At 46.5% G+C, this 115343-nt stretch carries 91 protein-coding genes, 7 tRNA genes and 2 pseudogenes (1 of these 100 cut by a window edge); 36 read left to right on the top strand and 64 right to left on the bottom strand.

Annotated elements, in window-relative coordinates:
• From atpB to HMPREF9944_RS01670, 13 genes and pseudogenes are all read right to left on the bottom strand, one after another.
• Window positions 1-345: the beginning of a F0F1 ATP synthase subunit A gene (atpB, locus tag HMPREF9944_RS01725; RefSeq protein WP_044113157.1), read on the bottom strand. 705 nt of this gene lie to the left of the window's left edge; 345 of the gene's 1050 nt are visible here — the first part of the coding sequence; it begins with the start codon at window positions 343-345; its stop codon lies off the left edge, out of view.
• A gap of 29 nt (window positions 346-374) precedes the next feature.
• The gene (locus HMPREF9944_RS01720; RefSeq protein ID WP_008564018.1) at window positions 375-779 is read right to left on the bottom strand and encodes a hypothetical protein; all 405 of its coding nucleotides are present in this window, start codon (window positions 777-779) and stop codon (window positions 375-377) included.
• 9 nt (window positions 780-788) lie between these two features.
• Window positions 789-1031 carry an ATP synthase F1 subunit epsilon gene (atpC, locus tag HMPREF9944_RS01715; protein WP_008564017.1) on the bottom strand — a complete coding sequence of 81 codons (243 nt, stop codon included), beginning with the start codon at window positions 1029-1031 and terminating at the stop codon, window positions 789-791.
• Window positions 1032-1082: 51 nt separating this feature from the next.
• Window positions 1083-2609 (bottom strand): F0F1 ATP synthase subunit beta, encoded by a 1527-nt coding sequence (atpD, locus tag HMPREF9944_RS01710; RefSeq protein WP_008564015.1) that lies wholly within the window; start codon window positions 2607-2609, stop codon window positions 1083-1085.
• A 125-nt stretch (window positions 2610-2734) separates the two neighbouring features.
• On the bottom strand, window positions 2735-3712 hold the full coding sequence (gene pfkA, locus HMPREF9944_RS01705; RefSeq protein WP_008564013.1) for a 6-phosphofructokinase: 978 nt from the start codon (window positions 3710-3712) through the stop codon (window positions 2735-2737).
• Window positions 3713-3894: 182 nt separating this feature from the next.
• A pseudogene (locus tag HMPREF9944_RS13555) lies at window positions 3895-4140 on the bottom strand (IS30 family transposase); the annotation flags it as partial.
• A gap of 714 nt (window positions 4141-4854) precedes the next feature.
• The gene (locus HMPREF9944_RS01700; RefSeq protein WP_044113155.1) at window positions 4855-6087 is read right to left on the bottom strand and encodes a type IX secretion system plug protein; all 1233 of its coding nucleotides are present in this window, start codon (window positions 6085-6087) and stop codon (window positions 4855-4857) included.
• 7 nt (window positions 6088-6094) lie between these two features.
• The gene (gene feoB / locus HMPREF9944_RS01695) at window positions 6095-8557 is read right to left on the bottom strand and encodes a ferrous iron transport protein B (RefSeq protein WP_044113153.1); all 2463 of its coding nucleotides are present in this window, start codon (window positions 8555-8557) and stop codon (window positions 6095-6097) included.
• A 104-nt stretch (window positions 8558-8661) separates the two neighbouring features.
• The gene (locus HMPREF9944_RS01690; protein WP_008564009.1) at window positions 8662-10662 is read right to left on the bottom strand and encodes a YgiQ family radical SAM protein; all 2001 of its coding nucleotides are present in this window, start codon (window positions 10660-10662) and stop codon (window positions 8662-8664) included.
• A gap of 272 nt (window positions 10663-10934) precedes the next feature.
• A complete protein-coding gene (locus tag HMPREF9944_RS01685) occupies window positions 10935-11264 on the bottom strand; it encodes a hypothetical protein (RefSeq protein ID WP_008564008.1) in 330 nt (109 codons plus the stop codon).
• 16 nt (window positions 11265-11280) lie between these two features.
• Window positions 11281-14169, bottom strand: a complete 2889-nt coding sequence (locus HMPREF9944_RS01680) for a golvesin C-terminal-like domain-containing protein (RefSeq protein WP_008564007.1) — start codon at window positions 14167-14169, stop codon at window positions 11281-11283.
• A gap of 13 nt (window positions 14170-14182) precedes the next feature.
• A complete protein-coding gene (locus tag HMPREF9944_RS01675; protein ID WP_081475802.1) occupies window positions 14183-14689 on the bottom strand; it encodes a 1-acyl-sn-glycerol-3-phosphate acyltransferase in 507 nt (168 codons plus the stop codon).
• Between the two features lie 38 nt (window positions 14690-14727).
• Window positions 14728-14997, bottom strand: a complete 270-nt coding sequence (locus HMPREF9944_RS01670; RefSeq protein WP_008564005.1) for a hypothetical protein — start codon at window positions 14995-14997, stop codon at window positions 14728-14730.
• Between the two features lie 197 nt (window positions 14998-15194).
• On the opposite strand from HMPREF9944_RS01670, the gene HMPREF9944_RS01665 reads away from it, so the two are divergent.
• Together HMPREF9944_RS01665 and HMPREF9944_RS01660 are read left to right on the top strand one after the other, a co-directional pair.
• Window positions 15195-16835, top strand: coding sequence for a diphosphate--fructose-6-phosphate 1-phosphotransferase (locus HMPREF9944_RS01665; protein ID WP_008564004.1), 1641 nt, complete (start codon window positions 15195-15197; stop codon window positions 16833-16835).
• A gap of 104 nt (window positions 16836-16939) precedes the next feature.
• Window positions 16940-17803 (top strand): glycoside hydrolase family 25 protein, encoded by an 864-nt coding sequence (locus HMPREF9944_RS01660; RefSeq protein WP_008564003.1) that lies wholly within the window; start codon window positions 16940-16942, stop codon window positions 17801-17803.
• Window positions 17804-17960: 157 nt separating this feature from the next.
• Here HMPREF9944_RS01660 and HMPREF9944_RS01655 read toward each other — a convergent pair.
• A tRNA-Glu gene (locus HMPREF9944_RS01655) sits at window positions 17961-18032 on the bottom strand.
• Between the two features lie 31 nt (window positions 18033-18063).
• A tRNA-Ser gene (locus HMPREF9944_RS01650) sits at window positions 18064-18150 on the bottom strand.
• A gap of 1004 nt (window positions 18151-19154) precedes the next feature.
• Here HMPREF9944_RS01650 and HMPREF9944_RS13550 point away from each other — a divergent pair.
• The 4 genes and pseudogenes from HMPREF9944_RS13550 to HMPREF9944_RS01625 all read left to right on the top strand — a co-directional run bounded on the left by HMPREF9944_RS13550 (window position 19155) and on the right by HMPREF9944_RS01625 (window position 20071).
• Window positions 19155-19659 (top strand): annotated as a pseudogene (locus HMPREF9944_RS13550) (IS30 family transposase).
• A 132-nt stretch (window positions 19660-19791) separates the two neighbouring features.
• Window positions 19792-19865, top strand: a tRNA-Arg gene (locus tag HMPREF9944_RS01635).
• Window positions 19866-19894: 29 nt separating this feature from the next.
• Window positions 19895-19968 (top strand) — tRNA-Arg (locus HMPREF9944_RS01630).
• A gap of 29 nt (window positions 19969-19997) precedes the next feature.
• A tRNA-Arg gene (locus HMPREF9944_RS01625) sits at window positions 19998-20071 on the top strand.
• 326 nt (window positions 20072-20397) lie between these two features.
• Here HMPREF9944_RS01625 and pyrF read toward each other — a convergent pair.
• The 14 genes from pyrF to map all read right to left on the bottom strand — a co-directional run bounded on the left by pyrF (window position 20398) and on the right by map (window position 30845).
• Window positions 20398-21216, bottom strand: coding sequence for an orotidine-5'-phosphate decarboxylase (pyrF, locus tag HMPREF9944_RS01615; RefSeq protein ID WP_008563999.1), 819 nt, complete (start codon window positions 21214-21216; stop codon window positions 20398-20400).
• Window positions 21216-21362 (bottom strand): hypothetical protein, encoded by a 147-nt coding sequence (locus HMPREF9944_RS13080; RefSeq protein WP_008563997.1) that lies wholly within the window; start codon window positions 21360-21362, stop codon window positions 21216-21218. The genes pyrF and HMPREF9944_RS13080 overlap by 1 nt, the downstream gene beginning before the upstream one ends.
• Before the next feature lie 15 nt (window positions 21363-21377).
• The gene (gene prfA / locus HMPREF9944_RS01610) at window positions 21378-22490 is read right to left on the bottom strand and encodes a peptide chain release factor 1 (RefSeq protein ID WP_008563995.1); all 1113 of its coding nucleotides are present in this window, start codon (window positions 22488-22490) and stop codon (window positions 21378-21380) included.
• Between the two features lie 45 nt (window positions 22491-22535).
• The gene (locus HMPREF9944_RS01605; RefSeq protein WP_008563993.1) at window positions 22536-23699 is read right to left on the bottom strand and encodes an AIR synthase-related protein; all 1164 of its coding nucleotides are present in this window, start codon (window positions 23697-23699) and stop codon (window positions 22536-22538) included.
• Window position 23700: 1 nt separating this feature from the next.
• Complete coding sequence (locus HMPREF9944_RS01600; RefSeq protein ID WP_008563991.1) at window positions 23701-24450, bottom strand: shikimate dehydrogenase family protein; 750 nt, start codon at window positions 24448-24450, stop codon at window positions 23701-23703.
• 28 nt (window positions 24451-24478) lie between these two features.
• Window positions 24479-25213 carry a bifunctional demethylmenaquinone methyltransferase/2-methoxy-6-polyprenyl-1,4-benzoquinol methylase UbiE gene (gene ubiE / locus HMPREF9944_RS01595; protein WP_008563988.1) on the bottom strand — a complete coding sequence of 245 codons (735 nt, stop codon included), beginning with the start codon at window positions 25211-25213 and terminating at the stop codon, window positions 24479-24481.
• A 9-nt stretch (window positions 25214-25222) separates the two neighbouring features.
• Window positions 25223-26173 (bottom strand): phosphoribosylaminoimidazolesuccinocarboxamide synthase, encoded by a 951-nt coding sequence (locus tag HMPREF9944_RS01590; protein ID WP_008563986.1) that lies wholly within the window; start codon window positions 26171-26173, stop codon window positions 25223-25225.
• Between the two features lie 8 nt (window positions 26174-26181).
• Window positions 26182-27228, bottom strand: coding sequence for a PhoH family protein (locus HMPREF9944_RS01585; protein ID WP_044113149.1), 1047 nt, complete (start codon window positions 27226-27228; stop codon window positions 26182-26184).
• 407 nt (window positions 27229-27635) lie between these two features.
• Window positions 27636-27794 carry a DUF4295 domain-containing protein gene (locus HMPREF9944_RS12625; RefSeq protein WP_004374897.1) on the bottom strand — a complete coding sequence of 53 codons (159 nt, stop codon included), beginning with the start codon at window positions 27792-27794 and terminating at the stop codon, window positions 27636-27638.
• A gap of 27 nt (window positions 27795-27821) precedes the next feature.
• Window positions 27822-28010: a 50S ribosomal protein L33 gene (gene rpmG / locus HMPREF9944_RS01580; RefSeq protein ID WP_004370497.1), complete on the bottom strand. Its 189-nt coding sequence runs from the start codon at window positions 28008-28010 to the stop codon at window positions 27822-27824.
• Between the two features lie 5 nt (window positions 28011-28015).
• Window positions 28016-28279 carry a 50S ribosomal protein L28 gene (gene rpmB / locus HMPREF9944_RS01575; protein WP_007133875.1) on the bottom strand — a complete coding sequence of 88 codons (264 nt, stop codon included), beginning with the start codon at window positions 28277-28279 and terminating at the stop codon, window positions 28016-28018.
• 130 nt (window positions 28280-28409) lie between these two features.
• Window positions 28410-28913: a CinA family protein gene (locus HMPREF9944_RS01570; protein ID WP_008563978.1), complete on the bottom strand. Its 504-nt coding sequence runs from the start codon at window positions 28911-28913 to the stop codon at window positions 28410-28412.
• A gap of 11 nt (window positions 28914-28924) precedes the next feature.
• Window positions 28925-29959, bottom strand: a complete 1035-nt coding sequence (gene tsaD / locus HMPREF9944_RS01565) for a tRNA (adenosine(37)-N6)-threonylcarbamoyltransferase complex transferase subunit TsaD (protein WP_008563977.1) — start codon at window positions 29957-29959, stop codon at window positions 28925-28927.
• 22 nt (window positions 29960-29981) lie between these two features.
• Window positions 29982-30845 carry a type I methionyl aminopeptidase gene (map, locus tag HMPREF9944_RS01560; protein ID WP_008563975.1) on the bottom strand — a complete coding sequence of 288 codons (864 nt, stop codon included), beginning with the start codon at window positions 30843-30845 and terminating at the stop codon, window positions 29982-29984.
• Between the two features lie 667 nt (window positions 30846-31512).
• On the opposite strand from map, the gene serS reads away from it, so the two are divergent.
• From serS to HMPREF9944_RS01545, 3 genes are all read left to right on the top strand, one after another.
• Entirely contained in the window at window positions 31513-32805 is a 1293-nt protein-coding gene (gene serS, locus HMPREF9944_RS01555) for a serine--tRNA ligase (protein ID WP_008563973.1), read from the top strand.
• Between the two features lie 88 nt (window positions 32806-32893).
• Window positions 32894-35185: a bifunctional dihydroorotate dehydrogenase B NAD binding subunit/NADPH-dependent glutamate synthase gene (locus HMPREF9944_RS01550; protein WP_008563971.1), complete on the top strand. Its 2292-nt coding sequence runs from the start codon at window positions 32894-32896 to the stop codon at window positions 35183-35185.
• A 276-nt stretch (window positions 35186-35461) separates the two neighbouring features.
• Window positions 35462-36931 carry an SLC13 family permease gene (locus tag HMPREF9944_RS01545; protein WP_008563969.1) on the top strand — a complete coding sequence of 490 codons (1470 nt, stop codon included), beginning with the start codon at window positions 35462-35464 and terminating at the stop codon, window positions 36929-36931.
• 133 nt (window positions 36932-37064) lie between these two features.
• On the opposite strand, the gene HMPREF9944_RS01540 is transcribed toward HMPREF9944_RS01545, so the two are convergent.
• The 9 genes from HMPREF9944_RS01540 to HMPREF9944_RS01495 all read right to left on the bottom strand — a co-directional run bounded on the left by HMPREF9944_RS01540 (window position 37065) and on the right by HMPREF9944_RS01495 (window position 47970).
• On the bottom strand, window positions 37065-37361 hold the full coding sequence (locus tag HMPREF9944_RS01540) for a hypothetical protein (RefSeq protein ID WP_008563967.1): 297 nt from the start codon (window positions 37359-37361) through the stop codon (window positions 37065-37067).
• Between the two features lie 212 nt (window positions 37362-37573).
• The gene (locus tag HMPREF9944_RS01535) at window positions 37574-39715 is read right to left on the bottom strand and encodes a peptidylprolyl isomerase (protein WP_008563965.1); all 2142 of its coding nucleotides are present in this window, start codon (window positions 39713-39715) and stop codon (window positions 37574-37576) included.
• Window positions 39716-40754: 1039 nt separating this feature from the next.
• Window positions 40755-41183: a BT0820 family HAD-type phosphatase gene (locus HMPREF9944_RS01525; RefSeq protein ID WP_008563963.1), complete on the bottom strand. Its 429-nt coding sequence runs from the start codon at window positions 41181-41183 to the stop codon at window positions 40755-40757.
• A gap of 2 nt (window positions 41184-41185) precedes the next feature.
• A complete protein-coding gene (locus tag HMPREF9944_RS01520; protein ID WP_008563962.1) occupies window positions 41186-43729 on the bottom strand; it encodes a GumC family protein in 2544 nt (847 codons plus the stop codon).
• A gap of 32 nt (window positions 43730-43761) precedes the next feature.
• Entirely contained in the window at window positions 43762-44646 is an 885-nt protein-coding gene (rfbA, locus tag HMPREF9944_RS01515; protein ID WP_008563961.1) for a glucose-1-phosphate thymidylyltransferase RfbA, read from the bottom strand.
• A 42-nt stretch (window positions 44647-44688) separates the two neighbouring features.
• Complete coding sequence (locus tag HMPREF9944_RS01510; RefSeq protein ID WP_008563960.1) at window positions 44689-46095, bottom strand: undecaprenyl-phosphate glucose phosphotransferase; 1407 nt, start codon at window positions 46093-46095, stop codon at window positions 44689-44691.
• Between the two features lie 225 nt (window positions 46096-46320).
• Window positions 46321-46764 (bottom strand): DUF4293 domain-containing protein, encoded by a 444-nt coding sequence (locus tag HMPREF9944_RS01505; protein WP_008563959.1) that lies wholly within the window; start codon window positions 46762-46764, stop codon window positions 46321-46323.
• Complete coding sequence (locus tag HMPREF9944_RS01500) at window positions 46764-47102, bottom strand: DNA-directed RNA polymerase subunit omega (protein WP_008563958.1); 339 nt, start codon at window positions 47100-47102, stop codon at window positions 46764-46766. The genes HMPREF9944_RS01505 and HMPREF9944_RS01500 overlap by 1 nt, the downstream gene beginning before the upstream one ends.
• 7 nt (window positions 47103-47109) lie before the next feature.
• Window positions 47110-47970 (bottom strand): outer membrane protein assembly factor BamD, encoded by an 861-nt coding sequence (locus HMPREF9944_RS01495; protein ID WP_081475801.1) that lies wholly within the window; start codon window positions 47968-47970, stop codon window positions 47110-47112.
• A gap of 140 nt (window positions 47971-48110) precedes the next feature.
• Here HMPREF9944_RS01495 and uvrB point away from each other — a divergent pair, with 140 nt between their 5' ends.
• From uvrB to HMPREF9944_RS01460, 7 genes are all read left to right on the top strand, one after another.
• Window positions 48111-50180 carry an excinuclease ABC subunit UvrB gene (gene uvrB, locus HMPREF9944_RS01490; protein ID WP_008563956.1) on the top strand — a complete coding sequence of 690 codons (2070 nt, stop codon included), beginning with the start codon at window positions 48111-48113 and terminating at the stop codon, window positions 50178-50180.
• Between the two features lie 492 nt (window positions 50181-50672).
• On the top strand, window positions 50673-50930 hold the full coding sequence (locus HMPREF9944_RS01485; RefSeq protein ID WP_008563955.1) for a hypothetical protein: 258 nt from the start codon (window positions 50673-50675) through the stop codon (window positions 50928-50930).
• A complete protein-coding gene (locus HMPREF9944_RS01480; protein WP_044113146.1) occupies window positions 50927-53233 on the top strand; it encodes a putative porin in 2307 nt (768 codons plus the stop codon). The genes HMPREF9944_RS01485 and HMPREF9944_RS01480 overlap by 4 nt, the downstream gene beginning before the upstream one ends.
• 2 nt (window positions 53234-53235) lie before the next feature.
• On the top strand, window positions 53236-54150 hold the full coding sequence (gene menA, locus HMPREF9944_RS01475) for a 1,4-dihydroxy-2-naphthoate octaprenyltransferase (RefSeq protein ID WP_008563952.1): 915 nt from the start codon (window positions 53236-53238) through the stop codon (window positions 54148-54150).
• Between the two features lie 3 nt (window positions 54151-54153).
• Window positions 54154-54786, top strand: a complete 633-nt coding sequence (locus tag HMPREF9944_RS01470) for an HD domain-containing protein (RefSeq protein ID WP_008563951.1) — start codon at window positions 54154-54156, stop codon at window positions 54784-54786.
• A 69-nt stretch (window positions 54787-54855) separates the two neighbouring features.
• Window positions 54856-54931 (top strand) — tRNA-Thr (locus HMPREF9944_RS01465).
• 2 nt (window positions 54932-54933) lie between these two features.
• A tRNA-Gly gene (locus HMPREF9944_RS01460) sits at window positions 54934-55004 on the top strand.
• Window positions 55005-55806: 802 nt separating this feature from the next.
• Here the strand turns inward: HMPREF9944_RS01460 and HMPREF9944_RS01455 are convergent.
• The 3 genes from HMPREF9944_RS01455 to radA all read right to left on the bottom strand — a co-directional run bounded on the left by HMPREF9944_RS01455 (window position 55807) and on the right by radA (window position 59380).
• A complete protein-coding gene (locus tag HMPREF9944_RS01455; protein ID WP_008563949.1) occupies window positions 55807-57057 on the bottom strand; it encodes a phosphoglycerate kinase in 1251 nt (416 codons plus the stop codon).
• A 282-nt stretch (window positions 57058-57339) separates the two neighbouring features.
• Window positions 57340-57993 (bottom strand): 7-cyano-7-deazaguanine synthase QueC, encoded by a 654-nt coding sequence (gene queC / locus HMPREF9944_RS01450; protein ID WP_008563948.1) that lies wholly within the window; start codon window positions 57991-57993, stop codon window positions 57340-57342.
• 4 nt (window positions 57994-57997) lie between these two features.
• Entirely contained in the window at window positions 57998-59380 is a 1383-nt protein-coding gene (radA, locus tag HMPREF9944_RS01445) for a DNA repair protein RadA (RefSeq protein WP_008563947.1), read from the bottom strand.
• 114 nt (window positions 59381-59494) lie between these two features.
• Here radA and HMPREF9944_RS01440 point away from each other — a divergent pair, with 114 nt between their 5' ends.
• The 3 genes from HMPREF9944_RS01440 (at window position 59495) to HMPREF9944_RS01430 (ending at window position 64653) form a co-directional block, all read left to right on the top strand.
• The gene (locus tag HMPREF9944_RS01440; protein ID WP_008563946.1) at window positions 59495-60409 is read left to right on the top strand and encodes an ABC transporter substrate-binding protein; all 915 of its coding nucleotides are present in this window, start codon (window positions 59495-59497) and stop codon (window positions 60407-60409) included.
• A gap of 75 nt (window positions 60410-60484) precedes the next feature.
• Entirely contained in the window at window positions 60485-62737 is a 2253-nt protein-coding gene (locus HMPREF9944_RS01435; protein WP_244861089.1) for a tetratricopeptide repeat protein, read from the top strand.
• A gap of 419 nt (window positions 62738-63156) precedes the next feature.
• On the top strand, window positions 63157-64653 hold the full coding sequence (locus HMPREF9944_RS01430; RefSeq protein ID WP_008563944.1) for a xylulokinase: 1497 nt from the start codon (window positions 63157-63159) through the stop codon (window positions 64651-64653).
• Between the two features lie 164 nt (window positions 64654-64817).
• On the opposite strand, the gene uvrA is transcribed toward HMPREF9944_RS01430, so the two are convergent.
• Together uvrA and HMPREF9944_RS01420 are read right to left on the bottom strand one after the other, a co-directional pair.
• Window positions 64818-67652, bottom strand: a complete 2835-nt coding sequence (uvrA, locus tag HMPREF9944_RS01425; RefSeq protein ID WP_044113221.1) for an excinuclease ABC subunit UvrA — start codon at window positions 67650-67652, stop codon at window positions 64818-64820.
• Between the two features lie 157 nt (window positions 67653-67809).
• Window positions 67810-68655 carry a gliding motility-associated C-terminal domain-containing protein gene (locus HMPREF9944_RS01420; RefSeq protein WP_044113143.1) on the bottom strand — a complete coding sequence of 282 codons (846 nt, stop codon included), beginning with the start codon at window positions 68653-68655 and terminating at the stop codon, window positions 67810-67812.
• 112 nt (window positions 68656-68767) lie between these two features.
• Between HMPREF9944_RS01420 and HMPREF9944_RS01415 the strand changes: the two genes are divergently transcribed.
• The 3 genes from HMPREF9944_RS01415 to HMPREF9944_RS01405 are packed head-to-tail and all read left to right on the top strand — an operon-like array spanning window position 68768 to window position 72237.
• The gene (locus HMPREF9944_RS01415) at window positions 68768-69898 is read left to right on the top strand and encodes an ABC transporter substrate-binding protein (protein ID WP_008563941.1); all 1131 of its coding nucleotides are present in this window, start codon (window positions 68768-68770) and stop codon (window positions 69896-69898) included.
• A 9-nt stretch (window positions 69899-69907) separates the two neighbouring features.
• On the top strand, window positions 69908-70675 hold the full coding sequence (locus tag HMPREF9944_RS01410) for a porin family protein (protein ID WP_008563940.1): 768 nt from the start codon (window positions 69908-69910) through the stop codon (window positions 70673-70675).
• Window positions 70676-70686: 11 nt separating this feature from the next.
• Window positions 70687-72237, top strand: coding sequence for a peptide MFS transporter (locus tag HMPREF9944_RS01405; RefSeq protein WP_008563939.1), 1551 nt, complete (start codon window positions 70687-70689; stop codon window positions 72235-72237).
• A gap of 550 nt (window positions 72238-72787) precedes the next feature.
• On the opposite strand, the gene HMPREF9944_RS13075 is transcribed toward HMPREF9944_RS01405, so the two are convergent.
• From HMPREF9944_RS13075 to ftsY, 10 genes are all read right to left on the bottom strand, one after another.
• Complete coding sequence (locus tag HMPREF9944_RS13075) at window positions 72788-72946, bottom strand: hypothetical protein (RefSeq protein ID WP_008563937.1); 159 nt, start codon at window positions 72944-72946, stop codon at window positions 72788-72790.
• A 273-nt stretch (window positions 72947-73219) separates the two neighbouring features.
• On the bottom strand, window positions 73220-76444 hold the full coding sequence (gene carB / locus HMPREF9944_RS01400; protein WP_008563935.1) for a carbamoyl-phosphate synthase (glutamine-hydrolyzing) large subunit: 3225 nt from the start codon (window positions 76442-76444) through the stop codon (window positions 73220-73222).
• 7 nt (window positions 76445-76451) lie between these two features.
• Window positions 76452-77528 carry a glutamine-hydrolyzing carbamoyl-phosphate synthase small subunit gene (gene carA / locus HMPREF9944_RS01395; protein ID WP_044113220.1) on the bottom strand — a complete coding sequence of 359 codons (1077 nt, stop codon included), beginning with the start codon at window positions 77526-77528 and terminating at the stop codon, window positions 76452-76454.
• Window positions 77529-77902: 374 nt separating this feature from the next.
• Complete coding sequence (locus HMPREF9944_RS01390; RefSeq protein ID WP_008563931.1) at window positions 77903-79804, bottom strand: amidophosphoribosyltransferase; 1902 nt, start codon at window positions 79802-79804, stop codon at window positions 77903-77905.
• 12 nt (window positions 79805-79816) lie between these two features.
• Window positions 79817-81661, bottom strand: coding sequence for a glutamine--fructose-6-phosphate transaminase (isomerizing) (gene glmS / locus HMPREF9944_RS01385; RefSeq protein WP_008563929.1), 1845 nt, complete (start codon window positions 81659-81661; stop codon window positions 79817-79819).
• A gap of 83 nt (window positions 81662-81744) precedes the next feature.
• On the bottom strand, window positions 81745-82542 hold the full coding sequence (locus HMPREF9944_RS01380; protein ID WP_008563928.1) for a polysaccharide biosynthesis/export family protein: 798 nt from the start codon (window positions 82540-82542) through the stop codon (window positions 81745-81747).
• Window positions 82543-82688: 146 nt separating this feature from the next.
• Window positions 82689-83753, bottom strand: a complete 1065-nt coding sequence (locus tag HMPREF9944_RS01375; RefSeq protein ID WP_008563927.1) for an HU family DNA-binding protein — start codon at window positions 83751-83753, stop codon at window positions 82689-82691.
• Window positions 83731-84024 carry an HU family DNA-binding protein gene (locus HMPREF9944_RS01370; protein WP_008563926.1) on the bottom strand — a complete coding sequence of 98 codons (294 nt, stop codon included), beginning with the start codon at window positions 84022-84024 and terminating at the stop codon, window positions 83731-83733. Before HMPREF9944_RS01370 ends, HMPREF9944_RS01375 begins: the two co-directional genes overlap by 23 nt.
• Window positions 84025-84035: 11 nt before the next feature.
• Window positions 84036-85337, bottom strand: coding sequence for a 30S ribosomal protein S12 methylthiotransferase RimO (gene rimO / locus HMPREF9944_RS01365; protein WP_008563925.1), 1302 nt, complete (start codon window positions 85335-85337; stop codon window positions 84036-84038).
• A gap of 7 nt (window positions 85338-85344) precedes the next feature.
• The gene (ftsY, locus tag HMPREF9944_RS01360) at window positions 85345-86295 is read right to left on the bottom strand and encodes a signal recognition particle-docking protein FtsY (protein ID WP_008563924.1); all 951 of its coding nucleotides are present in this window, start codon (window positions 86293-86295) and stop codon (window positions 85345-85347) included.
• A gap of 509 nt (window positions 86296-86804) precedes the next feature.
• Here ftsY and HMPREF9944_RS01350 point away from each other — a divergent pair.
• The 4 genes from HMPREF9944_RS01350 to rpmA all read left to right on the top strand — a co-directional run bounded on the left by HMPREF9944_RS01350 (window position 86805) and on the right by rpmA (window position 89460).
• Window positions 86805-87560 (top strand): RNA methyltransferase, encoded by a 756-nt coding sequence (locus HMPREF9944_RS01350; protein WP_044113140.1) that lies wholly within the window; start codon window positions 86805-86807, stop codon window positions 87558-87560.
• A 38-nt stretch (window positions 87561-87598) separates the two neighbouring features.
• Window positions 87599-88675: a bifunctional histidinol-phosphatase/imidazoleglycerol-phosphate dehydratase HisB gene (gene hisB / locus HMPREF9944_RS01345; RefSeq protein ID WP_008563922.1), complete on the top strand. Its 1077-nt coding sequence runs from the start codon at window positions 87599-87601 to the stop codon at window positions 88673-88675.
• A 166-nt stretch (window positions 88676-88841) separates the two neighbouring features.
• Window positions 88842-89159 (top strand): 50S ribosomal protein L21, encoded by a 318-nt coding sequence (gene rplU / locus HMPREF9944_RS01340; RefSeq protein ID WP_008563921.1) that lies wholly within the window; start codon window positions 88842-88844, stop codon window positions 89157-89159.
• A gap of 19 nt (window positions 89160-89178) precedes the next feature.
• Window positions 89179-89460: a 50S ribosomal protein L27 gene (gene rpmA / locus HMPREF9944_RS01335; RefSeq protein ID WP_008563918.1), complete on the top strand. Its 282-nt coding sequence runs from the start codon at window positions 89179-89181 to the stop codon at window positions 89458-89460.
• 99 nt (window positions 89461-89559) lie between these two features.
• Here rpmA and uxaC read toward each other — a convergent pair whose 3' ends face one another.
• Entirely contained in the window at window positions 89560-90960 is a 1401-nt protein-coding gene (uxaC, locus tag HMPREF9944_RS01330; protein ID WP_008563916.1) for a glucuronate isomerase, read from the bottom strand.
• Between the two features lie 110 nt (window positions 90961-91070).
• Here uxaC and HMPREF9944_RS01325 point away from each other — a divergent pair, with 110 nt between their 5' ends.
• Entirely contained in the window at window positions 91071-92132 is a 1062-nt protein-coding gene (locus tag HMPREF9944_RS01325) for an asparaginase (protein ID WP_008563914.1), read from the top strand.
• Window positions 92133-92417: 285 nt separating this feature from the next.
• Here the strand turns inward: HMPREF9944_RS01325 and HMPREF9944_RS01320 are convergent, their stop codons facing one another.
• Entirely contained in the window at window positions 92418-95381 is a 2964-nt protein-coding gene (locus tag HMPREF9944_RS01320) for an outer membrane beta-barrel protein (protein WP_044113139.1), read from the bottom strand.
• A gap of 609 nt (window positions 95382-95990) precedes the next feature.
• On the opposite strand from HMPREF9944_RS01320, the gene HMPREF9944_RS01315 reads away from it, so the two are divergent.
• Window positions 95991-97472, top strand: coding sequence for a tagaturonate reductase (locus HMPREF9944_RS01315; RefSeq protein ID WP_008563911.1), 1482 nt, complete (start codon window positions 95991-95993; stop codon window positions 97470-97472).
• 77 nt (window positions 97473-97549) lie between these two features.
• Here HMPREF9944_RS01315 and HMPREF9944_RS01310 read toward each other — a convergent pair whose 3' ends face one another.
• Window positions 97550-98473, bottom strand: a complete 924-nt coding sequence (locus tag HMPREF9944_RS01310; RefSeq protein WP_044113138.1) for a glucosaminidase domain-containing protein — start codon at window positions 98471-98473, stop codon at window positions 97550-97552.
• 77 nt (window positions 98474-98550) lie between these two features.
• Here HMPREF9944_RS01310 and HMPREF9944_RS01305 point away from each other — a divergent pair, with 77 nt between their 5' ends.
• Together HMPREF9944_RS01305 and HMPREF9944_RS01300 are read left to right on the top strand one after the other, a co-directional pair.
• Window positions 98551-98931: a 2-amino-4-hydroxy-6-hydroxymethyldihydropteridine diphosphokinase gene (locus tag HMPREF9944_RS01305; RefSeq protein WP_008563909.1), complete on the top strand. Its 381-nt coding sequence runs from the start codon at window positions 98551-98553 to the stop codon at window positions 98929-98931.
• Window positions 98928-100199 carry a M64 family metallopeptidase gene (locus HMPREF9944_RS01300; protein WP_008563908.1) on the top strand — a complete coding sequence of 424 codons (1272 nt, stop codon included), beginning with the start codon at window positions 98928-98930 and terminating at the stop codon, window positions 100197-100199. Before HMPREF9944_RS01305 ends, HMPREF9944_RS01300 begins: the two co-directional genes overlap by 4 nt.
• 516 nt (window positions 100200-100715) lie before the next feature.
• Here the strand turns inward: HMPREF9944_RS01300 and HMPREF9944_RS01295 are convergent.
• From HMPREF9944_RS01295 to HMPREF9944_RS01265, 7 genes are all read right to left on the bottom strand, one after another.
• Window positions 100716-101444 (bottom strand): YebC/PmpR family DNA-binding transcriptional regulator, encoded by a 729-nt coding sequence (locus HMPREF9944_RS01295; RefSeq protein ID WP_008563907.1) that lies wholly within the window; start codon window positions 101442-101444, stop codon window positions 100716-100718.
• 35 nt (window positions 101445-101479) lie between these two features.
• The gene (gene pheT / locus HMPREF9944_RS01290) at window positions 101480-103948 is read right to left on the bottom strand and encodes a phenylalanine--tRNA ligase subunit beta (RefSeq protein ID WP_008563906.1); all 2469 of its coding nucleotides are present in this window, start codon (window positions 103946-103948) and stop codon (window positions 101480-101482) included.
• A 380-nt stretch (window positions 103949-104328) separates the two neighbouring features.
• Window positions 104329-106284 (bottom strand): transcription termination factor Rho, encoded by a 1956-nt coding sequence (gene rho, locus HMPREF9944_RS01285; RefSeq protein ID WP_008563905.1) that lies wholly within the window; start codon window positions 106282-106284, stop codon window positions 104329-104331.
• Window positions 106285-106447: 163 nt separating this feature from the next.
• Complete coding sequence (rpsA, locus tag HMPREF9944_RS01280; protein WP_008563903.1) at window positions 106448-108229, bottom strand: 30S ribosomal protein S1; 1782 nt, start codon at window positions 108227-108229, stop codon at window positions 106448-106450.
• Window positions 108230-108392: 163 nt separating this feature from the next.
• A complete protein-coding gene (locus HMPREF9944_RS01275; protein ID WP_008563901.1) occupies window positions 108393-108806 on the bottom strand; it encodes an RNA-binding S4 domain-containing protein in 414 nt (137 codons plus the stop codon).
• Between the two features lie 2 nt (window positions 108807-108808).
• Window positions 108809-109381: an aminoacyl-tRNA hydrolase gene (gene pth, locus HMPREF9944_RS01270; RefSeq protein ID WP_008563900.1), complete on the bottom strand. Its 573-nt coding sequence runs from the start codon at window positions 109379-109381 to the stop codon at window positions 108809-108811.
• Window positions 109382-109386: 5 nt separating this feature from the next.
• On the bottom strand, window positions 109387-110001 hold the full coding sequence (locus tag HMPREF9944_RS01265) for a 50S ribosomal protein L25/general stress protein Ctc (RefSeq protein ID WP_008563899.1): 615 nt from the start codon (window positions 109999-110001) through the stop codon (window positions 109387-109389).
• 222 nt (window positions 110002-110223) lie between these two features.
• On the opposite strand from HMPREF9944_RS01265, the gene nusB reads away from it, so the two are divergent.
• From nusB to HMPREF9944_RS01235, 6 genes are all read left to right on the top strand, one after another.
• A complete protein-coding gene (gene nusB / locus HMPREF9944_RS01260; RefSeq protein ID WP_008563898.1) occupies window positions 110224-111213 on the top strand; it encodes a transcription antitermination factor NusB in 990 nt (329 codons plus the stop codon).
• 12 nt (window positions 111214-111225) lie between these two features.
• Window positions 111226-111543, top strand: coding sequence for a preprotein translocase subunit YajC (gene yajC, locus HMPREF9944_RS01255; protein WP_008563897.1), 318 nt, complete (start codon window positions 111226-111228; stop codon window positions 111541-111543).
• Window positions 111536-112516, top strand: a complete 981-nt coding sequence (locus HMPREF9944_RS01250; RefSeq protein ID WP_008563896.1) for a CdaR family protein — start codon at window positions 111536-111538, stop codon at window positions 112514-112516. Before yajC ends, HMPREF9944_RS01250 begins: the two co-directional genes overlap by 8 nt.
• Window positions 112517-112532: 16 nt before the next feature.
• Window positions 112533-113108: a dephospho-CoA kinase gene (coaE, locus tag HMPREF9944_RS13255; RefSeq protein ID WP_008563895.1), complete on the top strand. Its 576-nt coding sequence runs from the start codon at window positions 112533-112535 to the stop codon at window positions 113106-113108.
• A gap of 51 nt (window positions 113109-113159) precedes the next feature.
• On the top strand, window positions 113160-113603 hold the full coding sequence (locus HMPREF9944_RS13250; RefSeq protein ID WP_008563894.1) for a DUF5606 family protein: 444 nt from the start codon (window positions 113160-113162) through the stop codon (window positions 113601-113603).
• 194 nt (window positions 113604-113797) lie between these two features.
• Complete coding sequence (locus HMPREF9944_RS01235) at window positions 113798-114232, top strand: T9SS type A sorting domain-containing protein (protein WP_008563893.1); 435 nt, start codon at window positions 113798-113800, stop codon at window positions 114230-114232.
• A gap of 580 nt (window positions 114233-114812) precedes the next feature.
• Here the strand turns inward: HMPREF9944_RS01235 and HMPREF9944_RS01230 are convergent.
• Window positions 114813-115343, bottom strand: a 531-nt coding sequence (locus HMPREF9944_RS01230) for a BspA family leucine-rich repeat surface protein (protein WP_044113132.1), incomplete at its 5' end; no start/stop codon positions are given.

Raw genomic sequence — 115343 nt, 5'->3', positions numbered from 1 at the left:
AGCCTTCGTAATACTCAAATCTATTGGCCGGACATTATTTCCGTCAGGCATTTTCTCAAAAATCTTCCCATGATGTGCGCTATCGAAGAAGAAGTTGGAAGGTAATGTCTCTGGTGTACAGAAAAACCATTGTCCCGTGACAGAACTTTTTACAATGACAGGAAGTGGAATACTGATGGTCTTTCCTCCATAAGAGGCAATGTGCCACTCATAGTCATCAGAGAGATGTTCAAGCACTATCTCTGAAATATTCAATTCTCCTTTTCCTGTACTATGAACTGCAAACAGTTGCAAAGGAAACATAGCAAGCGCGAATAGACGAAGTAATGATTTTATTTGTCTCATTTTATTTAATCAACCCCCTTGATAAATGGCTACGATTTACTACGCAGATGTGAGAAAAATATGGAATGATGGACCAATACAGCCAAATAATATGGTGCAAACAACAGAATGAAAGCAATCATTCCGGAACGGTCGGACATAAAGTAATAAACGAACAGCATCAATAATGACAAAAGAAATCTGAAACCTGAAACGGCCATAAAGAAAGTTGCCTTATTCTCCTCTGTCTTATTTTCCAATCGTTTCCAAATAAATGCATCACTCAATTCTACAATCAATGCAAAGCACATACTCACGAGGACAGGAGTCAGCAATAGACCGGCACCCAGCATTTGCAAAATCAACAATTCCAACAAGGACAAAGCAAAGACTATCTGTACAGCCTGTTGGATATATCTTTTACTTGCTGATTGAATATTTACCACTTCTTTCATCAAAACAGTCTATAGTTCGACGCACATGCGTATCTCGTCTTTTTGTACTTCGACAAATCCGCCAAGAATATCAAGTCTCTCCTCTTGAGTGGCTTGAGCCTGATACTTGACACATCCCTTTTCCAACGAAGAGATAATTGGAGCATGATACTCTAAGATCTCAAACTCGCCCACAGTTCCGGGAACAATGACACGAGTCACCTCACCATCAAAGAGCACTTTCTCCGGAGATACGACTTTCAATCTCAACATAAGCTTTCAAAAGTTTAGTTATTCTTCATCAAATACTTTACTCGCAGTGCATTAAGCATTAGCTGCCTCAAGTAGTTTCTTTGCCTTTTCTTTTGCATCTTCTATCGTTCCTACATTGATGAAAGCCTGCTCTGGGAGGTCATCGACCTCTCCATCAAGAATTGCATTGAAGCCTTTAATCGTATCTTCAATAGGTACCATCACACCTTTTAATCCGGTAAATTGTTCGGCCACTGTAAACGGTTGAGAAAGGAAACGTTGAACACGACGTGCACGGTTTACAATCAACTTATCCTCATCTGAAAGTTCATCCATACCAAGGATAGCAATGATGTCCTGAAGTTCATTATAGCGTTGCAGCAGCTCTTTCACACGCTGTGCACAGTCATAATGTGCCTTACCGACAATTAATGGGTCAAGGATACGTGAAGTACTTCCTAACGGGTCTACAGCCGGATAGATACCCAACTCTGCAATCTTCCTTGAGAGTTCTGTTGTAGCGTCCAAGTGCGAGAACGTTGTAGCAGGAGCCGGATCCGTCAAGTCATCTGCCGGCACATAAACAGCCTGCACAGAGGTGATAGAACCGTTTTTCGTTGAGGTAATTCGCTCTTGCATGGTTCCCATTTCACTGGCCAACGTTGGTTGATAGCCCACGGCAGAAGGCATACGCCCTAAGAGTGCAGACACTTCTGAACCGGCCTGAGTGAAACGAAAGATATTGTCAATAAAGAACATAATATCGGCCGACTCTCCATTTTTCCCTCCATGGTCACGGAACTCTTCAGCCACGGTCAAACCCGACAAAGCTACTGAAGCACGTGCCCCAGGAGGTTCGTTCATCTGTCCATAAACAAGGGTTGCCTGACTTTCGGCCAACTCCTTTTTATCGACTAAGGATAAATCCCACTTACCCTCGTCCATTGCTTTTCTAAAGGCTTCACCATATTTGATAACACCACTCTCCAGCATATCGCGGAGCAAGTCGTTACCTTCACGGGTGCGCTCACCGACTCCTGCAAACACAGAATAACCGTTGTGTCCCTTTGCAATATTGTTAATCAACTCCATGATAAGTACTGTCTTACCTACACCGGCCCCACCGAAGAGTCCGATTTTTCCACCTTTCATATAAGGCTCCAGTAAGTCGATGACTTTGATACCCGTTGCCAACATCTCTTTGTGTGTAGATAATTGATCGAAAGTTGGAGCTTCTCGATGAATAGGATAAGCACCCTGCATATCCAATTCCTCCATACCATCAATAGGCTTTCCGATAACATTCATCATTCGTCCCTTGATTTGCTCACCAGCAGGCATTGTTATCGGACTTCCTGTTGGAGCAACCTCAAGACCCCGCTGAAGGCCGTCGGTATTATCCATAGCTACACATCGTACGGTGTCTTCTCCAATATGCTGTTGAGCCTCGATTACAAGTTCGCTACCGTCTGACCGTTTTACTTTCAGGGCCTCGTAAATCTTTGGCAACACTTTCTCCGCATCCTGCCCCTTGGTGTCGAAATAAACATCAATGACCGGGCCGATAATCTGCGAGATATGTCCTATAATCTGTGACATAATTTTATTTGAGTATTTAAATTCTTACAAAAACTGTTGGGCAAAAGTACCTATATTTTATATAAAATGCAAATTTACCTTGGGATTTATTTATGGATTTTCTACCTTTTAATACCTTTTAAATATTAGATACTCAGTTCATCAAGCACCGTTATCAACTTTCTGTCAAAAGGCTTATCACTTCTGATAGCTTCGCTCAAGGGGACATAAACCACCTCGTTGTTACGCACGCCAACCATGATGTTACGCTGACCTTGCATGATTGCTTCCACGGCGCCCACTCCGGTACAACTTGCCAAGATACGGTCGCGGGCTGTCGGACGGCCTCCACGCTGCAGATGTCCAAGGATTGATATCCGCACATCATACTGCGGGAACTCTTTCTTCACGCGGTCGGCATAGTATATGGCACCACACTTGGGACTCTCACTGACAATCACGATACAGCTCTTCTTACTTTTGCGAATGCCACGTTCCATGAATTGTGCCAATTGGTCCACGTCGGTACTATCTTCTGGGATAATAGCCGCCTCTGCACCCGATGCAATCGCAGAGTTCTGCGCAAGGAAACCAGCATCGCGCCCCATCACTTCCACAAAGAAAATACGCTCATGGCTCTGGGCCGTATCGCGGATTCGGTCGACGCACTCCACGATAGTATTCATCGTTGTGTCATAACCGATCGTACTGTCCGTCCCGTAAAGGTCATTATCAATCGTACCCGGTAGACCGATGCAGCAGATATCATACTCCTGTGCAAACTTCATGGCACCCGTCAGAGAGCCGTTTCCGCCGATTACCACCAACGCATCGATACATTCTTTCAAGATGTTGTCATAAGCTTTCTGCATGCCCTCCGCGGTCATGAACTCCATCGAGCGTACCGTTTTCAGCATTGTGCCGCCTTGATTGATAATGCCGCTTACATTCTCCGTCGTGAAATCTACGATTTCATCATTGATAAGCCCGTCATAACCGCGATAAACGGCCTTTATATGGAAGCCGTTATAGATGCCGGCGCGTGTCACGGCGCGTATAGCCGCGTTCATTCCGGGGGCATCGCCACCCGAAGTCAGAATTCCAATCGTTTTGATTTTAGCCATAACTTACTCTTGTTGTTTAGTTATACCGTTGAAAAATCTTTATGCTATTGCCTGAATTTTCCATTTAGATAAGCAAAGTTAGAAATTAATCTTCGGATATGCAAACATCAGACCGCATTTTATTTCTCGTGGCGCTTTATTTTCCAGCGAAAAGAGTAAAGAGTCAACCAGCAAGTGCAATATCACGAATAATATTTGTAAAACTCCTGCTTCGGTGTTGCGAAGTTCAATTTTCCCCTTGGTCTTCCGTTGATTTTAGCCTGGAGCTATCCTGTGCCAACCTGCGTGCAATCGCTCGGCAAACTCGCTGCCGTTGTCTTGCGATGCTCTCGCATGTAGGGCATGAGTAGCCTCCACACGGTCTTGGCCGGCGGCATGGCCCCATACTTGCACTTTTCCATGATGAGGAAGTTCGTGCTGCGCTCTATCCTATGTGAGTTCGATATGAGCCCTATGGAGAAAAAACAGGAAAAACTGCGTCTCTGAAGCATCGGATTAATGGAAAACAAAAAAGGAACACTCATCCGAGGACTCGGAAGATAGTAAAACAAAAAAAGAACACTCGTCCGACAGATCAGATGGAAGCTAAATAGAAAAAGAACTGTTATCCGAGGCCTAAGATGTAAAATTAATTAACAGAAAATGCTATCTGAGGTCTCGGATGTGAAATTAATTAACGGAAAACACTATCCGAGGCCTCGGTTGGAAGAAAAAGAAAGATTAAACTGTTTTCCGAGGGCTCGGACGATAAAAAATGTAAAAAGGAACTGTCGTTCGATGCCGTAGAACCATCGGAAGGGTTCTTTTACTGTGAGCTACGCTCTACCATCGTGAGGGTGGCATGGCCGTCCTTTGTCTTACTTATAATAAAAGGTCTTCTGAAGGCGTACCATCGTGATGACTTGATTGCCGTCCTTGTCAATAATCAAGTTCATCTCTGATACGCTACGAGTTTTTTATCTTTTAACTGGGGCAATCGAAATCTCTTTCAATCTCCGAACCGCCTGCCGTCAGTCTACTTTGAGGGCGTTTGTGTGTGCTGTTTCTGATACTCGGGGAGCAGGGGCCTCATGCCTGCGCAGGGAGGGCTGTTCATCTTATGGCGGTTTTAGCCTACCAAATGTCCATTACACTGTGTTTCGTCATTGCACCACGGCCACGAGACGGTCGGTGCGCTCACCCGGACCTCTATAATAAATCAGTGCCTGATATTGGTTTTGGGTCTGGTAGAAATTGCCTTCGGAGGAAAGGTTGCGGGCATACCCGTCGGCACCGACCTGCACATACGTATAAGAATAATAACCCTGCTTCAGCAGTAGTGTGAGTTCGTAATTACCGGTAACGGCATTGCGTTGCATCTGATATTGGGGCAGCAACAGGTGGTTCGTAAAGCCTCCGCTGACGTATATTTTATCGTCGGTAGAGTTGGTCTGCAGGGTGAAGTGCACCATCACGTAGTCGGAGAGATAGTCGTTCCCGCGGTTGTCACTGTTGCGAACGACGAAGGTTCCCTGCGCACTTTCGTCGTGTACGTAGTTACGGCGCGGAAGGTCGGGCCACAGCCAGGCATGATAGTTGTGGCCGTCCCAATCGATAGACGCGATGCCCATCGTGGGGTGATCGAGCGAGAGACATTCGAACTTGCGGTAGACGTTTCCTGCCTCGAAGATGTATCCGCGGCAGTGCTGCCACTGTAGGCCGTCGCGTCGCGTGTATTGCGGCTGCACGTTGACACGGGCGTCGTTCCAATTCCCGTTTTGCAGAATGATGGTCTTTATCTGACGGCCGGGGTCGGTGACGGTAAGTGTGCCGTAATCAAGTTTCATTTCTACTTGCTGATGCGCCCGATTGATGTCGATGTCGGTATTCGTCATGTATGAAAGACCTATGCGCATTCTCGGTTCGACGACCATGAAACAGGCGTTGAGTAGCAGGTTGTTGGCCTCGTCATAGATACAGACTTTGTAGTTGCCGCTTAGGGTCATGCGGCATTGGGCGTTTGGCAAGGCTAACGAATAGTGGGTGTATTCCGTGTTTGTGTTGACGGACTCCTTGATATCTTCGATGAGAAGATTGTTTCCGAAGCCTTCCAGATAGTCGCTGTCGAACAATTGCGTGGAGGTTGACCAATCGGCTTCGCAGTGTGTGATTTTGTAAGTGAAACGATGATATTCATGGCCGAGGCAATCGAACGAAATCTGAATGCGTTCGTCACTGCCCAATTGAATGACGGGTAGCACAGACAGCCTTTGCCGCGTGTTGTTTACTTGCAGCGTAGCGATGTCGGGTGAGAAAATCTCATTTCGCTGTGCAAGACAGGACAGGGCCATGCACAGCAGGAATGAAATAGTCGGAAGTCTTTTGCGGTTCATCATGTTTTATCTATAGGAAGAGACGCCCGATTTGAAACACGGCCGCACTGACGCCCCATGCAAGCAGTGTGGTGTAGCCAGCGGCAAACAAGGCCCATTTCCAACTTCCCGTCTCGCCCTTGATAGCAGCGATTGTGGCGATACATGGGAAATAGAGCAGCACGAACAGCAGGAAACAATAGGCGGTGAGCGTGGCGACGGGCTCGGCAGCTTTGTAGGTGATGCCGTGTAGTCGGGCCAGATCACTTGTCATCTGTCGGTGCAGCGTCCGGTATTTTCCGCCTTCGTCGTTGAAGCTGTCGTCCTCGCTAAAACTGTCGTTGTTACTGTAAAGCACGCCCATCGTACTTGCAACGATTTCCTTTGCGCCCACGCCCGAAATCAGACCGACATCAATCTTCCAGTCAAATCCCTGTGGGCGGAACACGGGCTCCACGAACTTTCCGATGCGTCCGATGTAGCTCTGTTCCTGCTGTTGTCGGGCATCGAGTGCATCGTCGTATGGGAAGTAGCCCAAGGCCCATACGATAATGCTGGCAAAAAGAATGATGCCTCCCATCTTCTTGAGATATTGCTTTCCCTTTTCCCATGTGTGGCGCCCCATGGCCTTCCACGTCGGAAAGCGGTAGGGGGGAAGTTCCATGACAAAAGGCGTGTCTTCTCCTTTCACGACAAATGTGCTGAAAAGTCGGCTGAGGATAACGGCGATGGAAATGCCGATGACATAAAGAGACAACATCACAAATGAACGATATTTCAGCGCAAAGAAAGAGCCTGTAATCATGATGTAGATGGGGAGACGGGCCGAGCAACTCATCAAGGGCAGAATAAGCATAGTGATAAGTCGTGAACGCCTGCTTTCGATGGTTCGTGTGGACATAACGGCAGGAACATTACAACCGAAGCCCATGATAAGCGGAATGAACGACTTGCCGTGCAACCCCATTTTGTGCATCAGCTTGTCCATAATGAATGCGGCCCGGGCCATATAGCCGGAGTCTTCCATGAAACTGATGAAGAAATAGAGAATAAGTATCTGCGGCAGGAACACGATAACCGCACCGACACCGCCTATCACACCATCTACAAGCATGGCTTTGACCGGCCCGTCGGGCATATTGTGTGAAATGACTTTACCGAACCAAGCGACTGTTGCATCTATCCAGTCCATGGGATACTGTCCGACGGTAAAGGTGGCGAAGAACATGATGAACAGTATAAGGATAAAGATAGGGAAGCCCAGATATTTGTTCGTGATGACATAATCTATATAATGTGTCATCAAATACGTGTCCTTATTCTTTCCCGTTTGATATTGTGACTCTTGGAGTGCGCCGTGAATGAAGCCGTATTTGGCATCCATGATTGCCGTTTCGCAGTCCTCTCCGGTCTCCTCTTTTACGCGTTGGGCTGCAACGTCTCTAACCCTGAATATCTCTGCGGAGTTTGGCAAGGTCTCTATGTACTCCATCGTAGCAGCATCATATTCCAACAGCTTGATAGCCAGATAACGGGTGGAATATAACCGTCGCACACTCTCATCTTTCTTCAGATATTCCTGAATGTGCCTGATGCCGTCTTCTATCTCGTGACCGTGATTGATATGGATATGGCGGGCGTAAGGCAGTTCTTCCTCATTACTCTCATAGCGTTCTATGATTTGGTGAAAGAGTTCTTTCACGCCGGTACCGTTCTTAAAGACGGTCGGTATCATCGGAACACCGAAGAGCTCCGACAGCTTGGTGTAATCAATCTTGTCGCCACGTTTCTGGGTCTCGTCAAACATATTAAGCGCACAGACCATGCGAAGGTTCATGTCGATGAGTTGCGTCGTAAGATAAAGGTTACGCTCCAAGTTACTGGCATCAATCACGTTGATGACCACGTCGGGCGTCTTCTCAATGATTTGCTTGCGCACATACAGCTCTTCAGGCGAGTAGGCCGAGAGACTGTAGGTACCGGGCAGATCAACAAGGTTGAACGTGTAGCCTTCGAATTCGGCATATCCTTCCTTGGCATCGACCGTAACGCCGGAGTAGTTGCCGACGCGCTCGTGAGCTCCCGAAGCGAAATTGAACAGCGAGGTCTTACCGCAGTTGGGATTACCCACCAAAGCCACATTAATAACACGATGGCGTATCTTAGCCGCTTCTTTCAGCTGCTTATCTGTCAAGGGACGGTCATCAACGGGAGTTATCTCGGAACCCTTTTCAGTATGGCTTACCCGCTTGTTGATTTCCTTTGCCTCTGCTTCAGAGACAATCTCTATCATTTCGGCTTCACTCCTGCGGAGCGAGACCTCATACCCCATGATCTTATACTTCACAGGGTCCATCAGCGGCGCATTCAAAAGCACCTCCACCTTTTTCCCCTTGATGAAGCCCATCTCCACGATCCGCTTCCTGAAGCCTCCGTGTCCCGTTACTTTTACGATGATGCCGTGTTCGCCAGTGTGTAAATCTGATAATCTCATGTTTTTGTCGTTTAACCTATCTCCTGCAAAGTTATAAATAGTAGGGGAATGCATCAACCTTTGTCCGTACATGACGGGCATAAATACCTACAAATAATGATGTGTCATCTGTGTTTGCGGTTGCTTTTGCCAAAGTTGGGATTGAAACTCTTCCTGCCTTTGCCCTTGATGTCGAAAGTGCTTCCCACGGGCCTGTCGCTATAGCGGACCTCATGCCGTCGGGCTTCGTCGGTGCTCTCGCCTTTCGGAAAGAGGCGGGTGATGAGGTCTTCGCGCCCGATGCGCCTGAGTTCCCGCGCTATATTCCTGCGCTCCTCGGGCTTATACCAGAAGAAAAACTGCCGCTGGGCGAGCTTCTCCCTTGGTGTCTTCGCACTATACACGGGTTCGAGCGTATAGGGGTCGTAACCCGTATACCATGCTTCAGTAGAGATGGTCATCGGCGTGGGTGTGAAGTCCTGTACCTGTTCAAGATGAAAGTCGAGTGCTTTCGTGATGACAGCAAGCTCGGCCATATCCTCTTCGCGGCAGCCTGGGTGCGAACTAATAAAATAAGGTATAAGTTGTTGTTTGAGTCCGGCTTCCTTGTTAATCCGGTCGAAAAGACGTTTGAACGCATGGAACTGTGCGAACGACGGCTTGCGCATCAGTCTTAGCACGTCGTCCTGCGTGTGTTCGGGCGCAATCTTTAGCCTGCCACTGACATGCCGCATAATTAGTTCTCGCGTGTATTGCCGGGCCGAAGCGTTAACCCGTTCGTCCTTTCCTTCATGCAGCAGCAGGTCGTAACGAATACCGCTACCGATGAAGCTCTTCTTTAAGCCCGGCAGTGCATCTACAGCATGATAGACATCAAGCAGCTTCGTGTGGTCCGTATCAAGATTCGGGCAGACTGCCGGATGAATACACGACGGACGTTTGCAACGCTCGCAGGCCTTGAGATTGTGTCCACGCATGCCGTACATGTTAGCCGACGGCCCCCCAAGGTCGGATATATAGCCCTTGAAATCGGGCATCGCGATGACGCGCTTGGCCTCATTGATGATGCTTTCCTTGCTTCTGCACACCACGAACTTACCTTGATGCGCCGATATGGTGCAGAACGCGCATCCCCCGAAGCAACCCTGATGCATGTTAATGGAGAACTTGATCATCTCGTAGGCCGGCAGTTTCTTACCCTTGTACTTTGGGTGTGGCAGCCGCGTGTAGGGCAAATCGAACGTCGCGTCCAACTCGGCCGTAGTCATCACGGGGTAGGGCGGGTTGACCACCGCATAGACATTGCCCACCTCTTGCAACAGGCGACAGGCGTGTATCTTGTTAGATTCCTCCTCGATGTGGCGGTAGTTCTCTGCTTCGGCCCGCTTATTGCGCAGGCATTCCTCGTGCGAATGCAGCACGATGTCATCAGCCCCAATGCCTCCCTCCACATCTTCCTCCTTGGCAAGGTACACCGTCTGCGGTATGTCCCTGACCTCGCCGATGGGCTTTCCGGCCTCGAGTTGCTTACACAGTGCAAGAATCGACTTCGTGCCCGACCCATATAAGATAAGGTCGGCGCCACTGTCACACAGTATGCAACGCCGCAGCCTGTCCTGCCAATAGTCATAGTGGGTGAGCCGGCGCATTGAAGCCTCAATACCGCCCAGCACTACCGGCACGTCGGGATAGAGCTGTTTGAGAATTTGCGAATAGACCACCGTGGGGTATTCGGGCCGACAGTCATGCCGGCCGTCAGGGCTGTATTCATCGATAGACCGCAGGCGTCGGTTGGCCGTGTACTTGTTTACCATCGAGTCCATGCAGCCCGGAGATATGCCGAAGAAGAGCCGCGGACGCCCCAGCTTCTTGAAGTCGCGGTGGTCGCCGTGCCAGTCGGGTTGCGGCACGATGGCCACGCGATAGCCTGCGGCTTCGAGGCTACGCCCCACGACGGCCACGCCGAACGAAGGGTGATCGACGTAGGCATCGCCCGAGAACAAGATGACGTCGAGCTCGTCCCACCCCCTCAATGCGCATTCCTTCTTCGTCGTAGGGAGGAAATCCGTCAGTTTATATGCTTCTGTCTCCAATCTGATAAGGGTTTGTGATTGCGTTATGACCATGTTGCCGCCCGCTTCCTAACTGTTGCGCCATGTGTCCATCAGATGAAACCGAGCGTTTCATGGCTTGGTACTCAGAGTTCCAGTACATGGAACTGTGAGTTTCAGTATATGGAACTGTGCGTTCCACAGGGAGGAACTGTGTGTTCCAAGCATTGAAACAATCTTGAGACGCTATAACTCAACACGTGCTCCTGCTATGAGACTGTTCGTTCGCGTCTATGCGACGGGGCGTTCAGGCCCATGGTGCAGGGATAAAGACGGCGTGTGGCGGGCTATTCTGCAGGACCTTCAGGCGTTTCTCCCGTGTGTTTCCGGTCCTTCCAGTCGGCATAGAGCACGACGAGATGCTGCAGCCCGAAGGCCTTCATGTTGGGATTGTAAATCACGTCCAAGCAGAGGTCGAGCAGTTGTTTATCATTACCCGTCCTGCTCTCTAAAAGTGAACGGACATTGAACTTCAATTTGTCCAGCACGGACTCGTCGACGATACCGTTACTATCTACCAGATTGCGCATCAATTGATACTTTTCAATCGTTTCTAAATGCTGTTCGCTGACCATGATGGTGCGTGTGCCGGAAGGGTTTGCTTGAATTTTATACATAGTTGTCTGTATTGAATTATTTGATGATATAATTGAGAATACCGCGCATAATGGTATTGCGTATCTCGGGCGGGGTAATACATTCCAGGGGGAAGCCCATGGTGAAAGCATTGTAATCGCCTTGATAGCCCACTGCTGCGCTCGTTCCGTCGGCATACAGCATGGCGCAGATGGCCCCTGCCGTGGGCACGAGCCGGTCTACAGACGTGGCGGCGTAGTGATGTGGGTTGAGGTGTCGGCAGATGTCGAACGACATGCCGAGGCCATTGATGGTGTCTCCCTTGACGGTCGAGTCCGACGGCTCGTATCTGAGTTTGAGCACGTCCTTCAGGAACAGTCGCTCGTCGTCGTTCTGCATGTCGCTGCCCACGTAACTACCGCTGACGATAAGGCTGCCCTGCCTTCGGGCATAGTCGCGGAGCCGACGCTGCAGTGCTTTCGTGAAGGTTTTGTGATGTTGCAGTGCATGGACGTCGTCTTTCTGCAGCCCGAGGACGATGTCAATGGCCTGATAGGCGGACAGGTCTACGCGGTCTGTCTCAATGGCTTGTAACGAACAGCTGACGGCATTGTACTTTCGTGCGCTTGCAATGGCTTCCGTGTGCGTCTTCACGGCAGAGAAGTCGTTGCCCATGATGAAGTGCCCGGCGAGTTCGTCTCCGCTGTATCCCAGCCCAGCCGGTCCTTCGATACCCATTTGGGCAGTGTCGAAGTTCTGTTGCCACCCGTTCCAACCAGCCGTCAGCCCGTAAGAGACACCGGGGTCTTTGTCAAGGTCGAAGCCTTGCTGTATTTCGTTGTTGATGACGGCCGGCCCTGACAGGCGTTCAAAGCCGTTGACGACGAGGACGGTCTTCGTTGCACCCTCCTGCCTGTAAGCCGACAGTTCTTCCGTGGGGAAGCTCTCTCCGCCGCGGTTGATAGCCGTGACCTTGAAGTTGTACTGTACGCCGGGGGTGATGCTGATATCATAAGAAGGCTGGCGGACGACGGTCCCGTTGTCGTAGCCCGAATTTCCCATAGCGGTGTACACCACATAGGCTGTGGGGTGGGCCGTCGGTTCGAGTGTGTCTTCCGTTGCCTGCCATTTCAGTCGGACGGTGTTCTCTGCAGTGAAACCGAGGCTGAAGGCATGAGGGGTAAGCGGTTGTATGAAAGTCGGCCTGCCATGCCCCTCGTTGACAAATCGGGCGATACTCTTATAGAGGGAGCGTGCCATTGCAAACTTGAAATGGGGGTCTTGTCCCAAGAGCATGTCTGGGAAGTTTTGGTGGGACAGAGTCTCGATGATGGCCGATGGCACTTCGGGTGTACGAGTCTCGGAATAATTCTTGTCCCATAGATATCGCCTTGCCCACTTGCCGACGGTGGCAGGCAGGTCCCTGTCCAAACCGTCCAAGAGCCTTTGGGCGAATTCCTTTGAGGTCAGACGGGAGATGCCTGAGTTCAGTTTCCCTTCGTTGAAGTCCGTCGTGCAAATGGCCAACGAGCCGACGAGTCCGCCGCCTTGGTCGAAGCCAGCGTCGCTATGCACGGCCAATGCAAGTTCAATAGGCACCTTCTTCCCCTCGATACTTGGTGCAAAGCAAGAACCGCCGCCCAGCCAATTGCTCATGTTGGGGCGTGCATTGATGTCGTCGGCATAATCGTTCTGCCCCAGTCTGCCGTTGTAGACGCTCGCCGGTGCGCCGGCCCACTGCGCATAGTAGCGTGCTCCCTCAAGGCAGCGCGGATAGCCACTGACAGCCCCTCCGCGCTCGATGTTTCCCATGCCTCCACCAAACCTGACAGCATCGGCCGTGACGACACCATTATATTTAGATCGGTTGGTTATCACCACACGGTTCTCTCGGCTCGAACCTTTGTCAAAGTCGAATGTCCCTAAATAGACCCACGTGCTGCCTCCCATGGTCTGATTGACCGTGAAACGCGTTGCTTTTCCCTTGTTATAGACGACGTATTCTGCGTCGGGCACGCTGTTGTCCAATGATTGATAGCTGACGTAAACGGCATATTTACCTTCGTTGGCAAGCGTCGGCTGATACGATATGAACGAATAGTTCTTGCTTTTTGTCGTTTTTGTCATTCGTGCCGTGCCTGCCATGAACGGGTTATCGCCATTCTCATACGTTCCGGCATGAAAGGCAAATCCCTTCTCCGGAGCCTTTTCCCAGTTTCCTTTTACATTCTCTTCAAGATATGCAGGGCGTGGAGAAACATCATTGTCTACGATTTGCTCATCGGTCTGCCAATCTCTTTCGCGTGGTGTAAAGACTACTGCACCTGCATTCTGTAACATCGGTATGAGATAGGGAACGACAATTGTCTGCGTGAATAAATCTTCTGTCGTTCCAAAGAGGTTAGGACGTTGCCACTTCCACAGTCCTTTGTCCCAATCATAGTATCTGCCATGACTGGCCCACACGGTCAGGTGTCTGTTGCATAACCCATGAGATATACTGAATGGGCGTGAGGCATTTACCGTCCAAGGTTTGTCCTTGTATTCTATGTCGCCCCAAAAACGATGTCCGTCGTTATCGGGAATGACGGCGGCTTCAGCAAGATATTGCAAGGGCATACCACATGTAAGAATGGATAATTGATACTTATTGTAAGGGGCCGGGATAAGCTTCTTGATACCTTTGGTCAGCTTCTTGATGTCTTTTGATGTAAACTCCAATTCAGCAAAGTCGTTACTAATGGAAAGAGTGATAATCCCAGCATCATGGTCGAACTTCAAGCCTTCCACATAAAGCTTATCGGAAAGAAACTTTTTCTCTATACAATATTTCATCAGATAGTTACCAATGCTCTTCTTGACTGACATATTCTCTGATGGCATAAAGGCAACAAGCGGAGCTGATAGTATCAAGGTCAATCCGAGGGTAACTATTTTTCTTCTCATCTCAACACCTGGTTTAATAGGCAAAATTCTCTGGCCTTTTCCCCTTAAAGTTCTTGAAATAGGCTTTGATTTTAGGCATGTCTTCTTCGACATTGCCTGAGGGCATAAAGCTTTTAGTACATGTTATCTCCTTCTTCTCATAGTCTACGCCGTATAGAAGGATAGGAATGCCGGCTTTCAAGGCAATGAAATAGAAGCCTTTTTTCCAATCGGCATTAGGTGAACGTGTTCCTTCCGGAGTGATGCAGAGCTTGAAAGACGCTCTGCTTGCAGCTGTTTCTGCAAGAATGTCGGTCATGCTGGTATGCTTGGAACGCCAAATCGGAATGCCTCCTAACTTCTTGAAAATTACTCCCACTGGCCAAAAGAACCACTCCTTCTTCATCAGAAAATTGGTTTTCAGTCCTTCGGCCTGTGTATAGAGCTGCCCGATGATGAAATCCCAGTTGCTTGTGTGTGGTGCAAGACAAATAATGAACTTGTCGGGGTGGGGCACTGTGACGTTCTTGCTCCATCCCATCTTTTTATAAAGAAGCCAACAGCAGATAGTCCTTACCATTATAAATTCTGTATGTGGTCTATGATTTCACTTACCTGCTTGTTGAAGTCCTCAATGATGGCTTTATAATATGCTTTAGGAGCCAGCCCCGGTTCAGGATACGATACACGTCGGATAAAGTCATCGTGGATAATCAGGATAGAGGCCAATAAAGCCTCTAAGTTTTCTTTGCTTGCCTTTTTGTCATATAAGGACGCAGCTACAGTCTCTGCAAACAAATCACTACAAATGTAGTTGATAGACCGTTTTAATTCTCGTTTATTTGCCATAATATTGATGATTGGATGTTAGTTCTACATGCCAAAGATAGGAAAAAATAAGAGAAGTGATGCATATTGAGGGAAAAAGTTTCTATAATTCTTGTATTCTCTCTTTATTTATTTCCATATTTCATTGAAAAGACGTACTTTTGCAATTGCTTTTATGGAGGAAATATAGTCATTCAAAAATAAAACAAATAAAATTTATGAAAATCAGTGCATTGCAGAAGGCAAGAGCCGCCTATCAGCCAAAGCTGCCAAAGGCTCTTCAAGGTGCGGTAAAAATCGCAGAAGGTGCTCCCACAAAGAGTGTTGACAATCAGGAGGAAATCAAGAAGCTCTTCCCTAATACTTATGGTATGCCTTTGATAGAGTTTATTCCCGGAGAGGAAGTTAACAACAAGAAAATCAATATCGGCGTAATCCTTTCAGGTGGGCAGGCTCCCGGTGGCCACAATGTCATCAGTGGTTTGTTTGATGCAGTGAAGAAGTTGAACTCAGAGAACCGTCTCTACGGTTTCCTTATGGGCCCTGGAGGTCTTGTCGATCACAATTACATTGAGATTACGGCCGATTTTATCGATCAATATCGTAATACGGGCGGTTTCGATATGATTGGTTCGGGCCGTACGAAGTTAGAGAAAGAAGATCAATTTGAGAAAGGGCTTCAGATTATCCGCGAGTTGAATATCTCTGCAGTTGTCATCATCGGGGGAGACGACTCCAATACCAATGCCTGCGTGCTGGCTGAATACTATGCTGCAAAGAAATATGGCGTTCAGGTCATCGGTTGTCCAAAGACTATCGACGGCGACTTGAAGAACGACCAGATTGAGACTTCGTTCGGCTTCGACACGGCTACCAAAACCTACTCTGAACTGATTGGAAATATTGAGCGTGACTGCAATTCTGCCCGCAAGTATTGGCACTTTGTTAAGCTGATGGGGCGTTCCGCTTCTCACATCGCGCTCGAATGTGCTCTCCAGACACAGCCAAACATTTGTCTTATCTCAGAGGAAATAGAAGCCAAGGATATGACTTTGAACGAGGTTGTTGAGAACATTGCCGAAGCCGTAGCCTATCGGGCAGCACAAGGAAACAACTTTGGTGTTGTCTTAATTCCCGAAGGATTGATTGAGTTCATTCCTGCCATAGGGCGTCTGATACAGGAATTAAACGATCTTCTTGCAGCTCATGGTACTGATTATAAAGATTTGGACAAAGAGGCACAGCACAAGTATATTCTTGCGCATCTTTCAAAAGAGAATGCCGCAACATTTGAAACATTGCCCGAAGGAGTTGCACGCCAATTGAGTCTCGACCGCGATCCTCACGGAAATGTGCAGGTTTCATTGATTGAAACCGAGAAATTACTTTCCGAAATGGTTGCTGCTAAACTCGAACAATGGGCTAAGGAAGGAAAGTTCAAAGGAAACTTTTCCGCTCAACACCATTTCTTTGGCTACGAAGGCCGTTGTGCCGCTCCTTCGAATTTTGATGCAGACTATTGCTACGCTTTGGGCACAAGTGCAGCTCAACTTGTTGCGAATGGCAAGACGGGTTATATGGCCATCGTCAAGAATACCACTGCTAAAACTGATGAGTGGAGGGCAGGCGGTGTTCCAATCACAATGATGATGAATATGGAGAGACGTAACGGCGAGATAAAACCTGTTATTCGCAAGGCGCTTGTAGAACTAGACGGCAAACCTTTCAAAAGTTTTGTTGCAAAGCGTGACGGGTGGGCTAAGAACACGGAATATATCTACTCCGGACCTATCCAATATTGGGGACCGACGGAGGTGTGCGACCAGCCGACTAAGACCTTGATACTCGAGCAAGAATAGGCTGCACGATTTCTCAACCTATTTTTCAACGATATATAAAACATATAGGGAGATGGATTTATCATTCGATAATTCTCATATCCCTATATGTTCTTCGCTATAACATGACGAATACGAAACGAACGATAGCCAAGAAAGTCTCACATACTTCGCATACAAAGCGTAAGCGGAAGGCTATTCGTTCGCGCCGTTCTTTCCTGCACCGCTATCCGCGTTGGGCCGTTGCCTTGGGTGCTGTTGCCATGATCGTGCTCTATATTTGGTGTTTCTATTATTTTTTTGTAAGTCCGACGGGCTTCAGATGGCGCGCGCTTTACGGCGATGCCAAATATCCGGAAGGCTATGAAATCCATGGTATAGACATATCCCATTATCAGGCAGACATTGATTGGGGACAATTGTCCAATGCAATGATTAAAGGCTGCCCCGTCCGCTTCATCATCATGAAGAGTACGGAGGGGGTAGGGAAACTTGACGAGGCATTCTACGAGAATTACCAGAGTGCCGGCGATTACGGTTTCATTCGCGGTGCTTACCATTTTTGGAGTACGAAGTCTTCGGCCCGCGACCAGGCCTATTATTTTCTGGATAAAGTGCATCTGAATGAAGGCGACTTACCTCCAGTGCTTGACGTGGAACACAAGCCTAAAGACCAAAGTTTGGAAGATTTTCAGCGCGATGTGCTGACTTGGTTACATATCGTCGAGGACAAGTATCACGTGAAGCCCATCATTTACACCTATTATAAGTTCAAACAAAACTATCTTTCAGCTCCAGTCTTTGATGATTATCCTTATTGGATAGCCCATTATTACGTAGACAAAATAGAGTATAAGGGTCCATGGAAGTTTTGGCAGCACACGGATGCCGGGCGTTTGCCGGGCATAAAAGGTTATGTAGATTTCAATATTTACAATGGGAGCTTCTACGACCTCAAGCGATTGACGATAGGATATAATAAGTGGTAAAGTCTGCCGAGGCTTTTTCTTCTGCGAGCCTTAGGATTTCTTCCCGTATGCCTCTCCGGGTTTCCCCGCCGATAACCATTTCAACTTTTAGCTCTCGTCGGAATTTCCGCCCGGCTATAAAAAATCCCACAAATCAATGATTTGTGGGATGCTGATGTAGTCGGTACGAGAATCGAACTCGTATGCCAAGATTGAGAATCTTGTATCCTAACCGTTAGATGAACCGACCGATTAGCTTGCATTTGAATGGACATTGCCTGCGGAAGGAGGGGGATTCGAACCCCCGGTACGAAAATTCGCACGGCAGTTTAGCAAACTGCTGGTTTCAGCCACTCACCCATCCTTCCTTCAGATGGCTTGTTTCAGTCTTGCCAAGCATTGTTCTTAAATGCGGGGCAAAGGTATGAACATTTTCTGATATTGCCAAATTTTTTTCTTTGTTTTTTGATTTTATGATAGAATTCTGACAATATAAAGAGTCAACCAGCAAGCGCAACATTCCGAATAATACTTGTAAAACTCCTGCATTGGTATTGCGAAGTTCAATTTTCCCCTTGGTCTTCCATTGATTTTAGCCTGGAGCTATCCAGTGTCAACCTTCGTGCAATCGCTCGGCAAATCCGCTTCCGTTGTCTTGCGATGCTCTCGTATGTAAGGCATGAATAGCCTCCATACGGTCTTGCCCGGCGGCATGACCTGCACTTTTCATGATGAGGAAGTTCGTGCAGCGCTCTACCCTATGCGAGTTCGATATGAGCCCCATGAAGAAAAAACAGGAAAAACTGTGTCTCTGAAGCATCGGATTAACGAAAAACAAAAAAGGGATACTCGTCCGACGGCTCGGAAGATAGTAAAACAAAAAAAGAACGCTCGTCGTCCAAGGGCGAAGATAGTAAAATGTAAAAAGAATCTCTTCGTCCGCGGACGAAGCTAAAAAATGTAAAAAGAACGTTCGTCGTCCGTGGACGACGAAGGATATTTTAACGGAAAACATTTTCTCCCATGGAAGAAACAAAAAAATGTAAAAAGAATATTCGTCTTCCATGGAAGACAAAGGATTTTTTAACAATCACCTCTCTTCTTCCATGGAAGACGACAATAAAAGCAAGAAATAACTCTTGTCTTCCATGGAAGACATTAAAAAAAGAAACAGAAAACATTCATCTGGCTCTTTCCAAATAGAAGTGCAAAATCTTGGTGGTGTTTGACACCATGAAAAACACCACGGGAGCTTGCCTTGCGGCCGAGGGTGTGAAGCCTCCGAAGAGCCTGGCGGAAGACTTAAGCAATGCAAAAAAAAGAGGGGGAACATTCGTTCCCCTCCCTAAGATTAATTAATTTTGTATTGCATATGTATAAAGAATTAACCTCGGAGCAAAGGTACACAATTAGTGTGTTGCTGCAAAAGAAATGCTCACTTAGTTTTATCGCCAAGACCATCGGTGTTTGTGTAAGCACGGTTTCGCGGGAGAAAAGGCGCAACTCTAATGTGCAGGGAGTGTGTATGACATCCGTCTGGCAGCGTTGAAAGCCAGGCGTCGCAAGACTACTCAAAGGGAGTGGACTGCCCGTAAGGACCATAACCACGGACAACGGGACGGAGTTTGCAGCACATGAAATCATCGCAAGGGAATTGGGCACTACGGTTTACTTTGCACCTCCATATTGCTCTTGGGAAAAGGGTGCCATAGAGAACATGAACGGACTTGTCAGGCAGTATATCCCTAAAAGGACAAATTTCAGGGAGATTTCAAGGGGGTACGTCAGGAAAATTGTAGAGAAACTCAACAACAGACCCAGAAAGAAAAAATGGATTTTCAAAGCCAGCAGATATGATTAACGACAAAATTGCCTAACTTTACACTTGCTTATGGAATCCAGCATGAGAATGATAACGCTTAATTAAAGTTAACGGAAAAAATAACTCTTACCGCCTTACTGTCTTTTCAAAAAAAAACATTATCTTTGCAGTCGCAATTAAGGAATGAGGCTCCGTAGCTCAACTGAATAGAGCATCTGACTACGGATCAGAAGGTTCCGGGTTTGAATCCCAGCGGAGTCACATTTATATTGCAGACCTATTATAAGGATGGCTTCGTAGCTCAACTGAATAGAGCATCTGACTACGGATCAGAAGGTTCCGGGTTTGAATCCCAGCGGAGTCACATTTATATTGCAGACCTATTATAAGGATGGCTTCGTAGCTCAACTGAATAGAGCATCTGACTACGGATCAGAAGGTTCCGGGTTTGAATCCCAGCGAAGTCACAGACTGAGAGACTATATCATAAATCTTTTATGTTATAGTCTCTTTTCCTTTCATACATTTTGTTGTGTGTGGTGATACTAAGGTTCCTCGTGCGTGCGTCCGTAACCTGTCCCCGACACAAAAGACATCAGTTCGGAATGAGGATACTCAGGCAGCAAGTTTTGAAGAGGCAGCAGACTATAGGCAGGGGTTCCGCTACGCTCCATCACCTGCCTATGGTTTGTCACCCCCTTTTGGAGGCTTTTGGTGAGAGACTCTTATCGTGGGGCCTGCAAAGGTCATGCACAGCAAATGATTTTGAGGCTATTGAGGAGGCTGTCATGGACTAACGTAATAGTTCTATGGCCATTTCTTGTTGTAACGCTTTGGCACTTTCTGCTGCTTTTTCTGCAAAATCATATCCTTGGCTGGCATAGATGATTCCGCGCGAGGAATTGACTAAGAGCCCACAGTCTTGCGTCATGCCATATTTGCAGACTTCTTGCAGGCTACCGCCTTGAGCGCCGACGCCGGGAACCAACAGGAAATGTTCGGGGACAATCTTGCGAACGGCTTGAAACATCTTGCCTTGTGTGGCGCCGACAACATACATCATGTTCTCCTTGTTGCCCCATTCCAAACTTCTCAAGAGTACATGCTCAAACAATTGTCGGCCATTCTCGGCTGTTGTCAGTTGGAAGTCATGACTTCCTTTATTGCTGGTCAGTGCCAACAGTACGACCCATTTCCTGTCGTATTCCAAGAATGGTTTGATGCTGTCTTCGCCCATGTAGGGTGCAACGGTCAATGCATCAAGGTCGTATTCCTGAAAGAATGTCCTGGCATACATGCGGCTCGTATTACCAATGTCGCCGCGCTTGGCATCGGCTATGATGAAATGATGCGGATAGGTTGTCTTCAGATAGTCGACGGTTTTCTCGAAGGCTGCCATTCCTTTTAGGCCATAGCATTCATAAAAGGCCAAATTGGGTTTATATGCGACGCAATAGGGGGCTGTTGCGTCTATAATGGCCTTATTAAAGGCAAATATTGGGTCGTCGGCTTTCAAAAGATGTTGAGGAATTTTGGTTAAATCAACATCTAATCCCACGCAGAGGAATGTTTTTTTATCGAATATCTGTTTGACAAGTTGCTTTCTGTTCATTACTTCTTTATTTCGATTTTTGGTAATTCTTTTCTGGATTCGTCTTTACGTTGCGTCGAAGTCATCAGTTTCATGAAGTCATCAGCTTGAACAGTCCGTTCTTGCTGTTCTTTATCCTCATTTTTTTTTGTATATCTTATTCCCATGACAAAATATTGTTTTTAGAACTCATTTTCCTTAAGTTTTTCTGCATTCTCAGCCACTGTCAAAGCATTAATCATATCTTGTATGTTTCCTCCCAAAAAGCCTTGTAAATCATGTGTGGTGAAACCGATGCGATGGTCGGTCACACGGCCTTGCGGAAAGTTGTAGGTCCGTATCTTTGCTGAGCGGTCTCCTGTTGACACCAAACTTTTCCTTCTGTTCGCGATATCATCAACATATTTTTGATGCTCTCGGTCATGGATAAATGTATAGAGTCGGCTTAAGGCTCGTTCCTTGTTTTTAGGTTGGTCACGTGTCTCCGTACATTCAATCAGAATTTCTTCAACTTCACCGGTATTGGGATTCTTCCATGGATAGCGCAAACGCACGCCGGATTCTACCTTGTTGACATTCTGACCACCGGCACCGCTCGAACGGAATGTGTCCCATTTGATGTCGCCTTCGTTGATATTGACTTCAAATTTATCGGCTTCGGGAAGCACGGCAACGGTCGCTGCACTTGTTTGCATACGTCCGTTTGATTCTGTTGTGGGAACACGTTGAACACGGTGAACCCCGCTTTCATATTTCATCGTCCCATACACGTCGGTTCCACTAATGGCGAAATCAATCTCTTTATATCCGCCCACGGCTCCTTCGGAGATATCGGTGATGCTTAATGTCCAACCTTTTATGTCACAATATCGTTTATACATGTTGAACAAATCTCCCGCAAATAGGGCTGCTTCGTCACCGCCTGTGCCTGCACGTATCTCCATCTGGACATTCTTTGCATCTTCTGGGTCTTTAGGAACTAAGAGAAGTTTGATTTCCTCTTCCAATTGTGGCTGGAGGGCTTCGTTTGCTTGTAACTCTTCACGTGCCATTTCTTTTATGTCTGTATCGTTTTCGTTGGCAAGCATGTTCTTAGCCTCACGAATCGAATCCAAACAAGAAATATATCGTTTGCGGGCACTCATGATATCACCTAAATCCTTCCATTCTTTTGTGAGTTTTACATAACGCTTTTGGTCTGCAATAACATCAGGATCAGTGATTAGCGTACTTATTTCTTCAAAACGGCTCTCTAGCCCGTCTAACTTTTCAAGTATGCTGTTCTTTTCTGGCATATTTTCTTATTTTTGTTCATACTGTCATATTGCACAATACGAAAATTAATATTTGAATGTTCCGAATTCCGATTGAATGGTTAGACTCCGTTTTCCTTCATCAATATGTCCAATAATCTGTGCTTCGATATTGAAGCTTTGGCTGATAGCTATCACTTTTTCGGCTATCTCAGGACTAACAAAGATTTCCATTCGGTGTCCCATATTGAAAACCTGATACATTTCCTTCCATTCTGTTCCGGAACATTCTTGTATGGCTTTAAACAAGGGTGGAACCGGGAACATGTTGTCTTTAACAACCCTACAATTGTCACTGACAAAGTGTAGAACTTTTGTCTGAGCCCCACCGGTGCAGTGAACCATACCATGAATTTCAGGACGTAAAGTCTCCAAAATCTTTTTAATGACAGGTGCATAAGTTCGGGTAGGGGAGAGAACCAGCTTCCCAGCATCAATCGGACAGTCTTTTATAGTATCATTCAGTTTGTATTTACCACTATATACCAATTCTTCGGGTACACGATGATCGTAACTCTCTGGATATTTCTTTGCTAAGTACTTTGTGAAAATATCGTGTCTGGCACTTGTCAGTCCGTTACTTCCCATTCCTCCATTATACTGTTTTTCATATGTGGCTTGCCCTGTGGAGCTAAGACCGACTATTACATCACCAGGACGAATGTTGGCATTATCAATGACTTCATCTCGCTTCATGCGACAGGTAACCGTTGAATCGACAATAATTGTTCTGATAAGATCGCCAACATCAGCAGTTTCGCCACCGGTCGAGTAAATGCCTATGCCCATATCTCGCATTTCAGAGAGGAGAGTGTCCGTACCATTTATAATAGCAGATATGACCTCACCAGGAATTAGCAGTTTATTTCTTCCAATAGTACTTGATACAAGAATGTTATCCACAGCCCCAACACATAGCAAATCATCTGTATTCATCACAATTGCATCCTGTGCGATACCTTTCCAAACACTTATGTCTCCGGTTTCTTTCCAATACATATAGGCCAAAGACGATTTTGTGCCAGCTCCATCAGCATGCATAATATTACAATAGGTAGGGTCATTGCCTAATATATCCGGAATGATTTTGCAAAAGGCTTGTGGGAATATACCTTTGTCGATCTTTTTTATTGCATTGTGGACATCCTCTTTTGCGGCACTGACACCCCGCATCATATATCTATTATCCATATTATTTGTTTTTTTCATTCCAAAAACTCCAACTTTCAAAAGCTTGGAGCAATAACATCTCTAATCCATTCTTGACAGTTGCACCATATTTTGCTCCTTTTTGCATGAATAAGGTCTCGTCTGGATTATAGATTAAATCGTAAAGTAGAGTATGATTATCCATGGCCTCATAGGGTAAATCAGGACACTCATCAGCTTTCGGATACATACCGCATGGCGTACAGTTCACGATCACCTTATACTCTTGGATGATTTGTGGAGTAACAGAAGAATATTGTATTGTACCCGGACGTTCATACCTACTGACTAACAATGTCTGAACTCCAAGAGAATTCAAACCATATTTAATAGCTTTAGAAGCTCCTCCTGTTCCTAAAATCAAAGCTTTCTTATGTCCCCTTTCTAAAAGAGGTTCAATACTTTTAGTAAAGCCGATTACATCGCTATTATAACCTTTTAATATGGTTTTCTTTCCTTTATGGCTTATCTTTATGACATTAACTGCTCCTATATTTTTAGCTTCCGGACTTATTTCATCCAAGAAGCTTATTATTTTTTCCTTATATGGAATTGTAACATTCAATCCTTTAAGATTCGGATTTTGTACCATAACCTCCTGAAGGCAATCGATATTGGGTATTTCAAAGTTACAATATTGTGCATCTATTCCTTCATTTTGAAACTTTTCATTAAAAAATCCTATAGAGAAAGAATGTCCAAGAGGATATCCTATAAGGCCGTATTTATCCATAACTTAATTTGATGTGAAGATTATTTTTCTACTTGGTTGCAAAATACATTGTACATATACCCGATGTCAATCTTGTAAATTTGGGTTTCTTAAAACCAATATTCCTTAGAATTTCCACCATTCTTTCTCCTTGTGGAAATGCTTCAATCGTATTTATCAAGTAATGATATGCATTTGTATCTTTCGAAATTATTCTTCCGTATATGGGAAGAATAGTATGAGAATATATATTAAATAATTGCTTCATCGGAAAACAAATAGGAGTGGTAAGTTCTACAATAATTAAATGCCCTCCTTGCTTTAAGACACGACACATTTCACTTAGCCCTCTATCAAGATCTTGAAAGTTACGAATTCCAAAAGCAGCGGTGACAGCATCAAAAGAATCATCTTCAAAAGACAGATTGGTACAATCTTCTTTTTTGAAAAAGACTATATCCTGAAGCCCCTTGGCCTTGACTTTCTGTCGACCTATTGTCATCATTCCGTCACTGATATCCACACCTATCATTTGTTTTGGGGATAGCATTTCTGCAGACAGAATTGCGAAATCTCCAGTCCCCGTAGCAATATCTAAAATCGATTGAGGATTAAACGGTAGAAGTTGAGAAATAGCTTTCTTTCTCCAGCTTTTATCTATATCCCAAGAGAGTCGATGATTAAGAATATCATAGGTTGGAGCTATGTTATTAAACATTTGTTCAACCAATTTCCCTTTTTCGCCATCTTTACCGTAGGGGTTAATTAGTTCTTGTTTATACATAGATAGAATTTATCTAATTGTTCTTAAATATTCAGTGACATTCTTTTCTATCCGTGTAGCAATATCTCCACTTTCCGTTTTCTTATCAAATTTTTCACCTGTTATATGCTCATACAGTTCAATATATCTTTCACTAACGCTATCTGCATATTGGTCTGTAATTTCAGGCATTGTTTGGCCGGGCTCATTCATAAACTCATGCTCTATAAGCCATTGTCGTACGAATTCTTTAGACAGTTGTTTTTGAGGCTCTCCAGCTGCTAATCTCTTCTCATAGCCATCTGCATAGAAGTAACGGCTTGAATCGGGAGTGTGTATTTCATCTATTAAATAGACTTTACCTTCTCTTTTTCCAAATTCATATTTTGTATCAACCAAAATCAATCCTTTTTTAGCAGCAATATCCTGACCACGTTTAAAGAGCTTTTTTGTATAGGTTTCCATGACAGTATAATCTTCTTTGGAAACTATACCTTGAGAAATAATTTCTTCTTTAGAAATATTTACATCATGTCCTTCGTCAGCTTTGGTTGTAGGGGTGATAATTGGCTCAGGAAATCTTTCATTTTCACGCATTCCTTCTGGAAGTCTTACACCACATAATTCACGGCAACCTTCCTTATAAGCACGCCATGCACTTCCTGTAAGGATAGATCTTATTATCATCTCCACACGGAATCCCACACACTTAAGCCCGATCGTAACCATGGGGTCGGGAACTGCGATTTTCCAATTTGGGCAGATATCATTCGTGGAATCCAAAAATTTAGCAGCAATTTGATTTAAAACCTGACCTTTAAACGGAATACCTTTTGGCAGTACCACATCAAAAGCCGAGATTCTATCAGTTGCAACCATCACTATTAAATCATCATTAATGTCATAGACATCACGAACTTTCCCGTGATACACACTCTTTTGTCCATCAAAATGGAAATCGGTCTTAGTTAAAGCATTCATTTCTATTATTAATTAAAGTCATTATCTGTATTTTCAAATATAGTATAGCCATCATCATTATCAGATGTAGAGCTATCTGTATTAGCAATTCTTTGTTTTTGCACTCCTTGCTCTGTCTCCCATTGTTTGTCAAATGCATCATATGCATTAACAATTTGGGTAACAAGCTTATGTCTGACAATATCTTTCGGAGCTAAATTTATAACACAGACCCCTTCTAATTTCTTCAAAATTTGTAAGGCTTCTCTCAAACCACTTTTCTGTTTTTGTGGTAAGTCTATTTGGGTCATATCTCCGGTTATAATCATTTTCGTATTCCAGCCCATTCGTGTCAGAAACATTCTGATTTGTTGTGGGGTAGTGTTTTGGGCCTCATCCAATATGACAATAGCATCACTTAATGTACGTCCACGCATGAATGCAAGTGGAGCAATCTGTACAATATGTTTTTCTATCATATCTCGCAGTTTAGCTGTAGGGATCATATCTTCGAGAGCATCATATAATGGTTGAAGATAAGGGTCGATTTTATCCTTCATGTCCCCGGGTAAGAACCCCAATCTTTCGCCGGCTTCAACCGCAGGACGGCTCAGAATAATCTTTTTTACAGCTTTCTCTTTAAGGGCTTTAACTGCCAATGCTATACTTATATAGGTTTTTCCCGTACCTGCAGGACCAACTGCAAATATCATATCGTGTGTATAAAAAGCATCTATCAGACGCTGTTGGTTCTGTGAACGACCTTTTATAGGTTTCCCGGAAATACTGTAAACAAGCACTTTCTCAACTTCAACCGTTTCTTTTTTACCTTTTATAACATTAAGAATATCTTCGTCTGCTATAAAGTGGTGTTTTAAGATATGATTTTGTATCAACATTAAATCATCTTTCAACTTGATAACATCTTCATGGTTACCTGAAATCCTAATTATATTGTCACGCGCTGTAACCTTTAATGTAGGATAAAGAGATCTTATCATCTGTAAATGACAATTATTAACTCCATAAAAGATGACGGGGTCAATATTTTCCAATATTATATGCTTCTCTATCAATGTTGTATATGATGCTTAAAATATAATTGCAAATTTAGAATTAATTTCTGAAATTACCAAATATTTTCATCTACCTTTATCTGCTTTACGCAAGTTAAAGATGCGTTTATTTCATAATGTATTAGTCGTTTTAACAATTTATCATAATCAATATTATATTTCATCTGTCATTTTGACTGATGAACTCGTATCAGGAAAATCACAAAATGAACCATATTGTTCGATAATATGGCTAACATCGTGCACTGATATGGCTAATATTGGACGCTAATATCACTGATATTGAGCGCTAATATGGCTGAAATTGAATGCTAATATGGCTAATATTAAAGGCGGATATAGCTTAATATACACAAAAAAAGATTGCAATTTTTATTGCAATCTTTTTTTATTATGGATTAACAGAATTATTTCTTAAAAAAATCTTTCACTGCTTCATTGGGAACCATCTGCTCATCAAAAACATAAGCACCAGTCTTGGGGCTCTTTACCATTTTGATTACTTTTGAGTATGCGCGACCATCCGTTGAACCTTCATGGAGGGTAGCGACCGCTTTCTTTGCCATATCTTAATAAGCTTTTTAAAAGGGTTATTACTTAATCTCCTTATGAAGTGTCATCTTCTTCAGGATGGGATTATACTTCTTCAGTTCAAGACGCTCAGGAGTGTTCTTACGGTTCTTTGTTGTCACGTAACGGCTTGTTCCTGGAAGTCCGCTATTCTTCATTTCGGTGCATTCAAGAATGACCTGCACTCTATTTCCCTTAGCTTTCTTTGCCATGATGATTATTCTCCTATAACTTTAATGTCTTTCCAGTCGCAGAAACCTTTGGAAACGGCCTGCTTCAAAGCTGCGTCAAGACCAACTTTATTGATGAGACGAAGGCCGGCAGCACTGACCTTGAGGCTAATCCAGCAACTTTCTTCCACGTAGTAGAATTTCTTGCTGAAGAGGTTAACGTCAAAGCTTCTCTTTGTACGGTGCTTTGAGTGAGACACATTGCAACCTATCTGTGCCTTCTTTCCTGTAATCTGACAAATCTTAGACATTGCTATCTTTAATTTTTGTTTTCGTTTTTTGATACTTATTCCAAACAGGGTGCAAAATTACAAATATTTTTGAATTATACAAAACAATTCTTTGAAGAATATAGAGAATTAAGCATTTTTTTGTTTTATACTATTCCTCCTTATGCTGTTTCTCTTTCAGATAATCAAGAAACATACGTAAAGCTTGGTTTGTAGCAATGGCCAGATTGATATCGCGCCCAAAGTCTTCTTCTAACTTCATCGTACGGACATCATCTTTACTTCCACAAGCCAGCCATATCGTGCCCACAGGTATATCTGGTGTCCCACCTGTCGGGCCGGCAACCCCTGTTGCCGCTATTGCATAGTCGACATTCAAGGCTTCACACGCACCCTTCACCATTTGTTTGGCGACTTCTTCGCTTACAGCTGTTTGCTCTTCAAGAGTCTGATGGCTTACATGAAGCAGATTCTCTTTCACTTCATTTGTGTAAGACACGATTCCGCCCTTGAAATACTCGCTTGCACCGGGCACAGCTATGATTGCTTCGGCGATACGACCACCCGTACAGCTTTCTGCCGTTCCAACCGTCAACCTATTATCATATAGGTATTGCTGTACCTCTTTGCTCAATACTTTCGTTTCTAATTCCATATTTATTCTCGTTACTTAAAGGTTACTTTTGAGAATGCAGGGGCATCCATTCTTCCAAAATCATTGTCATGATACTTAAACTGTCCGACAATGGCAATCATGGCCGCATTGTCGGTCGTATAGCTGAACTTTGGGATATAAATTGTCCAGCCAAACTTCTCGGCATGCTCCCGAAAAGCATTGCGCAAACCATTATTGGCAGATACACCGCCAGCAACGGCAACATGCTTGATTCCCGTTTCCTTCACTGCTTTACGTAGTTTATTCATCAATATATCCACTATCGTGTGCTCCAGGCTCGCAGCCAAATCGTTCTTGTGATGTTCGATGAAGTCGGTATCTTCCTTTATCCAATCACGCAGATTATAAAGAAAAGAGGTTTTTAACCCTGAGAACGAATAATCAAACCCGGCGATATGAGGTTCGGCAAACTGAAAAGCAAGCGGATTGCCTTGCCGTGCAAGTTTATCAATAATCGGACCGCCGGGATATCCGAGCCCCATCACTTTGGAACATTTGTCTATGGCTTCACCGGCAGCATCGTCGATAGTCTGTCCCAACACCTGCATATCATCATACGCATTGACTTTTACGATTTGAGAATTACCACCGGACACCAACAGACAGATGAATGGGAACGGAGGTGCACTCGCATCATCGTCACTCTCTTTGATGAAATGGGCCATGACGTGTCCCTGCAGATGGTTCACATCAATCAGAGGGATATTCAACGAACGCGCCAGACCTTTGGCAAAGTTGACGCCGACAAGCAAAGAGCCCATCAATCCCGGCCCGCGCGTATAAGCTATTGCGCTTAATGTCTCTTTTTTTATGCCGGCTCGCTTGATGGCCTGATCGACCACGGGGACGACATTCTGCTGATGGGCACGTGAAGCCAACTCGGGGACCACTCCGCCGTAGGCTTTATGCACGTCTTGCGAAGCCGTTACATTAGACAGTAGCACGCCATTTCTCAGCACAGCGGCAGAAGTATCATCGCAAGAACTTTCTATACCTAATATATATACATTCCTATTGCTTTCCATAACTCATCGTATAGCCATCGCGTTAATAAGATAATATCTCTACACCCTGCTCCGTCATCAGGAACGTATGCTCCCATTGGGCACTCGGCTTCTCGTCGCCGGTGATAACTTCCCAGCCATATGGGTCGTCGGCGTCAATGAATACCTTCCAAGTGCCCATATTGATCATGGGTTCGATAGTGAACACCATGCCGGGAACGAGCAACATGCCCGTGCCGCGATGACCGAAATGCACCACATCGGGCTCTTCGTGCATGGCCAATCCTACGCCATGACCGCACAAATCGCGCACAACGCCATAATGATACTTTTCGGCATGCTTCTGAATGGCATGCCCGATATCGCCGACAAAGCAATAAGGCTTGGCTGCCTCGGTACCAATCTCCAGACACTCCTTAGCCACTCTCACCAATTGTTCTTTCTCCGGTGTCGTTTTTCCCCCGATGATGAACATGCGTGAGGCATCACCGTAATAGCCGTTCACACTCAACGTCATATCCACATTAACGATATCGCCCTCTTGAAGCACATCCTCTTCTTTCGGAATGCCATGGCAGACAACCTCGTTGATGCTCGTACAGACGCTCTTGGGAAAGCCTTCATAGTTCAAGCAGGCCGGAACGGCATTGTTGTCCCGGCAATATTGCATGCAAATATCATCTATCTCCTGCGTTGTCATGCCCGGTCGGATGGCCGCAGCGACAGCATCGAGACAGCCAGTATTTACCTTACTTGCAATGCGGATGCCTTCAATTTGTTCTGGGGTCTTTATAAGATCGCGCGTAGGCACTTCCCTACCCTTGTTTTCCCAATACATCACCTGCTTGTCAAGCTCTGTAATGGGAACGCCCGGCAGGCAATGCCACCTTTTCTTCTTAAGTTTCATACTTCTTCAACGTTTAAACTTGGTTGCAAAAATACAATTTATAATTGAAACAGACAATTTTTTATGTAGATATCCGGAAGGTTTGTTTTATGTATCGCCAATCAGTAAATTCGGACTCCCCACCTTGCGAGAGTCCGATGATGGACCTTCAATTACTTCCACGCTGCGAAGCCGGCTGAAATTTAATTCATACGAAAATAATTTACAATTATAAGCCTTTTCAAACTTACTGCGTACTTTTTTGAAATTTACTGCGTATTTTTTTAAAATTGTCTTATAAGAGAATTTAAATAATTGTCTTATAAGGGAATTTGAATTCTCTTATAAGGGAATTTTGAGGCCCATAGAACTCTGATTATCAATAAGTTACAAAGGCGATTTTTTCGCTGCTTTTTTAGTTCTCACAGGAATAATATAATTTGAAAATAGTTTACAAAAACAGTTCTCTCTATTCCGTTCCGAAGCGCTGTTGCCCGCTTACGAACACAGTCTCAGAAGTATTGTCCATCAGTATCAGGCCGCCCAAAACGCAGTCTACGGCAGACGTATCAGAACGTTTTGGACAATATTCTCGCCCGAAACATAAGGAAAAAGTGTCATTTGTCCTTGATTGTAAGAATTAAATCGTAACTTTGTGCACATAAAATGAACAGAAAACAAAAAAGCTATGCTTACACTTAAACTCATCAGTGAAGAAACAGAACGCGTTATCAAAGGTCTGGAGAAGAAACATTTCGATGGTGCTCGCGAGGCCGTAGAGAAGGTTTTAGAATACGACAAAATCCGTCGAGAATCTCAGCAGAAGCTCGATTCCAATAAGCAGCAGCAAAATCAGCTGGCAAGGCAAATCGGCAGTTTGATGAAGGAAGGTAAAAAAGACGAGGCCGAGAATATCAAACGAGAAGTCGCCGAATTGAAGGCCACCGACAAGGCTTTGCAAGAAATCATGGACAAGGCGCAGGAAGACATGAAACACGTACTTCTGGACATACCGAACATACCCCATGAAGATGTTCCCGAAGGCAAAGACGCAAGTAGCAACGTTGTCCTGAAAGAAGATATCAGCAACATGCCAGAACTTGGCGAGGGAGCACTCTGCCATTGGGATTTATTGAAGAAATACAATCTTGCAGACTTTGACCTCGGAGTGAAGATCACGGGGGCCGGTTTCCCGGTGTATATAGGCAAGATGGCACGGTTTCAGCGGGCATTGGAAGCTTTCTTCCTTGATGAAGCACGCAAGTCGGGTTACGTAGAGATACAACCTCCCTACGTCGTCAATGAGGCTTCCGGCTTGGGCACCGGGCAGCTACCCGACAAAGAGGGGCAGATGTATCATGCCAACCTCGACAATCTTTTCTTAATTCCAACGGCGGAGGTCCCCGTGACTAACATTTTTCGCGATGAAATACTCGACGAGAAAGACCTTCCCATCAAACGTTGCGCCTATTCGGCATGCTTTCGTCGCGAGGCCGGAAGCTATGGCAAAGATGTCCGTGGCTTGAACCGTCTTCATCAATTTGACAAAGTCGAGATTGTTCGTATTGATAAGCCCGAGCATTCGTATGCGTCGTGGCACGAAATGCTCGACCATGTAGAGGGGCTGCTTAAGAAACTTGAATTGCCCTATCACTTGCTTTTGCTTTGTGGCGGCGATATGAGCTTTACGTCGAGCATCTGTGTCGATTTTGAAACTTATTCTGCGGCGCAACACCGTTGGCTTGAAGTCTCTTCGGTCTCCAACTTTGAGAGCTATCAGGCTAACCGGTTGCATTGCCGATACCGCCATGCCGACGGCAAGAAGATTGAACTTTGTCACACCCTGAACGGTTCGGCCTTGGCTTTGCCGCGCATTGTGGCCACTATTCTTGAGAACAATCAGACACCACAAGGTATCCGGGTGCCGAAAGTGCTTGTCCCCTACTGTGGCTTCGAGTATCTTGACGACAAGAACGATTGAGAACGTTAATTCCGATATTGGCCGATGGTAACCGCCTGCCAATATCGGAATTACTCCTGAACAAGAAACAAAACATTATCTAATACGTATGAACAAGATTATTTCCAAGAAACAATTTTCCGAAAGAGTGTTTTGCTTTGACATCGAAGCTCCCCTGATAGCTCAAAGCAGAAAGGCCGGAAACTTTGTCATCGTTCGCGTTGACAAGAATGGCGAACGAATGCCGCTGACCATTGCAGATGCGGACATAGAGAAAGGCACAATCAAACTCGTTGTTCAGCAAGTGGGGCTGTCATCTACCAAACTGTGCAACCTCAACGTGGGCGACGAAGTGGCCGATATCGTAGGTCCTTTGGGAAATCCTACGCACATTGAGAACTACGGTACTGTGATTTGTGCCGGAGGTGGTGTCGGAGTTGCTCCGATGCTTCCCATCATACGTGCTTTGAAACGTGCGGGCAATCGTGTCCTTTCGGTCTTGGCCGGCCGAAATAAGGACTTGATCATCATGGAAGATGAAGTCAGAGCGTCAAGTGAAGAAACCATCATCATGACCGATGACGGTAGTTATGGAGAGAAAGGAGTTGTGACCGTCGGAATAGAGAAGTTTATCCGGCAGGAACATATCGACAAGGCTTTCGCCATCGGTCCTCCGATTATGATGAAGTTCTGTTGCCTGCTCACACAGCAATACGGGATTCCCACCGACGTCTCTCTGAACACAATCATGGTAGACGGCACAGGCATGTGTGGTGCATGTCGATTGACGATTGGCGGGAAAACAAAGTTCGTTTGCATAGATGGTCCCGAGTTCGATGGTTCATTGGTCAATTGGGACGAGATGTTCAAGCGCATGAGAACCTTCAAGGCTGTAGAGGTAGAAGAGATGGACCGCTATCAAGAACACCTTATTATATCGGAACACACAGAAGCAAAAACTTCAAAACTTCCCGAAGCCTGCTCCCCCACTCCGCCCGAAGTGCCGCTCAAGGCAAAAGAGCGCGTGAAGATTCCCCGTGTAAAAATGCCGGAACTCGACCCCGTTTACCGTGCTACGACACGATTAGAGGAAGTCAATCAGGGGCTGACTGTGGAAATGGCCATGCGCGAAGCACAACGATGCCTTGATTGCAAGCAGCCTTCATGTGTTGAAGGTTGTCCAGTGAACATTGATATTCCGGGCTTCATCAAACAGATTGAGAAAGGAAAATTCATCGAAGCAGCACGTATTTTGAAGCATACCTCTGCCCTACCGGCTGTCTGTGGCCGCGTCTGTCCGCAAGAAAAACAATGCGAAAGTCGCTGCATTCATCATAAAATGAATAGCGAACCGGTGGCTATTGGCTATCTGGAACGCTTCGCAGCTGATTATGAACGCGAGAGCGGGCAGACTATTTTGCCTGAAATATCAGCATCAAATGGTATTAAGGTGGCCGTCGTAGGCTCCGGACCATCAGGCTTGAGCTTTGCCGGCGACATGGTTAAAAAGGGATTTGATGTTTATGTGTTCGAAGCACTGCATGAAATCGGTGGCGTATTGAAATATGGTATCCCCGAATTCCGATTGCCCAATCATATCGTAGACGTCGAAATAGACAACTTACGCAAGCTGGGTGTTCACTTTCAGACGGACGTTATCATAGGAAAGACCATCAGCGTTAAGGAGCTAAAGCAAAGAGGTTTTAAAGGTATCTTCATTGGCTCGGGAGCGGGACTGCCCAACTTCATGGGAATTCCCGGAGAGAATGCACTGAACATCATGTCGAGTAACGAGTATCTGACACGGGTAAACCTCATGGATGCAGCAAATCCACATACAGATACGCCCATCAACTTGGGCAAGAAGGTGATTGTCGTAGGCGGAGGCAACACGGCGATGGACTCTTGCCGCACGGCGAAACGCTTGGGAGCCGAAGTCGTGCTGGTCTATCGGCGTAGTGAGTCCGAAATGCCTGCACGAATAGAAGAAGTTAAGCATGCCAAAGAAGAAGGTATCACATTTATGACGCTTCATAATCCAAGAGAGTTCCTTGCAGATGAGCAAGGTGCCGTGAAAGCCGCAGTGCTTGATGTGATGCAATTGGGAGAACCCGACCAGAGCGGACGTAGAAGTCCGGAGCCCACAGGGCAAACCATCACCATTGAATGCGACCAAGTAATCGTGGCCGTAGGCGTTTCTCCGAATCCTTTGGTCCCAATGAGCATTGAAGGATTGGTGCTGGGACGCAAGAATACGATTGCGGTCAATGAGCAAATGCAATCCAGTCTTCCCGGAATTTATGCCGGTGGGGATATCGTACGGGGCGGTGCGACGGTTATTTTGGCTATGGGCGACGGTCGTCGCGCAGCCGCAAGCATGTCAGAACAGTTGATTGGATAGGCCGGAAAGACATGCGGAGGACGGCAATGTGCTTTCCGTCAGGAAAATATTTCAGCCATTTTGACTCGCAATCTCAGCCATTTCGTCGCCTGATATGGCTGAGATTACGCGGCAAAATGGCTGAAATTATGTCGCAATATGGCTGAGATTGTAAAGCCTTTTTTGTGATATGACGAAAAAAACGAGTGGTCGGCTTGCTAATATTACAATTTAATTGTAAATTTGCTCTTCGAATCTTTACATTCATTTAAGTACAACCATAAAAGACATTCATTTATGCAAGACCCAATTAAATCAGTTTTATCGGGAGATTTCAGCAAAAGGAAATTCCTGATGTTCGTGATTACAGCTCTTCTGACTGTAATCGTTTGGAACCTTCCAAGTAGTTTCTTCGGCATTGACGGCCTGACCGTCGTGCAGCAGCGTGTCATCGCAATCTTCGTCATGGCCGTGTTGCTGTGGATAACAGAAGCCATACCGGCTTGGGCCACCTCTATCACCATCATCTTCGTGCTGCTCTTCTGCGTCAGCGACTCCTCGTTCAAGTATTTCCAAGGAACAGAAGATCAGTATGGAAAGATGCTCGACCACGTGGGCGTCATGGCCTGTTTCGCCGACCCGACCATTATCTTGTTCTTGGGCGGCTTCGTCTTGGCCATTGCTGCAACTAAGAGCGGGCTCGACGTGCTCATGGCACGCACGATGATCAAACCTTTCGGCCAGAAGAGCGAGAACGTGCTGTTAGGTTTCTTGCTGATAACCGGCGTTTTCTCGATGTTCATTTCCAACACGGCTACGGCTGCCATGATGCTCACTTTCTTGACACCGGTATTCAAGGCCTTGCCGGCAAGTGGAAAAGGAAGAATAGCCCTGACGATGGCCATTCCCGTGGGTGCAAACCTCGGTGGCATGGGCACGCCCATTGGTACACCGCCCAACGTCTTTGCCTTGAAATATCTCAACGACCCTGCCGGCCTCGATCTTGGCATCACTTTCTCTCAATGGATGATGATCATGGTGCCGCTTGTCATCGTGTTGCTTATCATCGCATGGCGGATGATTCTCCATTTCTTCCCTTTCACCAAGAAGACCATACACCTTGAAATCAACGGAGAGCTGTCGCATAACTGGCGTACGGCCGTTGTGGCTGTGACTTTCCTTCTGACCATCTTCTTGTGGGTTGCCGGTAAAGACCTTTTCGGCATCAATGCCAACACCGTGGCCATGCTGCCGATTGCCGTGTTCGCATTCACCGGGGTCATCAATGCCAAGGATTTGCAAGAGATAGACTGGTCGGTGATTTGGATGGTGGCCGGAGGTTTTGCCTTAGGTAATGCGATGAACGGAACAGGACTGGCTGAGAATGCCATCAAGAGTATTCCTTTCGGCGCATGGAACCCCTTTGTCATTCTGATTATTGCCTGCCTCATATGCTATGCGCTGAGCAACTTCATCTCCAACACGGCCACAGCCGCTTTGCTCGTGCCGATTCTTGCCGTCGTTTGCAAAGGTATGGGGGGAACATTGGATATGATTGGTGGGACAATCACTGTTTTGGTGGGCATCGCCGTGGCTGCAAGTGGCGCCATGTGTCTCCCTATCAGTACACCACCGAATGCTATTGCCTTCTCTACCGGGCTTGTCAAGCAGAACGATATGCTGAAAGTGGGCTTGTCCGTGGGCATCGTCACCTTGATTTTGGGTATCAGCATACTCATCGTGTTTGGCAGATTAGGTGTGTTCTGACAGAGAAGCCAGGCACCTCTCTGAAAACCAGCCTCGGTTTCTCCAAAGGAGAGCCTACACACTACAGACTCTCGTAATTGGCAAAATCGACAAAGAAAGTCAAAAATTCGTAAATTCTTAACAGAGAAAACTCTCAGCACCCTTTGCCATCGAGACGGCAACTCGGTGCCTTTTCGTCGCGTGACTGCAATCCCACCTCTTCGGGCGAAAGCGTCACGCGACCATCTTCTAACACGAAGCATGGAATGCCTGCATAGCCGTGCCGTTTGGCATCGTCAAACACGGGATTGTTGTCTCTCAATTTCAAAAAAGCTTTTAAATTGCGCACGTGTTCACCAATGTCAATAACTTCAAACCGGCTGTCGTTCACTACTTGTTCGTCTACGAAAGTGCAGTCCGGACAAGTCCTCATTCCATAAATCTTAATCATGATCTTACAAGTTTAATTAAAAAATCCACTGCAAACTTACTAAAAACCCCCGACATTCGTGCACGAAAGAAGCAGTTTTTACGTCAGTCCTGATAGAATATTCAGACCGGGCTTGCTACCTATCAAATGTCCAATACCCCAGATTTATTTGATGCCAAAGAGGGGCAGCCTGCATTCAGACTGCCCCTCTCTGATTGAACAAAATTTTCTTTTTAGAAGAAAAGATATCTGTTGTCAACGACATCAGCCTTGATATAAAGTTCGTTCATAAAGTTGCCTGCATATTGCATAGACTTTTGACGGAGCTTCTGCTCCATGGCCCTCGCATCAAACTTTCCGGGGCGCATGGTCTTGTTTTCGATCCTGAAAACATAAACGCCTGCATTTCCTTTAACCGGTTTCGATGAGAATTTCCCTTTGGCTGTGGCATAGACGGCACCACTCAAAGCCGGCTCGCTGGCCCCCGTTGTGGTGACAAAGACCGGAGCAGCAAACGTTATCTGGCTGACGTTGGAAACCTTTCCGCCTTTGGTCTTTGCGGCATTAAGGTTGTTGACGCCTTCGAGTTTAGCCATCAACATTTCTGCTTTCTTGTCTTTCAAGACTTCAGCCTTGATAATTTCTTTCACTTGTGGGTCATCCAATGAACGATAACCGGCATGATTGATTTTTGTCAAGACTGCAACGAGAAGGTGGTCGTTGTCGCCGCATGGATACATCTGTGACACTTCGCCTTCTTTTGCCTCAAACAACCATTTCAACGCATCACGAGTGCCATGGATATTGGCAAGATAGTGTTGGGAAGTTGTCACATCTTTGGCTTCTTGCACCTTATATCCGTTCTTTGACGCATTCTTGAAGATGTCGTCTGCCGTCTGATTGGCACTCACGAACGAAGAGAATTTGTTATAAGCCATGCGGTAAGTGTCGTTAGAGAAGACGATACTCTTTTTAATCACGGCTGCAACATATTTTTCGATCAGTCCTTTGCGGTCGAGAACTTGTACAATGATATTTCCTTGCGGCAAGACAATGTTCTTAGTCTCATTGACCGACATCGTGTTAAGGCTGTTTATATAGTTCTTCGTATCATTATCCATCGAAGGTGCCCCCTGATATTGCTGTGTGGTCATCCATGTTTTCTGTCCTGTCTGACCGTATTTCTTTGCAATAGCCTCGAAGTCAGCACCGGCATTCAATGCTGCATAAATGGAATCGGCAGACTTGTGGGCTGCGGCAGCCGTTGCTCCTCCGACTTGTATTTGACGATATTGAACCGAATCGGGCAACTGCTGCTTGCTGATCAGGCGAATAACGTTCAGCGTATTGTCCATTCTGCTGTTTATTACGCCTGTGGTCTGGCCGACAGACATTGAATCCAACTTTGCTGCAATATCAGAAGGGAACGCGGATTTCGCTACCGGAACGCCGGTATAATTCACAAGTGAAGAACTCTTGCGAACGATATTTGCCGGATCATCAGCTGCAGAAAGTTCCTTAGCATAGCCGGTAAATTCTTTTTGGAGAGCAGTCTTGTCGGCCTGAGATGGCGTAACCTGCACATCGACATATTTGATGTCACGGCTCTCGACATATTGCTGAAAGCGCAGTTTCAACTCATCATATTTTGATTTGAGGTCGGATTCGGTTACCTGAACCTTGTCATCCTGAATGGAACTATAAGGGAAAGCCGCAAGTTCAACTTGATTTTCTTGGTTCTCTTCGTTGAAAGCCATCTTTGCTTCCACGGGATTTGACAGAATGCAATGCGCAAGCAAACTCTGATATTTCTGTGCAAGAAGTTGCTGACGAAGTGTTTTTTCGATAAATGTCCAGTATTTGTATATTGATTCATACTGCCGAGCCATCTGCGGGTTCGCCGATTTTTGCGTATTATATTCGGCAAGGAACTTCTGCAAGGCACTTGCATCAAAGCGTCCGGTCTGTTGATTAACGAAAGGAGTCTGCAACAACATGGGATTGGTTCCGTCTTTCAAGACATTCTGCATCTCGGTGTCGGTTACGCGAAGTCCCAGCTTCTCGGCTTCATTTTCCACAATCTTCGTTTGGACAAAAGTATTCCATACCATGTCTTTCACTTGATTCAATTGCTCGTCGTTCAGGGCTTCGGCACCTTGTTGCATCTTTATTACTTCGCTGTATTCGTCGACCAGCTTTTGAAAATCATTTACATCGATTTTCTCACCCAAAACCTCGCCTACCTGCTGACGCGCATTATTACGAGTCGACTCGCAAGAACGGACGGCCTCTTCGGCAATAAATGCAAAAATACCTAATCCGATGATTCCCATCAGAAGGGCACCTCTGCTTCTAATTTTTCCTAATACTGCCATTTCTTTAATTTGTTTTTATTTTTATTGTTTTCTTTGTTTCAGTTCAATTAAATTGTCCACAAAAGTACGAATAAAAAAATAAATATTACAATTTTTCATGTAAAAAATCAATATGGCTGACTTATAAAGAGTCAATAAAGTCTCCCCCATCACGTACAATGTCACGAATAATATTTGTAAAACTCCTGCTTCGGTGTTGCGAAGTTTAATTTTTTCCTTAGTCTCCTGTTGATTTTAGCCTGAAGCTATCCAGTGCAACCTGCGTACAATCGCCCGGAAAATCCGCTGCCGTTGTCTTGCTATGCTCTCCCATGCAGGGCATGAGCAGCCTCCACGCGGTCTTGCCCGGCGGCATGACTTGCGCTTTTTCATGATGAAGAAGTTCGCGCTGCCTCTACCCTATATGCGTTCGATATAAGCCCCATGGAGAAAAAACAGGAAAAACTGTGTCTCTGAAGCATCGGATTAGCGGAAAACAAAAAAGAACACTCGTCCGACGGCTCGGAAGATAGTAAAATGTAAAGAGAAAGTTCGTCTTCCATGGAAGAAGATAAAAAATGTAAAGGGAAAGTTTTTCTTGCAAACGTCAAAACATAACAGGTGTTAGATGCCCCGCTGGGGCAAACGTCAAACCAAAAGGAAAGTTAAATGCCCCGCCGGAGCAAACGCTAAACCAAAAGGAAAGTTAAATGCCCGGCTGGGGCAAACGCTAAACCAAAAGGAAAGTTAAATGCCCCACCGGGGCTGCCCGTGGGCGATGATAAAAAATGCAAAAAGGAACTGTCGTCCGACGCCGTAGCGCTATCGGGTGAGTTCTTTTACTCCAAGCCGCGCTCTACCATCGTGAGAGTGGCATGGCCGTCCTTTGCCTTACTTATAATAAAAGGTTTTCTGAAGACGTACCATCGTGATGACTTGATTGCCGCCCTTGTCAACTATCAAATGCTATCTATCGAAACCGACCGACAACGTTTCGTCTTGTAAAACATGTCGGTCAGTTTCTGTTAGGAGGTAAAAAGATAAGATTATTGAGAGCTTTCTAAATCTGCCACCAATGCTTCTTTTTATGATTGCTGTGTGGCAAGCCTTGATTGTAACGTTCTCTTATAAGTTGGTTAAGTGTGATTCTCTCATTGACAATCCTATATATCTGCCCCCAGTCGGGCAGCCCTCCGACATTTCGGTCATCAATGAACATATCTACTTTCAGCTTTCTGGAATAATGATTGTTGTTTTCAATCTTTTCTTCCGGGTAGTCTCTGTTTACAGCCCAGAACTCCACACCATGCTGTCTACACCATTCTACGGCTTCGTCGAGGGCTCCTTCTTCCCTGACGCTCCAGAGAATAAGCTGATGACCGTCTGCAATCAGTCGCCGAAGTGTCTCTGTTGCGAACGGAATCTCTTCGCCGATAGCTGGATATTCATGGGTAACTATCGTACCATCAAAGTCGACTGCGATTTTCATTATTATTGTTTGATTGAACTGTCGTTTTTATCTCTATAAGAATTATTATTTCTGTCATAGCCTCCATAGGTGTTATATGAATTGTATGAGTTGGCTATATATGAATTATTGTTATAGCGACCATAGCCGTATTTCGCATACTTTCCATACTTTGCATATCGTCCATAGCCATAATAATAACCATATTTTTTCTTGGTCATATCCAGACCATTGATAACGATGGACATGTTTGGCAACTTCTTCTCCATAGCCAGACTATTAATAAGCACGAAGCTGTCTTTGGTCGTATAGTCTGCACGACAGAGATATACCGTGGCATCAATGATACGTGCAAGCTGTAAAGTATCTGTTACCAAGCCTACTGGAGCCGTATCGATGATGATATAATCATACATCTCTCTAAGTTTATTTACAATACCGTCAAGACTTTCACGCGCCAGCAATTCCGCTGGGTTTGGTGGAGTTGGTCCGGCCATCAATAAGTCTAACCGTTTGTTGACTCCCGAGGGTAAAATCTGGGCCTGAATATCCTCTATTGTCGAGTTTCTATGTACCAACAGATTTGTAATACCATGGTGATGATCGTTGATTTCAAACAATTCAGCCAAACGAGGTTTACGGATATCAAGACCTAAAAGAATCACTTTCTTACCTAAAAGTGCAAAACTGACGGCTAAGTTGGCAGCAGTAAACGTCTTACCTTCACCTGAAGTGGAAGATGTGAATGCAATAACCTTTTCGTTTTCACGGAGCATAAACTGCAAATTGGTACGCATACCACGGAAGATTTCCTCCATTAGGTTGTTCTTATTCTCATGAACCACGACATCGGCCTTGGATTTTGCTTGATCACTTGCAATCGGAACATCACCCAATATTGGAAGTTTTGTAAGACGTATGACATCGTTACGGCCTTCAATCTTGTAATGAAAAAACTCTCCGATAATGATAATGATCGTCGGAATTGAAAGACCGATGATGAGGGCTATCAAGTAGAACATCGAATTATTCGGACTGACTTTTCCTTGGAATTCAGGCTCATCTATCAATCTTCCCTTATCTGCCGTTGCTGCCAATGAAATTGAATTCTCTTCCCTTTTCTGTAACAACATTAAATAAAGTCCGGATTTCACCTCCTGCTGCCTTCCTATTTGGGTCAAGATACGTTCTTGTTCAGGTGTAGCAACAACCTTTCCGCTGTATTGCTTGAACTGGCTGATAAGCGCATTACGTTGGATTTCTAAACCTTTGCGAGCCTGCGCCATCGCCTTACGTATGCTGCTACTGAGGTCATCGAGTTGTGATGTCAATGGTGTAACTATTGGGCTTGACTCACTTGCACTACGCAAAAGGCGTTTTCTTTCCAAAGCAATATTGTTATACTTATCTATTAAAGATGTTGTACTTTGATCCGACAATCCAACGTTTGACGGCATTGGCTCATACCGATTGGAAGGGTTGTTCTGGTAGGATGTAAGCTCTGCCAAGAGAACTAATTGAGTGTTAGCTTGGGTCAGACGCTGACTGAACTCGTCTTGATTATCGAATGCTTGACTTGCATTCAGTTTCAGCTCTACCATATTATTCCTTCTCTTGAAGTTTTCTAACTTATCTTCTGTTAGTCCTAATTCAGAGTTTATCTTTTCCAAACGCGAGTTGATGAACTTCTCTGTCCTGATAGCAATTTGATTTTTATCGTCATTAGCTTGTCGATTATAACATATTGAAAGCTGTTTCAGATAGTCTATAGCTCTCTGACGATCTACATCTACCAATGTCAGTTGTGCAATAGTCGTTGACTTGGAAGTTTGGCTGACAGACAAAGCACCTTGATATTGGTAAGCTGCATTATTAGGAGAATTGAGAATAATATGCACCTTGTCGTCTGAAGTCATTTTCATGGCATAAGGTGATAGGTTCTCTGACACCGTGAGCACACCGGCCCGTGTATAGATCGCAATAGGAAACCTGGAGAAAGTCTTGTCAAAGGAGTATGGTCCGGTTGCATAAGTATCATCAATTGGAACAAAGTAATTGCCCACCAGCCGATATTTACCATTCTCATAAGTAAGTATCATGCTAATCGGACGATTCAACTTCTCCAAATTCACGGGGTCAAGATCCACTATAAGAGGTTCTGTCTTATAAAGGAGACGGTCTTTTACCTTTCCTTTATTATAATAGCTCACATAGAGTTTCAAATCTCGCACGGCACTTTGTGCCAACGTATGAGAGGAAAGTATCTCCATCTCATTGTCAATTCCAGAAGAATAGGATATCAATCCAAGATTATTCGTGTTCTGGATACTGTTATTCCCGCCTCTACGTGAACTTTGTTCTTCCTTGATTAAGAGCTTGGCATAAGCCTGATAGACCGGCGTCGTATATCGAAGATAGACATAAGCAACAGCGACACAGCCCAAAACTGAAAAGATGAACCATGACCAATTCAGTACAAGAGAAGTATAGATAGCCCTAAAGTTAAAGAGACTCTTTGTCTCTAATTGCAACATATCTTCACTTGCCTTTTCCTTATTTTCATCCATATCTAAATAATGTAATTAAATTTGTCTTATTTTTAGTTTCTCACTTCCTCTATCAATGACATGAGGTATTTTCCATAGTCGGTCTTCTGCATGGGTATGGCATCTTCTAAGAGTTGTTCCTTAGTAATCCAACCTTGTTGATAGGCTATCTCTTCAAGGCAGGCAATTTTAAGCCCTTGACGTTTTTCTATCACCTCAATAAAGTTACTTGCTTCAGAAAGACTGTCGTGTGTTCCTGTATCCAACCATGCAAAACCTCTCTGGAGAGGTTTTACTTTCAGGTACTTCTGATCTAAATAAACCTGATTTACAGAGGTTATTTCCAATTCTCCACGTTCACTTGGCTTGAGTTGCTTTGCTATTTCAACCACACTATTGGGATAGAAATACAAACCAACGACAGCATAATTACTCTTCGGGACTACCGGCTTCTCTTCTATACTCAAGCAATTCCCATCTTTATCGAACTCTGCCACTCCGTAACGTTCAGGGTCATTGACATAATAACCAAAGACAGTGGCTTGTTGTTTTTTTTCAGCAGCAGTCACACTTTCTTTCAAAAGTTGTGTCAGTCCGGCTCCATGAAAAATATTATCACCGAGGACCAAACACACTGCATCATCGTCAATGAAGTTCTCTCCAATAATAAAGGCTTGTGCCAATCCATCTGGACTGGGTTGTTCTGCATACTCAAAGTGTACTCCTAACTCATGTCCATCACCCAACAAACGTTGAAAGCCGGGTAAATCAAACGGTGTTGAGATGATAAGAATATCTTTGATTCCGGCAAGCATCAACACTGATACGGGATAATAAATCATCGGTTTGTCGAAGATTGGAATCAGTTGCTTACTTATACCTTTCGTTATTGGGTAGAGACGAGTGCCAGAGCCTCCTGCTAAAACAATACCTTTCATATCCGTCTATTTTGATTTTTGATTTCAATTTCTTACATTTAATTAATAAGCATGCTTATCAGGCACGATAATGCTGTAGGCTGTCTTAAGAATAATCCTCAAATCAAGCATGAAACTCCAGTGTTCGATATACCAAATATCGAGTTCCACACGCTTCTGCATCTGCCAGAGTTCTTTGGTTTCTCCACGATAACCGGTTACTTGAGCCAAGCCTGTGATGCCTGGTTTACAAAAGTGACGCACCATATATTTGTCTATCAAGCCGCTATACACCTCGGTATGGTGCAGCATATGAGGCCGTGGTCCGACAATACTCATGTCACCTTTGAGTACATTCCAGAATTGAGGTAGTTCATCAATATTTGTTCTTCGCATCAAATTCCCAAAAGGAAACTTGCGAGGATCGTCTTTTGTGGCTTGTTCTGTATCAGCATTTGCATTGGTGTACATGCTGCGGAACTTGTAACATTTGAACGGATGCCCCTCAAAACCTGTTCGTTCTTGTATGAAAAAGACCGATCCCGGGCTTTGCATTTTGATGATAAGGGCTATTATCGGAATAAAAGGTAGAAGGCAAAGACATGCAAACGCAGATACGACAAGGTCGAAAGTACGTTTGATTAATCGGTTCCCCATAAAAGAAAGGGGCTCGGTATGATTTGTATATAATAATGTATCGCCCATGTATTCTGGCTTCAGACGAAGACGATAAGTACCAAACATACGTGGAAGATAGAAGAAACGGATGACATTTGCATCACAGTATCTCATGATTTGCGCAATGAAATCATTATAATCATGGCTGAGACAACAGAATATTTCTTCAGCAATCAGCACGTCAGGAGTTTGCATCTCCTTGTCAAAATCATCAAGACTTCCTAAGTAAACCAATGTATGTGGACAATTTTTCATCTCTCTATTGGCATAATATCCTCGCACTTGATACCCCATGGTAGGGTCCGATGTCATAGCCTTATAAAGTTCGATGAGTGCTTGGTCATGTCCTACAAGCACTACTTGCCGTGAGTTGTGTCCTGATTGCCTCAAATAGTTTAGCAGACTGCGTTCAACAAATCGGCTAATGATAATGACGGCAAAACTCGTCACGGCATAAAGAAAGGAAATATGAAAGAAGTTCTCCTTGGGACTCAGGAAACTTAGCAATATATAGGTAATAATGACATGGGTTGTCACCAATTGAAATACTCTAAGAAAGATTTTATCAAAATCAATCCTACGATAGTGCACAATTGTCTGAAAGAAATATTGTGCAATGCCCATGGCAGCATTGACCACGAATAGTGTAATCTTTGTTTCGTTATGGAAATAAAGAGGTATATGATTGGGTAGCAGTTCGATTAAACAGACCAAAATGACATTGATAATCACAAAGTCACTTATTGTAACCAGCTGGCGTACAAAGTCGTTCCTGCTAAGATTTTGTTTCATTGCACACTTTTTAATTCAGCTTTTTGTGTCAGATTACCAACTACTGATGTATTATAATTGTGCAAAGTTAGTAAAAAAATGGCAAATCTGAAACTTTAATACTACTTTTATGTAAGTTATAAATATTCTTTAATGACTTTTATTTCATATCTGCAAATATCAATCCATAAAAACGCCCCGTTCTAGTCAGCATTTGAACGGAGCTTATGACGATATAAATATTGCTTATCGAACTCTGTCAGCCGCCCGAACTAACTTCTCGTCTGCAAGGATTGCATGTCGTGCCACAAAATAAAGAATGGCAGCGACGATGGGCAGAATGGAAGAGAAATGAGGCTTCACCACTGCCGTCGATGTGAGGCAAAGAAAGGCATAATAGGCATACCACGCAACTATCAATACCATGTTTGCCACGCACAGACGAGCTTGAAACAGCCGATGATGATACTTAAAAATGGCCCATAGCGTGAGTGGACACGTCAGCAATAAAATCAGGAACAACGGACTTGATGTGAAAGACACGCCGCTTTTGTTGCGAATCCAAAGATTAGTCACCTGACTATCTATGTCCATGCTTTGAGCCACCAGCGTCGCTACAGGCAGACAAAGGCAGACGATGATCAACACCAATGCCGCCAGCATGAATAATGTTTGCTTACGCTGTATCATTATGTTTCTCCGTTAGCACCTTCCTTCGACGGGTCGCGCCAGTAAACGTTGCCGTTGATAAGTTCTTCCGTCGCAAGCAGTGTAGGCTTTGGGAGCTTCTCATAATAGCGTGAGATTTCTATCTGTTCACGGTTTTCAAAGACTTCTTCAAGCGAATCGTTGTAAGAAGCAAATTCGGAAAGCTTCTTGTTCAGGTCCTGCTTGATTTCAACCGAAATCTGATTGGCGCGTTTTGAGATGATTGCCACACTTTCATAAATGTTACCGGTTTCCTTGCACAAATCCATAATGTTGCGGGTAACAGTGTCTACCGGTGCTTTTGATTTCTTGTAATCCATTAGTTTATTATTTATTGTCGTTATTATTCGAGGAATCTTCCCCTGTAAACTTTTTACACTTGGCAATATATTTTTCGGCCGTACTCTTGTCTTTCGAATCGGGGAACTGGTTGATAAAGCCATAGCATTCGTCTTCTGCATCCTGATAGCGCTCCAAACGCTTTGCCTCTACACTTTGCTCGGCAAGTTCAAACTTACTCTTCATCAGCAGGACGGAAAAATCTTCACGCAAGGAAGTATAAGGATAGTCTTTCAATGCGTTTTGACAAGTGACGATACATGCTTCGTAATTGTTACCGCCGTCAGAACAGTTACCGAAATAAGGCCCGAGGTTATAATAGAGGCGCGCTGAATAAAGCTCCTTCAAAACCAGTTTATCCTGTAGTTCGAACAATCGCTTTTGGGCTTCAGGCTTCAACTTCGAATCGGGGAAAAGGTCAAGGAATGTTTGAAAGGCACTGATAGAGGAAACAGTCGTCGATTGGTCAAGACGCGGTTCAGGCGTACTCTTATACAGACTCAGGCCTTCATAATAATGCGCCATTTCAACCAAATATCCCTTCGGATAAGACTGGTAGTAACGCTTGAATGCTTGAGCTGCCCCTTCGTAATCTAAACTGTTATATTCTGCCATTGCCAACATATAAAGGCTTTCCTGCGCATTGTCAGTTCCTTTTTCAATATTGATCAAATCCGTCAGCAAAGTAATGGCCTGCGCATATCTCCCGTCGGCGTAGCACTCTTTTGCGAATTCGTATTTGTACCGATAATCATCTGTCTTATACACCTTATTGAATTCGGGTGCACAGCTTGCGAGAAGCAATGTCGTGCATATGGGGATTAATATCTTTTTCTTCATATCGAACATTTTGAGTTGCAAAGTTACTTACTTTTATAGGATTTACAAAGTAAATAACACACTTTTTCGCAATTAATTAGCCTTTATAACGTATAATCGCAGAGAATTTAGTAAATTTGCAGCTTTCAGAATAACAGCAATCAGAAAGCATGGATTTCAAACTCACCTCGAAATATAGTCCCACGGGAGACCAGCCCGAGGCCATCAAACAACTTACCGCCGGCATTCAGGATGAAATTCCAGCACAAGTTTTATTGGGTGTAACGGGATCGGGAAAGACATTCACTGTGGCCAACGTGATTGCCAATGTGAACAAACCGACATTGATTCTGAGCCACAACAAGACGCTGGCGGCTCAGCTTTATGAGGAGATGAAAGGCTTCTTCCCCGACAATGCCGTGGAATATTATGTGTCATACTACGACTATTATCAGCCCGAGGCCTACCTGCCCACTTCCGATACCTATATAGAGAAAGACCTTGCTATCAATGACGAGATAGACAAGCTCCGACTTGCCTCCGTGTCGGCATTGCTATCGGGCAGGAAAGATGTCATTGTGGTTTCGTCAGTTTCCTGCATCTATGGTATGGGGGCCCCAATGGCCATGCAGGGAAATATCATCAAAATCAAACGGGGACAAGTTATCGACCGCAACGAGTTCCTCAGGAAACTGGTCGATGCGCTTTATGTCAGGAACGATATCGATTTGCAGTCTGGCACTTTTCGCGTGAAAGGCGACACGGTAGATATTTCTATGCCTTACAGTGACAACGTGTTGCGCGTCACTTGGTGGGACGATGAAATCGACGGTATAGAAGAAGTTGACAGCACGTCGTTCCACACGCTGACGAACTTCGAGGCCTACGAAATCTATCCGGCAAACCTCTTCGTCACGTCGAAAGAGCAAACCGAACAGGCTATCCGTATGATTCAGGATGATTTGGTGGAACGCGTGGCCTATTTCAACTCCATCGGCGATACAATCAAGGCACAACGTATCAAGGAGCGAGTAGAATACGACATGGAGATGATCAAGGAACTGGGCCATTGCAGCGGCATAGAGAATTATTCGCGCTATTTCGACGGTCGGCAAGCGGGTGACCGGCCTTACTGCCTGCTTGATTTCTTCCCGAAGGACTTTCTCACCATCATCGACGAAAGCCATGTGAGCGTGCCACAAATTGGTGCCATGTATGGTGGCGACCGGGCAAGGAAGCAGAACCTCGTAGAATACGGCTTCCGTCTGCCGGCAGCATTCGACAACAGACCTTTGCGCTTCGAAGAGTTCCACGAGCTCGTTCATCAGGTTATCTATGTCAGTGCAACACCTGCCGACTTCGAAATCGGAGAAGCCGAGGGCGTCGTCGTCGAGCAGATTATCCGTCCCACAGGCCTGCTCGACCCGGAAATCGATGTCAGACCATCGGAAAATCAAATCGACGACCTCATGGAAGAAATCCTCACGCGTATCCACCGCCATGAACGCGTGCTCGTAACGACGCTTACCAAGCGAATGGCCGAAGAACTGACGGAATATCTCCTCAACCACGACATCAAAGCCAACTATATCCACAGCGACGTGACCACCTTGGATCGCGTGAAAATCATGAACGACTTGCGGGCAGGCATCTATGACGTGCTCGTAGGCGTGAACCTGCTTCGCGAGGGGCTCGACCTGCCCGAAGTGTCTTTGGTGGCCATTCTGGATGCCGACAAAGAGGGCTTCCTACGCAGCCACCGTAGCCTCACACAGACGGCCGGGCGGGCGGCACGAAACGTTAACGGCAAAGTGATTATGTATGCAGACACCATCACTGAAAGCATGCAGCGAACGATTGACGAGACGGCACGCAGGCGCAGTATACAGCTCAAATACAATGAGGAGCATCACATCACGCCGAAGCAAATTGAGAAGGGCATCGCTTCGTCACTGGCCGAGACGTCGCGCGAGAATACCGTAAGTCCGTCCGTATCCGGCAACAAATATAAAAGTGTATACTTGGAGCCCGAAAGCGGAGCCTTCGCTGCAGATCCGATAATCAAGCACATGTCGAAGGCCGAATTAGAAAGGAGCATCGCCAACACGACCGCGTTGATGAAGCAGGCCGCGAAAGACCTCGATTTCATACAGGCAGCCCAATACCGCGACGAAATCATACGTCTGCAGGAGTTGCTGAAAACGAAATCCGACTCGACCATGCAGGAAAACGGGAAATAAAACGAATCAAAAATTTTGCACCTACAAGAGATTTATCTCATTCCTTGCGGAGAAAAAATATTTTCATGCGGTTGAAACTCAAGTTTCATACGGTTGAAACTCAAATTTCATGCGGTTGAAACTCAAATTTCATGCGGTTGAAACTCAAGTTTCATGCGGTTGAAAATAAATTTTCTTACGGAAGGAGATAAATTTCTTTGCGGGAAGAAATAAATTTTCTTGCGGGAGAAAATAAATTTCTTTGCGGGATGGTTATCAATAAGTTACAAAGTCGAGAAATTCGAATTTCATTGCGTTTCGAGGGGGAATCGCATACTGTGGGAAATCTTTACTTTTCCTTTGTCGCCTGAATAAGCTTGAAAGTCGCCGGGAAACGCTCAGTCGCAAAAAGGCATTCTATTAATTATCGTTAAGTTTAGCGTGTCAGTCCCGCCATTTTACCGACTCTCTCGCCCTTTTTTATTATTTTTGTCCCATTATAAACAGATAGCTATGAATTTGGAAGAGAAGAAAGAAGAGGAAAAAGCACAGTATGCCGTAAGGCCGCATCATAGGCAGAAGAGATTGACCGACGGCAAGGACGATACGCTGAAATACCGCAACATATTGAACAGTGTGTTCATGCTGCTTGCCATAGGCGGCGTCATCGTGTACACGCAGACGGAACATCGGCTCATCGCCACGGTCGTTCTGATTGTTGCTGTGATACTGAAGTTCGTCGAGGTCTCATTACGAATGTTCCGCAAATGAGGAAAATCATAGTCCTTTTGATGTTCGTGCCCATCTGCGGACATGTCTACGCGCAATTCGACGACACTTACAACCAAATGGACGCTACGGGCAATATCAGCCGGCGCGGAGACAAAAACATGAAGGACTCTTTGGGAACGCACAAGGAGATACCTAAAGGCATCAAGGTGTGGACCGTAGACACGCGCTTCGGCGACAGACGTCTGGCTGTTCCTGACACGGTGCCACATATGTTCATGAATTCCATCTTCACGACGGGCATGTGCGGCGAATACAATACGACGGGAAACCTTGGTGCACCGCGCATTAACCGCATTGTTATCGACCGGGCAGAGACCGGGCAGTTCATATTTACGCAGCCCTATGACTTTGTCGTCACGCCCGTCGACCAATTCCATTTCACGAATACGCTGTCGCCATTCACCAATATTACATTCAATACGGCTGGTAACCGGACGAACGGCGAAGACCATCTGACGGCGAAATTCGGTGTGAACGCAGGGAAGAAGCTCGGTGTGGGGTTCAAGTTCGACTACCTTTATGGGCGAGGATATTATCAGAACCAGAGTGCCTCGCATTTCAATTACATGACATACGGCTCGTATCTGGGTGACCAATATCAAGCACATCTGCTCTTGTCGACCAATCATCAAAAAGTTGCCGAGAACGGTGGCATCAGCGACGACAACTACATTGTTCACCCAGAAAGCTACAGCGACAATTACGAGACGTCTGAAATTCCTACGGCATTGTCACAAAACTGGAACAGAAACGACAATCAGCACGTGTTCTTCACGCATCGGTATAATATAGGCTTCAACAGGAAGGTTCCAATGAATGAAGACGAAATCAAGGCGAGAAAGTTCGCCTTGGCATCAAAAAAAGAGAACGAGGCCCAAAAGAAAAAAGAACTGACCGGGAAAGAAGGTCGGAAGCCCGAGGAAGACAAACCGGTGGCACAAGGTCGCCCCGACGATGCAAAAATCATGGGGACAGAGCCGATAGCACAACAAAAAGACAGCAACCGGACCTCGCTGGATAAAGCAACGGCAGACAGTTTGCTTGCAGTCGAGCAAAAAGCAAAGGCCGACACGGCATGGTTGAAGAATGAATTCGTTCCTGTGACGAGTTTCATTCACACTATGCAGTTCGACAATTATCGCCGCATCTATCAGGCATACAAGACGCCGACCGATTTTTATGCGAACACTTATACTATAGATGAGCCCTTAACCGGTGACTCCATCTACGATAAAACCCGATACTATAGTCTCAAGAACACTTTCGCTATCTCTTTATTGGAGGGGTTCAATAAATGGGCCAAATCAGGATTAAAAGCCTTTATTGCTTCGGAGCTGCGCCATTTCACACTACCGAACACCACAGGCAGTACTTCATATAATGAGCACAATCTGAGTATTGGTGCACAACTCAGCAAAGCCCAAGGAAAAACATTCCACTACAATGCAACGGCTGAAACTTGGCTGACGGGCGAAGATGCCGGACAATTGAAACTCGATGCTTCTGCCGATTTGAATTTCAAGCTTTTTGGCGACACACTGTCTCTAACGGCGAACGGTTTCTTCCATCGCCTGAACCCTATCTTTTATTATCGCCATTATCACAGCAGGCATGCATGGTGGGACAATAATAGCATGAGTAAGATGCTGCATACACGGCTCCAAGGTATCTTACATTATCAAAAGACACGGACGACGCTTCGCATTGGCATTGATGAAATCAACAACTACGCTTATTTCGCTTCTTCCTACACCGTCAACAATGGTAATCGGGTCAATCATGCAATAACGGTCAATCAATATGGTGGGGCCGTCAATCTCATTACGGTTGCATTGTCGCAGGACTTCACGCTCGGACCATTGAACTGGGAAAGCGTCATCACGTACCAGAAGTCAAACAACAAGACTGTACTGCCCGTTCCCGATTTCAATATCTATAGCAACCTATACATCAAATTCAAGATTGCCCGTGTGTTGAGTTGCGATTTCGGTGCTGACGTGAGGTATTTTACGAAATATTTTGCTCCGGACTATAATCCCGGCCTCGGTCAATATACCGTGCAGACAAATACGGCTACCGACGGAACAGATAGCAGAATAGAAATAGGTAATTATCCCGTTGCTAATGTCTATGCCAACTTTCATCTGAAGCACACGCGCTTTTTCATTATGATGAGCCACGTGAATGCCGGAACCGGCAAGAAGAATTATTTCTTTACTCCGCATTATCCGCTTAACCAACGTATTCTTAGGTTTGGATTAAGTTGGAACTTCTTTAACTAAGCATGAAAGAAACAAACATCAAAACCAACGCTTTCAGGGCATGGCTGCTGGCTTCCCGACCAAAAACTCTGATCGGAGCAGCCGTTCCGGTGATGTTAGGAATGGCTTTGGCGTTCAATCATGGGACAGGTTCGTTTGATGTTATGCCGGCAATACTATGCCTGCTGTTTGCTTTTGTCATGCAAATAGATGCCAACTTCGTTAACGACTACTTCGATTGTATCAAAGGCAATGACGCTTCCGAGATAAGATTAGGTCCCAAACGGGCCTGTGCAGAAGGATGGGTCACATTGCCCGCAATGAAGAAAGCCATCATCTTCACAACCGCGGTTGCAGCTTTTGTCGGACTGCCGTTGATATTCTATGGAGGTTATGAGGTGATTCCTGTCGGCTTGCTTTGTATCGTGTTCTGCTTCCTTTATACAACAAAGCTATCCTACTTGGGCTTTGGAGACGTTTTGGTGCTCGTATTCTTTGGTTTAGTGCCGGTTTGTCTGACCTACTATGTTGTCATGCCTCAGACTGGCAAAAACATACCCTTGGATGTGTTTCTGACCTCCTTGGCTTGTGGTTTCGTCATCGATACCCTGCTTATCGTCAACAACTACCGTGATAGAGATAATGACCGACATACCGGTAAGCTCACCCTCATCGTCAGGATCGGAGAGCGATGGGGAGCCCGGTTTTATTTATTCAGTGGTTTGATTGGTGAAATCCTCATGCTGTTTGTAAGCCTGAACAACGCAGTGCACACTTGGGCACCCGCTGTTTTGCTGGGCTATCTTCCAGTCCATTACCAGTCTTACATAAAAATGAGAAAGATTCGTCAAGGCAAAGCACTCAATAAGGTTCTGGGCCAGACTGCCCGTAATATTTTGATATTCGGTATCGTTTCTATGCTTGCTATCCTATTATAAAAGATGCAACAGGTATCATTAGACATCATGGAATTTATCGAGCACCACATTCTTCCTCGATACACAGCGTTCGGCAAGAGTCACGGGTTACAGCATGTCAACCGTGTGATAAAGAACTCGATAATGCTGGCCGGATATACGGGGGCCGACGTCAACATGGCCTACGTCATCGCAGCCTATCATGACTTAGGTATGTCAGGTCCGCGTGCCATTCATCATATCACCGGCGGAAAAATCCTTATCAATGACGCCCGGCTCAAACGATGGTTCAGCAACGACCAACTCCGAATCATGAAAGAAGCCGTGGAAGACCATCGTGCAAGCTCAAGCCGTGCACCTCGCAGCATCTATGGGAAAATAATTGCTGAGGCCGACCGTGACCTCGAACCGGACGTCGTGTTCAGTCGAGCCATTCAATACGGGCTTGAAAACAATCCTGAACTAAATAAAGCACAACAATGGGAGAGATTTATGAGTCACATGAATGAAAAATATTCGCGAAACGGTTACATACATTTGTGGATACCGGGTAGCCCCAATGCAAGAAAACTCAAGACTATACAAGACATTATCGAAAACAAAGAACGGCTCCGCATGAAATTCGATAGCTTATATGAAAAAGAAAATAATGAATAAATTTGGCCCTTAGAAAAAAAAAATATACCTTTGCACCGCGAGACACCAAAAACCCACTTATGTTTCAATGCCGATATGGCTCAGTTGGTAGAGCAACGCATTCGTAATGCGTAGGTCCCGGGTTCGAGTCCCGGTATCGGCTCCATTGCGGAATTAGCACATCGGTAGTGCGCGAGCTTCCCAAGCTTGAAAGGCGGGTTCGACTCCCGTATTCCGCTCTACAAGATAAAGCTCCTTCAAAGGAGGAGGCTGGACTTAGAAAGGATTAATTAGAACAAACCTTGTGAATGAAAGCGTTCGCATGGTTTGTTTTTTTTTCGGCGTAATGGATATTTGGTTGGCCGGAACCTCTCGAAAGGCTTTTTTATACAACCTTTTCAGCATTTGAAAACCTATAAATAAAAAAAACGGTATCTTCCGCAATAGTTCAAATGTTAAAAAGAATGGGCTTCAACGCAATGTCAAATGTATCTTTGCAAGGATTATGGCATACCATTTCAAGGTGGTGTACGTATAAATAATATTTCTCTACAGAAGCTATCCCCTCCCAGTTTTGCCAACCCTGCCCCTCGGTCAGTACGCAGCATTTCGTTTTTCCGTTTTTTGTTTCCGCCGTGGCGGACGAAGGTTTTTCTCTGTTTTATTCTCTTCCGCCGTGGCGGGAAAGGCCATCTGTTAATTTATCTTTCTTCCTCCACGGCGAAAGAACGTTTTCTTAAGTCTTATTAACTTCCGCCGTGGAGGAAGAATGTTTTCTTAAGTTTTATTAATTTCTGCTGTGACGGAAGAACATTTTTTCTCTATTCAACCCCTTTCCACCGTGGTGGAAGCCCCGCACTCCTTTGATTTCCTTGTTTCGGGGGGCGCAGCGCGGTTGGCGTTTTATGCCTTCGTCATTTCATCTATATCCCACATGTTTATCACTTCTAATGTATTTGTTGTATCCCGTATTACACCGAAAAAGTGGACTTTCAAAAAATGAAAGCCCACTTTGATGTTTTTTTGCTTTATGCTTGTAATTTATTCGCCTTTGATGGCTGCAACACCCGGGAGAACTTTACCTTCAATGGCTTCGAGCAGGGCGCCACCGCCTGTGGAGATGTAAGAAACTTGATCGGCCAAGCCGAACTTGTTGACACAAGCAACGGAATCACCGCCACCGATGAGCGAAAACGCGCCCTCCTTGGTTGCTTCTGCAACGGCTTCTGCGATGGCTTTCGAACCGCCTGTGAAATTATCGAACTCGAACACACCCGCCGGACCGTTCCACAAGATGGTCTTAGAACCCTTGATAGCTTCGGCAAACGCCTTACGGGTCTCAGGACCGGCGTCCATACCCTCCCAACCGTCGGGAATATTATTGGAAGCACAAACCTTTTGGTTGGCATCGTTCTTGAAGTCGTCGGCAATGATGGAGTCGGTACCGAGTACCAATTTTACGTTGTTCTCTTTTGCTTTCTTGATAACGTCCAAAGCGACGTCGAGCTTGTCGTTCTCGCAGATGCTGTTGCCGATTTTACCGCCTTGTGCCTTGGCAAAGGTGTAAGTCATGCCGCCACAGAGAATCAAGTTGTCTACCTTACCAAGGAGATTTTCGATGATACCGATTTTAGTTGAGACTTTGGAGCCACCCATGATAGCAGTGAACGGGCGTTTGATGTTGTTCAGAACGGCGTCGACAGCCTTTACTTCTTTCTCCATCAAGTAGCCCAACATCTTGTTGTCTGCATTGAAGTAATCTGCAATAACGGCTGTTGATGCGTGTCTGCGATGCGCCGTACCGAAAGCGTCCATTACATAGCAATCTGCGTAAGAAGCCAGTTTCTTGGCGAAGTCTTTCTGACGACTCTTCATCTCTTTCTTGGCTTGATCATACTCCGGAGTGCCTTTCTCTACACCGACCGGCTTTCCTTCTTCTTCGGGATAGAACCGCAGGTTCTCCAACAACAGTGCCTCGCCCGGTTTTAAAGCAGCAACTTCTGCGTCTGCATGGCCACAGTCTTTGGCGAATTTCACCTCTACGCCTAATGCTTTTGAAACGTTTTTGACGATTTGAGCGAGCGAGAGCTCTGGCTTCACTTTGCCTTTGGGCTTTCCCATGTGGCTCATCATGATGAGTGCACCACCGTCGGCCAACACTTTCTTCAGCGTGGGAAGTGCGCCACGGATACGGGTGTCGTCTGTTACATTACCTTTTTCATCCAAGGGGACATTGAAGTCTACACGAACGATTGCCTTTTTGCCGGCAAAGTTGAATTGATCGATTGTCATTTTATCTTTATGTTTTAAGTTAATATTGTTTTTCTGTTTACACGACAAAGGTACATTTTTTTATGCACAACGGGAAATCATTCTCTAAGAATTAAGAGTTTTTCGTACACGATAGCCTTGTTATGCTATATATAGTTGACAAAAGACCGTCATGTTCTGTTCCTGTGCTTTGATTGTTTAATCAAAATCGGCATAGGCCTTGTGCCGCATGCGCAAACATCAAACCGAAAGGAATGTTAACTGCGCCCTAGGGCGGAGACTTCCTGATGAACCGATTGAGAGTTATTCTTCATATTCGGTGGTATCATCAATGCCCGCTTCCGTGAGTGCTTCCTTGCGTTCAATGCAGGTGCCGCATCTTCCACAATGCTTGTCAGCACCCTTATAACAGCTCCACGTTTCGGCGTAGTTGAGACCGAGTCGCTTTCCAATGCGTGCAATGTCGCCCTTTGTGATATGAGTATAAGGTGCTTCAACATGAGCATTAACAAAGGTGCCGGCATAGGCGGCTGCATCTATGGCCTTGATGAATTCGGGGCGACAGTCGGGATAAATGGTGTGATCTCCGCCATGATTGGCTATCAACACTTTCTTGAGGTTGTTGCTCTCTGCGATGCCGATGGCAATAGATAGCATGATGCCGTTACGGAAAGGCACCACGGTTGATTTCATGTTCTCGTCGGCATAATTCCCCTCGGGAATGGCTTCGCCGCCTTCGAGCAAAGAACTTTTAAAGTATTGGCCCATGAAATCAAGATTGATGGTGATGTGCTTGATGCCCAATCGCCTGCAGTGCATCTCGGCAAGGGGTATCTCTTTGGCATTGTGGTTGCTTTCGTAGTTGAAACTGATGCCGAGCGCTATCTCGTTTTTCTTGTCATAAAGCAGCGTAATGCTATCCATTCCGCCACTGACGATGATTACCGAATCTTTCATATATTTATCCGAACAACGTTCTTAGTGCCTCTTCCACCTTCTTTACGGGGTGGAGTGCTATCTTATATTTACGTTTATCAAAGCCTTTCAGGTTATGTGCTGGTATGATCATGTGGGCGAAACCTAATTTCTCGGCTTCAGCAATGCGTTGATCAATGCGATTGACAGGGCGCACCTCACCACTCAGTCCCACTTCTCCGGCCATGCACCAACCGGCTTCTATCGCCGTATCGACATTGCTTGACAGAACGGCCGCTATCACACTGAGGTCCATAGCAAGGTCGGTCACGCGCAGTCCACCGGCAATATTGATGAAAACATCCTTTTGCATGAGTTTGAAGCCAACGCGCTTTTCAAGCACGGCAAGCAGCATGTTGAGGCGTCGTTGGTCGAAACCCGTGGCAGAACGTTGCGGAGTTCCATACGCTGCCGACGACACCAAAGCTTGCGTTTCCACCAAGAATGGTCTTACACCCTCGATTGCCGAAGAGATGGCTATACCCGAAAGTCCTTCGTAGTCTTGTGTCAATAAGAGTTCGGAAGGATTAGATACTTGCCTGAGTCCGTTTTGTTGCATTTCATAAATTCCAAGTTCCGATGTGCTCCCAAAACGGTTCTTGATAGAACGGAGAATTCGGTACATATAATGCTGATCGCCTTCAAACTGAATGACCGTATCCACAATGTGCTCCAATATCTTTGGACCTGCCAATGTGCCTTCCTTGTTGATGTGCCCAATGAGAATTACAGGAATAGCGCTTGTTTTAGCAAAACGAAGCAAGGCTGCTGCACATTCGCGCACCTGAGTGATGCTTCCGGGGGAGCTTTCAACGTCCGAAGTGGAAATAGTCTGTATAGAATCAATAATCACAAGCTCGGGCTTCACCTCTTTTATATGGTCAAAGATATTTTCGAGTGAAGTCTCGCAAAGAACCATCACTTCACTGTTGCCCCCAATACGCTCGGCCCTCATCTTAATCTGCTGGGCACTTTCTTCCCCACTCACATATAGAATACGGTGTTCGGTCATGTGAAGAATAGTCTGAAGCGTCAGTGTACTCTTGCCTATTCCCGGTTCACCACCAAGCAACACAATGCTTCCCGGAACCAAACCGCCACCTAAAACTCGATTTAATTCATCATCGTGCATATCTATTCGCGGTTCATCTTTTGCAGAAATTTCACGAAGGAATAGAGGCTTGTTCTTGTTTGACAGACTGTTCCTGACGGCATGTGCAGCCGTTTTTGCAGCCATTGAACCCGTGTCATTGGCAATACGTATTTCCTTAAACGTGTTCCATTGGCCGCAACTGGGGCATTTCCCAATCCATTTTGTCGATTCTTGTCCGCAGTTGTTGCACACGTATGCAATCTTATCCTTGGCCATTTCTATGTCTGCTTCTTGTTATATTTCCCACAAAAGTAACAATAAATTCTATAGTTCCAAAATTATTTGTTACTTTTGCATGGTTTAGAAACGGATATAAAACGTGTTTGAATGATGAAATTTCTAAGTCATAAAATATCCCTTTTTGCTTTGGTCTTACTCGTTTCTGCCTGTGGACAGTCCTACGATGAGCAAAGAAGACTGTCACGTGCCGAGCGTCAACGGCTCCTTCGAGAAGACTCATTGGCCTTGAAAATAGCCGTTATACCTACGCTTGATTGTCTTCCTTTGTATCTGATGAAAGACCACCAGCTTTATGATACGGCACGATTGGATTTGCGTCTGAAGTTCTTTACGGCTCAAATGGACTGTGATACGGCTCTGTTAAATAAACACGTAGAGGGTTCTATCAGCGACCTTGTACGTACGGAGCGAATGAAGAAGCGTGGCCTACAACTTGATTATCTCACCGCTACCAATGCCTATTGGCAACTATATTCCAATCGTAAATCACGCCTGAAACGACTCAATCAATTAGGGGATAAAATGATTGCTATGACTCGTTTCTCGGCAACCGACTATCTGACCGACCGCACGCTTGACACGGTCAAAACGCAGGCCCGCGTATATCGGGTACAGTTCAATAATGTGTTCATTCGCCTAAACATGCTGCTTAACAATGAGATTGATGCCCTTTGGCTTACGGAACCACAGGCAACTAAAGCCCGCATACTTGAAAATCCTATGCTACGTGACAGTCGTGATTTTAAAATATCGCTTGGGGTATTAGCCTTACGTCATGCTGGAGTGAGTGACAATCGGCGCAAGTTGCAACTTCGAGAGTTTGTAAAAGCATATAATAAGGCGTGCGATTCTATTAATGAAAACGGGATAGTACACTATGCCGATTTACTTCGGAAGTATTGCAAGGCAGATGAAAGAACGATTTCTGCATTGCCAAAACTGAAGTTTCATCATGTAGCTAAACCGAGAGCGAAGGACATTCAAATCGCTTCTAACTTTCAATAACTTGTACTCATGCCTTCATCTCAAATTGAACTACAAGCTGTATTATCATTGATTCTTGAACAAAAGAATCTACCTTTGGCGTTAAAAAACATTCAATTGTTCCTCAAACAAGCAGGACTCTCGCAGTTCGATACGCGCATCGAAGAGATAGCGTCGGGCTATCAACTCATGAAAGATTACATGTTGCGGGGCTATCAAGACGATATGCGCCCGCAACTTTATCATTCTATGCTAAGGCAACTCTACAGCATCGCGTTCGACGTAAGGGTCAAGCAGGCCGTAATCAGCGGTGGTTATCATGGATTGGCAGAGTTGAGTGCACGCCACATCAATCTGTCTGACGGCGATATACAACAGAAGCTGGAGGCCTACGTGCAGGACTTGGCCATGTTGTCGCTGGAGCCTGATACCGTCCGGAGCGAGAAAGAACACACTTTGCGCAAGCAACATCAGCACTACGTAGCTTCAGTCTTCGATACCATCGTGGTTTCGTTCTATTGGAGCGAGGCCGTCCATAGCGCTTTACTTCAACTTATACTCAGCCCAATGGTCGACTCTTTTGATGCCTTGACGCTCGTCTCTGCAGTGGCATTGAGCGGCATGAACGGCTTCGACCCTTGGCGCTTCAAGTTGCTGTTGGCCGTATGGCAGCAGACAGAAGACGAGGAACTGCGCCAAAGAGCCTTCGTGGGGTGGACACTCATGGCCTGCACCGACGGCATGAGGCTTTTTGATGATGCTGTCGAACAGATGCTTTCCGTCCTCGAAACAGCAAATGCCGACGACCTGCGCCGACAACTCTACGAGCTGCAATGCCAAATCTTCTATTGCAGCAGTGCTCGTCGCGACAACGAAAGCATACAGAAAGAGATTATCCCCAACCTGATGAAGGGAAAACGACTGAGGTTCGACCGTTTCGGAATCGAAGAAAACGAAGATTCTTTGGAGGATATCCTGCATCCCGACAAGGCAGAGCAGGAAATGGAACGCATTGAGGAGAGTATGAACCGCATGACAGAGATGCAGAAACAGGGTGCCGACATCTATTTCGGAGGCTTCTCGCAGATGAAAAGGTTTCCGTTCTTCTCTTCGGTCAGCAATTGGTTCGTGCCGTTCTCAAAGCAAAATCCAGAGATTGCTGAAGTACTTAGCCAACTGGACAGCACAAAACTGATTGATGCGATGCTAAAAGGCGGGCTCTTTTGCAATTCCGACAAATATTCATTTAGCTTTGCCCTGAAGTCGGTCTATGAGCAGCTTCCGCCGAAAGTACGCGAGATGATGAACACCACCGACGGCATGATGTTGCTGGAAAGCGCCGAAGACATGGACAAACCGTCTTACAAACGACTGCAATATCTGCAAGACCTCTATCGCTTCTTTGAATTGAACCCTTACCGCGCAGAGTTCAGAAATCCTTTCTGGAACGACCATGTAACCCGCAACAGCCAATTCTTCCTGCACGACGCACTTCCTTTCGCGTCCTTTTACAAGGAAATCATCTCCCTGATGTCTTTTGCCGCGAAGCGGAAAGAATGGGCATTCATGCGCGAACTGTCAGAGCGACATCGGCCAGACCGGCAGGAAACGCTTCACCTGCTGACCACGGACGTGGAGCGACTGCAACGTTATTATCGCCTGCAGAACACGCTTTCGTGCCATTTCCACGAATACGAACAGGCCCATCGCTATTGCCGCTCGCTCGTGATTGCCGGATTGGTTGCACACGAAGAGAGCCGTGTGAAAACCGAAGCGGTGGCCTATGATGAGGAGACGCACTTGTTGAAGCTCGACAGCGAACCCTTGGATTTAGGTTTCGCCACCGAAAGAGATTTGCGAAGCTATGCCTCGACCGCTTTGAGAGCCGCACTTTTCGAAGAGGCCGCCCGTGCCTATCAAGCGCTTTTTGAGGCCACCGACAACAACCGTTACCGCTGGCACCATGCCTTGGCACTGATGAACATGGGGCGCGTGGAAGAGACGCTCTCGCTCCTTTACCCTTTGGACATGGAAGAAGTGAACATTCCCGTGAAGCGCACGATAGCGTGGGCCTTGCTGCTCCGACGCAAGCCCGACCAAGCCGAGCGTTATTACGAAGCGATATTGTCGTCGGACGCCGTCATCACCGAGGACTATTTGAACGCCGGCTACAGCAAGTGGTTCTTGAACAAGAATAACGAAGCGGTCGTCCTGTTCAAGAATTGGCTTGCGCAGCAGTCCACGGAAACCATATCCTCGGTCTTCGGGCAAGACCACCGTCTGCTCGAAGACAACGGCATCGGCACGATAGACCGTATGTTGATGGAAGACCTCGTAGGTTCGGAATAATCCCCTTCACACTTTGTTTGAATCGAAAGAGAGATTGCTGTCGTGGCAGTCTCAAAGCGGTTGCGTTGCCCAGCGCAATAGGAGAAGCATGCCAGCCTCCTATAGGAAAGGTACAGTCCCGCCATGGTGGGAAATAATTCTCGCCATGGTGAGACTATATTCCCACCATGGCGGGACAGTTTTCCCACCATGGCGGGAACGTTATTAGATAAGTATCTCTTCGATAGGAAATAGGTATCTCTTGGGCAATAGATACGTTGGGCGTTCGTATGATGTAGCCTTATAATCCGCCCGATGTTGCTTATCAATCGTCGGAAATCGGTATAGGAAATAGGGGGAAATCATGCTTTGTCCGTATTCTATATAGAAAGATAAAAGAAATTCTATATAGAACGACAAAAGCACTAAATCTTAACGAAATGAACGGAAAATACTTATTGGGGTTTGATGTCGGCAGCAGTTCTGTCAAGGCATCTTTGGTAGACATCGAGCGCGGAGACATTGCGGCATCGGCCTTCTATCCGGAAAAAGAGGCGCCCATCGTGGCCGTAAGGACGGGCTGGGCAGAACAAGACCCGCAGATGTGGTGGGACAATGCGAAGCTCGCGCTGAGGAAAATCATGCAGCAAGCCGGTGCCAAGGGCGAAGACATCGCGGCCATCGGCATCTCTTATCAGATGCACGGGCTGGTGTGTATGGACAAGAACCAAAAAGTGTTGCGGCCGAGCATCATCTGGTGCGACTCACGTGCGGTGGCTTACGGTGAGCGCGCATTCAACGAACTGGGCAAGGAACGTTGCCTGACGCATTTGCTTAACTCGCCCGGCAATTTCACGGCCGCCAAATTGGCTTGGGTGAAAGAGAACGAACCGGAACTATTCAGACAGATTGACAAGGTGATGCTGCCCGGCGACTATATCGCCATGAAGCTCACGGGTGAAGCGCAGACTACGATCAGTGGCCTTTCCGAAGGGATGATGTGGGACTTCAAGGCCAAGAGGCCGGCTAAGCTCCTCTTAGATTATTTCGGCTTTGAAGACAGCTTGTTGGCAGAAGTTGTTCCAACGTTCGGCATTCAGAGTGTGGTTTCCGAAGAGGCGGCGCAGGAGTTGGGCCTGAAGGCGGGGACGCCCATCGGCTATCGTGCGGGCGACCAGCCCAACAATGCCGTCAGCCTGAACGTGTTCAATCCAGGAGAGATAGCAAGTACGGCAGGCACGTCGGGCGTTGTGTACGGCGTTTTGGGCGACGCGAATTACGATCCCGAGAGTCGTGTGAACACCTTCGCGCATGCCAACTATACGACTGCGACGGACAGGCTGGGCGTGCTTCTCTGCATCAATGGCACTGGCATTCTCAATGCCTGGATGCATCGCAATGTCACGTCGGACCTCAGCTACTCGGAGATGAACGACTTGGCGGCAAGCGTTCCTGTGGGCAGCGAGGGCGTCAAGATTATTCCATTCGGGAACGGCGCGGAACGTGTGCTCGGGAATAAGGAAGTGGGCTGCTCTGTCCATGGCGTGAACTTCAACAAGCATGGCCGTGCCCATCTTGCAAGGGCAGCCCAAGAGGGCATCGTCTTCAGTTTCTGCTACGGAATGGAAATCATGCAGCAGATGGGAATGGAACTGAACAAGATACATGCAGGCAGGGCCAACATGTTCTTGAGTTCGCTGTTCAGGGAGACTTTGGCCAATGTCAGTGGCGCGACTATCGAACTGTATGAGACGGACGGAAGTGTCGGTGCCGCGAAAGGTGCGGGCATCGGCGCGGGCATATACAAAGACCACGACGAAGCCTTCTCGACATTAAAGAGATTGGCTGTCATAGCGCCCGAAGAAAGCAAGCACGAAGAATATATCGAGGCCTATCGCGAATGGAAAGACATACTTGAGAAGAGCCTTTCTCGATAACATCCCCCTCTAATTTAAAAGAGAGACGGCTCGGAATGAAATCAGACGCGGCACAGAATGAAAAGACATCCCCATCTTCTTCCAATCAGATGGGGATGTCTTCTTTCTCTATGTATTTCCAAATATGAACGTCGACCATTCCGGCTCTTTCAGACACATGGATTTTAGGAGGAACGTTTCAGGCTCTTCGCAAGGTATTTCGTGGTATAACCTTGCCGACTGCGTACAATCTCCTCGGGCGTTCCCGTGGCAAGAATGGTGCCGCCGCCACGGCCGCCTTCGGGTCCTACGTCGATGACATGGTCGGCCAACTTGATGACGTCCATGTTGTGCTCGATGATGATTACGGTATTGCCGCGGTCGGTGAGCCGTCGGAGCACGTCCATCAAGATACGGATATCCTCGAAGTGGAGGCCCGTGGTAGGCTCGTCGAGGATATACAGCGTACGGCCCGTGTCGCGTTTGGCTAATTCGGTGGCCAGTTTCACGCGTTGACTCTCGCCACCCGACAGCGTAGTCGAGCTCTGGCCGAGTTTGATATAACCCAAGCCGACGTCTTGCAAGGTTTTGATTTTCGGCAGAATGGACGGTATGTTCTCGAAGAACTCCACGGCTTGATTGATGGTCATGTCGAGCACGTCGGCTATAGATTTCCCCTTGAAGCGCACTTCAAGCGTTTCGCGGTTGTAGCGTTTGCCGTGGCACACCTCGCAAGGTATCATCACATCGGGCAGGAAGTTCATTTCGATGGTCTTGTAGCCGTTGCCACCGCAAGCCTCGCATCGGCCACCTTTCACGTTGAAGGAGAAGCGCCCCGGCTTATAGCCGCGTATCTTGGCTTCAGGCAGGTTGACAAAGAGGCTGCGGATATCGCTGAAGACGCCCGTGTAGGTGGCCGGATTGCTTCGCGGCGTGCGGCCGATGGGGCTTTGGTCTACGTTGACCACCTTATCTATATTGTCCACGCCCTCGACCCTGTCATAGGGCATAGGCTTCTTGAGCGAACGGTAGAAATGTTGAGAGAGAATGGGCTGTAGCGTCTCGTTGACGAGAGTCGACTTACCCGACCCCGACACGCCCGTGACGACAATCAGCTTGCCCAGTGGAAAGTCCACGTCGACGTGCTTTAGGTTATTTCCCCTTGCCCCGAAAATCCGAATATGCTTGCCGTTCCCCTTGCGACGTTCGGACGGAACATCAATCCTCCGGTCGCCATTGAGGTAATCGGCCGTGATGGTGTGACTCTTGAGCATCTCCTTAGGCGTTCCCTGAAAGACCACCTCACCGCCCTTCCGGCCAGCCTTCGGTCCGATGTCGATAATCCAATCGGCGGCGCGCATCATGTCTTCGTCGTGCTCCACGACAATGACCGTATTACCCAAATCGCGCAGTTCCTTCAGGGAGCGTATCAGCCTGTCGTTGTCGCGCTGGTGCAGACCGATGCTCGGCTCGTCGAGAATATAGAGTACGTTGACGAGCTGACTTCCGATTTGCGTAGCCAGCCGGATACGCTGGCTCTCACCACCCGACAGCGTGGCGCTTTGTCGGTTGAGCGAGAGATAGTCCAAGCCCACTTCAAGGAGAAAGTTCACCCGAGTGCGGATTTCCTTGAGTATCTCGCCGGCAATCTTCCGCTGCTGCGGTTCCATGTGCTCTTCCACATGCTCGAGCCATTCTTTGAGGTCGTTGATGTCGAGGTCGGCCACCTCTGTGATATTCTTGTCCCATATGCGATAAGAGCGCGCTTCTTGGTTAAGTCGTTGCCCTTTACATTCCGGGCAGACCGCGGTGCCTAAGAACTGGTCGGCCCACTTCTTTCCCGCAGCCGAATCATCGCTCTCCATCACCGTCTGTAGATACTTGACGATGCCATCGAAAGCAACGAAGTAGTCTGATGAAGTATGAATGAGCTTCCGGTCTATTTTCACGTTCTCCAGACTTCCATACAAGATTTCGTCGACAGCTTCTTGCGGAATATCCTTGAAAGGCGTCTTGAGGTCACAGTCGTATTTCCTGAGGATAGCGTCAATCTGCCAGAAGATCATTTGGTTTTTATATTTCCCCAACGGAACGATAGCCCCATCATGAATATTCATCTTGGCATCGGGAATCACTCTTTTGAGGTCGATTTCGCTGACATAACCCAACCCTTTGCAACGCGTGCAGGCTCCCTCCGGAGAATTGAACGAGAAGATATTGGGAGCAGGGTCTTTGTAGGAGACGCCGGAAGTGGGACACATAAGCCGCTTAGAGAATAACTTGCCTTCGTCGCTATCCTTGTCAAGCACCATGATGAGACCGTCGCCCTGTTTCATGGCCTCTTGAACGCTCTTGGTCAGTCGTTCATGCGAGACATCTTCAACGAGCATCTTGTCAACCACCACCTCTATATTATGGTTCTTATAGCGGTCGGTCTTCATTCCCCGTGTGATTTCCTTGATTTCTCCATCCACCCGGATATAGATATAGCCTTTGCGTCGCATGCTTTCGAAGAGTTCGCGATAGTGGCCTTTTCGGTTTCTGATGAGCGGTGCAAGGATATAGATTCGCTTTCCGACATAACCGTGGGTAATCATTTCGATGACATTCTCCTCGGTGAACTTCACCATCTTCTCTCCCGTGACATAGCTGTAGGCCGTCCCTGCACGTGCATACAGAAGGCGCAGATAGTCATAAATCTCCGTCGTCGTGCCCACGGTAGAACGCGGGTTCCGGTTCGTCGTCTTCTGCTCAATGCTGATAACGGGGCTCAAGCCGGTTATCTTATCAACGTCAGGTCGTTCCATGTTTCCAAGAAAATTCCGGGCATAGGCCGAGAACGTCTCGATGTATCGGCGTTGCCCCTCGGCAAATAGGGTGTCGAACGCCAAGGAAGATTTACCGGAGCCCGAAAGGCCCGTTATCACTGTCAGCGAGTTGCGAGGGATTTCAACGTCAATGTTCTTCAGATTGTGCACGCGTGCTCCCCACACATTTATCTTTTTATCTTCTCTTTCCATTTCCATAAGGAAGTCTTTTACTTGTTTATAAAGTCGTTTCTTACCTGTTCCCCCTATTACCAGTGCCAGTCTCTGCCGATTGAAAGGTAACATTACACGAACGCCCTACGTATCTATTGCCCAAGAGATACCTATCTCCTATCGAAGAGATACTTATCTAACAACAGTCCCGCCATGGTGGGAAAACTGTCCCGACATGGCGGGACTGTACCTTTCCTATAGGAAGGTGATACGTCTCCCCTATTGTGCTGGGCAATGCAACCGCATATTCGTCATGTCCGCTGCCAACTTCCGCGCGATTCTCAACCGCAGCTCTGCCATATCCGGCTGCTACCGTGTGATTCCTCAAAAGGTTTATATCCCGTTTGATGGAATAACGCTTCCCGTCGGCCCCGAGGGCTTCTACCACGACATAGTAGACGCCTTGCGCTACATCTTTGCCGTGAAACTTACCGTCCCAACCGCCGTCTATGCTGTCCCATTCATAGAGTTTCTGTCCCCAACGGTTGTAAATCTTGGCATGGAACTCTATAATGCTGCGGCTGCTTGATTTCACTTTATAGACATCGTTGATACCGTCTCCGTTCGGAGAAAACGCATTGGGAAGTTCGAGCCTGCTCTCAAACAGAGAGACGGTTATAGGACTGTATTCGTGTATGATGGTGTCATTCCCGCTGATGAATGTCGCACGAAGAATGACCCGGTGATTGCCCGAACGGTCAAATGTATATTGCGTGTCTTCCTCGTATCTTTGCAGATAAGGCTTTACTTCATTTCCATGGAAGAACCGCCACTCATAGTAAGCCGTCCAACCGACAATGTCTTGCGGATTGGCTTTGAACGAGGCCGTCACCGGAGCCGAACCTTCGAAGCTGTCTTGATGTTCATTTCCTGCCGCATCTTTGAAAACTGCGGTTGGCGAAGCATTCGGAGTGGTGTCAGCCAAGACAAAGCTGCAACCCAGCACCTGCAGGAAGAGCAGGATTAAAATCTTTACTTTCATCTCTTTGTCGCTATAATTGTGCAAAGTTACTAAAAAGAAAACACACCGAATGTGATGTAATGACATATTTTTTTGTATTTTTGCAGTTGAAAAATTAATAAATCCCTAAATGATGATATCTTTCTTCCGGTATATTTTGTTTTGTCTATCCGTCTTTTTAAGTACGTTTACAGCTACGGCTGATAACAAAAACCATGTTTCCATAGGCATCATACTACCCTTGCATCAAGCGGATGGCGACGGAAAACGAATGACGGAATACTACCGAGGCATGCTGATGGCTTTCGACCAACTGAAATCCGAAGGCTATAGTATTGATGTGCATGCATGGAATGTGAATGCCGATGCCGATATCAGGACTACGTTGCTTGATGAGCATACGGCAAAGTGTGACATTATCTTCGGCCCGCTATATAGTAAACAGGTGAAGCCTTTGGCGGATTTCTGCCAGTCGAAAAACATTCGGTTGGTAATACCTTTCTCTATTTCCGACACCGACATCGCCTCCAACAAGAGCATCTTTCAGGTTTATCAAGACGACACAAGACTGTTGAATGCTACGCTCAATGCCTTTTTGGAACGATTTAGCAAGTGTCATCCTGTGTTTGTCGACTGCAATGATGCCTCCAGCAAGAAAGGTGTTTTTACGATGGCGCTGCGCAGGCAACTCGAAGCAAAGGGCATCGCATATAATGTAACTAATCTGAAGTCAGATGACGAGGCTTTCGCCAAAGCCTTTACCAAAGAAAAGACGAATGTTGTTATCCTAAATACGGCACGCTCTCCGGAATTGAATGAGGCCTTTACAAAGCTGGAGCGTTTCGACCAGTTACGCCCGGGAACACCAATCAGCATGTTCGGTTATACGGAGTGGCTGATGTATGCACCATACGACTTCAATCATTTCTGTAAATACGACACCTATATCCCGACAACATTCTATTATAATGCTTCGTCGACAGCGACGACAGCCTTGGAAAGAAGCTATCGTAGTTGGTTCCATGAGCCGATGCAACAAGCCTTGCCCCGCTTTGCAATAACAGGCTATGACCATGCTCAGTTCTTTGTGCGTGGGTATGCAAAATACGGACGAAAGTTTCTTGGCAGCAAGTGGCAACAGGTTTACAAGTTCTTGCAATCCCCATTAAAGTTCGAACCTGTGGAAAAGGGCGGACGTATCAACTCGAGTTTCCAGCTGATACATTATCTTTATAATGGAAACATAGAGAGCATAGCCTATTAAAGAGTTTGTATGAAACTAAAAAACAAAATAATATGTTGTCTGCTTCTTACTGGCTGCGGCGTGTTGCGTGTAGAGGCACAGATAGGTGAACATCGCAATGACTTTTCCGTAGGGTTCAATGCCGGCTATGTGCTAAGTACTGTGGGCTTTGTTCCCAAAGTCAATCAGAAGCAACACAGCGGAATTACAGGGGGATTGTCGTTAAGTTATAAGAGTGAGAAATATTTCTCGACCATTTGTTCTATTCTGACAGAAGTGAACTATGCCCAGTTGGGTTGGAAAGAAGATATCCTTGACAACAAAGACCAACCTGTTATCAATGCATTGACAGGACAGGCCGAACACTACAGCCGCACCATTGACTATATCCAAGTACCGGTCTTTGCGCATCTTGCATGGGGAAAGGAATATAAGGGAGCCAATTTCTTTGTGAATTTAGGTCCTCAGTTTGGTTATATGCTCCGTGAAAGCACCGATATGAACTTTGCCTTTGACCAACGCAACATGCAAGATCGTGTGAATCCCGTGGTGGCTCAAGACACAATGGCAGTCAGTAAGAAGTTCGATTACGGCATAGCCGTGGGACTTGGTTTGGCGTATAGCCATCCCAAGATGGGCCATTTTCTATTGGAAGCCCGATATTATTACGGTCTTGCCAACATCTATGGCTCGTCAAAGCGCGACTATTTCTCAAAGTCCAACCATGGAAATATCGTTATCAAAGCCGCTTATCTTTTTGACATCACACGCACTAAAAGAAAGAATAATCATCAATAAATATATCTACTATGTTTGAAAATCAACCAAAAGGCCTGTATGCCTTAGCTCTTGCCAACACCGGCGAGCGTTTTGGTTACTATACCATGTTAGCCATCTTCGCTTTATTTATGCAAGCCAAGTTCGGATGGACAGAATCTCAGGCCGGACAAGTGTATGCCATATTCCTTGCCGTGGTCTACTTTGCACCGCTCCTTGGCGGGATAATCGCTGATAAGATAGGCTATGGGAAGTGTGTCACCATTGGTTTTGTTACAATGTTCCTTGGTTACCTTGGGCTGGCTATTCCCACGGGTGCCGACGAAGCCGGAAAGATTGCAATGTTTGCCGGTTTAACCTGCGTGTCATTGGGAACGGGGCTGTTCAAGGGAAACCTTCAAGTGCTTGTCGGCAACCTCTACGACAACCCGAAGTATTCAAGTAGTCGTGATTCGGCGTTCAGCCTTTTCTATATGGCCATCAACATCGGCGCCATGTTCGCTCCCTCCATGGCCAAATGGATTACTAATCTCTATTTGGGTCAGTATGGTTTTGTCTACGATGCAGGCAATTTCGACCCCGCTTACCTCAAAGTATTATATGGTGCCTATGGGCTTTGCTTTGGTGTGGCATGTGTGTCGTTACTTCTTTCGGCCGGAATTTACTTTGCATGCCGCAGTTGGTTCAAACATGCCGATGTGACAGCAAAACAGGCAGAAGCCTCCAATCAGGAAGTTGAAGAGCTTACGCCCAAGCAGACCCGAGACCGTATTGTGGCTTTGCTGCTCGTCTTTGCAGTGGTTATCTTTTTCTGGATGGCTTTCCATCAGAACGGTTCTGCCCTAACCTTCTTCGCCAAGAAATATACGAATTTAGAGATTTATGGTTCAATGCGTATATGGTTCAATATTTTCAGTCTCGCATTGATAGCACTTTCCGTCTATACGGGTTTCGGCGCCTTGCAATCAAAGACTATGAAGGGCAAGGCTATTTGCGGATTTGCAACCTTGATAGCATGGGGAGGTGCCGCGGCACTTTTCTTGGGCATGGACAATCCGACAATGTCCCAACCCTCCGATTTCCAGCAGTTCAATCCTTTCTTCGTAGTTGCATTGACGCCGTTCAGCATGCTTTTCTTCGGCCTTCTCGCCAATAAGGGACACGAAGTGAGTGCACCCGCCCGCATAGCATGGGGCATGCTGGTAGCCGCCCTTGGCTTTGCGGTAATAACCATGGCTTCCACAGGACTTATTTCTCCGATGGACTTAGGCGACAAGACGCAGAGTATTCTGTCGCCAAGCTGGCTGATTTCCACTTATTTCACGTTGACCTTAGCCGAATTACTACTGTCTCCGATGGGTATTTCCTTTGTCAGCAAAGTTGCTCCGCCGAAGTATAAAGGGCTAATGATGGGCGGTTGGTTCGTAGCCACAGCCATAGGTAACTATTTGAGTTCGATACCTTCAATGCTTTGGAACCGCATTCCGTTGATGTATAACTGGAGCATCCTAATAGCTCTTTGTCTCATCAGTGCCATCGTGATGTTTGCCTTGCTGAAGAAGCTCAATAAAATGACGGCTTGATGATATAAAAAGGGGAGCTTTCTATCCTCCCCGTGTATTTCTTCCCGTATGCCCGTAAATTTTCTCCCGTATATAAATTTATTTTCATACGGGAGAAAATTTATTTCTTCCCGCAAGAAAAATTATTTCTTCCCGCAAAGACGTTTGTTTTTGTGACTAATCTCAGCCATTTTGCGACGCGATGTCAGTCATATTGAACGGTGAAATAGCTGAGATTACAAGGTAAAATGGCTGAGGTTGAAGTGTGATATGGCTGATATCGCATCGTGATATCAGGAAAATAAGAACGGTAATAGAATGAAACAGATTTAGGCGTAATGGACATTTGGTAGGCCAGATTTGGCAGTCTACCAAATATCCATTACGCCGCCCTTAACTTTTATATGCGGAACATATTTACCGGACAGTAATAGTTCGATTACATCAAATAAGGAAAAGCATACCTTCTTATAAGGTGTACTAAAAAAGTAAACAAATAAAAAGGAATAAAAAACCGCTGAACCTTTTACAGTTCAGCGGCAATCTCTCATTTTTCAGTTCGATTTGCAAATTACTTTGCAGTGTCAGCAGCAGCAGTATCAGCAGCAGCGGTATCAACCTGAGCAACAGAGTCAGAGTCATTGTTGGCTGCAGGAGTTGTAGTTTTGTTACCACAAGATGCGAAAGAGATAGCTGCAACAGCTACGAACATTAAAACTAATTTCTTCATTTTCTTTGCTTTTTAAATCTGTAAAACAATCATTTGTTAATTAAAACGATGCAAAGATAAGTATTTTTTCAATATATCAATCATGTTTTAACGACTTTTTTTTGTTGTTTTTGTAACTTTTCATTAATCATTTTATAATCAATAACTTACAGATATTAAATTATTGTTAACGAAAAAGGCATAAAAGACACAGTTAACACCATATAATAGATACAATAAAGAGGCCGACCATGATAACAAAAGCTATCAGGCCGGCCCTTTCCTTTCCAAAGTTCAATACTCATCCCATGCCTTAATGTCGATATCCTCAAGGGCCACCGTGCAAAATGCATTGATGAATGCACCGGCAAGACGGCTATTTGTGATGAGAGGAATATTCAGGTCTATGGCCGCACGACGTATCTTGTAACCGTTGGTCAGTTCATGTACCGTAAGGTTCTTCGGGATATTGACGACCATATCTATCTTCCTTTCGTGCAGTAAATCTAAAGCCTGTGGTTGCATTCCCTCTTCTGAAGGCCAGAAGACGCGCGTGTTGGCAATGCCGTTCTCCTCAAGGAACTTGCTAGTACCACCGGTGGCATAGAGTTCATAGCCATGGACAACCAATTGTTTAGCTGCATCCAACATATCGACTTTCTGCTTAGCACCACCCGTTGATAGCAACACGGTCTTCTCGGGGACACGATATCCCACAGAAAGCATACTCTTCAGCAGTGCGGTATTCGTGTCGTCGCCCAGACAACCAACCTCACCTGTAGAACTCATATCCACACCTAAGACAGGATCCGCCTTTTGCAAGCGATTAAACGAAAATTGACTAGCCTTGATGCCCACATAATCCAAGTCGAAGAGGTTTTTACTTGGCTTTTCAATAGGAAGCCCGAGCATCACTCTCGTAGCCAGTTCGATAAGGTTTATTTTCAACACCTTGCTCACAAACGGGAAAGAACGGCTAGCACGAAGGTTACATTCAATCACAAGGATATCATTTTCGCGAGCCATGAACTGGATATTGAAAGGTCCGTTGATGTGCAGGTTCTTTGCTATTTGCCGACTGACACGCTTGATACGGCGCATGGTCTCCACATAAAGCTTCTGCGGTGGAAACTGGATCGTAGCATCACCGGAATGGACTCCGGCAAACTCGATATGCTCACTGATGGCATAAGCAAGAACTTCTCCGTTCTTTGCAACGGCATCCATTTCTATCTCCTTGGCGTGTTCGATGAACTTAGAGACGACAACGGGGTGGTCTTCACTCACATTTGCAGCCAACTGGAGGAAGCGTTCCAATTCATCTTCGTTGGAGCAGACATTCATTGCAGCACCGGAAAGCACATAAGAAGGACGCACTAAAACCGGGAACCCTACCCTATCAACAAACTTATCAATGTCTTCCATGCTAGTCAATGCACTCCACTCGGGTTGGTTGATGCCACTATCTGTAAGCATTGCAGAGAACTTTGCGCGGTCTTCCGCACCATCGATATCCTGTGCCTTGGTTCCCAATATCGGAACATTCTGTGCATCGAGTTTCATAGCCAGATTGTTCGGTATCTGTCCACCAGTGCTGACAATCACACCATGCGGGCATTCTATTTCGATGATGTCCATCACACGTTCGAACGTGAGCTCATCAAAATAGAGGCGATCACACATATCATAGTCGGTCGAAACGGTCTCTGGGTTATAGTTGACCATCACGGAGCGCCAACCTTCCTTACGTATCGTGTTCAATGCTTGAACACCGCACCAGTCGAACTCTACCGAACTACCGATACGATAAGCACCCGAGCCGAGAACAATCACAGAACGCTTGTCATTCTCGAATACGATGTCACTCTTTACGCCACTATAGGTCACATAAAGGTAATTGGTCTGTGCGGGATATTCTGCTGCCAGCGTATCAATCTGCTTCACCACGGGGAGAATACCATAGCCCTTGCGCTTGTTACGCACCAGCAGACCTGCCTTATGCATGTTCCCCAGTTCCTTTTCAAGGCCTATTGCACGCGCAATCTGGAAGTCAGTAAAGCCATAGACTTTTGCCGTGCGGAGCAAATCCTTATCCAAGGTATTGATGTTTACCTTCTTCAGTTCCTCGTCAATATCGATGATATGCTTCAGTTTCTGAAGGAACCACTTGTCAATCTTCGTGAACTCATGGATACGGTCAATGGTATAGTTCTTGTGCAAGGCTTTCGAGATGACAAAGACACGCTTGTCCGTAGGCTCGCTGAGCGCAGCATCCAAATCTTCTATCTCAAGCTCTTTGTTCTCCACAAAGCCGTGCATACCCTGCCCTATCATGCGGAGCCCTTTCTGAATAGCCTCTTCGAAGTTGCGACCAATGGCCATGACCTCGCCCACCGACTTCATGCTTGAGCCCAACTCCTTGTCTACTCCACGGAACTTGGACAGGTCCCAGCGTGGAATCTTACAAACCACATAGTCGAGCGCAGGTTCAAAGAAGGCACTCGTGGTCTTGGTGACCGAGTTCTTCAATTCGAAGAGACCGTATCCCATACCCAACTTAGCCGCTACGAAAGCCAACGGATAACCGGTCGCTTTCGATGCAAGTGCAGAGGAACGGGACAGACGTGCATTCACTTCTATCACACGATAGTCTTCGCTCTTCGGATCGAAGGCATACTGCACATTGCACTCTCCCACGATACCAATATGGCGAACTATCTTGATGGCCAGTGCACGGAGCTTGTGATATTCACTGTTGGTGAGTGTCTGCGAGGGCGCAACGACGATGCTCTCGCCCGTGTGTATGCCCAACGGGTCGAAGTTCTCCATGTTGCACACCGTGATGCAGTTGTCATAGTGGTCACGTACCACCTCATATTCTATCTCCTTCCAACCTTTCAGACTCTTCTCGACAAGCACTTGGGGAGAGAACGAGAAAGCCTTCTCGCAAATCTTGTCCAGTTCTTCTTCGTTATCGGCGAAACCCGACCCCAGCCCACCCAAGGCATAAGCTGCACGCACGATAACCGGATAGCCCAAAGCCGCAGCGGCCTTGCGCGCCTCGTCCATCGTCTCACAGGCTTCGCTCTTGATGGTCTTCACGTCAATCTCATTCAGTTGCTCGACGAAGAGCTCGCGGTCTTCCGTGTTCATGATGGCCGAAACAGGTGTGCCCAACACCTTGACGCCATACTTGGCAAAGACACCCGTACGCTCCAGCTCGACACCGCAGTTCAACGCCGTTTGTCCGCCAAACGAAAGCAGCACACCATCGGGGCGTTCTTTCCGTATCACCCTTTCAACGAAATAAGGCTTGACGGGCAGAAAGTAAATCCGGTCGGCCACGCCTTCCGAAGTCTGCACGGTGGCGATGTTCGGATTAATGAGCACAGTCTCCACGCCTTCCTCGCGCAATGCCTTCAACGCCTGCGAGCCCGAATAGTCGAACTCTCCGGCCTCTCCTATCTTCAATGCTCCCGAACCGAGAAGCAACACTTTCTTTATCGTTTCGTCTTTCATAGTCTTTCTATCTTAATGTGGTTACGAACATGTCAAATATGAACTCCGTATCAACGGGCCCCGAACAAGCCTCGGGATGGAACTGACTGGAGAACCAAGGGTTGGTCGTATGACGAATACCCTCGTTCGAGCCGTCGTTCATATTGACGAACATCTCTTCCCAATCAAAGTCCAGTGTATTCGCGTCGACGGCATAGCCATGGTTCTGGCTGGTGATGAAGCACTGTTTCGTGCCGACAAAACGCACGGGCTGGTTATGGCCGCGATGTCCATACTTCAGCTTATATATCTCTGCCCCCGCCGCCTTTGCAAGCAGTTGGTTACCCATACAGATGCCACAGATGGGCTTCGTGCTCTGGCTCATCTGTTTTCTGATGATTTCCACCGCATCGGAACACATATCCGGGTCACCCGGACCGTTGGCAAGAAATAGTCCGTCGTACTTCATGTCTGTGTAGTCATAGTTCCACGGCACCCTGACGACCTCGACGCCGCGCTCCACCAAGCAACGAATGATATTGGCCTTCACGCCGCAATCCACCAGCACCACCTTTTTTCCTGCGCCTTCATTATACCTGATAACCTCCTTGCACGACACCCTGTCTACGAAGTTCACACCTTCGTAATCGGCCTCGGGGATATTATCGGGCTCGTCGTCGAAGAGTATCTTCCCCATCATCACACCGTGCTCGCGCAACACCTTGGTCAACTCGCGCGTATCGATGCCCGTTATCCCCGGCACGTGCTCGCGCTTCAGCCAACAGGCAAGGCTCTCCGTGGCGTTCCAATGACTATACTCCTCGCTGTAATCGCTGACGATGAGGGCCGAGGCGTGAATCCGTTCGCTCTCCATGAAAGTGGGCAATCCGTCGGCCTCGATGGTGAAAGGAGGCACCCCATAGTTACCCACAAGCGGATAGGTCAACACCATCAACTGCCCGGCATACGACGGGTCGGTGAGGCTCTCGGGATAGCCCGTCATCGCCGTGTTGAAGACAACCTCGCCGGCAACGGGTGCATCATAGCCAAAGCTCTTACCGCGGAACCGGGTTCCGTCACTCAGGACTAAAGTTACGTTTTTCATCATCTGTAGTTATATTAAATCGTTCATTCTCTCAATGTGTCCGGCAAAGGTGTAGTACACCCTTGGTCATAGGTACGGTACACCTCTCATCATCGGTACGGTACACCTCTGGTCATGGGTACGGTACACCTTTGGTCGTCGGTACGGTACGCCTTTGGTCATGGGTACGATACACCTTTGGTCATAGGTACGATACACCTTTGGTCATAGGTACGGTATACCTTTGGTCGTCGGTACGATACACCTTTGAACAAGAGTGTTAAACACTCATCAGTGCAGGTGTTAAACACTTACCGGTGCAGGTGTTAAACACTTACCAATGCGAGTGTTAAACACTCATCAGTGCGGGTGTTAAACACTCACAGTTCAAGGTATTAAACCCCCGTTGTTGCAATATCTTTTTCCACGCTTTCGTAATAGTTCACAAAGGCCTGATTGCAGAGCTTCGTTCCGCCGGGCGTGGGGAAACGCCCCGTGAAGTACCAGTCGCCCTTGTAGCCGGGCATGGCCTCGTGGAGCCCCTCGATGCTCTGGTAGACCAGTTCTATGGGAGTAGTCACGCCGCTCGGGCGCAACATCTCTACGATCTTGGCATTGATTTCCTCTGTCGTGAACGGTTCGTAGATGGCGCGCACCACATTGGTCATTCGCTCCTTGGGCTTGTGCAACTCTTCAAGGCATGCCTCGTAGATGGCGTGAATGACGTGCTCCATGTGTCTGTCTTTCAGCAGGGCAATGGTGGCGCGGAACACGCAGAACTCCTCCAAGCAGGGCATGTCGATACCGTAGTAATCGGGATAGCGTATCTGCGGCGCACTGCTCACGATGACCATTTTCTTGGGGTGCAGACGGTCGAGTATGCGCAGGATGCTTTTCTTCAGTGTGGTTCCCCTGACGATGCTGTCGTCGATGATGACGAGGTTGTCCTTTCCGGCGTCGATGCTTCCGTAGGTGATGTCGTATACATGGCTGGCAAGGTCGTTGCGGCTGTTGCCCTCGGCGATGAACGTGCGCAGCTTGATGTCTTTCCATGCCGCCTTCTCCGAGCGCACGTAAGCATTCATTATGCTTTTCAGTTCCTCGTGCGAGGGCGTATGACCGAGAGCTTCGATCTGCTTGATCTTCCGTTCGTTCAGATGCTGCGTGAGGCCGTCCAGCATGCCGTAGTAAGCCACCTCTGCCGTGTTGGGAATGTAGGAAAACACGGTGTGCTCCACGTCGTGGTTCACGGCCTTCAGTATCGGTCCTGTGAGCTGTTCGCCCAACTTCTTGCGCTCGTTATAGATGTCGCGGTCGGAGCCCCGGCTGAAGTAAATGCGCTCGAACGAACATGCCGCGTCTCCCCTCGGCGCCAAGATGCGCTCGATGGAACACTCGCCGTTCCTTTTCACCATCAGGGCCGTGCCCGGTTTGAGTTCCTCCACGTCTTCACACTCCAAGTCGAACGTCGTCTGCAGCACGGGGCGTTCGCTCGCCAAGGCCACGACTTCGTCGTCCTTGTAGTAGAATGCCGGGCGGATGCCCCAAGGGTCGCGCATGGAGAACATTTCTCCGCTTCCCGTAACGCCGCACACCACGTAGCCTCCGTCGAAGTCGGGCATCGTGGTCTTCAAGACGTTGCTCATTCTGACGTGGTCTTCGATGTAGCGCGTGATGTCGGTGTTCGTCAGTCCTTTGGCCTTTGCCTCGGCGAAGTTACGTTCCACTTCCCTGTCGAGCCGATGGCCCATAAGTTCGAGCATGATGTACGTGTCGCTGTAGATGCGCGGGCATTGCCCCTGCAAAGTGAGCTTCTCGAAGATTTCATCAACATTGGTCATGTTGAAGTTCCCGCAGAAACAAAGGTTCTTGGCGCGCCAATTGTTCCTCCGTAGGAAAGGATGCACGTAGGAAATGCCCGTCTTCCCCGTCGTGCTGTACCGCAGATGTCCCATGTAGAGTTCACCGGCGAAAGGAAGACCGGCCTTAGCATGGTCCACGTCTGCCAGTTGCTGTGCACTCATGCCGGCATAGTTCTTATGTACCTTTCCGAAGATTTCGGTGATGGCGTTCGAGCCTTCAGCCCTTTCGCGGAACATGTATTCATGTCCGGGCTGCGTATCAAGCTTGACACACGCCATGCCTGCGCCTTCTTGCCCCCGGTTGTGCTGTTTCTCCATCATCAGATAGAGCTTATTCAGGCCATACATCCATGTGCCGTATTTCTGCTGATAGTATTCAAGAGGCTTCAGCAAGCGTATCAAAGCGACTCCGCAATCTTCCTTTATTTCTTCCATTATATTCTTTGATTATTCCACGGTTACAGACTTAGCCAGATTTCGAGGCTGATCGACATTCTTATTCTTGCAAACGGCGATGTGATAGGCAAGAAGCTGAAGCGGAATCGTTGCCAGTAACGGTTCGAGACATTCTAAGGTCTCGGGGAGTTCTATCACTTCGTCGGCAATGCGGCTGATAGTCTCGTCGCCTTTTGTTACCAAAGCAATCACCCTACCCTTTCTTGCCTTAATCTCCTGAATGTTGCTCAACACCTTCTCATACATCGCATTGTGTGTGGCGATGGCCACTACCGGCATATCAGAGTCCACCAAAGCGATAGGCCCGTGCTTCATTTCCGCAGCCGGATAGCCTTCGGCATGGATATAACTGATTTCTTTCAACTTCAAAGCTCCTTCCATCGCCACAGGATAACTGTAACCGCGCCCTAAATAAATGAAGTTGTGGGCATACGTGAATATCCTGCTCAGGTTAGCAATCTTCTCGTTCAGCTTCAACACCTCTTGTATCTTGTCGGGAATGACAGACAATTCCTTAACAACCTCTTCATAAACCGTATCGGTAATCGTCTTCCTTTCTTTCGCCAAGGCCAAAGCCAACATCGTCAATACAAGGACCTGCCCTGTAAAGGCCTTTGTTGAGGCGACCCCTATCTCCGGACCTACATGGATATAGCTTCCCGTATCGGTCGAACGTGGGATACTTGAACCGACAGCATTACAAATACCATAGATAAAGGCCCCTGATTCCTTGGCCAGCTCCACGGCTGCAAGTGTGTCGGCTGTCTCTCCGCTCTGCGACATGGCAATGATAACATCGTCGCTCGTCACAACAGGGTTACGGTATCTGAACTCACTGGCATATTCCACATCTACGGGAATACGGCAGAACGTCTCTATCAATTGCTTTCCTATCAATCCGGCATGCCAACTCGTACCACAAGCTACAATGATGATACGCTTGGCATGGAGTAAGCGTTCCTTATAATCAATCACAGCACTCAATGTCACATGATTGGCCTCCCTATTGATACGCCCTCTCATACAGGTCTTCAGACATTCTGGTTGTTCGAAGATCTCTTTTAACATAAAGTGAGGGAAGCCTCCTTTCTCTATTTGTCCGAGGTTGATATCTATTGTCTGAACAGAAGGATTCAATTCACGATTAAGCAGATTTACGACTTTAAGTTCTTCACCCAAACGCATTACGGCAATACTTCCATCTTCGAGGTAGACAACTTTGTCTGTAAACTCCACGATTGGACTTGCATCGGAACCCAAGAAGAATTCATCTTTACCAATACCAACGACCAAAGGACTTTGCTTTCGTGCTGCGATAATCTGATGAGGCTCTCGTTTATCCAAAACAGCAATTGCATAAGCCCCTATGACTTGATGAAGAGCCACTTGGACTGCCGTTAATGTATCAAGTTTTTTCTTTACCTGCACATACTCTATCAGTTGAACAAGCACTTCTGTATCTGTATCTGAGCGGAATTCCACTCCTTTAGCAATCAGATTATTCTTGATGTCAGCATAATTCTCAATGATTCCATTATGGATGATTGCCAAGTTCTTTGATGCAGAATAATGAGGGTGGGCATTAACAGATGACGGTTCGCCATGAGTTGCCCAACGTGTATGCGCTATACCAACGGAACCCGAGATATTCTTATCGGCACAAAAGCCCTCCAAATCAGCCACTTTTCCTTTGGTTTTATATACGTTGAGCGTATCGTCATCGTTAATAAGGGCGACTCCGGCGCTGTCGTAACCACGATATTCCAATCGCTTCAATCCTTTTATCAATATGGGATAAGCCTCACGCTTGCCTAAATATCCTACAATTCCACACATATAATATACTATTAAATTATCCTGTTATATTCAAAAAAGAAGAATGAAACCGATTTAATCAATTATCATTCTTCAATTTATTTTTATCTTAAAACGTTAACTAACAACGAAGCTACACTGGTCACGATACCGACAAAAGAGAACCACAGTGTAGTTGAATTACCAATAGAAGAATTTTGAGACTGCACCTTATTCGGTTCTACGTAGAGCACGTCGTTTTGCTGTAAATAATAATAAGGTGAATTGATAAGATTGGCATCATTCAAATTTAATCGATGATATTCCTTTTCCCCATCAGCTTTTTCTCGTAACAGAATCACATTATCACGTTTACCATAAATCGTCAAATCTCCGGCTTGTGCTAAAGCTTCTATAATACTCATTTTCTCTGTTGTAACAGGAAAAACACCCGGGTTCCTCACTTCGCCTGCCACTGTAACATGAAAACTTGCCATGCGGACAGTTACTACAGGATTTTCAGTTTTAGCTAAATAAGGCACCAGACGGTTTCTAATCAAATCCTCACATTCTCCTTTTGTAAGTCCCCCAACATGTACTTTACCAATAACGGGAAAATTTATATCACCTTTGTTGTCAACCAAATAATTCAAGGCTGACACGTTTCCGATTACTTTCTGATTATCCGTCCCCACAAAAGTTCCAGATCCCAAATTGAATGGTGCGGCAGCCTGTGGATCCGTGGTGTTTACAATGATATTCAATAAGTCCTTTGGCATGATATGTGCATCATAAAGCCCTCTCGAAGCTGCAAGGTCTACCTTGTCTATATTCTGAAAATAAGCTACTTTTTTGCTTCCAGAACAACTGCTCAGGAACAAAACAGCCGTTAATATTAAAAGTGAAAATGAAGTTTCTTTCATATCCTATATTTAGTAAATAATTAATCTTTGCAAATTTAATCCTATTTTTTTGAAATAACAAACTTTTCATTTATTAATATCCTGCGTTCCCATAATATCCTTCATACAAAGAAAAAAGAACGACACGTTATCAAACAAAAAGAATGCTATCTATGACGTTTAAGTTCCAATTTTGGTATCTTGACAACATCACCCTCTTTCAGTTCTTTATTCTTGTTCATAACCTCGAGATAGCATTCCATACCCGGACCTAATTGTTGTCTGCTGATTGAACGAAGCGTCTGCCCAGCCCTAGCTTTGAGAACCTGCTTTACACCTACAATTCGATAAGCACCAGTACGGACACGTGCATCACTACGATTCATCTCTGCATAAGCATCATCTGGTTTTACTTTAGGAGTGATATCACTGACTTTGTTTTCTATCTGCTTAGTTCCAGCCGTAGGTTGTGTGTTATGGATAACAGCTTGCCGTTTACCTACCTGCGTTATCAGTGCCTCTATACGCATATCCCGACGATGCAATTCCATAAAAAGATAAGATATTGCCCCACCTAAAAGGACGAATAATACAATTGCGGAAACAATCAATGTCTTTATTGCAAAAGGTGACCAACCACTGCTCGGAACAGATTGTTCCGTCTCGTCTTTCTCTTCATCATCTATGTTTACTACCTCTGACGGTACATTCAACGAAAAACTGCTTTGCGGAACAAGAGCCTCTTCCTCTACGTCCTCTTTGTGCGAAGTTGTTTCAAATTCGGCTTGCTCTATTGTTGTAACCAACGAACCATGCTTATTACTTTCCTTTTCCATTTGTTCCTCGACGATTTCAGACTGTTTATCCAAAAGTCCGTCAATAGGTTTGTCTTCCAATTCCACACCATCGCCGACAACAACAGTCTCAAATTCAGAGAACGGGCGATTCACCAACTCTTTCATTGAGTTATCAGGTACAAACGAAATCTTGTCGCGACCGTCTATCACGATACGTTCTCCCGTATTGACATCAACACTTTCACGCGAACTGACACTTGTCACCTTAAAGGTCCCCAAACCTTTTATCTTGACTTGCCTTTCACGTTGCAGTCCTTCGTTTATCACATCAATCATCGACAAAACAAAGCGCTCGGCATCAGAAGTCTTCAGTTCATGCTTATCAACCAAGTAACGGGCAATGTCTTTTAGATTACGCATTTGCTTCTCCTCCATTCTTTAGTTTTTCCTTGATAGAAGCATTTGGTTTGAACCCCAGAACCAACTTTGGCGGGACAAGCATACGTAACCCCGTTGAAGGATTTACAACCACACGCTCCATACGCTTTTTTACTTCAAAAGTCCCGAAACCTGCTAACGACACATTCTCTCCTGCCTCGAAGCTATCGCCCATTCCTTCAATCAATGCATTGACAAGCTTTTGGGCATCTGTCTGAGCATAGCCTGTCCTTAGAGCCAACTCTGCTATAAAATCCTTATTATTCATACCAAGAATGGTTATTTAACAACTTGTCCATAAAGGTCAAACGCTTCACTGTCCGTTATCTTCACACGATAGAAGCAACCCACACGAAGCCTACTTCCCTTTGTCGGGATAAGAACCTCGGGGTCAACTTCCGGTGAACAATACTCCGTGCGACCTATATAATAATCTCCTTCTTTCCTATCAATAATCACGGTCATGACTTTACCTATCTTTTCGGCTTCGACATTGGCACTAATTCTCTGCTGCACTGCCATCAGCCTATCAAGACGATACTGTTTAACTTCCTGAAGCACATTATCTTCATAGTGCACTGCACTATAGGTTCCTTCTTCTTCCGAATAAGCAAAAGCACCCATACGTTCGAACTTGGCCCACTTCACAAACTCAACGAGTTCTTCGAAATCTTCATCGGTTTCACCGGGGAATCCAACCAACAAGGTCGTTCGAAGATGGATTCCCGGAACAGCCGCCCTTATCTTCTTTATCAGTTCAATCGTTTCTTCCTTGCTCACATGCCGATGCATGGCATCAAGCATATGGTTCGAGATATGCTGCAAAGCAATATCCAAATACTTGCAGACGTTCGGCTTCTCACGAATAACATCGAGTAATTCCAGCGGGAACTGATTAGGGTAAGCATAATGCAGTCGAACCCATTTTACGCCTTCCACATCTGCAATGTCGCCAATCAGGTCGGCAATATGTCGTTGTCCGTCGATATCAACACCATAATAAGTGAGTTCCTGAGCAATAATCTGAAACTCCTTAACACCATCAGCCACCAATTCTCTGATCTCTTGCAATATATCTTCTTTTGGGCGGCTCACATGCTTACCGGTTATCAAAGGAATTGCGCAATAAGCACAACGGCGGTCACAACCCTCTGCTATCTTCACATAAGCATAGTGTCGGGGAGTTGTCAGTGACCTACGGCCATTGCATGAAGGAATTTCCGCCTTACCGAGGTCTGACAGCAGTTGCTTATAATTGAACTTTCCATAGAACTTGTCTACTTCCGGGATTTCCTTTTCCAACTCCTCCTTATAGCGCTGCGACAGACACCCCATCACATAAAGCCGTTTCAGACGACCTTCGTTTTTCGCACTGACAAACTCAAGAATCGTATTGATGCTCTCTTCTTTCGCCGACTCAATGAAACCACACGTATTAATAACGGCAATCTCGCCGTCGGGCCGTTCACTGTCATGGACACAGTGATAGCCATTAGCTTCAAATTGCTTCATGAGCAGCTCGCTGTCAACAAGATTCTTCGAGCAACCCATCGTCACGATATCAATCTGATTCTTTTTCATCAATACGTCAAGCAAACAGTGAGTCTACGAACTCTTTGCGGTTGAACAACTGCAAATCCTCCATCTGTTCGCCAAGACCGATATACTTCACCGGCACTTTCAGTTGGTCACTGATACCGATAACCACACCGCCTTTGGCCGTTCCGTCCAGCTTCGTAATAGCCAGACTCGTGATGTTTGTCACTGCCGAGAACTGTTTAGCCTGTTCAAAGGCATTCTGTCCCGTACTGCCGTCAAGGACGAGCATCACCTCGTCGGGAGCTTCGGGCAACACCTTCTTCATCACGTCTTTGATTTTCTTCAGTTCGTTCATCAGCCCAACCTTATTGTGAAGCCTACCTGCCGTGTCTATCAACACCACATCAGCCCCATTGGCTTTGGCACTCTGCAACGTATCGAATGCCACGCTCGCCGGGTCGGCTCCCATCTGCTGCTTGATGACAGGCACACCGACGCGTTCGCCCCAAACGGATATCTGCTCCACGGCAGCCGCACGGAACGTATCAGCAGCCCCAAGATAAACCTTCTTTCCCGCCTTCTTAAACTGATAGGCCAGCTTACCGATTGTCGTCGTTTTCCCAACGCCGTTGACGCCGACCACCAGAATCACGTAAGGCTTATGCGCGCAAGGAAGTTCCCAATCGTCATTATCCGCCGCATTGTTTTCTTCAAGCAACGAAGCAATCTCTTCGCGCAGCATTCCGTTCAGCTCAGAGGTCGAGACATACTTATCACGTGCCACACGCGATTCTATCCGTTCAATGATTTTCAAAGTCGTGCCCACACCCACATCACTCGTTATCAACACTTCCTCAAGATTATCAAGAACCTCGTCATCGACCTTTGACTTACCGGCAACGGCCCGCGTCAGCTTGTCGAACACGCTCTCCTTCGTCTTTTCAAGTCCCTTGTCGAGCGTCTCCTTTTTCTTCTTATTAAACAGTCCGAAAACTCCCATAGTTGTGAAATCAATGTATTGCTTATACGCTGCAAAGGTAATAAAAAAGTGAGGAAGCCGAAAGGTATAACCGAAAATAAATGAAACTTTGCACGATTTATCCCATTGTTATAGGCTGTCCGCGCGCATCACAATACACATCCGACGCTCCTCCCTTAAGAGTTGTCATCGTCTTTATTATTAAGGTATCGAATTATCTCCATGGTGATAAATATTTCTCTCCACGCTGATAAATATTTCTCACCATGGTGATAAATATTTATCACCATGGAGATAATTCGATACTCCTTATATATCTCATCTCAAAGATGTACTGTCTTCGGGCCTGCATTTCCTCTTTGTCGGCCGACGGACCACGCTTACAAAGCCCGTCTCCCACGTTCCGACGGCCGGACGCGCCCCATATTGCATCGACAATCCTACCGAAACAGGGCGATTTAAGCGCAGACGACGCAAATTTGTCGGCTCCTTCAGTGCATAATACGGATTTTTTCCGTAAGTTTGCAGACATGATTAGCAAAGCAAAAGTCAAATTCATCAAATCGCTCCGACTGAAGAAGAACCGCGAGCAGGCTCGTCTCTTCATAGCCGAAGGGCATAAAGTCGTGGGCGAACTGCTGGCTTCGGGCTGCGCACACACGATAGTGGCCACGCAGGAATGGCTTTCCGCTCACCCGGCTCCGCCGACCAACGAACTCATTGCCGTAGACGAGGAGGAACTACGCAAGGTGAGTTTCCTGCAACATCCGCAACAAGTGCTGGCCCTGTTCCCTTTCTTCGACGATGCGGCAAGCGATGTCGTCGACACCACGTCGCTTTCGCTGATGCTTGACGGCGTGCAAGACCCCGGCAATCTGGGTACGATTATCCGCATAGCCGACTGGTTTGGCATCGGCAACATCTACTGTTCTACGGAAACGGCCGATGTCTACAATCCCAAAGTCGTGCAGGCCACGATGGGGAGCATTGCACGCGTAAGGCTGCACTATGGCGATTTGGAAGCGATGCTCGACCGGTTGCCCACCGACTTTCCCGTCTACGGAACCATGCTCGACGGCAACGACATCTACCGCGAACCGCTTTCCTCTCACGGGCTCATCATCATGGGCAACGAGGGCAACGGCATCTCCGACGAAATCGGCAAGAGGGTCGGCCATAGACTGCGGATTCCCTCCTATGCCGAAGGACGTGCCACGGCCGAATCGCTGAACGTGGCTATCGCTACGGCTATCACTTGCGCAGAGTTCCGCCGAAGAAACAGCTAAAACCATCTTTCGATATAGACACATAAGAATGAACAGAAATGAAGAGACAGAAATTCCTATTCATCGACCGCGACGGTACGCTCATCGAAGAGCCCGCCGACGAGCAGATAGATGCTTTTGAGAAGCTACAGTTTAAGGAAGGCGTGTTCAGAAACCTTGGCTTCATCTGCAACAGGCTCGACTTCCGCTTGGTTCTGGTGAGCAACCAAGACGGTTTGGGGACGGCTTCCTTCCCTGAAGAAACGTTCTGGCCCGTCCATAACCTTATCCTCCGAACCCTTGAGGGGGAAGGCATTACGTTCGACGACCAACTCATCGACCGCCACTTCCCAGAAGACGGCTCGCCCATGCGAAAGCCGGGCGTCGGCATGCTGAAGGACTATCTGAATAATCCTGCTTATGATATAGAAGGTAGCTATGTCATAGGCGATCGGGAAAGCGATGCGTTGTTGGCAGAGAACCTTGGCTGCAAGGCTTTGATATTAGGAAAAGACGGCATTACATGGGACAAGATTTCTGAACTGCTCTTTGCCGGTGAGCGCATCGCAGAAGTTCATCGCCAAACAAAAGAGACCGACGTTTATGTCAGGCTTTGTCTTGACGGTACGGGGAAATGCGATATCAATACAGGACTTGGTTTCTTTGATCACATGCTTGAACAAATCGGCAAGCATGGCATGATGGACCTCACGATACGCGTAAAAGGCGATCTCGAAGTAGACGAGCATCATACGATAGAAGACACGGCCATCGTGCTCGGAGATTGCCTCTTGCAGGCATTAGGAGACAAGCGGGGCATCGAGCGTTATGGCTATTGCCTTCCCATGGACGACTGCCTTTGTCAAGTTGCACTTGACTTTGGAGGACGCCCTTGGCTCGTATGGGACGCAGACTTTCATCGGGAGAAGATCGGCGAGATGCCCACAGAGATGTTCTTCCACTTCTTTAAGAGTCTGAGCGATGCCGCGCGAATGAACCTCAATATCAAAGCTGAAGGCACTAACGAACATCATAAGATAGAGGGAATATTCAAAGCACTTGCACGTTCACTGAGAATGGCTGTCAAGCGAGACATCTATCATTTCGAACTTCCCTCAACCAAAGGGAAACTCTGACAATGGAAGCGTTAATCTGCGTTAAAAGCCACAGAATTGTTACAAGCCCGATGTAAGGTTTCAACAAAAAAGCGTAACTTTGCACCGATTTAGTCCGTTTTAGGCTCGGAAGAAGTATCGGCAAATGTCGGTCGCCTTGCGGAAAAACCCGTTTAATAAATAAATAATGTACGCAATCGTAGAGATTAACGGTCAACAGTTCAAAGTTGAAGAGGGTAAAAAGCTCTTTGTGCATCACATTAAAGATGCAGAGACAGGTAAGACTGTTGAATTCAACAGAGTCCTGCTTGTTGACAACAACGGAGCAGTGACAGTTGGTGCACCAACAATCGATGGTGCAAAAGTAGTAGTAGAAGTAGTGAACCCCCTTGTGAAAGGTGACAAGGTCATCGTTTTCAAGATGAAGCGCCGCAAGGACTATCGTGTCAAGAACGGTCATCGCTCACAGTTCACGGAAGTAACAGTTAAATCAATCAACGCTTAAAATTCAGGAGGAAAGAACAATGGCACATAAAAAAGGTGTAGGTAGTTCCAAGAACGGACGCGAATCAGCTTCACAGAGATTAGGCGTTAAGATTTGGGGTGGTCAGAAGATTATCGCTGGAAACATCATCGTTCGCCAGCGTGGTAATAAGCATTATGCCGGTGAGAATGTTGCTCAAGGAAAGGACGACACACTCTATGCACTTGCAGACGGTGTGGTTTACTTCCACAAAGGCAAATATAATAAAAGTACAGTATCTGTTCTCTCCCCGGAGGCTTATGCAGAGAAAACAAAAGCTTAAATAAGAAGCACTTATTCCAAACAAACAATAGAATGCCGGTCTCTTGATTGAAACCGGCATTTCTTATGTTTACTTCTCCGATAAACCCGGAGGAATCTTTCAGAATTTGAAATAATTTCGGGCATTGTAATAGGAAATATCTTCTACCATGCGGGCCAAAGTTTCCTTGTCGTTTGGCAAAAGGCCTTTTTCCACATCATTACCCAACAGATTACAAAGCAGACGACGGAAATATTCATGTCGCGGATAGCTCAGAAACGAACGACTATCGGTCAACATACCCACAAAACGACTCAACAAACCAAGTACAGAAAGTGCATTCATTTGACGAGTCATACCGTCAAGCTGGTCGTTGAACCACCAGCCTGAGCCAAACTGTATCTTGCTCGGGCATGAACCATCTTGGAAATTGCCAAGCATCGTGGCTATTACTTCATTGGCACAGGGATTTAGACAGTAGAGTATTGTACGCGTGAGTTTTCCTTCCAGATTCAGTTCATTCAGGAAATGACTCATGGCACGTGCCGTATTAAACTCACCAATAGAGTCGAACCCTGTATCTGCACCCAGTTTATTAAACATGAGCGTATTGTTGTCACGAATGGCACCATAGTGATATTGTTGTGTCCAATCTGCTGCATGATCCATCTCCGCGCACATTTTAAGAAAAGCGTGCTTGTATTGGCGGATTTCCACCGCACTGAGCTGCTGACCACGGAGAGCCTTTTCAAAAATAATGTCAATCTGACTATCTGTATAAGGATCATCATAGAACTCTTCCACGCCGTGGTCGGAAAGTCGACAACCATTATCTGAAAAGAAATCATGACGCTTTTGAAGTGCCTCCATCATATCGACAAACCTGCAAATCTCTACCCCACTCACTTCAGCCAGTTTACCTACATAGTCGGCAAAATCTGTTTTTTCTATATTCATTGCCCGATCAGGACGCCATGCCGGTATCATTCTGATCTCGAAACCGCTTTCACGCGTCTGCTTGTGATAACGAAGGTCATCTATCGGATCATCTGTCGTACAAACACACTCAACATGATAATGACGCATCAGACCACGGGCACTGAACTCCGGCTGTTGAAGTTTCTCATTACACTCGTCATAGATTTCACGCGCAGTCTTAGGACTCAACTGCTTGGTGATGCCAAAGGCCGTTTTCAATTCCAAATGGCTCCAATGGTAAAGTGGATTACGAAATGTATAGGGGACCGTCTCAGCCCATTTCTCAAACTTTTCCCAATCATCGGTGTCTTCCCCCGTACAATACCTCTCGTCCACTCCATTCGTACGCATAGCCCGCCATTTATAATGGTCTCCACCCAACCACAATTCCGTAATACTGCGAAAACGATGATCGTTTGCCACCATTTCAGGAATCAAATGACAATGATAATCAATGATTGGCATTTTTGCCGCATGATTGTGAAAAAGTTCCTGCGCGGTTACCGTCTCCAACAGGAAATTCTCATCCATAAACTGTTTCATAATTGACTCGGTTATTTCGATTGATTTTGTGATGCAAATATACATTTATTTTTTGGAACTACGGGAAATTTGGGCTATATTTGCACCGATTTTTACGCAAACGATGACGTATGCACACAGACAACAAAAGAAGAACAAATTATACGGGAAGCGTCCTGCTCATTTATACGGGAGGGACCATCGGAATGGGCAGGAACAGGCAGACAAACGCTTTGGAGCCTTTGGATTTCAACCATCTGGTGAGCAATCTCCCAGAGATGAAATATCTTTCAATCAATATCGATGTCTTCCAATTCGAACGGCCTATCGACTCCAGCGACATGGCAACGGAACATTGGGCCGAACTCGTGAGAATCATTGCCGACAGATATGAAGCGTACGACGGTTTCGTCATTCTACACGGGACAGACACCATGGCCTATACGGCGTCGGCGTTGTCGTTCATGCTTGAAAACCTAACCAAGCCCGTGATCCTCACAGGAAGCCAGCTGCCAATCGGACAACTGCGGACCGACGGAAAAGAAAATCTCATCACAAGCATCGAACTTGCCGCTGCACAACATGAAGACGGGACGGCCATCGTTCCGGAAGTTTGCATCTACTTCAGCGGTAGCCTGCTAAGAGGGAACCGTTCGACAAAGCGAAATGCCGACGGCTTTGATGCCTTCGACTCTTTCAACTATCAACATCTGTGTGAAGCCGGCGTCGATTTCCATTTTCAGGAGCACAACATCTTGCAGCCCGACTTCGCCAAACCGATGATACCGCATTTCGACATGAATCCGAACGTCATGGTGCTTTCCCTTTTCCCCGGCATTCAAGCTGATATTTTCAAACACGCTCTTGATGCCCCCGAACTGAAAGGTGTCGTCATGAGAAGTTTCGGAAGTGGGAACGCACCACAACAGCCTTGGTTGATAGACATTCTGAAGAAAGCGACCCAACGCGGCGTTTCTGTCGTCAATATCAGCCAATGTGTGGCCGGTTTTGTCGAAATGGAACGCTATGACACGGGCTATCAGCTGAAAGGGACCGGGGTCATCAGCGGGCGTGACAGCACGGTCGAAGCAGCCGTCACGAAACTGATGTATCTCTATGGCAGATATGGGAACGACACGCAGACCATACGGCACCAACTGAAGCGTTCACTTGCCGGCGAAATTCATGCTTGACGGTTTTTGGTTACGTCAGTTCGGGATAAGAATATTCAGGCAGCAAACCCCGAAGGGGTGACACTCCTACACTTTCTTTAACTTTTAGGTGCCAGAGTACGGTACTCTTATACTTTTCTTAACATTTAACTACCAGAGTGTGGCACTCCTAGGCTTTTCTTAACATTTAACTGTCAGAGTGCGGCACTCCTAGGTTTTTCTTAACGTTTTAGTGTCAGAGTGCGGCACTCTTAGGCTTTTTTCTATTTTCGAGTGTCAGCGTGCGGCGCTCCAGACGTTTTTTTACTACATCGGCCTTCCGCCAAAGCCACCGAAGCCACCCGGAGGACCAATGGGCCTTCCGTGTCGCCCGCCCTTGCCGTGTCCGCCCTCGACGGGAGGAGCGGGCATACCTTTATTGGCATCCTTTCCTCCAAAAAGGTTCAGGCGGTAAATAACGTGGAGCATGGCATAGCTATTGATGCTGTTATACGTGATGTCATTACGTCGGAGTGCAGTGACCGTACGGCTGAAATTACTCTGCCGACGGAGAATATCATAGAACTGCAGGCTGACAGACAGTGACCTCCCTTTCAAAAATCCCTGTGAGAGTTGTGCATTCCAGACCAGTTCGTTCGTATTCATCGATGCATCGTTGTATCCGCGGCGCGAGTTGTTATGCAAATCGGTTGCCAGCGACATGCCCCATGGCAACGAGATGTTCACCGAACCGCCATAGGCGAATTGCCATGTGTCCAGATTGCTCTGCTGCTGAAGTTGGTTACGGCTGTGCGTGTAGTTCAACGAACCATCGAGAGCAAGTTCCAGCCAACTGTTACGGTAGCTTGTTTCAAGGCGCTCACCCAAAGAGGTCGAACGGGTCGTATTCTTCACAGATGAGGAGCTGGCGTTCCGGGCGGCATAAGCCACATAGTTATTATAGTTCACGTTGGTGAAGGTGTTGACATTGAAATGTCCGGCAGAGTCGATTGCCGTATTAAACATCAGGGCACCGTTCACGTTCCAGTTTCCGTTAATGTTCTCCGGGCGCGTTGTCCGTCCGCCGGTCTTGTCATCGTAGGTCACCCTGTTACTGATACCGTTGCGCGTGTTGCTATAATTCAGAAACGCCATGACGGCCCGCTGCTTGCTTTCTATATAGTTGTTGTAGAAAAACCTAAAGTTGTTGGTGAACGAAGGCTTCAGCCCCGGATTACCCATGGAGATATTCAACGGGTCGCTATCGTCGGTGATATCGAGCAATTGCGTCATGCTCGGTTGCGAGGTTGTGCCCCGGTAATTGATGCGAAGATTGCTCACCTTACTGAAGCGATAGCGGAAATCAAGCGTCGGCGCGACATTGGTTACCCTACGCATCGTGTCGACATGAATTCCCTGATAATCCTGCATGTACTTCGATTGCTGTGGCTGTACCATCATGCCCACATTGAAATTATACTTCTTACGGACGATGCGCAGCATCAGTTGGAAGTCGTGGATATAATTGCGATATTCGGAATAACGACTCAACCGCTTGTCGAAATAGCTTCCAAGCGGATTGGCCAGTCGGGAGAGATAAGCGTCCCATGCACCGTAGCCAAGGGAAAGACCGCTGAAGAAGTGCTCGCCTAAGTTGCTGAAATCATAGGTCGAGCGGTCGCTCTTGCTGAACTTGTATTGAAACTCATAGCTGAACTGCAAGAAGGTCGCACGCAGAATAGGCTCACTGTAGGTGAAACGGGCACTGTAACCATGATTCGTTGTCGGCATCAGACTCCAGCGGTTCTTCTGATAAGTGGAATCCTGCCCCAGTTTGTTCTGCACCTGATAGAGGTGGACGTTGTTCATGGAAAGGTTCTTGCTGTCGTTCTTTCCATAATTAGCATCAACACGCAACGTAACGTTCCGCCCTCGCACGCCCAACTTGCGATTGTATTGCAGCATACCGCCGACACGCTTGTTCCCCGCGTTCACAATGCTCTTGCTCTCGCGCTTGTTAACCATCAGGTCGTCGGCCTCAAGCTGGGCCAGCGACGCTGCTGACAGCGGGTCGGTCACATAGAGATAGGGGTCGGCATTGTAAGAAGCAGAGAGGTTGTTCGAATAGCTGTCGCTACCGGTATAAGTGAACTTCGGGCGGAACGTGACGACGGTCATCGAATCGGGCTTCCATTCCACACGCATGCGCCCGTCCCACGAGTCGCTGCGCGAAAAGGTCTTGTCGTTGCTGTTGGAGAATGCTCCCACCTTGCTGACGAAGTTCTCGGAAGAGCCGAAGGAACTGACATCGCCATCAGCATGGTTCCAACGCAAGGAAGCGTCCAGCTGCAGTTTGTCTTTCAGTTCGAAGTTATAGTTCACCCCCAGCATCTTCGTAGCATTCAGTCCCTGTGCGCCGGCCCCGAAGCGTCCGAACCCGCCTCCGCCCGGAAAGCCCTGGTCATTGGTATTGTTGGCATTTGCGAAGACCATCAGTCGGCTCTTATCATCGAATGAAGCCCCCATACCGCGGTTCGTATAGCGACCGTCGGTGCCTATCCCGAGGTCAACATTGCCAAAGACGCCTTTGTTCATTCCGGCCTTCACACCGAAGTCGAGCACGGTTTCTTCCTCGCCGTCATCGATGCCGGTTACTTTGGCCAGATCGCTCTTTTGGTCGTAGGCCTTGATGTTGTTGATAACCGACGCAGGAATGTTCTTCAGCGCAGTCTTCGTGTCGCCCGTCATGAATTCCTTGCCCTCGATGAGTATCTTCTTCACCTCTTTGCCGTTGATGGTTATCTTGCCGTCGTCGCTGACACGGGCGCCGGGCAGACGCTTCACGAGTTCTTCTATCGTAGAACCTTCGGGCGTGCGATAGGCCGAGGCATTATAGACGAACGTGTCTTCTTTCAGCGTCACCTTGGTTGCCTGACCGGTTATGGTCGCCCCCTTCAGCATCACGGCATCGGCCCCCATCACGATCGTGCCCAAGTCCACGTCTTTCCCATCGACGACATTGACCTGACGCAGCAGCGTCTTATAGCCGATGCCGGTGATTCTGACGAGATAAAGCCCGTCGTCGGGCGCCTTCACCGAGAACTTTCCGTCGTTGTCGGAAACCGTTCCCGCAACGAACGAACTGTCACGGGCGCGAAGCAGCTGCACCGTGGTCTGTGGCAAAGGTTCTTTACTGTCTCTGTCAGAAAGAAGTCCGCTGACAAGCCGGCTCTGCGCGAAGCCGCTTCCGCACGCAATGGCCATCAGCAAGATTAAGATAGATTTTCTCATCAATGATTTCAAAATAAATTCGGTGGTTTAGACGCGGCCTTCGCGATTAGGTTTAATCCAACAATCACAAAAACTTATGAATTTATGTTTCATGCCCAGCCATTGCAACGGCTTGGTTTCCGTCTGTCGCTAAAGACCGGGCCAAGGCATCCGTTTCTACTTCCATTGGAAGTCCTATCCTACTTCCAATAGAGGTCCTGTCCTATCTCCATTGGAAGTCCTATCCTACCTCCAATAGTAGTCCTCTACGACTTCCAATAGTAGTCCTATTATACTACTGATAGTAATCCTCTACGACTACCGATAGTAATCCTCTACGACTACTATTAGTAGTCCTTCCACACCTCCAAAAGGAAGGCAATTGTATTCCTTATAGGAAGTCTTGACCTTTCCTTATAAGGAACTGTCTACCTTTCCTTATAAGGAATCCTCGACCTTTCCTTATAGGAAGCCTTGACCTTTCCTTATAGGAAGTCTAAACACAGTCAATAAGAAGCGTAAACCTTTACGTGATGTTTTTACGGTCATCATGCCTTGCCAATCTCCAAAATGATTACTTTTGCAGCAACCATCATATAACGCAATCAAACAAATATTAGGAAACTAATCATGAAAGAATTAAAATCCCTGAACAAGCTCACTGCTCCCAAAAGCACGATGCCCGAAAGAATTATTCAGTTTGGCGAAGGAAACTTTCTCCGTGCCTTTGTCGATTGGATTATCCACAACATGAATCAAAAAACGGATTTCAACTCGTCTGTTGTCGTCGTACAACCTATCGAACGCGGTATGGTAGATTGGCTGAACGGGCAAGACTGTCTTTATCATCTCAATCTGCAAGGCAAGGAAAACGGTCGGCCCGTCAACACCCTGACACGCATCGATGCCATCAGTCGTGCGCTTAATCCCTATACTCAGTATCAGGCTTTCATGGCTTTGGCCGAACAACCCGAAATGCGCTTCATCATTTCAAACACGACCGAGGCCGGTATTGCTTTCGACGACAGCTGCAAGTTTACCGACGCACCGGCTTCGAGCTATCCGGGCAAGCTTGTGCAGCTGCTGTTCCACCGCTATCAATACTTTAATGGTGCGCCCGACAAGGGCATGATCATCATGCCGTGCGAATTGATATTCCTCAACGGACATCATCTGAAGGCTTGCATCAACCAATATATCGACTTGTGGAAAGCTGATTTAGGGGCCGATTACGAAGGCTTCAAAGCATGGTTCAGAGACCATTGCTTCGTTTGTGCCACCCTTGTAGACCGTATCGTCCCGGGCTTCCCACGCGATACGATTAAGGAAATCCAAGAGAAGATTTGCTATAAGGACAACCTCGTGGTGAAAGCCGAGAGCTTCCATCTATGGGTGATTGAGAAGGCCGAGAACATGACCGTGGAACAGCTGCAGGAAGAGTTCCCTGCACACAAAGCCGGCCTGCACGTGCTCATCACAGACAATGAAAAGCCTTATCATGCCCGCAAAGTAACCCTGCTGAACGGTCCGCATACGGTGCTCTCGCCGGTGGCCTTCTTAAGCAACGTCGATATTGTGCGTGATGCCTGCGAACACCCTGTGATAGGGAAATATATCCATAAAGTGCAGTTTGACGAGCTCATGCAAACCTTAGACTTGCCTATGGAAGAACTCCAGCAGTTTGCAACTGATGTAATGGAACGGTTCGAAAACCCGTTTGTTGATCATCAGGTCACTTCTATCATGCTCAACTCTTTCCCGAAATATGAAACTCGCGATCTGCCCGGCCTAAAGATTTATTTGGAAAGAAAGGGTGAACTTCCACGCGGATTGGTATTCGGTTTAGCTGCCATCATCACTTATTATAAAGGTGGAAAGCGTTCGGACGGAACCGCCATCACTCCGAATGACGACAAGAAGATTATGGACAGACTGACCGAACTCTGGAACACCGGCGACACGCAAAAGGTGGCAGAGGGTGTTCTTGCTTTCGACTATATCTGGCATGAAGACCTTAACAAAACCGTTCCCGGTTTAACCGAACTGGTGAAGAAGTATCTTGATTTAATCCAAGAGAAAGGTATGCTTGACGCAGTTAAAGACATTCTCTGATTTATCTTAAACATAATATAAATCCCTTTATCATCTCCGAACAATCGGATGATAAAGGGATTTTTTTATTGAACGGCTCAATACACCCTCAATGTATCTCCCACTCTCGCTTGATAATCCGGCGACAGCTGATTCTTCTTGTAAAGACTCTTGAGGCGGATGCCATAGCGTTGTGCGATGCTGTACATACTCTCGCCAGCCTTCACAATGTGCGGACGATTCTTATAAGCCTTGTCTGCCTTCTTCTGCTTCTTCTTCAGATAAATAATCTCACCTGCATGGAGCACGTCGTTCTTGTCGCGCTCGTTATACTTTGCAATCTTACGATAGGAAATGTCTATCTCTTCGCCTATACCCTTAAATGTGTCGCCGGCGCGCGCAATGATGTAATAGTTTTTGTTGTAAATCTTGATAGGATGAAGGCTCATGCCTTGCGATACGGGCCTATCGTATCCTCCGCGCTTCGCCATGAACTTGTCATAGCTGGTGGCCTTGTCAAGTTCATAAAGTTTGTAGAGCTCAATCAGTTCGATCAACTTGTCCGCATATCTCGGATTGGTTGCATATCCGCAAGCCTTCAATCCCTGTGCCCAACCACGATAATCTGTGCGTTGGAGCGTAAAGAGACTGTTGTATCTTACGTTATACCGCAAGAATTTACTATGATCTTCGTAGCTTTGCAATACATTATCGTATGCCCGAAAGCATTCGTTGCGTGCGTCATCGTCATGGTAAACGCTTCGCCCTGTCCAGCCGTGACACTTGATACCAAAGTGATTGTTGCCCTTTACAGACAGCTCACTTCTGCCGGCTCCACTCTCAAAAATTCCCTGAGCCAAAGTAATACTTGCAGGAATGTTATAACGCAACATCTCCTCTATCGCAAGGTCTTTATATTGGTCGATGTATTCCTGATATACCGAGTTCCAACGCATCTGTGCAGAGAGATGCGATATAAAAAACAAACAAGCAAACAGGAAGAGGCATATTCTTTTCGTCATGGCAGCAAAATTACGAAATATCAGAAAAAAACACAAGAAACATAGGGGCTTTTATCAATTATTAGTAATTTTGCAACATGTCTGACGATAAGAAACTCATCATCGTACTGGGATCGAATTACCATCCGATGCAGCATATCCGGCATGCGGAAATCATGTTGAAGAAACATTTCCCCGACATCATCTTCTCCGCACACTTACGGACGAAGCCCATCGGCATAGCTTCACCACACTTTGTCAACACGCTCGCCGTCTGCTCCGCGAAAGGCGGTCTTGAAGATACGCTCCGAGACATCAAGCGCATAGAGCATTCATGTGGCGACACCATGCAACAGCGAAAGAACGGCGTTATCGTCATCGACATAGACCTTCTCCGTTTCGGAGACAAAAAACTACATAAAGACGATTGGGAACGTCCCTATATCCGACAACTCCTTGAAGAAATGAACCTGATATGAAAAAGATACTCCTCCTTTCAGTACTTTTGCTGAATCTCAATGCCAAGGCACAACGCTTTGAAGACTATTTCACCGACGCGACACTACGCATCGACTACACCTTCTCGGGAAACACAAAGCATCAGGAAATTGCTTTGGACAAACTGAACTGCTCACCACGATGGTATGGAAAACGCAGGCGATTGACCGAAGTGCCCGTCGAAGGCAACGGGCAAATCATCGTGCGCGACCATCGGTCTGACAGCATCATCTACAAGAACTCCTTTTCCACACTCTTTCAGGAATGGCTCTCTTACGACGAAGCCAAGACCACTCCGCGAAGTTTTGAGAACGTTTTCCTTGTACCGATGCCCAAAGATACCATAGACGTGACCCTCACCCTCTATGACAATCGACGAAAGCCGATGGCTTCCATGCATCATCAAGTGGTTCCGACCGATATTCTCATCAGAAAGATAGGCTACGACAGGCAAACACCGCATGTACAGCTGCTCGCGCCCAAAGACAGCACAGCCTGTATCCGCATCGCATTTGTCGCCGAAGGCTACCGGCCGGCTGAGATGCCGACGTTCATCAGCGACGCAACCCATGCCATGAACGCCATCTTCGCCCATGAGCCTTTCAAGGGGCTGAAAGACCGCTTCTCGGTGGTTGCCGTCGAAGCACCGTCCAAGGACAGCGGGACCTCTATCCCCTCGAAAGATATTTGGAAACACACCGCGCTGAGCAGCCACTTCGACACATTCTACAGCGACAGATACCTGACCACGCTGCATCTCAAAGACATGCACGACCTACTTGCCGGCATTCCCTACGAACACATCATTGTCCTCGTCAACACCGACCACTATGGCGGAGGCGGCATTCTCAATTCCTACAACCTGTCGATGGCGCACCACAGGCTCACCAATGCGGTGGTTGTTCATGAATTCGGCCACAGTTTCGCCGGATTGGCAGACGAATACGGATACGACTTCGAGCAAATTCCAATTTATCCCCACGACATTGAGCCGTGGGAGCCGAATATCACGACGCTGACCCGCTTCCGCGACAAATGGGCAGACATGATAAAGAAAGGAACGCCCGTGCCCACACCCGCCACAGAGAACAATCGCCAACGTGTCGGCGTGTACGAAGGAGCCGGATATGCCCTGAAAGGCGTGTATCGTCCCATGCAGGATTGTCGCATGCGCACCAATGAGAGCCCGGATTTCTGCCCCGTATGCCAAAGAGCCATCGCCCGACTGATAGATTTCTACACCCGATAAATCCGGATTGGCAATTAGCCCTGCGCCATGTGCGCAAACGCCACAGCGAACGATGGCAACCTTTCGCCCCGGGGCGAAAGCACCAAATGGAATTAAAAATAGGTTTCGCCCTAGGGCGAAAGTGCCAAACGTAAACATGTGTTAACGTCGCCCTAGGGCGAAGGTTCAAATGAAAACATAAATTAACATCGCCCTAGGGCGAAAGTTCCAAATGTAAACGTGTCTTAACGTCGCCCTAGGGTGAAAGTATCAAACGTAAACGTGTGTTAACGTCGCCTTAGGGCGAAGAGCTTCTGATGACCCATTTGGAACGATTTCCAAGCCTCTTCTCTTATTTCAACCCTTTTGCGACTCAATCTCAGCCATTTCGGGCGGTGATATGAGTCATATTACGAGGTGAAATGGCTGAGATTGCAAAGCCATGTGGCCGATATCAGATTACAATTTGACGGATATAAAAAAACGACAGTTAGGGTAGCGTCATTCCTACCCTAACTGTCGAAAAGGTTGCCCCGGTTATTCTTCGGGCTTCATGTTCGTGTAGACAGTCTGAACGTCGTCGAACTCTTCGAGTTTCTCAACCATCTTGTCTATGGTCTCGCGCGCTTCAGCCGTCACGTCTTTCAAATCGTTGGGAATATAGGTGAACTCGGCACCGGTGACCTCGAAACCTTCAGACTCGAGGTGCTTCTGAATGTCGCCGAAACTCTTCGGATCGCCGTAGATGGTGATTTCGTTCTCCTCCTCATCTTCGTCGTACTCGTCTTCCACGCCATAGTCTATCAAATCGAGTATGAGTTCATCCATGTCGAGTCCCTCTTTCTTCTTGAATGTAAAGACCGACTTGTGGTCGAAAAGAAAGGAAAGACTACCTGTCGTTCCCATGTTGCCACTGAACTTGTTGAAGACAGAACGCACGTCGGCCACTGTTCGCGTAGTGTTGTCGGTCAAGGTATCCACCAACACTGCCACGCCGTGAGGCCCGTAGCCTTCGTAAGTAACTTCCTTGTATTCGCTTTGGTCCTTGCCCATGGCGTTCTTGATGGCCCGCTCGATGTTATCCTTCGGCATGTTCTCGCGCTTACAGTTGGCTATCAATGCGCGAAGCGTAGGATTATTCTCGGGTTCGGGACCGCCGGCCTTCACGGCGATGGCAATCTGTTTACCCAGTTTCGTAAATACACGGGCCATGTGCCCCCACCGTTTCAGCTTCGTTGCTTTGCGGTATTCAAATGCTCTTCCCATTTTGTTTATCTGTTTTTGTTTGTTTCTAAGCGTATTTATCTCAGTTCAGCACCGAGTTTGGCAGAGAGTTGCTTGATAAGTTTCTGCATAACTCCATCGATAGCCTTGTCGTTGAGCGTCCTTCCGGCATCCTGCAAGATGAAGTTCACGGCATAGCTTTTCTTGCCTGCGGGCAGGTTCTTACCCTCATAGACATCGAAGAGTTCTACACGTTTCAGGAGCTTCTTCTCGGTCTGCAAGGCAATCTGCTCTATTTGTCCGAACGTAACATCCTTGTCTATCAACAGTGCCAAGTCACGACTCACGGCAGGGAACTTGCTGATTTCCTCGAACACGATTTCCCGCTTGCCGGATAGCTTGGCCAATGCCTCCCAATCTATGTCTGCATAATAAACCGGCCGACTGATGTCAAACCGTTTCAAGAGTTTTCCATTCAGAATACCCACCTCGGCCAGCACCTTGCCTCCGCGGTTCGCATAGGCAAGTCCCTTGCTGAAGATGTTGTTGTCGCTCTTGTTGATGACCAACATACCCGTAGGAACACCAGCCCGAACAAAGATATTCTGCACGTAGGCCTTGAGTTCGTAGAAGCTCATATCTTCATCGGCATGAGCCCACGAGCCTTCCACGCGCTTGCCTGTCAACCAAAGTGCCAGATGCTGGTCTTCGCTGTAAGCCTTGGCCGGAGCTTCGGCATTCCATTTCTCTTTATCATACCGATAGACATTGCCCGTTTCGAAGAAGCGTAGATTGCCGTTGCGCCGGTTTACGTTGCGCATGATGCTTTCCAAACCACCGAAGAGCAACGTTTGGCGCATCACGCCAAGGTCGGCACTCAAGGGGTTCATCAGCTTGACCGTATTCGCTTCGGGATAGGCATTCAGGTCAAGTTCCGTATAATAAGAGAGTCTCGAGAGCGAGTTATTGAGTATCTCGTTGAACCCGCAGCCCACCAACTGCTCGCCGATGAGGTTAGCCAGTCGGTGCTTCCTATCCTCGTCGCCGGCAATGGTCAGCGAACTCTTCAACTGTGTCGGGATTTCCACGTTGTTGTATCCATAGATACGCAGGATATCCTCCACGACATCGCAAGGACGCTGCACATCGGAACGGTAGGACGGAACAAGCAGCTCGACGCCTGCTTCGGTCTCGCCGACAATCTTCATCTCCAAGCTGGCAACAATGTTCTTGATGGTCTCCTTGCCTATCTCTTTACCGATGAGCCTATGCACGTAATCGTAGGAAAGACTAACCTTGAAGTCGTCTATCGGTTTGGGATAAACGTCCTTTATCTGCATTGAGACCTTTCCGCCGGCCAGCTCCTTACACAAGATGGCCGCCTGCTTCAGGGCATAAATGATGCCTTCGGGGTCGATGCCACGCTCGAAGCGATAGCTGGCATCGGTGCTCAACCCGTGTCGACGCGCACTCTTGCGAATCCACGTGGGGTGGAACCACGCACTCTCGAGCACCACGTTGCGCGTGGTGTCATACGTACCGCTACCCTTTCCGCCGAACACGCCGGCGATACACATCGGCTCCTCGGCGTTACAGATGCTCAGGTCGCGTCCGCCAAGCGTATGTTCCTCGCCGTCGAGAGTCACGAACTTGGTGCCTTCGGGCTGCGTGCGCACCACAATCCTGTGCCCCTTCACCATGTCGGCATCAAAGCAGTGCATCGGTTGCCCATAGGCCATCATCACGTAGTTGGTGATGTCGACGATATTGTTGATGGGGCGCAGACCCACGACGCGCAACTTGTCCTGCAGCCACGCCGGACTTTCCTTCACGTCGCAATCGGTGATGCTCACACAGGCATACCGTCTGCACGCCTCGGTGTTCTCGATTTCCACATCTATCGGCAGGTCTTCGTTGTCCACCTTGAAAGCATCGCACGACGGGCGATACAGGCCAGTGGGTCTTCCCTGCTGCTTGAGCCACGCATGGAAGTCGCGTGCCACTCCGTAGTGCGACAGTGCATCGCCACGGTTGGCCGTAATGTCCACCTCGAGCACCCAGTCGCTCTCCAGCTGATAGTATTCTGCTGCGGGCATGCCCACCACGGCGTCATCGGGCAGCACGATAATGCCGTCGTGACTGCTGCCCACGCCTATCTCGTCCTCGGCACATATCATGCCCAGCGACTCCACGCCGCGCAACTTGCTCCGCTTGATAGTGAACGACTCCTCGCCGTCGTAGAGCACACAGCCCAGATCGGCCACGATGACCTTCTGACCGGCCGCCACGTTCGGTGCGCCGCACACAATCTGTTGTGCTTCATCTTTTCCCAAATCCACCGTCGTCACATGAAGATGGTCGCTGTTGGGATGAGGCTCGCACGTGAGCACCTGCCCGACGTAGAGCCCCTTCAGCCCGCCCTTGACGGTCTGCACTTCTTCCAAGCCCCCGACTTCCAGTCCGATGGAAGTCAGCGCTTCTGCCGTCTCCTGCGGCGTGAGGTCGAAGTCGACGTATTCCTTAAGCCATTTATACGAAATGTTCATAGTCTGATGTTATGTTGTTTTCAAAACGGTGCAAATATACAAAGAAAAGCGCACATACGCAAGGGCCGGGACAGAAAAAGAGGGCACAAAACCACCTGCTCGCACATGATGTGGCAGATTGGTGTAGCATGCCCTTGGGCAGAGGTGTAATACACCGTTGTACGAAGGTGTACCGTACCCATTACTGTAGGTGTACCGTACCTATTGTCATGAGTGTACCGTACCCATTGTCGTGGGTGTACCGTACCCATTACCGTAGGTGTACCGTACCCATTGTCATGGGTGTACCGTACCCATATATAAGGGTGTTTAACACCCTTGGGCGAAGGTGTTAAACACTCATGCCGGCCGATGTACTTCTCTTGTCAGCAGAAGGTTGCTTACGAGTTCATCGACAGGAGGAATTCATCGTTGTCTTTGGTGTGGACCATGCGGTTGCGAATGGAGTTCATGGCCTCTATGGGATTCATGTCGCTGATGTATTTACGAAGTATCCACATGCGGTCGAGCGTGGTCTTGTCCTGCAGCAAGTCGTCGCGTCGCGTGCTCGAAGCCACGAGGTTGACCGACGGGAAGATACGCTTGTTCGAGAGCGAGCGGTCGAGCTGAAGCTCCATGTTACCCGTTCCCTTGAACTCTTCGAAGATTACTTCGTCCATCTTCGAGCCTGTGTCGATGAGGGCTGTCGCAATGATAGTGAGCGATCCGCCGCCCTCGATGTTGCGGGCCGCACCGAAGAAACGCTTCGGCTTCTGGAGCGCATTGGCATCGACACCACCCGTGAGCACCTTTCCGCTGGCCGGGCTGACGGTGTTGTAGGCACGGGCCAAACGCGTTATGGAGTCGAGGAAGATGACCACGTCGTGTCCGCATTCGACCATGCGCTTGGCCTTCTCGAGCACGATGCCGGCTATCTTCACGTGACGCTCGGCAGGTTCGTCGAAGGTCGAGGCGATGACCTCGGCATTCACCGTGCGGGCCATGTCCGTGACTTCCTCCGGGCGCTCGTCGATGAGCAGCATCATCAGGTAGGCCTCGGGGTGATTGGCGGCGATGGCGTTCGCAATGTCCTTCATCAAAATGGTCTTACCTGTCTTGGGTTGCGCCACGATGAGCGCGCGCTGCCCTTTGCCGATGGGCGAAAAGAGGTCTACGACGCGGGTCGAGAGGTTTGTCGTTGCACGGTCGCCGCAAAGCGTGAATTTCTCGTCGGCGAAGAGTGGCGTGAGATGCTCGAACGGTATACGGTCGCGCACTTCCGCGGGCTTCCGGCCGTTGATCATGTCCACCGATGTGAGCGGGAAGTACTTTTCGCCCTCGTGAGGAGGACGGACGTGACACGCTACCACGTCTCCCGTCTTGAGCCCGTATTTCTTGATGATGTTCGTTGCGACGTACACATCGTCGGGCGAAGAAAGGTAGTTGTAGTCGCTCGAGCGCAGGAAGCCGTAGCCGTCGGGCATCACTTCGAGTACGCCATTGGCCGTGATGAGGTCGGTGAAGTCGAAGCGTTCCGCGCCTTGTGACTGAACGGGCTGTTGGTAACTGTTAGGCGAGATGCCACCCATCGTGGGGTTGTCGAACATGTCGAAATTGGGCACGGCTCCTTGATCTTCTATTGGCAGGTCGACCACAGTGATGAAGTCGGTGCCGTCGCCGGGGTCGTCTGCCCAAACACCCTCCGGGGCGGACTCGGACGTTCCTTCGTTGTCCCTGTTATGGTCGTTAATCTTGGCTTGCAATTGTTCCAAGAGACTGTCTTTCTCCGCATCCGCTTTGTCCGCACTTCCCGCGGCAAAGGCAGCTTCGGGGATAGCTTCTTCTTGTCCGTGGTTTACGGCAACATCTTCCGAAGCCTCTTTTGCTTGTTCGCCAACAATGCCGGCATCAATGGTGGACTTGTCGTCATCGGTACTATGGGGTGTCTCGGCGACAGCAATCGGCTCTGTTTCCTTTTTCGGCTTGCGTCCGCGCCGCTTTGGTTGGACGGCAGCCACCTCTTCGGTCTTCTTCACCGCGTCTTCTTGCGAAGTCGTCTCCTCATCCTTGAAAAGCGACTTCTGCTCAACGGTCGTCTTACTTTTCTTTGCGTCGAGGTTCTCCCCTTCTTTCCCTTTCACGGTATAAACACGGTCAGTGTCTTTCTTTGCGATTCTGGTGCGTTTTCTTTTTGTGCCCAATGGGTTCTTGCTACCTTCTTCAATGGCCTGCTTGTCCAAAATGGCATAAATGATATCTTCCTGACTCTCATCAGTCTTTAAGGTGACACCCAATTCTTTGGCAATGGTAGCCAAATCAGTGACATCCTTAGATAATAATTCATCCTTGCTAAACATGTTAAGTATATGAAAATATTGATTGAATAGAAATATGTTTCACGAATGGAAACACAGTTGCATTAAAAATCATTGCAAAGGTAAGCAAAAAATCCGTATATCCAAAAAAAGAGTCTGCTTTTTTCAAAACAGACTCTTAATTATCCTTTGGTCTAAGCGATTGTTATTCGCCTTTTTCCATCTTGGCTTTCAAATCGGCAAGTACATCAAGGTCGCCCAATGACGTTCCTGCAGTCACATTGGTAATCTGAGCTGCAGCCTCTGCCTTGTGAGCGGCATGTTTACGAGTCGGCTTTGTTGCTGTAGTTTCATCCTTACCCTCCTCGAATGTACGACTATGAGAAAGAATGATACGCTTTGTATCCTTTACGAATTCGATAACCTTAAAGGAGAGTTCTTCACCAAGTTGAGCCTGAGAGCCATCCTCTTTCACAAGGTGCTTCGGAGTGGCAAATCCCTCACCACCTTCATTCAAGGTGATAACGGCTCCCTTATCCATCAGCTGGGTAATTTTACCCTCATGTACAGACCCTGGAGTATAAATAGTCTCATAAGTATCCCAAGGATTGTCTTCAAGTTGCTTGTGACCAAGGCTCAAACGACGATTCTCCTTATCAATATCAAGAACGACTACGTCGATTTCGGCACCAACGGTCGTGAACTCTGACGGGTGCTTCACCTTCTTAGTCCAAGAGAGGTCGCTGATATGAATCAATCCGTCAACACCTTCCTCGAGTTCAACGAAGATACCGAAATTCGTGAAGTTTCGGACCTTTGCCGTATGCTTGCTGCCCACAGGATATTTCACTTCGATTGCCTCCCACGGGTCTTCCTTGAGCTGTTTGATACCAAGACTCATCTTACGCTCATCGCGGTCGAGGGTCAAAATAACGGCTTCTACCTCGTCGCCTACATTCAAAAATTCTTGAGCAGAACGCAGGTGCTGGCTCCAAGACATCTCACTCACGTGAATCAAGCCTTCAACGCCCGGCTGTATCTCTACAAATGCACCATAGTCGGCGATAACCACAACCTTTCCCTTTACGTGATCTCCCACTTTCAAATCTGCGCTCAATGCATCCCATGGGTGTGGGGTAAGCTGCTTCAAACCGAGAGCAATACGCTTCTTCTCCTCATCGAAGTCGAGAATAACAACATTGATTTTCTGATCAAGTGCAACAACCTCATGAGGATCACTTACGCGACCCCAAGAGAGGTCTGTGATATGAATGAGTCCATCAACACCACCGAGATCAACGAATACACCATAAGAAGTGATATTCTTGACCGTGCCCTCAAGCACTTGTCCTTTCTCAAGGTGAGAGATAATTTCTTTCTTCTGTGCCTCCAACTCAGCTTCTATAAGTGCTTTGTGGGAAACAACGACATTACGGAACTCTTGATTGATTTTGACAACCTTGAATTCCATAGTCTTGCCTACGAACACATCGTAGTCGCGTATAGGATGAACATCTATCTGGCTTCCCGGAAGGAATGCCTCAATACCGAAAACATCAACAATCATACCGCCCTTCGTACGGCACTTGATATAGCCCTGAATGATTTCTTCATTTTCGAGTGCTTCATTCACCTTATCCCAACTCTTGTTTAAGCGGGCCTTACGGTGAGAGAGAACCAACTGACCTTTTTTGTCCTCTTGGCTTTCCACATAAACCTCGACCTTGTCGCCCACTTTCAAATCAGGGTCATAACGAAATTCCGAAGCCGGAATGACACCGTCACTCTTGTAGCCAATATTGACGACCACTTCTTTCTTGTCAAGTGCAATCACAGTACCCTCCACAACCTGATGCTCCTGAATTTTGTTCAGGGTCTCATCATAAGCATTCTCAAGATCTTGCTTACTTACATCTGCTCTCGAACCATTCTCAAACTCGTTCCAATCGAAGTCTGATAAAGGTTGTACGTTCTTTAATTCTGACATAAAATAAATAAAAGTTTTTTAATTAATAAAGTTAGACTTTATGTTATACTGACATGTCCAGACCATCCGGGCACACCACGAAACGCGTGCAAAGATACGCTAATTAATATAAAATCAAAGTATGAACGATTGTATTTCATATTATAATTAAAGTTGTTTAACACTAATCCTCTTCGTCTTCTTCATCAAAATCAAACACAACTGGAGCGGCAAAGGCATCAAGTGCGCGTCTTTCTTTCTTCGTTGGTCTACCTGTACCGCATGCTCGGTCGACAAATCCACTTATTCGACTCATCTCCAAAAGTTCATATTGTTTGGTATCGGTCACGTTTTCATAGATTTCAGGGAGCGATTTGGCACCTACACGTTGCTCAATACATTTCAACACCTTATAAGAATAGGTGACGGGTGGCTTACGGACATTAATCGTTTCACCGGTCTTAATAATATGGCTTGGCTTGACATTGACACCATTTATGATAATACGTCCATTTTTACAAGCATCAGCAGCGACAGAGCGTGTTTTGAACACACGTGCTGCCCAAAGCCATTTATCTATTCTCGCTATCTCTGCCATGCTTACTTCTTTCCGAGTTTGTTAAATTGGTTCATCGTGGTGTCGATACCGGCCAAAACAAAACTATTGATGATCTCACAAGCCATGTCAATACTAGTTTGCAGCGTCTTCAAGTCGTCAGCACTATATTTTCCTAACACCCACTCTACCTGGCTGCCTTTTGGATAATCATTACCAATACCTATACGAAGACGGGCATAATCCTGCCCAATGAGTTGCTGGATATGTCCCAATCCGTTATGCCCGCCAGTGTTTCCACTTGCTTTCAGACGGAAAGCACCTAATGGCAGTGCTATATCATCACTAATAACAAGCAATCTATCCTGTGCAATATTTTCTTTCTGAAGCCAATATCTCACAGCATTTCCACTGAGATTCATGAAAGTAGTGGGCTTAAGTAGGAATATTTTACGTCCTTTGACCGTCATTTCTGCGATGTAGCCGTAACGCTTGTCTTCAAAATGAATATTGGACACCTTTGCAAAAGCGTCCAATACCATAAAGCCTGTGTTGTGACGGGTTCCTTGATATTCATCACCTGGATTACCCAATCCACAAATCAAGAATTTATCCATTTTGATTATTCAGCAGCAGGAGCTTCTTCTTCGGCCGTAGCCGCAGCCTGCTGAGCTTGACGTGTCATCTTAATGGAGCAAACAACAACATCTTTACTTGTTGCAACCTCAAGCCCCTCGAATGTAAGTTCGCCCACCTTGATGCTCTTGCCTATCTTCAAAGCTGTAACATCTATATCGAGATGTTCAGGTATCTGCTGGTAAGGAGCTGTCACGTTGATTTTACGGATAGAAAGATTCATGCGACCTCCATCACGCACACCCTGTGCAAGTCCTACCAATTTAACCGGAATACCAATCGTGATTGGTTTTTGATCATTTACTTCATAGAAATCTACATGCAAAGGAGTATCTGTCACGGGATGAAACTGAATTTCCTTTAAAATAGAAGTGTAGTGTTCACCTTCAATATCAAGATTGATAACATAGATATGTGGCGTGTAAATGATTTTACGGAGCTCACTAAATGAAACAGAAAAAGCATGAGCTATGGGATTTCCGTTGTCATCTTTCTTTTCTCCATAGATATTACACGGAATGAATCCTTGCTTACGGAGTTCTTTTGAAGCTTTCTTTCCTAGGCTATTACGCTTCTGGCCTGTTACAATAATCTCTTTCATACACTGTGTTACTCTAAATTAAATTTTAACGAATTAATTCGCCATCACACGAGATTGCTCTCGGAAAAGCGCTGCAAAGGTAATCTTTTTTTGCCTATTATACAAATTTCTGAAAAAAAATAATGAAAAAATAAAGATTAAGCTTGTTTATTCTATTGAAAAATCATATATTTGCATTATCATTTGAAAAGTGGAAGTGTAAGAAATCAAAATTATTAGAGAATGATTAATAGGGAACTTATAAGGATAAAGGTGGTTCAGTTAACCTATGCATACTATCAAAACGGTAACAAAAACATAGATACGGCAGAAAAAGAATTGTTTTTCAGTCTTTCAAAAGCATATGATTTATATAACTATTTACTCTTACTGATAGTTGCTATCACTCGAGAAGAGCATCATAGAGTAGATATTGCCATCCAACGAGCTCAGCGTGAAGAAACCGAATTGCCTTCGCAGAAGTTTGTATATAATAAATTTGCTCTTCAGTTGGAGGAAAATAAGACGCTCCATGATTTTATCGTTGCCCAGAAACTATCATGGGACGACGATATCGAATTCATTCGTAAGGTTTGTAATCAAATAGAAAGCAGCGAGTTTTATACCAATTATATGTCTTCCGAAAGCGATGATTATGAAACTGACCGTGAACTTTGGCGCAAGCTATATAAACAATTGATCCAAAATAATACAGATCTTGACGCTCTGCTTGAAGAAAAGAGTCTTTATTGGAACGATGATCGAGAGGTCATCGACACCTTTGTTCTTAAAACCATAAAACGGTTTAGTCCGGACAAAGAAAGTGGACAAGAACTATTACCCGAATATAAAGACGAAGAAGATAAGGATTTTGCCCGTAGATTATTCCGGGCTACAATTCTCAATGCAGACCGTTATCAGCAGTATATGAGTGAGGCTAGTCGTAATTGGGACTTCAGTCGATTAGCCTATATGGATGTCGTTATCATGCAGATTGCAATTGCTGAAATGCTGACCTTTCCAAATATCCCTGTCAGTGTGACCATCAACGAATATGTTGACTTGGCTAAACTTTACAGTACACCAAAAAGCGGAGGATACATTAATGGCATGTTGGATAGCATTGCTCGCTATTTTGTCAATAACGGTCTTATGATGAAGACACTAAAGGAACGCGATAATGAGAATAGTGAGGACAGTAAGGATAAGAAGAATTCAACTAAGCTTATATAAAAATTAACTTCAATGAATACAATGTTATTAGCTGCCCAAGCAGCACAGGGTGGAGGAATGGGTGTTTTCATTATGATGGGTGCCATTCTCGTTATCTTTTGGTTGTTTATGGTACGTCCACAACAGAAAAAACAAAAGAAGATTCGTAATTTTCAGAATTCGCTCCAAGAAGGTTCAAGAATCGTTACCGGAGGTGGAATCCATGGTACTGTCAAACATGTAAACATACAAGATGATACTGTCGATATTGAAATTGCACGTAGTGTAGTCATTACCGTAAGTAGAGGATATATCTTTGAAAATGCATCAGTTCAGATGCCAAATGCATAATCTATCCAGATTCTTCAAGATTGTCAGGAACTTTCTTTTCAGTTCTATGAACAGAGAGTTTCTGATTTTTTTATTCTTTCTCGGGCTGAGTGGTACATTTTGGTTACTGATGGCTCTTAATGAAACCTATGATAAAGACATTCCTGTGTCAATAAAGTTGGTCAATGTTCCCCGCAATGTAGTAATCACTCAGAATATGAACGACACAATAGACGTGACGATGAGAGATAAGGGATTTACATTACTTACCTATAGTTACGCGGGAAAGATACAGCCTGTCACGATAGACTTTGAACGTTATGCAAACAAAGAGAGAGGTTTCGGCAGGGTACCGCTCTCCGACTTACAGCGAATGATTTACTCTCGTCTTTATAGTTCATCCAAAATATCAGCAATTAAATCAGATTCTGTCACATTCTATTTCAATTATGGTCAGTCCAAACGAATACCCATTCGTGCTTTAGGACAGCTTCAAACCGGGCGTAGCTATTATATCTCAAGGATAGCTTTCCAACCAAACTATGCAACAATCTATGCCAGCAGACAGATTTTGGATAGCATTCGATGGGTGACTACCGAAAAGTTGAATTTGCGACATATTGAAGACACCGTCAGTCTTTTGGTTTCTCTACGCTCCATTCCAGGTGCAAAAATCACTCCGAAAACGGTTCGAATGACCATCTATCCGGATATTTTAACCGAAGAGAGCGTCGAAGTTCCTATAGAGGCCGTGAACATGCCTGAAGGAAAAATCCTACGCACATTCCCTTCTAAGGTCAAAGTCACATTTACTGTCGGTGGAAGCCGCTTCCGCAATATCCGTCCCGAACAATTCGTTGTTGTTGCCGACTATGACGATATCACAAACCACCCATCTGACAGGTGTCCGATCAAGCTGAGCCAGTTCCCCAATGAAATCAGACGGCCGAAGTTGGAAATGACGCAAGTCGATTACTTGATAGAACAACGATGAAAAGAAGCCTACTCGAATGAGGAAACAAATCCATAGATATGCCATAACCGGCGGTATAGGCGCAGGTAAAAGCCATGTCTGTCAACTGCTGGGCAAACGCGGTATAGCGGTTTATGATTGTGATGAAGCTGCCCAGCGACTCATGTCTTCCGATATTGCGTTACAAGACGCCCTAAGTTGCCTCGTTGGTTCATCCATCTATCAGAATGGCAGATTACGGAAAGACATACTTGCTAACTTCTTGCTCAAAGGCGAACCCCATAAACAGGCAGTAAACGAAATTGTCCACCCAGCCGTAGCACTTGATTTTCTAAAAAGCGGTTTCCAATGGCTCGAAAGTGCTATTCTTTTCGATAGCGGTTTCTACCAAAGAGTTACTTTCGACCGCACAATCTGTGTGTCGGCTCCCTTAGAAATAAGAATAAAACGCATCATGGAGCGCGATTTCATAACGGAGGAACACGCAAGGCAGTGGATAGAAAGCCAGATGTCGCAGAGTGAAATAGAGAAACGTACCGATTTCGTCATTATAAATGATGGGAAAGCAAATCTTGAGACGCAAATAGACAAACTATTGTCGTGTCTTCATTGATTGATTCCTGTTCTCAACATAATAAGAAACCATCAAAATTATAAATAAATAATGGAAACAATACTATCGATTGCAGGCAAACCGGGACTTTACAAGTTGGTTTCCCGCGGAAAAATGAATCTCATTGTCGAATCACTCGATGAAAGTCGGAAACGTGTTCCAACCTTTGCTTCCGACCGCGTGACAAATCTGGCAGATATTGCCATGTACACTGATGCAGACGACGTTCCTTTGTGGAAAGTACTTGACAACGTAGGAAAGATTGAAAGCTATAAGAAGACTGCCATCAATTATAAGAAAGCCGGTTCGAAAGAACTTCGCACCTATTTCGCAAAAGTACTGCCCAATTTCGACCAAGATCGGGTGCATGACAGCGATATCAAGAAACTACTTCAATGGTATGATTTGCTGATAAAGGCCGGCATTACTGATTTTAAGGATACCTTGGCACCGACGCAAGGCGAAAGCATCGAAGAACGCGCAAACGAAGAGTAATCAGTCGCACGGTCTTCTTTCTGAAACATACACGATTATCCCCGTAAATGTCTGACATCTGCGGGGATTTATCGTAAGTCTCGCCATTGTCCCTTAGCTGTTAAATAATCAAAACAACAATCTTTTTTACGTTACATTCGACACTACATCACACACATTTTTATATATTTGTGGGCACATAAAAAGACATGCCAATGAGAAACTTGCTATTCGCAGCCTTTCTTACGCTTGCCGCGACATGTGTTCGTGGAAACAATGATTTGAGCATTAACGGAAACCACGTTGATAAAAGCGTGGTAGAGATTTGCTTTGAAGACTCAGGAGTTACGCTGCATTGGAGCGACAACACCAAAACATGCAACAAAATGGCAGACGTCATGACACGACTTGCCTGCGGAGAAGGAATTGATAAGGCATATATTGCCTCTGTGAGCGGAATATATGACAAAAAGATACTGGTAAGCGGGACGCAGCAAGGCTCCTCTATCAACATTTATGATATAGTTGGGAACAGACTACAGCATGTTCCAACCCTTCAGCAAGCCACGCTGATAGACATCAGTCACCTGAACACGGGGATATACCTCTTACAAGACAAAAACATGGTCATCAAATTCATCAAGCGATAAGCCTCCAACTCTCCCAAAAGCCTCTCCCCCAGCCCCTTCCTCGACCTCCAATGGAAGTCCTATCCTACCTCCAATAGGCCTCCTATCGTATAGATACTATCTATCCTCTTCTATATATAGTATCTATAGCTTCCTATACATACTATCTATCCTTCTCTATATATAGTATCTATAGCCTTCTATACATACTATCTATCCTCTTGTATAGATACTATCTATCCAACCCTACACATACTATCTATCCTAAAGGACACTAAGTATAAGTCCTCAAGGAGTCTAAGTATAAGTCCTCAACATCTTTAAGTATAAGTCCTCGACATCTTTAAGTATAACTCCTCAAGGACCTTAAGTATAAGTCCTCGACATCTTTAAGTATAACTCCTCAGGGACTTTAAGTACACCCTCTCTCCTACATAAAGAACGGGCCTTGAGAATAACTATCCGCAAGGCCCGTTCTTTTTTAATTTATAATTCAAAATTCATAATTCATAATTATGATTTGCCCGCAAGCTCGGGCTCCCTCCCTTGGGGAGGGCCGGGGTGGGTGTCTAATTATGAATTTTGAATTATGAATTTTGAATTACTTCACCACCTTCCTCACCGTCCCGTCGCTCATCTTCAGGATATTTATTCCCGGTTCCATGTGGCTGCGGCGGCTGCCGTCGGTACCGTAGATGGCCTTCACGGTGGGTTCGTCTACGGTTGTCGGGCGGTTGATGCCCGTGCTGCCCTTGCGTGTAAAATAGCCCGTGGTGGGGTTAGCCATCTTGATGTCCGTCTTGTTCGGGTCGTACTTCACCGCACCAATCAACTCAGTGCAATCTTGGAACATATCAGTCGACTTTGTGGCCGTCCATGCCTCGTTGCAATAGATGTAGCCAAGGCACTCGCAGCCTTTGAACATGCCTTCCGTGTTCTGCAGCAAGCGGGTCTTGAAGCCCGTCAGGTCGAGTTCCATCAGATTTTGGCTCCGGCCGAACATCCACCGCATCGTCGTCACCTCCTCGGTGTTCAAGTTTTCAAGCCCTTTGATTTCATCCATGTATCGGAAATTATAGAACCACATTTCCATGCTTTTCGGACGGAAGTCTTTCATAGAGGCATCAATCAC

This window comes from Segatella maculosa OT 289 (assembly GCF_000243015.1).
In the GTDB taxonomy this organism is placed as follows: Bacteria; Bacteroidota; Bacteroidia; order Bacteroidales; family Bacteroidaceae; genus Prevotella; species Prevotella maculosa.
This window is presented reverse-complemented; position numbering and strand designations above follow the sequence as displayed.

Bases quoted from the DNA above. Each gene is read 5' to 3' on its own strand.
- HMPREF9944_RS01380 (WP_008563928.1), bottom strand. From the start codon at position 82,542: ATGAAAGAAACTTCATTTTCACTTTTAATATTAACGGCTGTTTTGTTC.
- prfA (WP_008563995.1), bottom strand. From the start codon at position 22,490: ATGCCAGAAAAGAACAGCATACTTGAAAAGTTAGACGGGCTAGAGAGC.
- HMPREF9944_RS01500 (WP_008563958.1), bottom strand. From the start codon at position 47,102: ATGGATTACAAGAAATCAAAAGCACCGGTAGACACTGTTACCCGCAAC.
- HMPREF9944_RS12625 (WP_004374897.1), bottom strand. From the start codon at position 27,794: ATGGCAAAGAAAGCGGTCGCTACCCTCCATGAAGGTTCAACGGATGGT.
- rpsA (WP_008563903.1), bottom strand. From the start codon at position 108,229: ATGTCAGAATTAAAGAACGTACAACCTTTATCAGACTTCGATTGGAAC.
- rpmG (WP_004370497.1), bottom strand. From the start codon at position 28,010: ATGGCAAAGAAAGCTAAGGGAAATAGAGTGCAGGTCATTCTTGAATGC.
- radA (WP_008563947.1), bottom strand. From the start codon at position 59,380: ATGGCCAAGGATAAGATTGCATACGTGTGCAACAACTGCGGACAAGAA.
- HMPREF9944_RS01295 (WP_008563907.1), bottom strand. From the start codon at position 101,444: ATGGGAAGAGCATTTGAATACCGCAAAGCAACGAAGCTGAAACGGTGG.
- HMPREF9944_RS01545 (WP_008563969.1), top strand. From the start codon at position 35,462: ATGCAAGACCCAATTAAATCAGTTTTATCGGGAGATTTCAGCAAAAGG.
- HMPREF9944_RS01310 (WP_044113138.1), bottom strand. From the start codon at position 98,473: ATGACGAAAAGAATATGCCTCTTCCTGTTTGCTTGTTTGTTTTTTATA.
- HMPREF9944_RS01350 (WP_044113140.1), top strand. From the start codon at position 86,805: ATGATTAGCAAAGCAAAAGTCAAATTCATCAAATCGCTCCGACTGAAG.
- HMPREF9944_RS01700 (WP_044113155.1), bottom strand. From the start codon at position 6,087: ATGATGAACCGCAAAAGACTTCCGACTATTTCATTCCTGCTGTGCATG.
- HMPREF9944_RS01485 (WP_008563955.1), top strand. From the start codon at position 50,673: ATGAATTTGGAAGAGAAGAAAGAAGAGGAAAAAGCACAGTATGCCGTA.
- glmS (WP_008563929.1), bottom strand. From the start codon at position 81,661: ATGTGTGGAATTGTAGGATATTTAGGCAAGCGTGAGGCTTATCCCATA.
- HMPREF9944_RS13250 (WP_008563894.1), top strand. From the start codon at position 113,160: ATGGAAACAATACTATCGATTGCAGGCAAACCGGGACTTTACAAGTTG.
- rpmB (WP_007133875.1), bottom strand. From the start codon at position 28,279: ATGTCTAAGATTTGTCAGATTACAGGAAAGAAGGCACAGATAGGTTGC.
- nusB (WP_008563898.1), top strand. From the start codon at position 110,224: ATGATTAATAGGGAACTTATAAGGATAAAGGTGGTTCAGTTAACCTAT.
- uvrB (WP_008563956.1), top strand. From the start codon at position 48,111: ATGGATTTCAAACTCACCTCGAAATATAGTCCCACGGGAGACCAGCCC.
- ftsY (WP_008563924.1), bottom strand. From the start codon at position 86,295: ATGGGAGTTTTCGGACTGTTTAATAAGAAGAAAAAGGAGACGCTCGAC.
- carB (WP_008563935.1), bottom strand. From the start codon at position 76,444: ATGAAAGACGAAACGATAAAGAAAGTGTTGCTTCTCGGTTCGGGAGCA.
- HMPREF9944_RS01470 (WP_008563951.1), top strand. From the start codon at position 54,154: ATGCAACAGGTATCATTAGACATCATGGAATTTATCGAGCACCACATT.
- HMPREF9944_RS01430 (WP_008563944.1), top strand. From the start codon at position 63,157: ATGAACGGAAAATACTTATTGGGGTTTGATGTCGGCAGCAGTTCTGTC.
- HMPREF9944_RS01305 (WP_008563909.1), top strand. From the start codon at position 98,551: ATGTCTGACGATAAGAAACTCATCATCGTACTGGGATCGAATTACCAT.
- rfbA (WP_008563961.1), bottom strand. From the start codon at position 44,646: ATGAAAGGTATTGTTTTAGCAGGAGGCTCTGGCACTCGTCTCTACCCA.
- tsaD (WP_008563977.1), bottom strand. From the start codon at position 29,959: ATGGAAAGCAATAGGAATGTATATATATTAGGTATAGAAAGTTCTTGC.
- carA (WP_044113220.1), bottom strand. From the start codon at position 77,528: ATGAAAAACGTAACTTTAGTCCTGAGTGACGGAACCCGGTTCCGCGGT.
- HMPREF9944_RS01370 (WP_008563926.1), bottom strand. From the start codon at position 84,024: ATGAATAATAAGGATTTTATAGCAGAGTTGGCTCTAAGGACAGGCTAT.
- coaE (WP_008563895.1), top strand. From the start codon at position 112,533: ATGAGGAAACAAATCCATAGATATGCCATAACCGGCGGTATAGGCGCA.
- hisB (WP_008563922.1), top strand. From the start codon at position 87,599: ATGAAGAGACAGAAATTCCTATTCATCGACCGCGACGGTACGCTCATC.
- HMPREF9944_RS01535 (WP_008563965.1), bottom strand. From the start codon at position 39,715: ATGGCAGTATTAGGAAAAATTAGAAGCAGAGGTGCCCTTCTGATGGGA.
- menA (WP_008563952.1), top strand. From the start codon at position 53,236: ATGAAAGAAACAAACATCAAAACCAACGCTTTCAGGGCATGGCTGCTG.
- rplU (WP_008563921.1), top strand. From the start codon at position 88,842: ATGTACGCAATCGTAGAGATTAACGGTCAACAGTTCAAAGTTGAAGAG.
- HMPREF9944_RS01495 (WP_081475801.1), bottom strand. From the start codon at position 47,970: ATGTTCGATATGAAGAAAAAGATATTAATCCCCATATGCACGACATTG.
- HMPREF9944_RS01590 (WP_008563986.1), bottom strand. From the start codon at position 26,173: ATGAATGCTTTAACTAAGACCGATTTCCATTTTGATGGACAAAAGAGT.
- HMPREF9944_RS01670 (WP_008564005.1), bottom strand. From the start codon at position 14,997: ATGGCAAATAAACGAGAATTAAAACGGTCTATCAACTACATTTGTAGT.
- ubiE (WP_008563988.1), bottom strand. From the start codon at position 25,213: ATGTATAAACAAGAACTAATTAACCCCTACGGTAAAGATGGCGAAAAA.
- HMPREF9944_RS01405 (WP_008563939.1), top strand. From the start codon at position 70,687: ATGTTTGAAAATCAACCAAAAGGCCTGTATGCCTTAGCTCTTGCCAAC.
- pfkA (WP_008564013.1), bottom strand. From the start codon at position 3,712: ATGGCTAAAATCAAAACGATTGGAATTCTGACTTCGGGTGGCGATGCC.
- HMPREF9944_RS01510 (WP_008563960.1), bottom strand. From the start codon at position 46,095: ATGAAACAAAATCTTAGCAGGAACGACTTTGTACGCCAGCTGGTTACA.
- HMPREF9944_RS01390 (WP_008563931.1), bottom strand. From the start codon at position 79,804: ATGGAAGAAATAAAGGAAGATTGCGGAGTCGCTTTGATACGCTTGCTG.
- HMPREF9944_RS01550 (WP_008563971.1), top strand. From the start codon at position 32,894: ATGAACAAGATTATTTCCAAGAAACAATTTTCCGAAAGAGTGTTTTGC.
- HMPREF9944_RS01315 (WP_008563911.1), top strand. From the start codon at position 95,991: ATGAAAGAATTAAAATCCCTGAACAAGCTCACTGCTCCCAAAAGCACG.
- serS (WP_008563973.1), top strand. From the start codon at position 31,513: ATGCTTACACTTAAACTCATCAGTGAAGAAACAGAACGCGTTATCAAA.
- atpC (WP_008564017.1), bottom strand. From the start codon at position 1,031: ATGTTGAGATTGAAAGTCGTATCTCCGGAGAAAGTGCTCTTTGATGGT.
- HMPREF9944_RS01665 (WP_008564004.1), top strand. From the start codon at position 15,195: ATGAAAATCAGTGCATTGCAGAAGGCAAGAGCCGCCTATCAGCCAAAG.
- atpD (WP_008564015.1), bottom strand. From the start codon at position 2,609: ATGTCACAGATTATAGGACATATCTCGCAGATTATCGGCCCGGTCATT.
- map (WP_008563975.1), bottom strand. From the start codon at position 30,845: ATGAAACTTAAGAAGAAAAGGTGGCATTGCCTGCCGGGCGTTCCCATT.
- HMPREF9944_RS01570 (WP_008563978.1), bottom strand. From the start codon at position 28,913: ATGGAATTAGAAACGAAAGTATTGAGCAAAGAGGTACAGCAATACCTA.
- HMPREF9944_RS01540 (WP_008563967.1), bottom strand. From the start codon at position 37,361: ATGATTAAGATTTATGGAATGAGGACTTGTCCGGACTGCACTTTCGTA.
- pheT (WP_008563906.1), bottom strand. From the start codon at position 103,948: ATGAACATTTCGTATAAATGGCTTAAGGAATACGTCGACTTCGACCTC.
- HMPREF9944_RS01525 (WP_008563963.1), bottom strand. From the start codon at position 41,183: ATGAAAATCGCAGTCGACTTTGATGGTACGATAGTTACCCATGAATAT.
- HMPREF9944_RS01505 (WP_008563959.1), bottom strand. From the start codon at position 46,764: ATGATACAGCGTAAGCAAACATTATTCATGCTGGCGGCATTGGTGTTG.
- HMPREF9944_RS01480 (WP_044113146.1), top strand. From the start codon at position 50,927: ATGAGGAAAATCATAGTCCTTTTGATGTTCGTGCCCATCTGCGGACAT.
- HMPREF9944_RS01415 (WP_008563941.1), top strand. From the start codon at position 68,768: ATGATATCTTTCTTCCGGTATATTTTGTTTTGTCTATCCGTCTTTTTA.
- HMPREF9944_RS01410 (WP_008563940.1), top strand. From the start codon at position 69,908: ATGAAACTAAAAAACAAAATAATATGTTGTCTGCTTCTTACTGGCTGC.
- HMPREF9944_RS01235 (WP_008563893.1), top strand. From the start codon at position 113,798: ATGAGAAACTTGCTATTCGCAGCCTTTCTTACGCTTGCCGCGACATGT.
- HMPREF9944_RS01300 (WP_008563908.1), top strand. From the start codon at position 98,928: ATGAAAAAGATACTCCTCCTTTCAGTACTTTTGCTGAATCTCAATGCC.
- HMPREF9944_RS13075 (WP_008563937.1), bottom strand. From the start codon at position 72,946: ATGAAGAAATTAGTTTTAATGTTCGTAGCTGTTGCAGCTATCTCTTTC.
- HMPREF9944_RS01720 (WP_008564018.1), bottom strand. From the start codon at position 779: ATGAAAGAAGTGGTAAATATTCAATCAGCAAGTAAAAGATATATCCAA.
- uvrA (WP_044113221.1), bottom strand. From the start codon at position 67,652: ATGGAAAGAGAAGATAAAAAGATAAATGTGTGGGGAGCACGCGTGCAC.
- HMPREF9944_RS01375 (WP_008563927.1), bottom strand. From the start codon at position 83,753: ATGGAGGAGAAGCAAATGCGTAATCTAAAAGACATTGCCCGTTACTTG.
- HMPREF9944_RS01690 (WP_008564009.1), bottom strand. From the start codon at position 10,662: ATGGTCATAACGCAATCACAAACCCTTATCAGATTGGAGACAGAAGCA.
- HMPREF9944_RS01275 (WP_008563901.1), bottom strand. From the start codon at position 108,806: ATGGCAGAGATAGCGAGAATAGATAAATGGCTTTGGGCAGCACGTGTG.
- HMPREF9944_RS01250 (WP_008563896.1), top strand. From the start codon at position 111,536: ATGCATAATCTATCCAGATTCTTCAAGATTGTCAGGAACTTTCTTTTC.
- HMPREF9944_RS01600 (WP_008563991.1), bottom strand. From the start codon at position 24,450: ATGGATAAATACGGCCTTATAGGATATCCTCTTGGACATTCTTTCTCT.
- rpmA (WP_008563918.1), top strand. From the start codon at position 89,179: ATGGCACATAAAAAAGGTGTAGGTAGTTCCAAGAACGGACGCGAATCA.
- HMPREF9944_RS01265 (WP_008563899.1), bottom strand. From the start codon at position 110,001: ATGAAAGAGATTATTGTAACAGGCCAGAAGCGTAATAGCCTAGGAAAG.
- HMPREF9944_RS01440 (WP_008563946.1), top strand. From the start codon at position 59,495: ATGAAATTTCTAAGTCATAAAATATCCCTTTTTGCTTTGGTCTTACTC.
- HMPREF9944_RS01660 (WP_008564003.1), top strand. From the start codon at position 16,940: ATGACGAATACGAAACGAACGATAGCCAAGAAAGTCTCACATACTTCG.
- HMPREF9944_RS01455 (WP_008563949.1), bottom strand. From the start codon at position 57,057: ATGACAATCGATCAATTCAACTTTGCCGGCAAAAAGGCAATCGTTCGT.
- rimO (WP_008563925.1), bottom strand. From the start codon at position 85,337: ATGAAAAAGAATCAGATTGATATCGTGACGATGGGTTGCTCGAAGAAT.
- HMPREF9944_RS01420 (WP_044113143.1), bottom strand. From the start codon at position 68,655: ATGAAAGTAAAGATTTTAATCCTGCTCTTCCTGCAGGTGCTGGGTTGC.
- HMPREF9944_RS01675 (WP_081475802.1), bottom strand. From the start codon at position 14,689: ATGGGATGGAGCAAGAACGTCACAGTGCCCCACCCCGACAAGTTCATT.
- feoB (WP_044113153.1), bottom strand. From the start codon at position 8,557: ATGAGATTATCAGATTTACACACTGGCGAACACGGCATCATCGTAAAA.
- HMPREF9944_RS01605 (WP_008563993.1), bottom strand. From the start codon at position 23,699: ATGGATAATAGATATATGATGCGGGGTGTCAGTGCCGCAAAAGAGGAT.
- pyrF (WP_008563999.1), bottom strand. From the start codon at position 21,216: ATGAACAGAAAGCAACTTGTCAAACAGATATTCGATAAAAAAACATTC.
- rho (WP_008563905.1), bottom strand. From the start codon at position 106,284: ATGTTTAGCAAGGATGAATTATTATCTAAGGATGTCACTGATTTGGCT.
- HMPREF9944_RS01680 (WP_008564007.1), bottom strand. From the start codon at position 14,169: ATGAGAAGAAAAATAGTTACCCTCGGATTGACCTTGATACTATCAGCT.
- HMPREF9944_RS01520 (WP_008563962.1), bottom strand. From the start codon at position 43,729: ATGGATGAAAATAAGGAAAAGGCAAGTGAAGATATGTTGCAATTAGAG.
- uxaC (WP_008563916.1), bottom strand. From the start codon at position 90,960: ATGAAACAGTTTATGGATGAGAATTTCCTGTTGGAGACGGTAACCGCG.
- queC (WP_008563948.1), bottom strand. From the start codon at position 57,993: ATGAAAGATTCGGTAATCATCGTCAGTGGCGGAATGGATAGCATTACG.
- HMPREF9944_RS01320 (WP_044113139.1), bottom strand. From the start codon at position 95,381: ATGAGAAAATCTATCTTAATCTTGCTGATGGCCATTGCGTGCGGAAGC.
- HMPREF9944_RS13080 (WP_008563997.1), bottom strand. From the start codon at position 21,362: ATGGGAATAAGATATACAAAAAAAAATGAGGATAAAGAACAGCAAGAA.
- HMPREF9944_RS01685 (WP_008564008.1), bottom strand. From the start codon at position 11,264: ATGTATAAAATTCAAGCAAACCCTTCCGGCACACGCACCATCATGGTC.
- yajC (WP_008563897.1), top strand. From the start codon at position 111,226: ATGAATACAATGTTATTAGCTGCCCAAGCAGCACAGGGTGGAGGAATG.
- HMPREF9944_RS01325 (WP_008563914.1), top strand. From the start codon at position 91,071: ATGCACACAGACAACAAAAGAAGAACAAATTATACGGGAAGCGTCCTG.
- pth (WP_008563900.1), bottom strand. From the start codon at position 109,381: ATGGATAAATTCTTGATTTGTGGATTGGGTAATCCAGGTGATGAATAT.